73 protein-coding genes, 2 pseudogenes and 1 riboswitch are annotated in these 92102 nt (G+C 67.3%); of the genes and pseudogenes, 41 read left to right on the forward strand and 34 right to left on the reverse strand.

What is annotated here, in order from left to right; all coding sequences use genetic code 11:
• A partial coding sequence (locus BLA15945_RS38110) for a hypothetical protein (protein ID WP_455578879.1) occupies positions 1–941 on the reverse strand: 941 nt, incomplete at its 3' end.
• Between the two features lie 253 nt (positions 942–1194).
• Here BLA15945_RS38110 and BLA15945_RS31025 point away from each other — a divergent pair.
• The 7 genes and pseudogenes from BLA15945_RS31025 to BLA15945_RS31055 form a co-directional block, all read left to right on the forward strand.
• Positions 1195–3807, forward strand: a pseudogene (locus BLA15945_RS31025) (YadA family autotransporter adhesin); the annotation flags it as partial.
• A 121-nt stretch (positions 3808–3928) separates the two neighbouring features.
• The gene (locus BLA15945_RS31030) at positions 3929–4591 is read left to right on the forward strand and encodes an OmpA family protein (protein WP_059239026.1); all 663 of its coding nucleotides are present in this window, start codon (positions 3929–3931) and stop codon (positions 4589–4591) included.
• Positions 4592–4983: 392 nt separating this feature from the next.
• Positions 4984–6129, forward strand: coding sequence for a DUF2827 domain-containing protein (locus tag BLA15945_RS31035; protein WP_174994173.1), 1146 nt, complete (start codon positions 4984–4986; stop codon positions 6127–6129).
• 14 nt (positions 6130–6143) lie between these two features.
• Positions 6144–7298 carry a DUF2827 domain-containing protein gene (locus BLA15945_RS31040; protein WP_059239022.1) on the forward strand — a complete coding sequence of 385 codons (1155 nt, stop codon included), beginning with the start codon at positions 6144–6146 and terminating at the stop codon, positions 7296–7298.
• An 88-nt stretch (positions 7299–7386) separates the two neighbouring features.
• Positions 7387–7521: pseudogene (locus BLA15945_RS31045) on the forward strand (DUF4019 domain-containing protein); the annotation flags it as partial.
• A 31-nt stretch (positions 7522–7552) separates the two neighbouring features.
• On the forward strand, positions 7553–8689 hold the full coding sequence (locus tag BLA15945_RS31050) for a DUF2827 family protein (RefSeq protein WP_174994175.1): 1137 nt from the start codon (positions 7553–7555) through the stop codon (positions 8687–8689).
• 24 nt (positions 8690–8713) lie between these two features.
• Positions 8714–10696: an FkbM family methyltransferase gene (locus BLA15945_RS31055; protein WP_174994176.1), complete on the forward strand. Its 1983-nt coding sequence runs from the start codon at positions 8714–8716 to the stop codon at positions 10694–10696.
• Positions 10697–10715: 19 nt separating this feature from the next.
• On the opposite strand, the gene BLA15945_RS31060 is transcribed toward BLA15945_RS31055, so the two are convergent.
• From BLA15945_RS31060 to BLA15945_RS31070, 3 genes are all read right to left on the reverse strand, one after another.
• Positions 10716–11132 carry a hypothetical protein gene (locus BLA15945_RS31060; RefSeq protein ID WP_059240905.1) on the reverse strand — a complete coding sequence of 139 codons (417 nt, stop codon included), beginning with the start codon at positions 11130–11132 and terminating at the stop codon, positions 10716–10718.
• Between the two features lie 71 nt (positions 11133–11203).
• Complete coding sequence (locus tag BLA15945_RS31065; protein ID WP_059239013.1) at positions 11204–12007, reverse strand: EAL domain-containing protein; 804 nt, start codon at positions 12005–12007, stop codon at positions 11204–11206.
• Between the two features lie 788 nt (positions 12008–12795).
• On the reverse strand, positions 12796–13938 hold the full coding sequence (locus BLA15945_RS31070; protein WP_059239011.1) for a DUF2827 domain-containing protein: 1143 nt from the start codon (positions 13936–13938) through the stop codon (positions 12796–12798).
• A 278-nt stretch (positions 13939–14216) separates the two neighbouring features.
• On the opposite strand from BLA15945_RS31070, the gene BLA15945_RS31075 reads away from it, so the two are divergent.
• Both BLA15945_RS31075 and BLA15945_RS31080 read left to right on the forward strand, forming a co-directional pair.
• Entirely contained in the window at positions 14217–14912 is a 696-nt protein-coding gene (locus tag BLA15945_RS31075) for a class I SAM-dependent methyltransferase (RefSeq protein ID WP_174994177.1), read from the forward strand.
• On the forward strand, positions 14909–16231 hold the full coding sequence (locus BLA15945_RS31080) for a glycosyltransferase family protein (RefSeq protein WP_174994178.1): 1323 nt from the start codon (positions 14909–14911) through the stop codon (positions 16229–16231). Before BLA15945_RS31075 ends, BLA15945_RS31080 begins: the two co-directional genes overlap by 4 nt.
• Before the next feature lie 82 nt (positions 16232–16313).
• On the opposite strand, the gene BLA15945_RS31085 is transcribed toward BLA15945_RS31080, so the two are convergent.
• From BLA15945_RS31085 to BLA15945_RS31110, 6 genes are all read right to left on the reverse strand, one after another.
• Positions 16314–18428, reverse strand: coding sequence for a phosphocholine-specific phospholipase C (locus tag BLA15945_RS31085; protein ID WP_174994179.1), 2115 nt, complete (start codon positions 18426–18428; stop codon positions 16314–16316).
• A gap of 42 nt (positions 18429–18470) precedes the next feature.
• A complete protein-coding gene (locus BLA15945_RS31090) occupies positions 18471–18674 on the reverse strand; it encodes a hypothetical protein (RefSeq protein ID WP_034190574.1) in 204 nt (67 codons plus the stop codon).
• A 317-nt stretch (positions 18675–18991) separates the two neighbouring features.
• Positions 18992–20986, reverse strand: coding sequence for an acetyl-CoA carboxylase biotin carboxylase subunit (locus BLA15945_RS31095; protein WP_174994180.1), 1995 nt, complete (start codon positions 20984–20986; stop codon positions 18992–18994).
• A gap of 36 nt (positions 20987–21022) precedes the next feature.
• Positions 21023–21808, reverse strand: a complete 786-nt coding sequence (locus tag BLA15945_RS31100; protein ID WP_059239001.1) for an enoyl-CoA hydratase/isomerase family protein — start codon at positions 21806–21808, stop codon at positions 21023–21025.
• Positions 21809–21827: 19 nt separating this feature from the next.
• Complete coding sequence (locus BLA15945_RS31105; protein WP_174994181.1) at positions 21828–23435, reverse strand: carboxyl transferase domain-containing protein; 1608 nt, start codon at positions 23433–23435, stop codon at positions 21828–21830.
• Between the two features lie 31 nt (positions 23436–23466).
• Entirely contained in the window at positions 23467–24648 is a 1182-nt protein-coding gene (locus BLA15945_RS31110; RefSeq protein WP_174994182.1) for an isovaleryl-CoA dehydrogenase, read from the reverse strand.
• Between the two features lie 170 nt (positions 24649–24818).
• On the opposite strand from BLA15945_RS31110, the gene BLA15945_RS31115 reads away from it, so the two are divergent.
• A complete protein-coding gene (locus tag BLA15945_RS31115; RefSeq protein WP_174994183.1) occupies positions 24819–25565 on the forward strand; it encodes a TetR/AcrR family transcriptional regulator in 747 nt (248 codons plus the stop codon).
• Between the two features lie 66 nt (positions 25566–25631).
• Here BLA15945_RS31115 and BLA15945_RS31120 read toward each other — a convergent pair whose 3' ends face one another.
• Positions 25632–26120 carry a MarR family winged helix-turn-helix transcriptional regulator gene (locus BLA15945_RS31120; protein WP_059240903.1) on the reverse strand — a complete coding sequence of 163 codons (489 nt, stop codon included), beginning with the start codon at positions 26118–26120 and terminating at the stop codon, positions 25632–25634.
• 198 nt (positions 26121–26318) lie between these two features.
• Between BLA15945_RS31120 and BLA15945_RS31125 the strand changes: the two genes are divergently transcribed.
• The 5 genes from BLA15945_RS31125 to BLA15945_RS31145 all read left to right on the forward strand — a co-directional run bounded on the left by BLA15945_RS31125 (position 26319) and on the right by BLA15945_RS31145 (position 32158).
• Complete coding sequence (locus BLA15945_RS31125; RefSeq protein ID WP_174994212.1) at positions 26319–27398, forward strand: aromatic ring-hydroxylating oxygenase subunit alpha; 1080 nt, start codon at positions 26319–26321, stop codon at positions 27396–27398.
• Positions 27395–28360: a PDR/VanB family oxidoreductase gene (locus BLA15945_RS31130; RefSeq protein WP_059238995.1), complete on the forward strand. Its 966-nt coding sequence runs from the start codon at positions 27395–27397 to the stop codon at positions 28358–28360. Before BLA15945_RS31125 ends, BLA15945_RS31130 begins: the two co-directional genes overlap by 4 nt.
• A 48-nt stretch (positions 28361–28408) precedes the next feature.
• Entirely contained in the window at positions 28409–29467 is a 1059-nt protein-coding gene (locus BLA15945_RS31135) for an aromatic ring-hydroxylating dioxygenase subunit alpha (RefSeq protein ID WP_174994184.1), read from the forward strand.
• Between the two features lie 156 nt (positions 29468–29623).
• Positions 29624–30961, forward strand: coding sequence for an MFS transporter (locus BLA15945_RS31140; protein WP_174994185.1), 1338 nt, complete (start codon positions 29624–29626; stop codon positions 30959–30961).
• Between the two features lie 102 nt (positions 30962–31063).
• Positions 31064–32158 (forward strand): porin, encoded by a 1095-nt coding sequence (locus BLA15945_RS31145; protein WP_174994186.1) that lies wholly within the window; start codon positions 31064–31066, stop codon positions 32156–32158.
• A gap of 21 nt (positions 32159–32179) precedes the next feature.
• Here the strand turns inward: BLA15945_RS31145 and BLA15945_RS31150 are convergent, their stop codons facing one another.
• Entirely contained in the window at positions 32180–32626 is a 447-nt protein-coding gene (locus tag BLA15945_RS31150) for a hypothetical protein (protein WP_059238986.1), read from the reverse strand.
• Between the two features lie 398 nt (positions 32627–33024).
• Between BLA15945_RS31150 and BLA15945_RS31155 the strand changes: the two genes are divergently transcribed.
• The 5 genes from BLA15945_RS31155 (at position 33025) to BLA15945_RS31175 (ending at position 38983) form a co-directional block, all read left to right on the forward strand.
• Entirely contained in the window at positions 33025–35193 is a 2169-nt protein-coding gene (locus BLA15945_RS31155) for a TonB-dependent siderophore receptor (RefSeq protein WP_174994187.1), read from the forward strand.
• A gap of 252 nt (positions 35194–35445) precedes the next feature.
• A complete protein-coding gene (gene tetH / locus BLA15945_RS31160) occupies positions 35446–36237 on the forward strand; it encodes a thiosulfate dehydrogenase (protein ID WP_174994188.1) in 792 nt (263 codons plus the stop codon).
• Positions 36234–37307 carry a substrate-binding domain-containing protein gene (locus tag BLA15945_RS31165; protein ID WP_233464342.1) on the forward strand — a complete coding sequence of 358 codons (1074 nt, stop codon included), beginning with the start codon at positions 36234–36236 and terminating at the stop codon, positions 37305–37307. The genes tetH and BLA15945_RS31165 overlap by 4 nt, the downstream gene beginning before the upstream one ends.
• 51 nt (positions 37308–37358) lie before the next feature.
• Entirely contained in the window at positions 37359–38045 is a 687-nt protein-coding gene (locus tag BLA15945_RS31170) for a c-type cytochrome (protein WP_059238980.1), read from the forward strand.
• The gene (locus tag BLA15945_RS31175) at positions 38042–38983 is read left to right on the forward strand and encodes a c-type cytochrome (protein WP_174994189.1); all 942 of its coding nucleotides are present in this window, start codon (positions 38042–38044) and stop codon (positions 38981–38983) included. Before BLA15945_RS31170 ends, BLA15945_RS31175 begins: the two co-directional genes overlap by 4 nt.
• A gap of 43 nt (positions 38984–39026) precedes the next feature.
• On the opposite strand, the gene BLA15945_RS31180 is transcribed toward BLA15945_RS31175, so the two are convergent.
• The 3 genes from BLA15945_RS31180 to BLA15945_RS31190 form a co-directional block, all read right to left on the reverse strand.
• Positions 39027–40952, reverse strand: a complete 1926-nt coding sequence (locus tag BLA15945_RS31180; protein WP_059238976.1) for an NHL repeat-containing protein — start codon at positions 40950–40952, stop codon at positions 39027–39029.
• A 270-nt stretch (positions 40953–41222) separates the two neighbouring features.
• Positions 41223–41468 carry a hypothetical protein gene (locus BLA15945_RS31185; RefSeq protein WP_174994190.1) on the reverse strand — a complete coding sequence of 82 codons (246 nt, stop codon included), beginning with the start codon at positions 41466–41468 and terminating at the stop codon, positions 41223–41225.
• 88 nt (positions 41469–41556) lie between these two features.
• On the reverse strand, positions 41557–42750 hold the full coding sequence (locus BLA15945_RS31190; RefSeq protein WP_174994191.1) for a porin: 1194 nt from the start codon (positions 42748–42750) through the stop codon (positions 41557–41559).
• A gap of 305 nt (positions 42751–43055) precedes the next feature.
• Between BLA15945_RS31190 and BLA15945_RS31195 the strand changes: the two genes are divergently transcribed.
• From BLA15945_RS31195 to BLA15945_RS31210, 4 genes are all read left to right on the forward strand, one after another.
• Positions 43056–43688 (forward strand): LysE family translocator, encoded by a 633-nt coding sequence (locus tag BLA15945_RS31195; protein WP_059238971.1) that lies wholly within the window; start codon positions 43056–43058, stop codon positions 43686–43688.
• Between the two features lie 12 nt (positions 43689–43700).
• Complete coding sequence (locus tag BLA15945_RS31200; protein WP_059238970.1) at positions 43701–44237, forward strand: GNAT family N-acetyltransferase; 537 nt, start codon at positions 43701–43703, stop codon at positions 44235–44237.
• Positions 44238–44334: 97 nt separating this feature from the next.
• On the forward strand, positions 44335–45069 hold the full coding sequence (locus BLA15945_RS31205; protein ID WP_059238968.1) for a metallophosphoesterase family protein: 735 nt from the start codon (positions 44335–44337) through the stop codon (positions 45067–45069).
• A gap of 57 nt (positions 45070–45126) precedes the next feature.
• Entirely contained in the window at positions 45127–45738 is a 612-nt protein-coding gene (locus BLA15945_RS31210; protein ID WP_059238965.1) for an alpha/beta fold hydrolase, read from the forward strand.
• A gap of 80 nt (positions 45739–45818) precedes the next feature.
• Here BLA15945_RS31210 and BLA15945_RS31215 read toward each other — a convergent pair whose 3' ends face one another.
• Complete coding sequence (locus tag BLA15945_RS31215) at positions 45819–47141, reverse strand: ATP-binding protein (RefSeq protein WP_059238963.1); 1323 nt, start codon at positions 47139–47141, stop codon at positions 45819–45821.
• On the reverse strand, positions 47138–47878 hold the full coding sequence (locus BLA15945_RS31220; protein ID WP_034190595.1) for a response regulator: 741 nt from the start codon (positions 47876–47878) through the stop codon (positions 47138–47140). The genes BLA15945_RS31215 and BLA15945_RS31220 overlap by 4 nt, the downstream gene beginning before the upstream one ends.
• Before the next feature lie 224 nt (positions 47879–48102).
• Here BLA15945_RS31220 and BLA15945_RS31225 point away from each other — a divergent pair, with 224 nt between their 5' ends.
• Entirely contained in the window at positions 48103–48684 is a 582-nt protein-coding gene (locus BLA15945_RS31225) for a thioredoxin family protein (RefSeq protein ID WP_174994192.1), read from the forward strand.
• A 48-nt stretch (positions 48685–48732) separates the two neighbouring features.
• On the opposite strand, the gene BLA15945_RS31230 is transcribed toward BLA15945_RS31225, so the two are convergent.
• On the reverse strand, positions 48733–49371 hold the full coding sequence (locus BLA15945_RS31230; protein ID WP_174994193.1) for an FMN-binding negative transcriptional regulator: 639 nt from the start codon (positions 49369–49371) through the stop codon (positions 48733–48735).
• A gap of 128 nt (positions 49372–49499) precedes the next feature.
• On the opposite strand from BLA15945_RS31230, the gene pdxR reads away from it, so the two are divergent.
• Positions 49500–51008 (forward strand): MocR-like pyridoxine biosynthesis transcription factor PdxR, encoded by a 1509-nt coding sequence (gene pdxR / locus BLA15945_RS31235; RefSeq protein ID WP_174994194.1) that lies wholly within the window; start codon positions 49500–49502, stop codon positions 51006–51008.
• Positions 51009–51132: 124 nt separating this feature from the next.
• Positions 51133–53361 (forward strand): penicillin-binding protein 1A, encoded by a 2229-nt coding sequence (locus BLA15945_RS31240; protein ID WP_174994195.1) that lies wholly within the window; start codon positions 51133–51135, stop codon positions 53359–53361.
• A 53-nt stretch (positions 53362–53414) separates the two neighbouring features.
• Here BLA15945_RS31240 and add read toward each other — a convergent pair whose 3' ends face one another.
• Both add and BLA15945_RS31250 read right to left on the reverse strand, forming a co-directional pair.
• On the reverse strand, positions 53415–54515 hold the full coding sequence (gene add, locus BLA15945_RS31245; protein ID WP_059238952.1) for an adenosine deaminase: 1101 nt from the start codon (positions 54513–54515) through the stop codon (positions 53415–53417).
• Positions 54516–54560: 45 nt separating this feature from the next.
• A complete protein-coding gene (locus BLA15945_RS31250) occupies positions 54561–55910 on the reverse strand; it encodes an NCS2 family permease (RefSeq protein ID WP_174994196.1) in 1350 nt (449 codons plus the stop codon).
• 94 nt (positions 55911–56004) lie between these two features.
• On the opposite strand from BLA15945_RS31250, the gene BLA15945_RS31255 reads away from it, so the two are divergent.
• A complete protein-coding gene (locus BLA15945_RS31255) occupies positions 56005–56916 on the forward strand; it encodes a LysR family transcriptional regulator (RefSeq protein ID WP_059238949.1) in 912 nt (303 codons plus the stop codon).
• A gap of 27 nt (positions 56917–56943) precedes the next feature.
• Here the strand turns inward: BLA15945_RS31255 and BLA15945_RS31260 are convergent, their stop codons facing one another.
• The 4 genes from BLA15945_RS31260 to BLA15945_RS31275 all read right to left on the reverse strand — a co-directional run bounded on the left by BLA15945_RS31260 (position 56944) and on the right by BLA15945_RS31275 (position 62468).
• Complete coding sequence (locus tag BLA15945_RS31260; protein WP_174994197.1) at positions 56944–57996, reverse strand: nucleoside hydrolase; 1053 nt, start codon at positions 57994–57996, stop codon at positions 56944–56946.
• 88 nt (positions 57997–58084) lie between these two features.
• Positions 58085–59197, reverse strand: a complete 1113-nt coding sequence (locus tag BLA15945_RS31265) for a porin (RefSeq protein WP_059238945.1) — start codon at positions 59195–59197, stop codon at positions 58085–58087.
• 161 nt (positions 59198–59358) lie between these two features.
• Positions 59359–60660 carry a hypothetical protein gene (locus BLA15945_RS31270; protein ID WP_174994198.1) on the reverse strand — a complete coding sequence of 434 codons (1302 nt, stop codon included), beginning with the start codon at positions 60658–60660 and terminating at the stop codon, positions 59359–59361.
• 389 nt (positions 60661–61049) lie between these two features.
• Positions 61050–62468, reverse strand: coding sequence for an MFS transporter (locus BLA15945_RS31275; protein ID WP_059238941.1), 1419 nt, complete (start codon positions 62466–62468; stop codon positions 61050–61052).
• Between the two features lie 439 nt (positions 62469–62907).
• Between BLA15945_RS31275 and BLA15945_RS31280 the strand changes: the two genes are divergently transcribed.
• Positions 62908–65352: a DUF3772 domain-containing protein gene (locus BLA15945_RS31280; RefSeq protein WP_174994199.1), complete on the forward strand. Its 2445-nt coding sequence runs from the start codon at positions 62908–62910 to the stop codon at positions 65350–65352.
• Positions 65353–65478: 126 nt separating this feature from the next.
• Here the strand turns inward: BLA15945_RS31280 and amaB are convergent, their stop codons facing one another.
• On the reverse strand, positions 65479–66990 hold the full coding sequence (gene amaB / locus BLA15945_RS31285; protein ID WP_174994200.1) for an L-piperidine-6-carboxylate dehydrogenase: 1512 nt from the start codon (positions 66988–66990) through the stop codon (positions 65479–65481).
• 634 nt (positions 66991–67624) lie between these two features.
• Between amaB and BLA15945_RS31290 the strand changes: the two genes are divergently transcribed.
• From BLA15945_RS31290 to BLA15945_RS31300, 3 genes are all read left to right on the forward strand, one after another.
• Positions 67625–69205 carry an amino acid permease gene (locus BLA15945_RS31290; RefSeq protein ID WP_059238933.1) on the forward strand — a complete coding sequence of 527 codons (1581 nt, stop codon included), beginning with the start codon at positions 67625–67627 and terminating at the stop codon, positions 69203–69205.
• 142 nt (positions 69206–69347) lie between these two features.
• Complete coding sequence (locus BLA15945_RS31295; RefSeq protein WP_174994201.1) at positions 69348–70616, forward strand: NAD(P)/FAD-dependent oxidoreductase; 1269 nt, start codon at positions 69348–69350, stop codon at positions 70614–70616.
• 128 nt (positions 70617–70744) lie between these two features.
• Positions 70745–71419 (forward strand): TetR family transcriptional regulator, encoded by a 675-nt coding sequence (locus BLA15945_RS31300; protein WP_059238928.1) that lies wholly within the window; start codon positions 70745–70747, stop codon positions 71417–71419.
• Positions 71420–71476: 57 nt separating this feature from the next.
• Here BLA15945_RS31300 and BLA15945_RS31305 read toward each other — a convergent pair whose 3' ends face one another.
• Positions 71477–73270 (reverse strand): phospholipase D-like domain-containing protein, encoded by a 1794-nt coding sequence (locus BLA15945_RS31305; RefSeq protein WP_174994202.1) that lies wholly within the window; start codon positions 73268–73270, stop codon positions 71477–71479.
• Between the two features lie 105 nt (positions 73271–73375).
• Positions 73376–74134, reverse strand: coding sequence for a DeoR/GlpR family DNA-binding transcription regulator (locus BLA15945_RS31310; protein WP_059238924.1), 759 nt, complete (start codon positions 74132–74134; stop codon positions 73376–73378).
• A 204-nt stretch (positions 74135–74338) separates the two neighbouring features.
• Here BLA15945_RS31310 and BLA15945_RS31315 point away from each other — a divergent pair, with 204 nt between their 5' ends.
• The 3 genes from BLA15945_RS31315 to nadE all read left to right on the forward strand — a co-directional run bounded on the left by BLA15945_RS31315 (position 74339) and on the right by nadE (position 76666).
• Positions 74339–74524 carry a hypothetical protein gene (locus tag BLA15945_RS31315; RefSeq protein WP_006480515.1) on the forward strand — a complete coding sequence of 62 codons (186 nt, stop codon included), beginning with the start codon at positions 74339–74341 and terminating at the stop codon, positions 74522–74524.
• Positions 74525–74736: 212 nt separating this feature from the next.
• Entirely contained in the window at positions 74737–75606 is an 870-nt protein-coding gene (locus BLA15945_RS31320) for a DMT family transporter (protein WP_174994203.1), read from the forward strand.
• A gap of 211 nt (positions 75607–75817) precedes the next feature.
• On the forward strand, positions 75818–76666 hold the full coding sequence (nadE, locus tag BLA15945_RS31325) for an ammonia-dependent NAD(+) synthetase (RefSeq protein WP_174994204.1): 849 nt from the start codon (positions 75818–75820) through the stop codon (positions 76664–76666).
• 73 nt (positions 76667–76739) lie between these two features.
• On the opposite strand, the gene BLA15945_RS31330 is transcribed toward nadE, so the two are convergent.
• The 3 genes from BLA15945_RS31330 to BLA15945_RS31340 form a co-directional block, all read right to left on the reverse strand.
• Entirely contained in the window at positions 76740–78416 is a 1677-nt protein-coding gene (locus BLA15945_RS31330) for a S10 family peptidase (protein ID WP_174994205.1), read from the reverse strand.
• Positions 78417–78489: 73 nt separating this feature from the next.
• Positions 78490–80082: a S53 family peptidase gene (locus tag BLA15945_RS31335; protein WP_059238916.1), complete on the reverse strand. Its 1593-nt coding sequence runs from the start codon at positions 80080–80082 to the stop codon at positions 78490–78492.
• Positions 80083–80340: 258 nt separating this feature from the next.
• On the reverse strand, positions 80341–80967 hold the full coding sequence (locus BLA15945_RS31340; protein WP_059238914.1) for a LysE family translocator: 627 nt from the start codon (positions 80965–80967) through the stop codon (positions 80341–80343).
• Positions 80968–81101: 134 nt separating this feature from the next.
• Between BLA15945_RS31340 and BLA15945_RS31345 the strand changes: the two genes are divergently transcribed.
• Positions 81102–81566: an Lrp/AsnC family transcriptional regulator gene (locus tag BLA15945_RS31345; RefSeq protein WP_059238912.1), complete on the forward strand. Its 465-nt coding sequence runs from the start codon at positions 81102–81104 to the stop codon at positions 81564–81566.
• Positions 81567–81641: 75 nt separating this feature from the next.
• Here BLA15945_RS31345 and BLA15945_RS31350 read toward each other — a convergent pair whose 3' ends face one another.
• Complete coding sequence (locus BLA15945_RS31350; protein ID WP_059240900.1) at positions 81642–82553, reverse strand: LysR family transcriptional regulator; 912 nt, start codon at positions 82551–82553, stop codon at positions 81642–81644.
• A gap of 139 nt (positions 82554–82692) precedes the next feature.
• On the opposite strand from BLA15945_RS31350, the gene speB reads away from it, so the two are divergent.
• Both speB and BLA15945_RS31360 read left to right on the forward strand, forming a co-directional pair.
• Complete coding sequence (gene speB / locus BLA15945_RS31355) at positions 82693–83649, forward strand: agmatinase (protein WP_059238910.1); 957 nt, start codon at positions 82693–82695, stop codon at positions 83647–83649.
• A gap of 54 nt (positions 83650–83703) precedes the next feature.
• Positions 83704–85029, forward strand: coding sequence for an MFS transporter (locus BLA15945_RS31360; RefSeq protein WP_174994206.1), 1326 nt, complete (start codon positions 83704–83706; stop codon positions 85027–85029).
• A 97-nt stretch (positions 85030–85126) separates the two neighbouring features.
• Here the strand turns inward: BLA15945_RS31360 and metE are convergent, their stop codons facing one another.
• Entirely contained in the window at positions 85127–87421 is a 2295-nt protein-coding gene (gene metE, locus BLA15945_RS31365; protein ID WP_174994207.1) for a 5-methyltetrahydropteroyltriglutamate--homocysteine S-methyltransferase, read from the reverse strand.
• A gap of 128 nt (positions 87422–87549) precedes the next feature.
• On the opposite strand from metE, the gene BLA15945_RS31370 reads away from it, so the two are divergent.
• The gene (locus BLA15945_RS31370; RefSeq protein WP_174994208.1) at positions 87550–88458 is read left to right on the forward strand and encodes a LysR family transcriptional regulator; all 909 of its coding nucleotides are present in this window, start codon (positions 87550–87552) and stop codon (positions 88456–88458) included.
• A gap of 22 nt (positions 88459–88480) precedes the next feature.
• On the opposite strand, the gene BLA15945_RS31375 is transcribed toward BLA15945_RS31370, so the two are convergent.
• Positions 88481–89203, reverse strand: a complete 723-nt coding sequence (locus BLA15945_RS31375) for a CbtA family protein (protein ID WP_059238901.1) — start codon at positions 89201–89203, stop codon at positions 88481–88483.
• Positions 89204–89216: 13 nt separating this feature from the next.
• The gene (locus BLA15945_RS31380; RefSeq protein ID WP_059238899.1) at positions 89217–89426 is read right to left on the reverse strand and encodes a CbtB domain-containing protein; all 210 of its coding nucleotides are present in this window, start codon (positions 89424–89426) and stop codon (positions 89217–89219) included.
• A 33-nt stretch (positions 89427–89459) separates the two neighbouring features.
• Positions 89460–89597: riboswitch (cobalamin riboswitch) on the reverse strand.
• Between the two features lie 49 nt (positions 89598–89646).
• On the opposite strand from BLA15945_RS31380, the gene BLA15945_RS31385 reads away from it, so the two are divergent.
• The gene (locus BLA15945_RS31385) at positions 89647–90219 is read left to right on the forward strand and encodes a histidine phosphatase family protein (RefSeq protein ID WP_174994209.1); all 573 of its coding nucleotides are present in this window, start codon (positions 89647–89649) and stop codon (positions 90217–90219) included.
• Between the two features lie 175 nt (positions 90220–90394).
• Positions 90395–91987: an inorganic phosphate transporter gene (locus BLA15945_RS31390; RefSeq protein WP_174994210.1), complete on the forward strand. Its 1593-nt coding sequence runs from the start codon at positions 90395–90397 to the stop codon at positions 91985–91987.
• Positions 91988–92102: the final 115 nt, after the last annotated feature.

The following is a 92102-nucleotide window of genomic DNA, read 5'->3' on the forward strand; positions in this document are numbered from 1 at the left end:
TCGTCGGCAAATAGCTCGATCACCTCGCTGTCGACTTCGACCTCGACGGGTCTGTCCTCGGCTAACAGCTCGATCACCTCGCTGTCGACTTCGACTTCGACCGGCCTCTCGTCGGCAAACAGCTCGATCACCTCGCTGTCGACTTCGACTTCGACCGGCCTGTCGTCGGCTAACAGCTCGATCACGTCGTTGTCGACTTCGACGTCGACCGGCCTGTCGTCGGCCAACAGCTCGATCACGTCCCTGTCGACCTCGACCTCGACCGGTCTGTCGTCGGCTAACAGCTCGATCACCTCGCTGTCGACTTCGACTTCGACCGGCCTGTCGTCGGCTAACAGCTCGATCACGTCGTTGTCGACTTCGACGTCGACCGGCCTGTCGTCGGCAAACAGCTCGATCACGTCCCTGTCGACCTCGACTTCGACCGGCCTCTCGTCGGCAAATAGCTCGATCACGTCGCTGTCGACTTCGACCTCGACGGGTCTGTCCTCGGCTAACAGCTCGATCACCTCGCTGTCGACTTCGACTTCGACCGGCCTCTCGTCGGCAAACAGCTCGATCACCTCGCTGTCGACTTCGACTTCGACCGGCCTGTCGTCGGCTAACAGCTCGATCACGTCGTTGTCGACTTCGACCTCGACAGGTCTGTCGTCGGCAAACAGCTCGATCACGTCGCTGTCGACTTCGACCTCGACCGGCCTGTCGTCGGCTAACAGCTCGATCACCTCGCTGTCGACCTCGACCTCGACCGGTCTGTCGTCGGCTAACAGCTCGATCACCTCGCTGTCGACTTCGACTTCGACCGGCCTGTCGTCGGCTAACAGCTCGATCACGTCGTTGTCGACTTCGACGTCGACCGGCCTGTCGTCGGCCAACAGCTCGATCACGTCCCTGTCGACGTCGACCTCGACCGGCTTGTCGTCGGCCAATAGCTCGATCACGTCCCTGTCGACCTCGACTTCGACCGGCCTCTCGTCGGCTAACAGCTCGATCACGTCCCTGTCGACCTCGACTTCGACGGGTCTGTCGTCGGCAAATAGCTCGATCACCTCGCTGTCGACCTCGACTTCGACCGGCCTCTCGTCGGCAAATAGCTCGATCACGTCGCTGTCGACTTCGACCTCGACGGGTCTGTCCTCGGCTAACAGCTCGATCACGTCGCTGTCGACCTCGACTTCGACCGGCCTCTCGTCGGCGAATAGCTCGATCACCTCGCTGTCGACGTCGACCTCGACCGGCTTGTCGTCGGCAAATAGCTCGATCACGTCGTTGTCGACTTCGACCTCGACTGGCCTCTCGTCGGCGAATAGCTCGATCACCTCGCTGTCGACCTCGACTTCGACGGGTCTGTCGTCGGCCAACAGCTCGATCACGTCGCTGTCGACGTCGACCTCGACCGGCCTCTCGTCGGCGAATAGCTCGATCACCTCGCTGTCGACCTCGACTTCGACCGGCCTCTCGTCGGCAAATAGCTCGATCACGTCGTTGTCCACCTCGACGTCGACCGGCCTCTCGTCGGCCAACAGCTCGATCACGTCCCTGTCGACTTCGACCTCGACGGGCCTCTCGTCGGCGAATAGCTCGATCACGTCGCTGTCGACTTCGACCTCGACGGGTCTCTCGTCGGCAAATAGCTCGATCACGTCCCTGTCGACCTCGACCTCGACTGGCCTCTCGTCGGCGAATAGCTCGATCACGTCGCTGTCGACCTCGACTTCGACGGGCCTCTCGTCGGCAAATAGCTCGATCACGTCCCTGTCGACCTCGACCTCGACTGGCCTGTCGTCGGCCAATAGCTCGATCACCTCGCTGTCGACTTCGACCTCGACCGGCCTCTCGTCGGCCAACAGCTCGATCACGTCGCTGTCGACCTCGACCTCGACTGGCATCACCTCGCTGTCGACCGGTTTGAGCTCGACCAACAGCGCGGTCACGTCGCTGTCGACCTCGACCTCGACGGGCCTCTCGTCGGCCACCAGCTCGATCACGTCCCTGTCCACCTCGACATCGACGGGCATCAGCTCGCTGTCCACTGGCCTGAGCAGCACGGACAGCACAATCGTGTCGCTGTCGACCTCGACGTCGACCGGCATCGGCTCGCTGTCCACCGGCCTGAGCAGCACGAACAGCTCGGTGTCGTCGCTGTCCACCTCGACCTCGACCGCGATCAACGCCGCGAAGACGCACTACTACAGCGTCAACGACAACGGCGTGCAGCAAAGCAACTACAACAACGACGGCGCAACGGGCACCAACGCCCTCGCTGCCGGCGTGAACGCCAGCGCAGCGGGCGCCAGCAGCGTGGCAGTCGGCGACGGCTCGAACGCGCAGACGGCAGGCGCGGTCGCAATCGGCCAGAACGCATCGGCAACGGGCGGCAAGGCCGTATCGATCGGCTCCGGCAACACCGCGTCCGGCGACGGTGCAGTCGCGATCGGCGACCCGAGCATCGCGACGGGTACCGGCGCAGTGGCAATGGGCGCAAACGACACGGCGACCGGCAACGGCGCAGTGGCGCTCGGCAACGCGAACACGGCAAACGGCGCCAGCGCGCTCGCCCTCGGCAGCTCGAACCAGGCCACCGCGGACAACACGATCGCACTCGGCAACGGGTCGGTAGCCAGCGCGGCCAACGCACAGGCCTTCGGCGCGGGTGCAACGGCAAGCGGCGCAGGCGCACTGGCCTTCGGGTCGGGCGCAACGGCCAACGTGGCGAACTCCGTCGCGATCGGCATGAACTCGGTCACGGCTCCCGCCGTCGGTACGTCCAGCGCCGTGATCGGCGGCGTGACGTACTTCTTCGCGGGCAGCTCGCCGGTCGGTCCGCTGAGCGTCGGCGCACCGGGCCAGGAACGCCAGATCACGAACGTCGCCGCCGGCCGGATCTCGGCCAGCAGCACGGACGCGATCAACGGCAGCCAGCTGAACGCGACGAACACCGCGATCAACACGCTGTCCACGTCCACCGCGTCGAACGTCGCGTCGCTGTCGACCGGCATCAACTCGCTGTCGACCGGCCTGAGCGCGACGAACAGCTCGGTGTCGTCGCTGTCCACGTCGACGTCGACCGCGATCAACTCGCTGTCGACGGGCCTGAGCACGACGAACAGCAACGTCAACTCGCTGTCGACGTCGACCTCGACGGGCATCGGTTCGCTGTCCACCGGCCTGAGCACGACGAACAGCAACGTGGCCTCGCTGTCGACCGGCGTGACGAACATCAACAACCAGTTGAACCAGTTGTCGACGTCGATCAACAACAACCAGACGCGTGCGGCGAACAACAACGGCATCGCAGCCGACATGAACGGCAAGGGCACCGACGTCCCGACCGTCACCGCCGGCTCGAACTCGGTGGCGATCGGTGCGAATTCGACCAACAGCAACCGCTCGAATGTCGTCTCGGTCGGCAACGACACGGAGCAGCGCCAGATCATCAACGTCGCGCCGGGTACGCAAGGCACCGACGCGGTGAACGTGAACCAGCTGACGCAGGTGCAGACGACGCTGTCGACGGCACTGTCGGGCCAGCAGGCGCAGATCAACTCGCTGGGTTCGCAACTGCAGCAGACCGACCAGATGGCGAAGCAGGGTATCGCGGCCGTCGGCGCGATGGCATCGATCCCGCAGCTCGATCGCGACGCCAACTTCGGGATGGGCGTGGGCACGTCGACCTTCCTCGGCCAGAAGGCCATGGCGGTCAACATGCAGGCGCGCATCACGGAGAACCTGAAGGCGTCGATCAACGGCGGTTTCAGCGGCGGTCAGAAGGTGATCGGCGCCGGCATGCTGTACCAGTGGAAGTAACGCGTCGCGCCGCCCGGCCGTCCGGCTCGCCAGCCGGACGGCCCGCGGCTCCGACAGCAGGACGAGCCCGCCGCGCACCGCGTGGCGGGCCTCGGTCAACCCAAGCTTTAAGGACGTCACCGTGAACAAACTCGCTCTTGCGCTCGCGCTTTCCGCAACGGCCCTCGCCGCGTGCTCGACCGCATCCGGCCCGACCTTCAGCGCCTCCGAACTGCAGCCGCGCGATGGCGTGCGCACCTTCCAGGTGGACTGCCACGGCCTGCTGTCGGGCCCGCAGACCTGCATGAAGGCCGCCCGCAAGATCTGCGGCGACCAGCCCGTGCGCGCCGTCGACTCGGCCCGCGCGCTGCGCGACAAATCCGATCCCGCGACGCTGGTCTTCCAGTGCGGCGCGGCGCCCGCCGAAGCGGCCTCGGCCGCCGCGCCAGCCGCCGCGGTCGTCGAACAGGTGAACCTGTCGGGCGACGCGCTGTTCGCCACCGACCACGCGACGCTCACGCCGACCGCGCGCGAATCGCTCGACCGTCTGCTGAGCGAGCGCGCCGACCATACGTACTCTCAAGTGACGGTCACCGGCTTTACGGATTCGGTGGGCAGCGACGACTACAACCTCGCGCTGTCGAAACGCCGCGCCGAGTCCGTCGCCGCGTACCTGAAGGCGCACGGTCTGAAGACTGACTCGATCACGGTTTCAGGCCGCGGCAAGGCCGATCCGGTCGCGTCGAACGACACGCCGGAAGGCCGCGCCAGCAACCGCCGCGTCGAAATCCGGCTGCAGCACTGAGCCACCGGCGGCCACGCCTGTGGCCGCCCCCTCCGGCAGGCCGCCCGTGCCGCGCCGGAATTCCGCCGGACAACCGGGCGCCGCTTCGCCGGCGCCCGTTCCCGTTGGCCGGCGGCTATGTCAAAGTTCGTCACGTCCTGCCAAAACCGGCGGTTTCCATGCCACAATCGCCGCAGACAGTCGCCGGTGCAGCCTGCCCGGCTCGCGCGCCGTGCCAGGCGTGCCCGGCGACACGCCGGAATCCGGCTGCCGCCCTCGCGAATCACGTCGCCCGATTCGCCCGCCGCGGCGCTCCGGCGCGAATCCAACCATGACAATCCACGGCGCGCCGCTTCCGGGCCAGACGCTCGACGCGATGCCCGGACGCACGACGCCGCAGAGGAAACCAACCGGTGACGGACATCAATGAAGCCGCCGCGGGCGGCACCCGCAAGCAACGGCCGGCGGTCGGCATCTCGCTGTTTGCGCGCGACGGCCAGGCGATCTGGGAAAACGGCATTCACCAGAACATCGCGTTCCTCGCGATGATGCTCAAGCGCTCGGATCGCGTCGGCCCCGTCTATTTCCTGAACGGCGGCGACGCCAACGCGCTGCCGGCCGGCCTCGAACTCGACGGCCTCGACATCCCGCTCGTGAAACCCTCCGATGTCACGCACGAACTCGACGTCGTGATCGAAATGGGCGCGCAATTGCCGGTCGAATGGCTCAGACACATGAAGGCGCTCGGCAAGAAGACCGCCGCGTTCTTCTGCGGGCACGTCTATGCGGGTCTGTGCGAAACGCCGATCTTCGGGAAACCGTCGGGACACGTGTTCAACGGCGCCCCGTTCGACGAAGTGTGGCTGCTGCCGCAATACGACAAGACCGCCGCACCGATGCTGCAAACGATCCTGCGCGCCCCCGTCCACCTGATGCCGCACATCTGGTCGCCGTACTTCCTCGAGCGCCGCGTGGCCGCGCTCGCCGGCGAAGGCGCGACGTTCGGCTATCGGCCGGGCCGCCGTCCGTGGCACCTCGCGATGCTCGAGCCGAATATCTCGGTCGCCAAGTCCTGCCACTACCCGATGCTCGCGTGCGACGAGTTCTACCGCGCGCGGCCGGATGCGGTGCAGCACATGTTCGTGGTCAACTCGATGCACATGAAGGAACATCCGACTTTCGTGCACTTCGCGAACAGCCTCGATCTGGTGCGCCAGCACAAGGCGACGTTCGAGCCGCGCATCGACCTGCCCGGCTTCATGGCGCGTCACGCGGATGCGGTCGTGTCGCACCACTGGGAAAACGGGCAGAACTATCTGTATTACGACGTGCTGTACGGCGGCTATCCGCTGATCCACAACTCGACGCTGCTCGGCGACGCCGGCTATTACTACCCGGACTTCGACTCGGCCGCCGGCGGCCGCGCACTGCTCGAAGCGTGGCTGCATCACGACGAACGCCTCGACGACTACCGCGCGAAAGCGGGCCGGCTGCTGCAGTCGGTCTCGATCGACAACCCCGCGAACCTCGACGCGTTCGTCTCGCGTCTGGTCGCCTGAACCGGAGAATACGCATGTCGGACTCCAATGCCCGTCAAGCGCCCGGCGAGGGCAAGCGTCTCGTCGTCGGCGTGTCGCTGTTCGTCCGCGGCGCCGGCCAGTCGCTGTGGGAAAACGGCATTTTCCAGAACTGCCTGCTGCTGATCCTGCTGCTGCGCCAGTCGCCGCTCGTCGCGGAAGCCGTGATGGTGAACGGCGGCGAGCAGGTCGCCGATCCGCAGATGATGCTCGGCGAGTGGAACGTGCCGCTGCTGTCGATGGACGAAGCGCTGGAACGCTGCGACGTGCTGATCGAAATGAGCGCGCAGTTCGGCGCCGATTACCTGCGCGCCTTCCGCGAACGCGGCGGCAAGGTCGTCACGATGCGGGTCGGCAACGACTACGTGATCGACATCGAACGCGCGATGTTCAACAAACCGTCGGGCTTCCTGTTCTCGGGGGCGCCGTACGATGCGGTGTGGACGATTCCCGAGTTCGAGCGCTCGTGCCTGCACTATTACCAGACCGGCCTGCGCGCGCCCGTCACGATCGTCCCGCACATCTGGCATCCGATGCTGTTCGACAAGGCGCGCGCGACGCTCGGCGCCGGCCTGACGTTCGGTTATCAGCCCGGCAAGCCGCGCTGGCGCGTGACGATGTTCGAGCCGAACATCTGCATGGTGAAGACCAGCATCATCCCGATGCTGGTCACGGAGGAGGCCTACCGCGCGAATCCGGGATTCCTCGAGTTCGTGCGCGTGTGCAACACGATCCACCTGAAGGATCACACGACGTTCATCCACTTCGCGAAGAGCCTCGACATCGTCGAACACGGCATCACGACGTTCGAAAGCCGCTATGCGGTGTACGAGTTCATGGCCGCATACGGCGATGCGGTGGTGTCGCACACGTGGGAGAACGCGCAGAACTACCTGTACTACGAGCTGCTGTACGGCGACTATCCGCTGATCCACAACTCGCCGTTCCTCGGCAAGGCCGGGTATTTCTATCCGGACTTCGACTGCCAGGCAGGCGGCCGTGCGCTGCTGCAGGCGTTCACCGAACACGATGCGAATCTCGACGCGTACCGCGAGCAGTCGAAACACGTGCTCGACTCGGTCAGTATCTACAACCCCGAGAACGTCGCGGCCTACACCGACGCAATCGCCTCCCTCTATCGCGACGCGTGACGCGCAGCCCTCTCCGGATTCGGACATGAACGCCCGCCCGCCCCTCGCCCGCGCCAAATGGCCGATCGGCTGCGCCGTCGCTTCGATCGCGAACGTCGACTACGCGACGACGCTGACGAACGGCGCCACGGTGTTCGAGAAGCCGAGCTTCCGCCTCGAAGGCGACGGTCGCTGGCGCCTGACGGGCTATGTGTCGCGCCAGTCGCAGAATTTCGCGCAATAACGCGCGCCGCCCACCCCACGGAGCCGATCCGATGAAACTCAATGTCGCGATAACGATGAACGTGCAGCGCGACGCGACGCAGTCGATCTGGTACAACGGCGCGAACCAGCACTGCGTGTACCTGTACATGCTGCTGAAGCAGTCGCCGCTGATCGGGGAAGTCTGGCTCGCGCACGACAACGGCATCACCGAGTATCCGCCGGCGATGATGCTGGACGCGTTCGGCGACGCGCTGCGGCCGCTGTCGGACGTCGTCCACCAGACCGACCTGCTGATCGAGATGAACGCGTTCATCGATCCGTCGCACACGGACGTCGTGCGCCAGCGCGGCGGCAAATGCGTGTCGTACCGCTTCGGTAACGATTACGTGATCGCGGTCGAGACGATCAACTTCGAGAAGAACAACTGGCGGCCGAACCCGCACCGCGTGCAGTTCGACGAAATCTGGACCAACCCGCAGCACATGCACACGTGCGGGGCCTATTTCCAGGCCGTGTATCGTGCACCGGTGATCGAGCTGCCGCACATCTGGTCGCCGTATTTCATCGAGCGCAGCCTCGACGCCGATCCCGAGCTGAAGGCGCGCTTCGGTTACCGCAATCACGGGCCGGCCAAACGCATCGCGTTCTTCGAACCGAACCTGAACGTCGTGAAGAGCGCGATCGTGCCGATGCTCGCCGCGAACGCGTGCTACGTCGAGCACCCTGAGCTCGTCGAGCACGTGTACATGACCAACACGTTCGACAAGAAGGAGAACGTCGCCTTCAAGCATCTCGCGCTCGGGCTCGAGATGGTGCGCGACGGCAAGGCAACCGCCGACGTGCGCGCCCCGTTCATCGCGTGGGCCGCGCATCACACCGACATCGTCGTGTCGCACCACTGGGAAAACGGCCTCAACTACCTGCTGTACGACGCGCTGTACGGCAACTACCCGCTCGTGCACAACTCGCCGTTCCTGCGCGACGTCGGCTATTACTATCCGGACTTCGAGATCTTCGATGCGGCGCGCGCGATCGCGACCGCCGCGCAGACGCACGACGCGCGGCTCGACGACTACGCGGCAGCTGCCCGCCGCTGCCTGCACCAGGTCGACACGCTCGCCGAACACAACGTCCACGCGTATTCCGCGCAGATCCAGCACCTGTTCGCCGACCGCTCGCTTGGCTGACCACCTTCGCACACGCCCCCGCCCATGAATCAGACCGTCCGCAATTTCGTCGTGATCGATTCGATCCACGGCCCGTTCGTCATCAACCGGCATTGCGCACTGCAGGCGGAGGCGCTGATCAAGACAGGCCGGCCGCATATCCAGGGCGAACTCGACACGATCCTGCACGTGATCGATCAATTGCCCGACGGTGCAATCGCAGTGGACGGCGGTGCGAACGCAGGGCTCGTGTGCGTGCCGGTCGCGCACCGGCTGCGCGAGCGCGGCGGCCGCGTCTATGCGTTCGAGCCGCAACGCACGCTGTTCCACGCGCTCGGCGGCACCGTCGCGCTCAACCAGCTCGACAATCTCCATCTGCTGAACATGGGGCTTGCGGCCGCCAACGGCACGATGAAGGTGCCCGACGTCGATTACGGTCAGGATGCCGACTTCGGGCAGGTTTCGCTCGTCGACACGCAAGCGTCGGGCGGCACGCCGACGCCGGTCGTCAGGCTCGATTCGCTCGGCCTGCCGCGGCTGGATTTCCTGAAGCTCGACATCGAAGGGATGGAAATCGACGCGCTGCATGGCGCGCGCCAACTGATCGAAACGCATCTGCCGTGGTGCTGGATCGAATACTGGAAAGTCGGCGAAGCGCCGATCATCGACACGTTCGCCGGTCTGGACTACACGTTCTACCGGATCGACGGGCTGAACATGCTGTGCGTGCCGAACCCGCGCTGGGACCGGCAGCGCCTGCTGATCTCGGGCGAGCCGCTCACCGTCGGATCGACGGCCGAAAACGGCGCAGATGCCGCGGCGGCCGCGCCCGCGGATGCCGACGCGCCGGAAACGAACTGGAACCGCGCGCTCGACCACGAATCGCGCGGCGAGTGGGGACACGCGATCGATCGCTGGCAACGCGCGCGCGGCCGCGGGCTCGACGACGAAGCGATCGCGCTGCAGCTGGCGTCATGCTACGGCTTCGCCGGTGCGCCCGAGGCCGGGCTCGCGGCGCTCGACCATTTCGGCGATCCGGCCGCGCTGCCCGATGCCGCGCGCGGGCGCATCGAACTGGCGCGCTCGGCGCTGCTGCTGCGCGCCGGCCGGCGCGACGAAGCCGCGCGCGCCACCATCGCCAGTGAAAACGTGCTGACAGCCGCACAGTTCGGGCTGCCGACAGCGCAGCTCTACCTGGGCCAGCCGTTGCATGGCAAGCGGCTGCTCGTGCTCAGCTACGGCGGCGTCGGCGACCAGCTTCAGTACGCGCGCTACCTGCATGCGCTCGACGCGCTCGGCTGCGCCAGCGTGACCGTCGTCGTGCCCGACGCGCTGACGGGCCTGCTGCGCCAGACGTTCCCGCGCATCGAATTCATCGGCGCGCACGGCGCGTGGGTCGACACGTCGCAGATCGCGCACGACTACTGGTGCTCGTTCCTGATGCTCGCCGCGCAGTTCGGCTACGCGCCGACGCCGGAAGGCGTGCCGGCCGCCTACCTGACGTGCCCGCCCGCGCATGCGGACGCATGGCGCGAGCGCGTGTCGCGCGACGGCCATACGCCCGGCACGCGCCGCATCGGGCTCAACTGGCGCGGGCGCGACGAAAGCGACGCGCGCTTCCATCGCGCGGCCAGCCTGCGCGACTTCGCGCCGCTTGCCCGGATGCACGGCTACGCCGCGTACTGCCTCAACCGCGACCTGTCCGCGCAGTCCGAGCAATCGGACCTGCCGGTCACCTTCCCGCATCAAGCGATCGGCGATTTCAGCGATCTGGCGGGGCTGATGCTTGCAATGGACGCCGTGGTGACCACCTGCACCGCGCACATCCACCTCGCCGGCGCGCTCGGCGTGCCGGCCGTGCTGCTGCTCAGCCCGAAAGCGGACGCACGCTGGGAAACCGGTTCGCGCACCGCGCTCTACCCCGGCATCCGGATCGTGCGCGCCGCGCACGTCGGCCAGTGGGACGATGCGATCGACCGCGCGATGGCGCTCGTGCTCGGCGGTTTCGGCACGGATCGATCGACTTGACGGGCTGCGCGAACAGGCCCTAGACCAGCACCCGGTCGCCGCTTTGCGCGGCGAACACACGGCCGTGCCGCCGCCCCACACGGGCGAGCACGGCGAAACAGCGGGCCGCCAGCCGGCCTGCGCCGCCGGATTGCCTGACGAGACTGTCGGATACGCCGCGCGCGATCGCCGAATCGTCGCCGCACGCGCCGGCGATGACGCCCGCGTAATAGTGCCGGGCCGCCAGTTCGCGGCCGCCCGCGTCGAGCGGATGCATTCGCTGAATGCGGCGCGCGACGGTTTTCAGGCCGTCGAGATAGGCCGCGACGTCGATCGGCGTATCGGTCGATTCGGCGCCCAGCTGCCACAGCATGTCGGCCAGCTCGGCGATCGCGACGAGGTCGCGCGCCTCGGTCGCCTGCGTGCCCGTACCGCCTCCGGCCTTCGTCCCCGCCATGCCCACGCCCCTTTGCGATGCGTCCCGCCACCGGCGCGCATCCCGCGCGCCGCCCCGCCGTTCCCGCGCCATCAGGCTGCGGCCGGCGACCGCCATGTAAAGCGGATGCCCTGCGCCCACGCGACGCCGGCATCCACGATGATCTGCCGGTCGATCTCGCTCTCCACGCCTTCGACGACGACGTGCCGCGCACCTTCATGCGCAAACGCGATCAGCCTGCGAAACTGGTAGCGCCCGATCGCGTTGCGCTTGACCATCGACAGGATCGACCGGTCGAGCTTCACGATGTCGGGATTGCCGACCACCAGATTGTTCAATGCACTGAAACCGACACCGAAATCGTCGATCGCGATCCGGCATCCGGCCTGCCGGAAGCGGTTCACGAACGACCGGCCCGCGACGGGATTCAGCGGCCCCGTCTCCGTGATCTCGACCACCAGCCGCGCCGCGACGGACGGCTCGCGCTCGAGCCGCCTGAAAATCGCCAGCCACGCGTCGTCGACGACCGCGCTCACCGCCGCGACGTTGCAACCGAACACGGCCGCCGGATCGGCCCGCAGCGCGTCGATCGTCCGGCTGACCACCAGCCGGTCGAACCACCGCATCAACCCGAGTGCCTCGAGGCGCGGCAGGAACGTCAGCGGCGGCAGCGCCCCGCTCTCGCCCCACCGCAACCGCGCCAGGCATTCCTGGTACAGCACGCCGCCCGACAAGTCGGACCGGCACACGGGCTCGCGCGCGAATCCGAGCCGGCTTTCCACGAAACTGCGTACCGACGCAAGGTCGGGGTGATCGTCGGGCGAGCCGAACACGAGATCGATTTCGTCGCGATTCGCTTCCCGATTCGCCTCCTGGCGAGCTTCGACCGCATTCATCCGGCGCTCCGGCAAATGGCGAGCCGCCAACGACGGCTCGACCTCAATACACATGCGGAGCGAGCCGACCATGACGCGCTCCGCCGCCTACCCGGCCCATCCTGTTATGTCGATTTTTTCCGGGGAGCGTACTTTTCGCTTCGGCGCGCCGTCAAATTCGATATTTTCAACGATATTCGGTTACTGGAAATACACCATGCGCACGCCGTGCCGACAGTGCGACAGGTTACACAACGCAAATTACAGAACCCCAAAATCGAAAATGTTTATCTTTCTCTTCTAAACAGTTTTATCCGAAACGAATTTTCCGCGATACGCCGATCCCACAAATCGGGAAATTTCCGATTGATCAGATAAATACTGCCCCGCCGAACGTCAGCCATGCCCGTTGTCTCGCCTTGAAACACCGGCCTCTGCACGAACCGCCACCCGCTGAAAACCTGCCGCCGCACCTCATTCGATCATTGCAGCATTCAATTTTCACGTTTCAAACGATATTATTAAATTCCGAAACGGAATCAAGTATCGTTGAATCAATAATAGCAATTCCAATTATATGAAGATTATCGATTGAAACATTTTTAACAATCTTCAAGACTTGTTAACCTATAAAATTAATTCCGACGGACTTCCCTCGGAGCCGTCAATTTCGTGCCTTCGAAAACCGTCGAACCGATCGGGTTCGGCGGTTTCTTTTTTTAACGGCATTATTTCGTCAGACATTAGGGCGGGACAACCCCGATGGCTGCCGGCGGTGCAATCGATGTGCGCCGCGGATAAATCGGGCCTTATGCGGACGTCGCGCCGACCAGATTCGCGAGCAGCGCGTCGTATTCGGCGACGAGCGCCGGATTCGCCGACGTGTAACGACCGAGAATCTCGCGCTGGCGCCGCGTATACGCTTCCCAGTCGTCGTCGTGCGTATGCAGCGCGCGCAGCAGCGCGTCGGCGCCCTGCTGCACGTCGTTGTCCGGATAGTAATAGCCGAGATCGGGGGCCAGGCTCGCGTTGTGCACGAGCGGATAGCCCTGCCAGCACACGTCGAAATAGAAATAGTTCAGCGGGTTCGACCATTGGTGCGACACGACGATGTCGGTCAGGTCGGCCAGGAACAGCGGCGTGTCGAAGCGACCGACGAAGCTCGCCTTGCCCGCGCGCACGATGTCGAGGTAATTCATCAGCATCACGAACTCGGCGCTGTCGTGCGCGAGGCGATCGGCGTTCGTCACGTGCGTGAAGCAGATCGCGTCGGGGTCGCGCCGATACGCTTCGTCGATGATCAGCATCGGATACACGCAGAACTTCACGACGTTGTGGTTCGGCTCCATCACGGTCAGCCGCTTGCCGGGCTCGCTGCGCGGCCGGTATTCGCCGCGCTCGGGCAGCGACTGTGCGCGAGCGCTCAGGAACATCGGATCCCACACGAACGGCACGACGCGCCCCGGGCAGCGGCGCAGCGACTGCAGGAACGGCAGCGACGACGGCGCGATCTGCGGAATCGCCCACACCTCGTCGTAGCCGCGGTTGATGAACAGCGAATCCCACAGCCGGCGGCCGAACAGCATCGACTCCATCGCATTGATGTACTCGACGCCGCAGCAATAGCTGACGAGCTTCGCGCCGCGCGCTTTCAGGTAGGCCGTCTGCTCGCCGTCGATCTGCCCGCCGAGCTCGATCACCACGTCGAGCGCATCCTTCATGTCGGCGAACGCACGCGTGTCGTACACGTTGCGATCCCATGGCAATGCGTCGGTCAGCGGCACGTCGGTCGTGTTGACCAGCGTCACGCGGTAACCGTGTGGCGACGCCATCAGCAGCTTCGCGAGGAACAGCGCGTTCTGCTTGATGCCGTTGATCCACAGGCTTTCGTCGGGGGCACGCAATCCGATCGTGATACCGATGCGCAGGCCGTTCAGGACAGGAGACGTCATCGTCGGCGGGATGGAAGGTTGGATGGGAATGGCATGGCGCAGTGTAGCGCGCGAAGCGCCGCCCGCGTCAAGCGGCGACGGCCAGCCCGGCATTCTAGCGGAGCGCCGGCCGCACACTGTCAGGGATGGTCAGCGCGCGGCCTGGACAGGCCGATCCGCCAGACCGTTATGCGATACTCGTGCCACCCGCTGCATCGCCCGGCGGCCGGTGTTTTCGGGGCATTCGAGCGGGCAACGAACGACCACGCCGCACCACGATTCAAAGAAAGGCTGAAAGAATGAAACACGATGCCGCGCAAGTCTTCCAGACAATCCACGACGAACAGGGGTGGCACTCGGAAGAAAGCGTGTCCGGGTGGGGTTCGGAGCTGAAAAACACCGCGCAGATCATTCGTGAGCTGCCCGGATTGCTGCGCCGCTTCGGCGTGCGTTCGATGCTCGATGCGCCGTGCGGCGATTTCAACTGGATGCGCCATGTCGACCTCGACGGCATCGACTACATCGGCGCCGATATCGTGCAGAACCTCGTGGCGGGCAACCAGGCGACGTGGGCCGCGCCGAACCGCCGGTTCGTGCATCTCGACCTGTTGCAGGATCCGTTGCCGGACGCCGATCTGATCCTCTGCCGCGACTGCCTGTTCCACTTTTCCCATGCGGACGTATTCCGCGCATTCGAGCGTTTCGCCGCGACGAACGCGCGCTACCTGCTGACCACGACCTTCATCTATCGCAGCTATCCGCGCAACGCGGAAATCGCGACCGGCCAGTGGACGCCGATCAACCTCGAAATGCCGCCGTTCGATCTCGCCCCGCCACTGACGCTGATCGTCGAAGGCAGCAACGAATGCATCGTCTACGGAGGCGACCTCGGCACCGTGCCGATGTCCGATCGCTGCCTCGGCCTCTGGAGCATGGAGAGCATTCGCGAACGCGTGCGGCGCAGGCCGCTTCCCGGCGTCCGGAGCGCGCGATGATCGTCCTCAGCCATTTCGGCCAGCACGCGCCCGCCAGCCTCGAGAATCATCGCTGGTACGCACAGCTTCACGGCTATCGTCACGAGATCGTCGATGCGTCCGCGATGCCGCAGGTGCTGCCGTTGCGGCCGCTGCATCGCTATGAATCGCTGCTGCACGTGCTGCGCGGCGCACAGCCCGGCGAACTCGTGCTGCTGCTCGGCGAAGACGCGGCGATCATCGAACCCGTCGCCCTCGATCGCCTGATGGCCGGGCGCGACCTGCTGCTGGTCGACGCGCTCGCGCCGCCGCTGCCGCAGGTCGACGTGCAGATCTGGCGCAACACGCCGGACGTGCGTGCGATCGTGATGCGGCTCGTGCAACGCTGCAAGCTCGGCAGCGAGCCAAGACTGACGTCGGAGGCCGCGCTGTTCGCGGATCTCGACACGCATCGCTACATGGCATTGATCGACGGGCTGTACGCGGTCATGCCGGCCGGCCCCGACCTCGATCCGATGTGGAGCCGCGCCCCGACGTTCGCGATCAGCATCGACGACACGCCGCGCGATCCCGACCGGAAAGGCGCGACGCCGCGTTTCCGCGACACGCTCGTCGCGTACGTCAACGGATGCCGCGCCGCCGGCCGGCCGATGTTCTCGTTCGATCACGATGCGGCGGCCACGCCGGACGAAGCCGACGAGCGCAGCACGTACAACCCCGGCCGCCCGATCGCGGTGATGATGCTCTACACGCCGAACATCGGCAGCTATGCACGCGTCGCCGAACGGAATTTCCGGCGCTACTGCGATGCGCACGGCTACACGCTCTACGTGCATCGCGACATTCCCGCCGAGATCGGGCTGAACGCGACGGGCAACTGGTTCAAGCCGTGGCTGCTGCATGCGTACCTGCAGCATCACGAATGGGTCGTGTGGCTCGATGCGGACGTGCTGATCGCGAACCAGCAGCAACCGCTTGAGCCGCTGCTCGAAGGCCGCGACTGGCTGCTCGCGCAGGACATCGGCCAGTGGGCGTTCAATTCGGGCGTGATGGCGTTCCGCCGCACCGAACGCAACGACACGATGCTGCGCGACCTGATGGCGACGATCGCCGCGCTGCACGACCGGTCGAGCGTCTATGCCAGCGATGGCGACCAGTTGCATTTCATCCGCGCGATGGAGCGCGACGGCCAACTGAACGGCGAAGGCGTGGCCGATCTCGTCAGCTTCAACACGCCCTGGCTGTTCCGCCGCGAGAGCAGCTACATCGTGCATTACTACGGGATGTGGTCCGCGATGCGCGCGCTGATGATGGCGCACGACGACGGGCTGCTGCGCTGACGCCTCGGCGTCAGCATCGAAGCCAGCCGTACGATGCGCCGGCCGGATTCAACCGGCCGGCACATCGTCGGGCCGGCTGACGTCAGACCGGCGTGATCGTCGGCGCCACGGCCGCCGGATCGGTGATGCTGGCCTTGCCGGTTTCGACGTGCCCTGCGATGCGGCGCATCCAGCCGGCATTCCCCGCCACTGCGAACTGCAGGTCGTACCACTGGCTGCTGCACGACAGGTCCCAGTGCGCTTCGACGCGCTGCCCCGCCGGGATCGTCAGCGTGCGCGCCGCGCCGCCGTATGCGACATCGGTCGCCGTGACCGTCAGCGTGCCGGTGCCCGCATTGGCGATCGTCACGTAGACGTCGCCGTTCGCCACGTCGTAGCACGGCGTGATTTCAGGCTTCGCCGTTGCATCCGCTGCGGCCGAACCCGCGAAGCGCCGGAAATAGCCGTTCGGCCCCCACACGCTCACCAGGTAGTTGCCGTTCGCATCGAGCGCCCACGTATCGGTCAGCTGCTTGCCCGCTTCGACCGTATAGCGGCGCGGCATCGCAGTCGGATCGCCCGTATAGACCCAGAAATGCGCGCCCTGCGCGCCCGTGTTCGCGAACGTCACCGCGTAACCTTGCGCCTGCAACTGGCCGGTGACATGCAGTTCGTACGGCAGCGCGCGAGCCGGCCGCGTGCCGGATTCCTGCGCGGTCACGACCTGCTGCGCGGTGCTGGCCGGCGCAGTCTGCGACGACGCGCGCGAGCATTGCAGGTCGGCCTGCGCGACATACGCCTGCGTGTTCGGCAGCGCCGGCAGCGTGGTGTCCGATTTCGAGAAGTCGAGCGCCGACGTCAGGTCGCCGCAGATCGCACGGCGCCACGGCGAGATGTTGGTCTCCATCACGCCGAAGCGCTTCTCGATGAATTGCAGCACCGACGTGTGATCGAAGACTTGCGAGCAGACGAAGCCGCCCTTCGACCACGGCGACACGACGAACATCGGCACGCGCGGGCCGAGGCCGTACGGCAGGTTGTCGGCCGTATACGTGCCGGTCTGCGTGGACGTCACGACGTTGTGCCGCTCGAGCGACACGTCCACCGTGCTCATGCCCGAACCCGGCAGCGTCGGCGCCGACGGCGGCACGACGTGATCGAAGAAGCCGTCGTTCTCGTCGTACATGATCAGCAGGACGGTCTTGCTCCACACCTCCGGGTTGGAGGTGAGCGCATCGAGGATCGTCGACAGGTAGTACGCGCCGTACAGCGGCGTGAACTTCGGATGCTCCGAATACGCGGCGGGCGGCAGCAGCCACGACACCTGCGGCAGCGTGTTGGCCTGCACGTCGGCCTTCAGCTGCGTGATCGGGCGCGTGCTCATCCCGCGCGTCTGCAGCGACGAACCGGCCGGCGCATTCACGAAGTTGTTGAAGCACGCGAGCATGTTCGTGCCGTAGTTGCCGGTGAAATTGTCGAACCCGGTGCCCTGCTGGTAGATCTGCCACGAGATGCCGGCCTTCTCGAGCCGCTCCGGGTAGGTCGTCCAGCTGAAGGGCGGCAACTGGATCTTGTCGAACTGGTTGTCGATGTAGTCGGTGTTGTCGAGCAACGGGCCGCCGCCCGTGCCGAGCGGATCGACCATGCCCGTCATCAGGTACATGCGGTTCGGGTGCGTGTTGCCCGGAATCGAGCAGAAGTAGTTGTCGCACACCGTGAACGCATCCGCGAGCGCGTAATGGAACGGGATGTCGTCGCGGACGTGATAGCCCATCGTCATGTTCGACTTCTGCACGGCCCACTGGTCCGCGCGGCCGTTGTCGATCGCGCCGTGCGTCGTCGCCCACGTATGCGGCAGGCCGCCGATACATTGCGCGTTGACGCCCGGGTTGGTCGTGTCGTAGCGGAACGGCGCGATCACACTCGTCTTGTCCTCCTGCCGCGGCTGGAACCACACCGGCTTGCCGTTCGGCAGCGTGACCGGGAAGCGGTCGTTGTAGCCGCGCACGCCGCTCAGGTGACCGAGATAGTGGTCGAACGAGCGGTTCTCCTGCATGAACACGACGATGTGCTGCACATCCTGGATCGTGCCCGTCACGGAATTCGGCTCGATCGCCAGCGCCTTGCGGATCGACTCGGGAAGCAGTGCGGAGGCGGCGGTCGCGCCGGCGAGGCCGGCGGAGAACTTCAGAAAATCGCGTCGCGAATGGGTGGCCATGCTGGTTGCTCTTGATTGGATTTCTGGTGGAAACGGCCGGTATCAGGAAGCGGGCGAGGATGCCGGTGCAGTGAAACCCGGCGGGCAGTGCATCTGCGCGGTGGCGACGACGGCGCCGCCGCACGCGGCCTTCTGCTGCGCGACGGGCGCGGCGGGTGCAGTCAGGTCGTCGTTGCAGGCGCCGAGGAGTGCGGTCAGCGCGATCAGACCAACGACCGCGAAAGGCCGCAGGGCCGACTTTCGCATAACGGTTCTCCGTGGGGGTGATGACACGACACAGGCGCGGGTGCGCACCGGTCATATCGACGGCGAGATGCTAAGTTCGACTTGTTACACGATGGTGTCGCGTGAAAGCGTAGCGCGAGGTGCGCACGAGCGGTAGCACGCGGCGGTGTGGCGGGAACGGCTGGAAATGTAATGCGATCGAAAGATTCGCACTGCTTCGGCATGTCGATGCGATCGAAGCCGGTCTGATTCGGCAGGGGTCGCGCGGAGAATCGCGACGCGTTTTTTCGCGGGCCGGCAGCCACTGCTGCCGCCCGCTCACGGCGAGAAGGCCCTGCTCAGCCTTCCGCCATCATCAGCAGCTGCGCGCCGTCCGCGACCTGGTCGCCGACGCCGTACAGCACTTCCGCCACGACGCCCGCGCCCGGCGCGCCGATCGTGTGCTCCATCTTCATCGCTTCCATCACGATCAGCGGCGTGCCGGCTTCGACCTTCTGGCCCGGTTCGACCAGCACTGCGATCACCTTGCCCGGCATCGGTGCGGTCAGACGACCGCCGCCCTGCTCCGCATCGCCCGCATGCGCGAGCAGGTTGCGCCATTCGAACGTCTCCGATGCGCCCTGCGTGAACACGTGGAACGTGTCCCCGTCCGCATGCACGCGGCCGCTGCTGCGCACGCCGCCGAGCGTCACGTCGAAATCGAGCGGCGTGGCGCCGCGCGTCCACGCGAACGGTTGTGCGGTTTCGTCACCGGTCGCGATGCGTGCGCCGGCACCGTTGTCCTCATAGGTGACCGTCAGGTCCGCTTCGCGATCGGCCGCATGCCATTCGAGCGTGCGGCGATAGCCGCCGTTCAGCCGCCAGTCCGGCAATGCGCCCCACGGCGACGTACGTTGCGCCGCGCCACGTTCGCGCGCGAGCAGCGCCGCACAGGCGAGCGCAAGCGTCGCGCGCGGCGGCTGTTGCGGCGCGAACAGCGCATCATGGTTGCGCTCGATCAGGCCCGTGTCCAGATCGGCCGTCGCAAACGGCTCGCACGCGACGATCCGCTGCAGGAACGCGGCGTTCGTATGCAGGCCGACCACTTCGCACGCACGCAGTGCACGCAGCATCAGGCCCAGCGCTTCCGCGCGGTCCGCGCCGTGAACGATCAGCTTCGCGATCATCGGATCGTAGAACGGCGTGATCGCATCGCCTTCGCGCACGCCGCTGTCGACGCGCACCGCCGCGCCGATCGAGAACTCGACGCCGGCCGGCAGCCGCAGGTGTTTCAGCGTGCCCGTCGACGGCAGGAAGCCACGCGCCGGATTTTCCGCATAGAGGCGTGCCTCGAGCGCATGGCCCTGCACGCGCAGCTCGTCCTGCTTCAGCGGCAGCGGTTCGCCGGACGCGACGCGCAGTTGCCATTCGACGAGATCGAGCCCCGTGACCATCTCGGTGACCGGATGCTCGACCTGCAGGCGCGTGTTCATCTCCATGAAGTAGAACGCGTCGCCCGTCATGATGAATTCGACGGTGCCCGCGCCGACATAGCCGACCGCGCGCGCGGCCGCGACGGCCGCCTCGCCCATCGCGCGGCGCACGTCGTCGGGCAGGCCCGGCGCCGGCGCTTCCTCGAGCACCTTCTGGTGCCGGCGCTGCACCGAACAGTCGCGGTCGAACAGATACACGGTGTTGCCGTGCGTGTCGCCGAACACCTGCACTTCGACGTGGCGCGGGCGCATCAGGTATTTCTCGATCAGCACGCGGTCGTTGCCGAAGCTGCTCGCGGCTTCGCGCTGGCACGATGCGAGCGCCGCCGGGAAATCGCCGGAGCGCTCGACCACGCGCATCCCCTTGCCGCCACCGCCCGCGCTGGCCTTCAGCAGCACCGGATAACCGATCTCGTCGGCTTCGCGATGCAGGTCGCCCGCATCCTGGCCGTCGCCGTGATAGCCGGGCACGAGCGGCACGGCGGCTGCATGCATCAGCGCCTTCGCGGCGGCCTTCGACCCCATCGCCGCGATCGCATCGACCGGCGGCCCGATGAACACGATGCCGGCCGCTTCGCACGCATGCGCAAAATCTTCGTTCTCCGACAGAAAACCGTAGCCGGGGTGGATCGCCTGTGCGCCGGTCGCGCGTGCGGCTTCGATGATGCGCTCGATGCGCAGGTAGCTGTCTGCCGCGGCCGAGCCGCCGATATGCACGGCTTCGTCGCACGCGGCCACGTGTTTCGCGTTCGCGTCCGCGTCGGAATAGACGGCGACGCTCGCAATCCCGAGACGTTTGCACGTCGCAGCGACGCGGCAGGCGATTTCGCCGCGGTTGGCGATCAGAATCTTGTCGAACATGGCTTCGATGTCGTCCGGAGAGTGGAGGTCACGCGATCATTCACGCCACGACGGCGTGCGCTTTTCGAGGAAGGACGCGATCCCTTCGCGCGCTTCCGCGCCGGCACGGGTTCGCGCGATCCAGTCGGCGGTCTGCTCGATCAGCGTCGCGTCGAGCGGGCGGCCGGCCACGTCGGTGACGAGCTGCTTGCACGCTTTCACCGCGTCGGGACCGTTCGCGACGAGCGTCGCCGCCAGCTTCGCGACCGTTTCGTCGAGCGCATCGGCCGGTACCGCTTCGTGGATGAAGCCGAGCGACGCCGCGCGCGCGCTGTCGAACACCTCGGCCGTCGTGAAGTAGCGGCGCGCGGCGCGCTCGCCCATCGCGCGCACGACGTACGGCGCGATCGTCGCGGGAATCAGCCCCAGCCGCGCTTCCGACAGGCAGAACTTCACGCCGTCGGCGGCAATCGCGATGTCGGCCGCCGCGACGAGGCCCACGCCGCCCGCATACGCGTCGCCATGCACGCGCGCGATCACCGGCTTGCCGCAGCGATGGATCGCCTCGAGCATCCGCGCCAGCTTGCGCGCATCGGCACGGTTCTCGTCGTCCGAGTAACCGGCCATCTTCTTCATCCAGTTCAGGTCCGCACCCGCGCAGAACGCCGCGCCTTCCGCGGCGAGCACGATCGCGCGCACGCCTTCGTGCGCGTCGAGCCATTCGAACGCGGTGGTCAGCTCGGCGATCGTCGTCTCGTTGAACGCGTTGCGCACATCGGGGCGCGCGAGCGTGACGGTCGCCACGCGGCCGGCTTCACTTACCTTGATCGTTTCGTATCGCATCGTTCAGCCCTCCCGGCCGTTACATGCGGAACACGCCGAAGCGCGTCTCTTCGATCGGCGCGTTCATCGACGCGGCGAGGCCGAGGCCCAGCACGTCGCGCGTCTGCGCGGGGTCGATCACGCCGTCGTCCCACAGCCGCGCGCTCGCGTAATACGGATGGCCCTGGCGCTCGTACTGGTCGCGAATCGGCTGCTTGAACGCTTCCTCTTCGTCGGTCGACCACGAACCGCCCTTCGCCTCGATGCCGTCGCGGCGCACGGTGGCGAGCACCGACGCCGCCTGCTCGCCGCCCATCACCGAGATGCGCGCGTTCGGCCACATCCACAGGAAACGCGGGGCGAATGCGCGGCCGCACATCCCGTAGTTGCCGGCGCCGAACGAGCCGCCGATGATCACCGTGAACTTCGGCACCTTCGCGTTCGACACGGCCGTCACCATCTTCGCGCCGTGCCGCGCGATGCCTTCGTTCTCGTACTTGCGCCCGACCATGAAGCCCGTGATGTTCTGCAGGAACACGAGCGGGATCTTGCGCTGGCAGCACAGCTCGATGAAATGCGCGCCCTTCACGGCCGATTCGGAGAACAGGATGCCGTTGTTCGCGACGATCCCGACCGGATGGCCCCAGATGTGCGCGAAGCCCGTGACGAGCGTCGTGCCGTAGCGCGCCTTGAACTCGTCGAACTCGGAATCGTCGACGATGCGCGCGATCACCTCGCGCACGTCGAACGGCTTGCGCGTATCGACCGGAATCACGCCGTACAGGCTCTTCGCGTCGTAGCGCGGCAGCTTCGGCTCGCGCAGCGCGACCGGCGACGCGATCTTCGGCGCGAGATGATCGACGATGTTGCGCGCGATCGACAGCGCATGCGCATCGTTCTGCGCGAGATGGTCGGCCACGCCCGACAGGCGCGTGTGCACGTCGCCGCCGCCGAGATCCTCGGCGCTCACTTCCTCGCCGGTCGCGGCCTTCACGAGCGGCGGCCCGCCGAGGAAAATCGTGCCCTGTTCCTTCACGATGATCGACTCGTCGCTCATCGCCGGCACGTAGGCGCCGCCGGCCGTGCACGAGCCCATCACGACGGCGATCTGCGCGATCCCCGCCGCCGACATCGTCGCCTGGTTGAAGAAGATGCGGCCGAAGTGGTCGCGATCGGGAAACACGTCGTCCTGGTTCGGCAGGTTCGCGCCGCCCGAATCGACGAGGTACACGCACGGCAGCCAGTTTTCCGCGGCGATTTCCTGCGCACGCACGTGCTTCTTCACGGTGACCGGGTAGTAGGTGCCGCCCTTGACCGTCGCGTCGTTGCACACGATCACGCATTCGCGGCCGGCAATGCGGCCGATCCCGGTGATGACGCCCGCGCCCGGCGCGTCGTCGTTGTACATGCCGTTCGCCGCGAGCTGCGAGAACTCGAGGAACGGTGCGCCCGGATCGAGCAGTTGCGCGATACGGTCGCGCGGCAGCAGCTTGCCGCGCGACAGATGCTTGTCGCGCGCGGCCTGGCCGCCGCCCTGCGCAAGCTGTTCGATCTTCGCGCGCAGGTCGGCGACGACCGCCTCGAGCGCGGCGGCATTCGTGCGGAAGTCTTCCGAACGCGGGTTCAGTTTCGATTCGATGATCGGCATCAACGGGGCTCCGTACGCGTGACGTGGGGCGTTACATCGTTTCCGCGAACAGCTCGCGGCCGATCAGCATCCGGCGGATCTCGCTCGTGCCGGCGCCGATCTCGTACAGCTTCGCATCGCGCCACAGGCGCCCGACCGGGTATTCGTTGATGTAGCCGTTGCCGCCGAGGATCTGGATCGCCTCGCCGGCCATCCACGTCGCCTTCTCGGCCGTGTAGAGGATCACGCCCGCGCAATCCTTGCGCACCTGGCGAATGTGGTCGCTGCCCGCCGAGTCGAGATGGCGGCCGACCGCGTACAGGTACGCGCGGCACGCCTGGAACGTGGTGTACATGTCGGCGACCTTGCCCTGGATCAGCTGGAATTCACCGATCGACTGGCCGAACTGCTTGCGGTCGTGGATATACGGCACGACCGCATCGAGGCACGCGGCCATGATGCCCGTCGGGCCGCCCGACAGCACCGCGCGCTCGTAGTCGAGGCCGCTCATCAGCACCTTCACGCCGCCGTTCAACTGGCCGAGGATGTTCTCTTCCGGCACTTCGACGTCCTGGAACACCAGCTCGCCCGTGTGCGAGCCGCGCATGCCCAGCTTGTCGAGCTTCTGCGCGACCGAGAAGCCCTTCATCCCCTTCTCGACGATGAACGCGGTGATGCCGCGCGAATTGGCTTCGACATCCGTCTTCGCGTAGACGACAAGCGTGTCGCAATCGGGGCCGTTGGTGATCCACATCTTCGTGCCGTTCAGCACGTAGCGGTCGCCGCGCTTGTCGGCACGCAGCTTCATGCTGACGACGTCGGAACCGGCGTTCGGCTCGCTCATCGCGAGTGCGCCGATGTGTTCGCCCGACACGAGCTTCGGCAGGTATTGCTGTTTCTGCGCTTCGGTGCCGTTGCGGTGGATCTGGTTCACGCACAGGTTCGAGTGCGCACCGTACGACAGGCCGATCGACGCCGACGCGCGCGAGATCTCTTCCATCGCGACCATGTGCGCGGTGTAGCCCATGTTCGCGCCGCCGTATTCCTCGGCGACCGTCATGCCGAGCACGCCGAGATCGCCGAACTTCTTCCACAGATCCATCGGAAACTGGTCGGTGCGGTCGACCTCCGCCGCGCGCGGCGTGATTTCCTTCGCCGCAAACGTCGCGACGGCGTCGCGCAGCATCTCGATGTCTTCACCGAGCATGAATTGCACGCCGGGCAGGTTGATCATGTCTCCTCCGTCTCCAGAAAGTGTGTCGCACTCACCGATTTCTGAGTTTCGCTCAAATCGAATGAATGCACCGATTCATTGACCAATACAGCGGAAATTTTGCACAGTTTCGCGCCTCGTCGGGTTCGTCGTCAATAGTTTTTTGAGTGACACTCAGATATCATGCGGGCATGACAGCCGCTACCGCCGACACCATGACCGACACCGTCAAAGCCGACCGCGCCGACGCGCCGCGCGCGCCCGCCGGGCGCAAGTCCCAGCAGCGCGTGCAGGACATTCTGCGCGCCGGCCGCGAAGTGTTCGCTGAAAAGGGTTACGAGCATGCGACGGCTGCCGAGATCGCGCAGCGCGTGGGCGTGTCGGAGGCGACGGTGTTCAGCTACTTCCGTGGCAAGCGCGAGCTGTGCGCACGCGTGATCGCGGATTGGTACGACGAAATCATCGCCGCGTTCGAGCACGGGATGCCGCAGGAGGCGTCGGTGCAGCAGCAGTTCGCGTTCATCGTGCGCACCCACCTGCGGTTGATGCTGGTGAACGGCACGGGGCTGTGCGCGCTGGTGCTGTCGGAAGGCCGCGCGAAGCAGCATGCGCTGAGCGACGAGCTGACCGCGCTGCAGCGCCGCTACACGGCGCCGCTGATGGACGTGCTCGCGCGCGGCCAGGCGGCCGGGCAGGTTCGGGCGGACCTGCCGCTGAGCCTGCTGCGCTCGATGGTGTTCGGGCCGATCGAGCACGTGCTGTGGGATGCGATTCTCGGGCACCGCAAGCTCGACACGGAAACGACGGCCGCGCAGCTGATCGACATGCTGTGGGCCGCCGTGCAGCCGCCGGCGCCGGAGCAGGCGGCGCTCGTGCGCTTCAGGAATGAAGTGGCCGAAGCGATGCGACGGCTGGAAGGCGAAAGCACGCGCGCTTGACGCACGGCGGGCAGCACGCCCGCCGCCCCGCCGCCGCTTTCCGCTGTCGCGCGGGGCTCGGGGCCGCTACGACTCCTCGCTCACGCGCAGCGGCGCGCGGCTCTGCTCGTTGTTCAAATGGACGAACTTGCGCAACAGGCGCACCAGTTCCTGCGAATCGTCCTCTCCCATCCCGTCGAACAGGCCGGCGCGCAGCTCCTTCACTGACGGAATCAGGTGCGTGAGCAGTTCGACGCCCGCCGGCGTCAGCAACAAGCGGCGCTGACGTCGTGGCAGCACTTCGCGCACGATCAATCCTTTCGCTTCGAGCCGGACCGCGAGATCCGCGGTCGTCGACGTATCGAGCGCCACCCGCTGCGCGAGCGTCACCTGATCGAGCCCCGGGCACTCGTAGAGCATCCGCAGGACCGCGTACTGCACCGGCGTCACATCCCGGCCCAGCTTCTCGTAGAACATCGCAACCGCGATCTGGTGCGCGCGCCGGATCAGGTGCCCGGGCTCGTCGTACAGATCGAGCGGGAAAGCCGGCAAGTCGGCGGGATTCTTTTTTTCCATGTAGGTGTCGATGACATAGGCGGCGCACGCCGTTGCGCGCGCCGACGGCATGGCGCTGCCTCGCGCCATTTCCCGGGAAAACCAGTATACCGCTCGCCTTGCCCCAGCCAATCTCAATGAGTACACTGAATCTCATTCAGTACACGGAATGAAGAGATGCCGCGTACCGGCGGCATCGACCTGAAGGAGACGACGAACGTGTTTCTCAAGAATGCTTGGTACGTGGCGGGCACGCCCGATGAAATCGATGGCAAGCCGCTGGGCCGCAAGATCTGCAACGAGTCGATGGTGTTTTACCGCGCGGCGGACGGCCAGGTCGCCGCGCTCGAGGACTTCTGCCCGCACCGCGGCGCGCCGCTGTCGCTGGGATTCGTGCGCGACGGCGTGCTCGTGTGCGGCTATCACGGGCTGGAAATGGGCTGCAACGGCAAGGCGGCCGGCATGCCGGGCCAGCGCGTCGGCGGCTTCCCGCCGATTCGCAGCTTTCCGGCGGTCGAGCGGTACGGATTCATCTGGGTCTGGCCGGGCGAGGCGTCAGAAGCCGATCCGGCCACCCTGCCCGCGCTGGCGTGGGCCGAGGATCCGGCCTGGGCCCACGGCGGCGGCCTGTATCACATCCGTTGCGACTACCGGCTGATGATCGACAACCTGATGGACCTCACGCACGAAACCTACGTGCATGCGACCAGCATCGGCCAGAAGGAAATCGACGAAGCACCGCCGAAGACGACCAGCCACGGCAACGAAGTCGTCACGAGCCGCTTCATGGAGAACGTGATGCCGCCGCCGTTCTGGCAGATGGGGTTGCGCGGCAACGGGCTGGCCGACGACGTGCCGGTCGATCGCTGGCAGATCTGCCGCTTCACGCCGCCGAGCCACGTGATGATCGAAGTCGGCGTCGCGCATGCGGGCCACGGCGGCTACGACGCGCCGGCCGACCTGAAGGCATCGTCGATCGTGGTCGATTTCATCACGCCGGAGACGGACACCTCGATCTGGTACTTCTGGGGGATGGCGCGCAATTTCCGGCCCGCCGATCACGCGCTGACCGCCGAGATCCGCGAAGGCCAGGGCAAGATCTTCGCCGAGGATCTCGAGATGCTCGAGCGCCAGCAGCTCAACCTGGAGAAGTGGCCCGACCGCAAGCTGCTCAAGCTCAACATCGACGCCGGCGGCGTGCTGTCGCGCAAGGTGATCGAGCGGCTGCTCGCCGACGAGAACACGGCGCGCCCGCAGCGGCCCGTGATCCCGGTTGTGCCAGTCCAGGAGGCGTCATGAGCGCCGCAACCTTGACGGTCCGGGTGGCCCGCAAGTGGCAGGAAGCGCGCGATATCTGCGGCTTCGAGTTCGTCAGCGACGACGGTTCGCCGCTGCCGCGCTTCGACGCCGGCGCCCATATCGACGTGCATCTGCCGGGTGGCTTCGTGCGCCAGTATTCGCTGTGCAACCACCCGGAGCACGACGATCGCTATCAGATCGCCGTGCTGCGCGATGCCGACGGTCGCGGCGGGTCGCGCGCCATTCACGACGCCGTCCGGCAAGGCGATACCGTGCGGATCGGCGTGCCGCGCAATCAATTCCCGCTCGCCCCCGACGCACCGCACCACCTGCTGCTCGCCGGCGGGATCGGCGTCACGCCGATCCTCAGCATGGCCGAACGGCTGTTCTCGTCGGGCATGCCGTTCGACATGCACTACTGCGCGCGTTCGACCGATCGCATGGCGTTCGTCGAGCGCATCAACGCAGCCGGGTTTCACGATCGCACCCGCTTCCACGTCGACGACGGCGACCCCGCGCAACGCTTCGACCTGGCCGCCGTGCTGGCCGCCATGCCGGAAGGCACGCACCTGTACGTATGCGGCCCGCGCGGCTTCATGGATGCGGTGCTGAACGCCGCGCGCGCGCGCCACTGGGCTGAAGCGCGGCTGCACTACGAGTTCTTCGGCGGCGCCGTCGCGTCGTCCGGCGCGGACCGTGCGTTCCAGGTCCGGATCGCGAGCAGCGGCAAGGTCATCGACGTGCCGGCCGAATGCACGGTCATCGCGGCGCTGGCGGCGAACGGCGTCGACGTGCTGACGTCGTGCGAGCAAGGCGTATGCGGCACCTGCGCGACGCGTGTGCTGCAAGGCGAGCCCGATCATCGCGACGCATATCTGACCGAAGAGGAACAGGCAGCCGGCGACCAGTTCATGCCGTGCTGTTCGCGAGCGCGCAGCGACCTGCTGGTACTCGATCTGTAGACGGACCGCCCGCCCCGCGGCGGCCAACCACAATACTGGAGACGATCAATGGAGCAACATGCCCGGCCACCGATCAGTACAACTCAATTCCCGGTCGACCGATGGTGGGTCGCCGCGCTGTCGTCCGAACTGACGGACAAGCCCGTCGCCCGCACGCTGCTCGGCCGCCCGGTCGTCCTGTTCCGGTTGCCGTCCGGGGAAATCGGTGCGCTGGAGGATCGCTGCTGCCACAAGTCGCTGCCGCTGTCGTGCGGCTCGCTCGAAGCACGTGGCCTGCGCTGCGGCTATCACGGCCTGCTGTTCGACCGCGGCGGCGCATGCGTGGAGATTCCCGGCCAGGACCGGATTCCGGCGAAAGCATGCGTGTCGTCGTATCCGGTGCACGAGCAGGACGCGATCGTGTGGATCTGGATCGGCGCCGACGCGCATGCGCAACCGACCTGCGCGCCGCCGCGCTACGCGTTCCACGCGGATCCGCACTATCGGTTCGGCGGCGGCAACTACCATTACGACGCGCCGTATCAACTGATTCACGACAACCTGATGGACCTCAGCCACCTCGGCTATGTCCATCTGAAAACGATCGGCGGCAACGCACCGTTGCACATGGGCGCGGACACCCGCGTCAGCAGCGACGGCGATACGGTGACGCTGGTGCGCCGGATGCCGGATTCCGACCCGCCGCCGACCTACACCGCCGCATGGCCGTTCGCGGGCCGCGTCGATCGCTGGCAGGAAATCGAGTTCCACGTGTCGCACATCCGGATCTGGACCGGCGCGATGGACGCCGGCACCGGCGACCTGCACGATCCGGCGCGCGGCGGCTTTCACATGCGCGGCTTCCACGGCATCACGCCCGAGACGGAAACGACGACGCACTACTTCTGGACCGTCGCGACCAATCCGCAACACGACGTGGAGCGCGTCGCGCAAACGGTCATCGCGCAATCCGCAGCGACGTTCGACGAAGACAAGATCGTGATCGAGGCGCAATACCGGAATCAGCTGCGCTTTCCGGACCGCCGCCAGATCGACATTCATGTCGACGCGGGCCCCAATCGCGCGCGGCGCGTGATCGAGCGGCTGCTGCAACCCGAACCCGCGTAAGCATCGCGCCGGTGCGCGAACGACGCCTGCCGGCCGCGACGGGTGTTCCCCCGGGGATGCCCGCCAGCCCGCGCATTCGGTTTGGTCCCATGCTCTACCGCCGGATTCGATTCCATCCAATTTGATTAGTCATACTATTTTTCAAGGATCTTTGACGTGAGCGCAAGTATCCGCAATACGATCGACGAATCCCCGATGAGCGCGTTCCAGACGATGGCGGTCACGGCCTGCGTCGTGCTGAACATGCTCGATGGCTTCGACGTGCTGTCCATCGCGTTTGCCGCGCCGCATCTGGCGGCCGAATGGAAACTGAGCGGCAAGGAGATCGGCCTGCTTCTGAGCGCCGGGCTGGCCGGCATGGGGATCGGCTCGGTGCTGATCGCGCCGCTGGCCGACCGTGTCGGCCGCCGCCGCATCATCCTGCTCTGCCTCGCCGTGATCTCGACCGGGATGTTCGCCTGCGCGGCCACGCACAGCACGCTGCAACTCGCCGTCGCGCGGGCGTACACGGGGCTCGGCATCGGCGGCATGCTGGCGAGCCTGACCGTCATCAGCGGCGAGTACGCGTCGAACAAATGGCGCAGCGCCGCGATCGGCATGCAGTCGACCGGCTACGCGATCGGCGCCACCGCAGGCGGCGTCATCGCCGGCTACCTGCTGTCGACGTGGGGATGGCGCAGCGTGTTCGCGTTCGGCGGCCTGCTGACCTTGCTGTCGATCCCGATGGTGCTCGCGCTGCTGCCGGAATCGCTCGACTTCCTGCTGGCAAGGCGCCCGGACAACGCGCTGCAGAAAATCAACCGCATCCTCGCGAGAATGAAGCGCACGCCGATCGACACGCTGCCGGCTTCGTCCATCGACATGGCGAGCCCCGCGTCGCGCTGGACAGCCGTGCTGCGCGCACCGCTCGCACACCGCACGATCGCGTTGTGGATCGCGTTCTTCCTCGTGATGGGCAGCTTCTACTTCGTCGTGAGCTGGACGCCGAAGCTGCTGGTCCAGGCCGGGCTGTCGGCATCGCAGGGCGTCACGGGCGGCGTACTGCTCAACCTCGGCGGCATTGCGGGCGCCTCGCTCTTCAGCCTGCTGTCGACACGGTTCGGCCTGCGCAACCTGCTCGGCGCAACACTGCTGCTCGGCGGCGCGCTGATGGTCGTGTTCGGCGCGAACACCGGCTCGCTCGGCATCGGGATGACCGTGGCGGTGTTCCTCGGCGCGGTGATCAATGCTTGCGTGGCCGGCATGTATGCGTTGTCGCCGACGCCGTACCCCGCCGAAATCCGCACGACCGGCATCGGCCTCGCGGTCGGCATCGGGCGCCTCGGCGCGATCCTGTCGCCGATGACGGTCGGTGCGCTGCTGGACGACGGCTGGTCCGTATCCCATCTCTATCTCGCGTTCCTCGTGCCGATGGCCGGCGCGGCGATCGCCGTCGCCGTGGCGGGCACGCGTGCCGCGGCACCGCGCCGGCAACGCGACCCGGCGATGTCGTAACGCGCGACGCCCGCAGTCTTGCCGATACCCGTCGGCATCCCGGATACGTCCGAAGCATCAAAAAAAACGATAAGCATATCTACATACTGTTTGGAGACAGCCATGAAAACGAAACTGGGCGTCGCACTCGCGACGGCGATGGCGCTGGCCGGACCGGCCTGCGCGCAAAGCAGCGTCACGCTGTACGGGATCATCGATACCGGCGTGTCCTACTACAACAACGCCGCGCACGGCGGAGCGTTCACGGGCATGCCGACGCTGACCGGCGAGCTGCCGTCACGGTGGGGGCTGAGAGGCACCGAGGATCTCGGCGGCGGCTACCAGGCCTTCTTCGTGCTCGAGAACGGTTTCCAGCCCGGCACCGGTGCGCTGAACTACGGCGGGCGCCTGTTCGGGCGACAGGCGAACGTCGGCGTGAACGGTCCGTTCGGCGCGCTGACCCTCGGCCGCCAGATGAACATGTCGATGATCGTGCTGACCAACGCCGACGTGATCGGCCCGTCGATTCACTCCATGGCGGATTTCGACTCCTATCTGCCGAACGCGCGCAGCGACAATGCGATCGGCTACAAGGGCACGTTCCACGGCGTGACGCTCGGCGCCACCTACAGCTTCGGCCGTGACGCGGCCGGGCCCGCGGGGCCGTCGGCGACGGGCTGCGCCGGACAGGTGCCCGGCGATATCGTCGCTTGCCGCCAATACACGGCGATGCTCGCGTACGACGCGAGCCATTTCGGGCTCGCCGCGTCGCACGACGTGATGCGCGGCGGCGGCGGTGCACTCGCGCCGTTGAACAATCCGGCGTACACCGACACGCGCGACATCGTCGCCGGCTACGTGAAGATCGGCCCCGCGAAACTGGGCGCCGGGTGGATCCGCCGCAACCTCGCGGCGGCCGAGCACCTGCAGGCCGATATCGTGTTCGCCGGCGGCACGTACTACGCGACGCCCTACCTCGCGCTCGATCTTCAGGGCGTCCGCTACCTGCAACGCCGCGAAAACAGCGAAAGCGGCACGAACGCCACGCTGCTGGTCGGCCGCGCGAACTATTTCCTGTCGAAGCGGACGACCGTCTATACGTCGGTGGGCTACATGTTCAACAGCACGCTGGCTGCGAACGCGGTCGCCGCCGGCGGGACAGTCGGTACCGGCATGAATCAGCTCGGCGTGATGGCCGGCATCCAGCAGAAGTTCTGAACGCCGGTCACCGCGCGCGGCTCAGTTGGCCAGTCGGCAATGCGACAGCTTCAACCCCGGCAGCACCGGCGCATCGATGTAGCCTTCGTTCACGCAGCTGAACCGGAACGCCGCCGACGTGACGAACGGCTTGATCTCGCCGCCGGGGAACTTCGGCTTCAGCGCATCCTGGTCGGCCACGTCGAAATGCGTGTCGAACTGCTCGCCGTCGGCCGTCAGCGCGCCGAAGTACGTGCCGCCCGGGTCGCCGCCCATCCGGATCACGGCGCCGACGAACGCGAGGCGCTTGCCGTCGTACTTCGTCTTCGCGGCGGCCATGTCTTGCGTGTAGGCCTCGATCACGGCGCTGTAATGCGCGTCGATCGCGGGTTCGGCGGCCGAAGCCGCACAAGCGGCCGGGTGAACGCCCGAAAGCAGCGTGCAGGCCGCGAGCGCGGCCGCCGCGAACGGCGCGGAAATCTTCGTCATGGGTGGTCTCCCGTCTAGCGTGGTGGTTGAAGTGATTGAAGCCCGGCGCTTGCGCCGGCTGAATTCGCTTCCGTTGCTCTAATCGTTCGAATGGCGGTACACGGCTGCGATCACTTCATCACCCGCAGGGTCGTGCGCGGTGCGTAGCGCCGCGCGAAACGCGACGTGACAGGAAGATGACATGGTGCGGCCCCCGGCTCTCTCGTAGATTTTCACTGCGTCTGATTTTGGCCGCTACGGTAGCAGACGGCCGACGGCCCGGCAACCAAGCGCCGCGCGCGGCCAGCTATCGCATTACAATTGCAAATGATTCTCATTACATATATCATGCGCAACCTGGCCGCAACACATCGCTACGGCCCGCGACACGATCCTTAGTACTCCTCCTGCCTCGATTCATGCCATCCCGTCGAACGCCCCGCCGTGCCCGGACCCTGCGCCCGTGGCGCACGAGCCTGCCTGCCCTGATCACCCTGTGCGTCGCGAGCGGCACGCATGCCGCCAACGCCGAGCCCGCTGCACCTGCGTCGACACCCGCGACGCCCGCCGAACACGAACTCCCGGCGATCAGCGTCAACGCATCGTCGGCCGTCGACCCGACGGTCGGCTATCAGCCGCGCACCACCGGCATCGCGGGCGGCGACGACCGCTCGCTGAAGGAGATTCCGCAATCGGTCGCGGTGGTCAGCAGCAGCGTGATGCAGGACCAGCAGGCGCGCTCGCTCGACGACGTGCTCGGCAACATCAGCGGCGTCACGCAGACGAACACGCTCGGCGGCACGCGCGACGCGTTCACCAAGCGCGGGTTCGGGTCGAACAACGACGGCTCGGTGCTCGTGGACGGCGTGCGCACGCCGGTGCTGCACAGCTATCTCGCGACGATCGATCGCGTCGAAGTGCTGAAAGGGCCGGCATCGCTGCTGTACGGCATGCAGGACCCGGGCGGCGTGATCAACCTCGTCACGCGCAAGCCGGAACACACGTTCGGCGGCTCGATCTCCGCGTCGCGCACGAGCCACGGCGGCGGCAGCGCGCAGTTCGACCTCACGGGCCCGCTCGGCAAGCCGGGCCAGGTCGCGGGCGGCACGCTCGCGTTCCGGCTGACCGGCGAATACGACACGAGCCGCTACTGGCGCAGCTTCGGCCGCGAACGCAACGCGCTGATCGCGCCTGCGCTGTCGTGGCACGACGCGGACACGTCGATCGACGTCAGCTACCAGTACGTCGACTACACGATGCCGTTCGATCGCGGCACCGTGCTCGTGAACGGCCGGCCCGACGATGCGCTGCGCTATCGCCGCTACGAGGAAGCGTGGTCGCAAAGCAGCGGCATCCAGGAAACGCTGCGCGCACGCATCGAGCACCGCTTCTCCGACGCGTGGCGCGTGCGCGCGACCTACGGCTGGGGCCGCGATCGCTATGACCAGTTCATCACCCGCGCCACCGCGTTCAACAGCAGGACCGGCGCGCTGACGCGCTCGTCCGATGCGAACCTCGGGCGCAACGACTCCGACCAGATCGCGACGCTCGGCCTGCTCGGCAACGTGACGCTCGCGGGGATGAACCACGCGATCTACATCGGCGGCGAATACGAGCGGCAGCGCAGCTTCCGCGGCGACACGATCCGCGGCAAGGCGACGACGGGCTTCAATCTCTACGATCCCGTGTACGGCCTGCTCGCGCCGGGCGGCACGCCGAACCCGAAGCAAAGCGATTCGCGCTCGGTCGTGCATGCGTATTCGACGATCGTGCAGGACTCGGTGAAGCTCACCGACCGCCTCACCGCGGTCGGCGGGCTGCGCTGGGAAAACTGGCAGCAGGAATCGGGGATGGGACGGCCGTTCGTGTTCGCCGACCGCTCTCGCGGCAGCGTCTGGCTGCCGCAGTTCGGGCTCGCGTATGCGCTCACGCCGGCGCTGACCGCCTACGCGAACGTGAGTCGCTCGTTCAAGCCGAACGTCGCGTCGAACGTCGCCGCGCCGCTCGCGCCGGAATACGGCCGCGTGCTCGAGGCCGGGCTGAAGTTCAGCCTGAAGCCCGCGATCACCGGCACGCTCGCGGTGTACCAGATCGACAAGCGCAACGTCGCGGTCACGGTCGGCGACATCACGTCGACGATCGGCACCGCGCGCTCGCGCGGGATCGAGCTCGACGTCGCCGGCCAGATCACGCGCCACCTGAGCGTGATCGGCAGCTACGCCTATACGAACGCGAACGATCGCGACAGCAACACGCCGCTCGTCAACGTCGCCCGCCACACGGGCAGCCTGTTCGCCGTGTACGACACGGCCATCGCGAACCTGCCGGGCCGCTGGCGCTTCGGCGGCGGTGCGCGCCTGGTCGGCGCACGCTCCGGCGACACCGCGAACAGCTTCACGCTGCCCGGCTACGTGACCGTCGACGCATTCGCCGCCTACGAAACGACGATCGGCAAATTCCCGACGCGCTTCCAGCTCAACGTGAAGAACCTGCTCGACAAGACCTACTACCCGTCGAGCAACAACAACCTGATCGTCGCGGTCGGCGAGCCGCGGCTCGTCACGCTGACGACGACGGTGTCGTTCTGACGCACCCGCGCGGCCGACACCGGCCAGCCGCATCCGTCGGCCGCGCCTCCCCCTCCGCCGTCACGCCGCCGCGCCACGCGGCGGCGCCCGCCTCCGGGTCAATCATCGGACCCTCGAATATCTCCCATCCGATATCGCGATTTCCGGTATCGATCGCACGCCTCTAGACTGGCTACGCCGTCGCGCCGCGGCGCTGCGCCGCCGCACGGCAATGCGACACGCCCCACAAAAAACGATTCCGGGAGATAAGCCATGTCCGACCGGCAGGCGCGCCGAGGCGCGCTCAAGACACTCGGCCTCGCGGCCGGTACTGCATTGCTCGCCGCCACGCGTCCCGCGCACGCCGCCGCACCCGACACCGGTGCGCTGCTGCCCGGCGGCGCCACGCACCTCGCCGACCTCACGCGCCGCCTCGCGGCCGCACCGAGGCGGCGCGACTTCAAGACGGTGCCGATGATCCTCGAACGCGCCGACCAGTGGGACCACGCAGCGCTCGCCGAACTGACCGGCTATCGCGGCGGCCCGAAGCAGGTATGGGACAACACCGACCTCGGCGGCCCGTGGCTGAACCTGATGCGCAATTCACTGAACGCGCAGATCTGGTCGTACCGGCATCCGGATTTCCTCGTCGTGTCGGCCACGCACGGCAGCGCGCATCTCGCGCTGTTCGACCAGGCCGCGTGGGACAAATACGGCCTCGCGAAATTCGCCGGCGCGGCCTTCCCGACCAACACGCTGCTCGACGCGAAACCCGCGCAATCGAAAGGCGCGCTGGATCATGAAGCGCCCGACGGCGCATTCTCGTCGCACGACAACAGCCTCGCCGCGCTGCAGCAGCGCGGTGTCGTGTTCCTGTCGTGCCACAACGCGATCTGGGAGCTCGCGGAGCGGCTCGACGGCGCGAACGCGAATCCCGACAAGCTGCCGCTCGACGCACTGGCGGCCGACCTGACCAACCACGTGATCCCGTCGGCGATCGTCACGCCGGGCGCGGTCGGCACGCTGCCCGAGCTGCAGCGAGCCGGTTTCACGTACGCGAAATGAGCACCGCGATGATCCCGATCCATACGAAACCGCAATCGCCATCGTCCTCGCGCCGCCGGCGCACGCTGCGCGCCGCGCTGGCCGCCTGGCTGTGCGGTGTATCGGCGCTCGCGCTCGCCGCACCCGCCGCCACCGACGCGACCGTCTTTCCGCCCTGGCAGGAAGGCCGCAACAATGATGCAATCCATCGCGGCCTCGAGTTCACGGTGCCGCAGGTCGACGTGCTCGCCGATTTCCACGGCGATCTCACCGCGCCGAAGCTCGTGCTGTACGTCGGCGGCAACTACTTCTTCGCGATGGCGCCGCTCGTCGCGAAGTTCGAGGAAGATCATCCCGAGTATCGCGGGCGCATCTACTGGGAAACGATCCCGCCCGGCCTGCTCGTGAAGCAGATTCACGCGGGCGGCACGATCACCGTCGGCAACATGACGTGGACGGTCAAGCCCGACGCGTATTTCGCGGGGCTCGGCAAGATCAACGGCCTGATCGCGGACGGCACGCTGGCCGGCCCGGCCGTGCCGTACGTGACGAACCAGCTGACGATCATGGTGCGCGCCGGCAATCCGAAACGCATTGCGTCGCTGAACGATCTCGCGCGGGCCGACGTGACGCTCGCGATGCCGAATCCGGCCTTCGAGGGCGTCGCGCGGCAGATCCGCGCGTCGCTCGTGAAAGCCGGCGGCGACGCGCTCGCGCGCACCGTCTACGACGACAAGGTGCGTGCCGGCACGACCGAGCTCACGCACATCCATCATCGGGAAACCGCGCTGTTCCTGATGCAGGCGCGCGCGGACGCGGGCGTGCTGTGGCAATCCGAAGCGGCGTTCCAGGAACAGGTCGGGCATCCGCTGATGCACATCAACATTCCGGCCGAGCAGAATACGACGGCGATCTACGCAGGTGCAATGGTGAAGGACGCGCCGCATCCGGAAGCCGCGCGCGCGTGGCTCGCGTTCATCCGGTCGCCGGAAGCGTTCACCATTTTCCAGCGCTACGGCTTCGGCCGATATGATGCGAACCAGCCGACGCCGCATCTCGCTCCGGAGCAGGACCCGCCCGCTGCAGGCTGACGGTCCGGCCGCCGTGCGGCGCGCACGCCACATACAACAAGGAGGGGATACGTGAACGATACGGTCGATACACCGCGACGCCGGTTCGCACCGCTGCTGCTCGCCGCGGCCGCGCTGCTGGCCGGCCACGCGCACGCGGACGATGCAACGCCCGGCAAGACGATCGCGACACAGGGCACGGCGACGGGCGCCGCCGCCTGCATCGGCTGCCACGGCAGCCAGGGCGAAGGCAACGCGGCGGCCGGCTTCCCGCGCCTCGCGGGCACGAACGCCGCGTATCTGTCCGCGCAGCTCGCCGCATTCGCGGACGGCAGCCGCCAGAACCCGGTCATGCAGCCGCTCTCGAAACTGCTGTCGGCGCACGAACGCGATGCGGTATCCGCGTACTTCGCGAGCCTGCCCGCGCCGGCCGGCGTCTTCACCCCCGACGATGCGTCGATCGATCCGGCGAACGCGGGCGCGTGGCTCGCCACGCGCGGGCGCTGGTCGCAGGGCCTGCCCGCGTGCGCGCAATGTCACGGCCCCGGCGGCCTCGGCGTGGGCACCGCGTTCCCGCCGCTCGCGGGCCAGCCGGCCGCCTACATCGCCGGCCAGTTGAACGGCTGGAAACACGGCACGCGGCCGCCCGGGCCAATGGGATTGATGCCGATGATCGCCGGCAAGCTGTCCGATGCCGACATCGACGCGGTGGCCGCCTACTATGCGCGCGGCGGCGCAGCACAAGGAGACAAGCGATGATCGACCGCACGATGCTGATCCGCCACGCCCGCGCGACGCTGCTCGGCGCGGCCTGGCTGCCCGCGCTCGCCTTCGCGGCGGCCCCGCAGGACGCACCGGCCGCCGCTTCCGCTCCGGCAATCGCCCCCGCCGCATCCGCGCCGGCGGCCAAATCGTTCACACCGCCGCCCGAATCGGCGATTCCGGCCGACGACTTCGGCAAGACCGTCAGGCTCGGCGAGCAGATCTTCCTGCATACGCCCGAGTTCGCGGGCAAGTACGTCGGCAACAAGCTGACCTGCGCGAGCTGCCACCTCGACGCCGGCCGCCGGCCCGACTCGAGCCCGATGTGGGCCGCGTACCTGCTGTATCCGGCGTACCGCGCCAAGAACGGCCACGTGAACACGTTCGCCGAGCGCCTGCAGGGGTGCTTCCGCTACAGCATGAACGGCAAGGCGCCGCCGGCCGGCGATCCGGTCCTCGTCGCGCTCGAAACGTATTCGTACTGGCTCGCGAAGGGCGCGCCGGTCGGCACGAAGCTGCCGGGCCAGGGTTTCCCGAAACTGCCGCCGCCCGCGCAGAAGGCCGACTACGCACGCGGCGCCGCCGTCTACACGCAGCACTGCGCGCTGTGCCACGGCGCCGACGGCCAGGGCCAGTCGAGCGGCGGCAAGCCGGCGTTCCCCGCGCTGTGGGGCGCACGCTCGTTCAACTGGGGCGCGGGAATGGGCGACATCCACAACGCAGCCGGCTTCATCAAGGCCAACATGCCGCTCGGGCTCGGCGGCACGCTGACCGACCAGGAAGCGTGGGACGTCGCGACCTTCATGGACAGCCACGAACGCCCGCAGGACCCGCGCTTCACGGGCTCCGTGCAGGACACGCGCGCGAAGTTCCACGATTCGCCCGACTCGATGTACGGGCGCAGCGTGAACGGCCGCGTGCTCGGCGCGCCATGACGTCCGGCCGCGCCGGTCGATGCGACCGACCCGGCCGGCGCGGTCACGGATGCCAGCGATACACGACGATGCTCGACCCGTTGTAGTTGTCCTTGGTGATCACGTACTCGCCGGTCGAGCGCAGGTACGCACGCACGCCGTACATCGAATCGACGTCGTTGCCGACGTCCATCGCCGACGTATTCGAATTCGTCAGCGTCGTGACGAGCGCGCCGGTGTTCAGGTCGAATATGTCGATGTTCGGCACCGTGTGCACGTAACCGACGAACAGGTAGTGGCCGGCCGCCGCGATCGATTTCGGGTTCGCGCTCGTCAGGTTGATCACCGGATTCGGCGCGCTCGTGTTGCCGTTCTTCCAGCCGTGATAGACCTCGATGTGCCCGTTCATCGCGGTCCAGTCCCAGTTGCCCGCGAGGCCCTGCGCGAGGATCATCGTGTCGCTGTCGGCCTGGTAGAGGATGCGCGCGACGGGCGCCACGCTGCCCGGCACGGGCGTCGTCGCCGGTTTGCCCCACGACGGCTTGCCGGTCGCGTCGAAGCCCGTCATCGGATAACGCGTGATCACGTTCGATCCGTTCAGCCCGGCCCACACGTCGCCGTTGCCGTCGATGTCGAAGCCGGCCGTCACCTGCAGCGTCGTGTTGAACGGCTTGCCGGGAAGCGAGCCGGCCGGAATCGCGATGTAGCCGCTCGCGTTGTTGAAGTAATAGAAGTTGAAGTTGCCCGGGTTCTGGCCCGACGCGACGAGGATCCGGTTGCCGCCGACGTTCACGAGCTGGCCGAAATGCTGGCCGCGCTGGTAGTCGTTCATGTCGAGGCGCGGGTCCTTCGGATAGGTGAACGGGTCGACCGTGTTCGCGACGAACGTGCCGCCCGCGGTGCCCGTATAGACGTTGTTGCCGCTGTAGAACAACGTGCCGTCGGTGACCGGGTCGGGCGCGGCGATCCCCTCGAAATTCAGCGCCTGCAGCTTCCATTGCAGCGCGCCCGTCGGGCTGTACGAATGAAGATCCGTGCTGCCGTTGCGGCCGAGATCCCAGCCGCCGCCCCACGCGTTGTTCAGCACGTACAGGTTGCCGCCCGAATCCTTGCCGAGCGCGGCGACGCGCGTGAAGCGCTTGTCGCCGACCTGCCCCTTGATGCCCGTCGTCGTGTCGAGATAGCCGCCCTGCACGCCGAACGTGCCGACCTGCGCCGGCAGCCCGGGAAGCCCGCCGTAGACCTTGATGTTCATGTCGGGCCCCTGGTCGCCCACCATCAGCTGGCCCGTCGACGCATCGAAGTACAGCGACCCCGGCCGCGCGCCGGCCGCCATCTGGAGCGTGTTCATCGCCGTGCCGGTCGCGCTGAACTGCGCGACGACGCCCGCGCTCTTGCGTGCGACCCACAGGTTGCCGGCCGCGTCGAGCGCCAGCGCGCCGGGCCCCGATACGCCGATGTCGCGCTGCCATACGCCGTCGGTCGTATAGACGCGCACGCGGTTGCCGTAGAAGTCGCTCACGTACAGCAGGTTGCCGGCCGTCGCGAGGCCCGTGATCACGTCCGCATACTGGATGCCCGTCCACGTGCTGACCGGGATGCGCAGGTCGCGCTGGTTCGTGCTCCGGTTGTAGCGGCCTACCGAGCCGCTGCCGAACGTGCGGTTGTAGCCGAGCGCGACGAACAGCGATGTCGAGTTGCCGGTGATCGCACCGCCCTGGAATTCGTCGTGGATGCCGATCGTGCCGAGCGGCTGGCCGTTCTGGTAGAGCGCGACGCCGCCCGCGTTCTCGTCCCAGCGCGACGCCGTGTAGATCACGCCCTCCGGCGCGACCCACATCGAGCGCGCGCCGTTGCCCACGTGCGAGACCAGCGTGCCGTACGTGTTCGCGAGCCAGTCCGTCGAGTACTGCACCTGCGCGTGGCTCGCCGGCGCCAGCATCGCCATGCACATTCCCAGCAACGCCGCGCGGATTTGTTTCATTGACATGAATAATGCTCCCAGACGATCAATGGTCGACACTGTAAATCGCGGCGCATGAAATATTGGTGATTCCGGCAAAAGCGCATTCGCCGTTATCCCGAATTATTCACTCCGCGCCTTTTGCCGTCCGGCGCTTTTTCGTCAACGAAGGTCAACCCCGCGAAACCACGCCGCAACAGCGGCCGGGCGTACGATTTCGGTGCTTTTACCCGGCATTTTCTTCCGGGCCAGTCAATGCGAATACGTCATTTTTTCTGACATGACCGCATGACCATTTCATTCCCCGGAAATCGTTTCAATGATTACAAATCGAAATTGAAATGAAAGAGAAAAAATAATGCGCCGCGCAATCGCGTTGTCGCGACTTGCATACTGAAACGGGAGAGAAAGGAGGAGTGCGGCGGGGAACACCGCGCGCCGGTCATGCCGGCGCGCGGGTGCGATCGTTCGGTTCGCGTGGCCGGGCGCCGGGCCGTCCCGGGCGTCGGCGCATGTCGGCAGCGCATCGACGACGTCGATCACGCGGTGCCGGCAGGGCAGTCACGGGAGCATGCCTGCTACGGGACCCGCCTTGGCGGCGGGCCTCGTTGCGGTCGCAACGACCGTTACATCAGAACTTCTGGCGCAGCCCGAGGCTGACGATCGCCTGCGACCGCGAGTCCGACGAGTGGCCGTTCGCCTTGTCGGACACCGACGCAGTCGCGGCCACCGGCCGGCCGAGCGCGTCGAGCGTCATGCCCGATGCATGCTGGTACGCGCCGAGCAGGTACACGCTGGTGCGCTTCGACAGGTCGTAGACGGCGCCGAGCGTGACGTTGTGATATTGCGCACGATCGTCGACGCCGTCGACACTGCTGCCGCGCGTGTAGCTGTAGCCCGCGAACAGTTGCGTCTGCGGCTGCACGTTCCAGCGCGTGAACACGCCCGCGACGTTGAACGTCGCGTGACCGGCAAACAACGACTGGCCACCGCTGCGGTACTGCACGTTGCTGTAGTTCACGCCGACGATGGCCGGGCCGAAGTCGTACGTCGCGCCCGTCGCGATCACCTGCTGCGATTGCGCGCTCGCATAGCCTTCGTTGATCGACGAGTTGAAGAGGCCGTCATCGGTGCTCTGCCACTTGCCGGCCGTCGGGTCGGTCGCGCCCGTCTTGCTGTTGTCCGAGCGCTCGTAGCCGACGCCGACGCGCAGCGGGCCCGCCGCGTACGCCGCGCCCACACTCCACGTGTTGCGCTGCTTCATGCTGCCCGGCTGGCCGCCGAAGCCGTACAGCGCGCCGAACGTGAAGCCCGAGTAGTTCGCGCTCGTGTACTTGATCGAGCTGTCGACGCGCGCCGTCTGGTCGAGATCGTCGATGTCGCCCGGGTGTGCGCCGAAGCCGCCGATGAACGACGACGGGCCGACCGGGCTCACGAAATCGTCGAGCGACGTGTACTGACGGCCGAGCGTGATCGTGCCGTAGCGGTCGCTGCCGACGCCGACGAACGCCTGACGGCCGAACTGGCGGCCACCCTGGCCCGACGTGCCGTTCGTGATGTCGAAGCCGTTCTCGAGGACGAACAGCGCGCGCATCCCGCCGCCGAGATCCTCGGAACCCTTGATGCCCCAGCGGCTGCCGGACAGGTTGCCGGTCGTGAGCCCGACGCTCGAATGGCCGGTGTACGCGCCCGCCGAGCCGACCCGTTCGTTGCTGCGATAGGTCACGCCCGCGTCGACGATGCCGTACAGCGTAACGGAGCTTTGCGCGGCGGCGATACCCGCGAGCGAGAGCAGCAGCGGCGCTGCGATCAGTTGCTTGTTCATGGTTTTATGTCTCCGGGCGGTGAACCCGTTGTTCTGGCTGGCAGTTGCGAGTAGCGCGCACGGGCGCCGACATCCGCCGGCGGTGCGAGGCCGGCGGCGTCCGCGCGCGACGACGCGGCGGGCGTGCCCGCTGCGGCCGCCATGGTAGTTAGAACCGGTTCCTTTCCAAAGCGGAATAATGGCAACAGTTTTTTGTCAAAATCGAGATAGTCGATGCACGGCCGTCGCGGATGGCTGCCGCGTCTGTACAGCACGGGCCGGCGCCCCCGATAATCGAACGCGCACCTTCCATCGGGAGTTCCTTCATGCATGCAACGACTCTGCTGATCTTCGCCGCCGTCGCGTTCGTCGGCATCGCGACGCCCGGCCCGACCGTGCTGCTCGCGCTGACCAACGGCTCGCGCCATGGCGTGCGACGCGCGGCTTACGGTTTCGCGGGCGCGATGCTGTCCGACTTCGTGCTGATCGTCGCGGTCGCGCTCGGCCTCGGCGCGCTGCTGATGGCGTCGGCGTTCTGGTTCTCGGTGGTGAAGTGGCTCGGCGCCGCGTACCTCGCGTACGTCGGCATCCGGCTGCTGATGTCGAAGGGGTCGCTCGATGTCGCCGCCGCGCAAAACGGCACGGCAACCGAACGCAATGCGTCGATCTTCGCGAAGAGCCTCCTGACCGCGGTCACGAACCCGAAGGGCTACCTGTTCTTCTCCGCGTTCCTGCCGCAGTTCCTCGATCCGTCCGCGCCGCTCGCGCCGCAGTACGTCGCGCTCGCGGTCACGTTCGCGCTGCTCGACGGCGCGGTGATGTTCGGCTACGCGCTGCTCGGCGCACGCGCGGTGCGGTTGCTGAAGCGCTCGGGCGCACTGTGGCTCGACCGCACGTGCGGCGCGATGCTGCTCGCGCTCGCCGGTTCGCTGGCGCTGTACCGGCGTCATGCGGCATAGGAGCAGGTTCCGATGAAAATCGCCGCACCGCCCGGCGCCGGCTTCCCCGGCCTGTCGCTCCGGCAACTCGACCGCGCGGATCTCGACGCGTGGTACGCGTACCTGTCGAACCCCGACGTCTTCCACCACACGAGCTGGAACCTGCGCACACCCGACGATCTGCTGCCGCTGTTCGACAACATCGAATCGGCCGACCCGGATTCGATCCGGCGTCTCGCGATCGTCGATACCGCATCGGGCACGCTCGCCGGGACGATCGGGCTGCATACGGTGTCCACCGTGAACCGCTCGGCGGAGATTGCGTACGACCTCGCGCCATCGCACTGGGGGCGCGGCATCGCGAGCGCGGTGTGCGAAGCCGTCACCGCGTGGGCCTTCGCGAACGAAGGCTTCATGCGCATGCAGGCCGTCGTGCTGACCGGCAACGCGGGCTCCGCACGCGTGCTGCAGAAGTGCGGCTACCGCTACGAAGGGCTGTTGCGCGCCTACAAGATGGTGCGCGGCACGCCGGGCGATTTCGCGATGTACGCGCGGCTCGCGACCGACTGACGCGCCGTCCCTGGCATCGCGCGCCGATGCCGTGAAGCGATTGGACGGCCCGCGCCGAATTGGCGACAATCGCCGTTCCCCTCATCGACGCTCCGCCATGAAAATCGCCGCGCTGTCCGATATCCACGGCAACCTCGCCGCGCTCGACGCGGTGCTCGACGACGTCCGCCGCCGCGGCGCCGACGTGATCGTCAATCTCGGCGACATCGTGTCGGGCGCACTTCATCCGGCCGAAACGGCCGACCGCCTGATCGCGCTCGATCTGCCGACCGTCAAGGGCAATCACGAACGGCAGTTGCTTACCTACGATCGCGAAGCGATGCGGCTGTCCGATCGCTGGGCGCACGACACGCTGCGCGACGACCACCGCACGTGGATCGCCGCACTGCCCGAGCGCCTGGCGCTCGACGGCGACGTGCTGATGGTGCACGGCACGCCGGCCAGCGATCTCGTCTACTTCCTCGAAACGGTCACGCCCGACGGCTGCCGCGCGGCCACGCCCGATGAAGTCGCGCAGCGCGCGGGCAACGAAACGGCATCGCTGATCCTGTGCGGCCACACGCACGTACCGCGCACCGCGAAGCTCGACGACGGCCGGCTGATCGTCAATCCGGGCAGCGTCGGGCTGCAGGCATACGAGGACGACCTGCCGCATCCGCACCGCATCGAGACGGGCTCGCCGCATGCGCGCTACGCGATGGTGTCGCGCACGGCGGCCGGCTGGAACGTCGAATTCCATGCGGTCGAATACGACTGGCACACGGCCGCCGTCACCGCGGCCTCGCGCGGGCGCGACGACTGGACCGTCGCGCTGCGCACCGGCCGCTGCTGACACGCAAGCATCGCCCCGTCATCCCGCTTCACGTCGATTAAAGGACAACCGGACGCCATGCCCGTTCCGTCGCAACTGCTCTTCCTGCCCGGCGCATCGGGCAGCACTGCCTTCTGGCAACCGCTGGCCAACCTGCTGACGCATCCGGCCGAGCGACGGATCGTCGCCTATCCGGGTTTCGGCGACACGCCGCATGATCCGGCCGTCGACGATTTCGACAGCCTCGTACGTGATGTCCTCGAGCAGATCGACCGGCCCACCGCCGTGCTGGCCCAATCGATGGGCGGCGTGATCGCGATGCGCGCGGCGCTCGACAAGCCCGGGCTCGTCACGCACCTCGTGCTGACGGTCACGTCCGGCGGGCTCGACATGGCAGGACTCGGTGCGCAGGACTGGCGGGCCGGTTTCGCCGAAGCGAACCCGCAGTTGCCCGACTGGTTCCTGACGTTCCGCGCGGACTTTTCGCAAGAAATCGGCCGCATCGCGCAGCCGACGCTGCTGCTGTGGGGCGACGACGATCCGATCAGCCCCGTCGCGGCCGGCCGGCGCCTGCTCGAGCGGCTGCCCGATGCACGGCTGCAGGTCGTGCCGGGCGGCCGGCACGACCTCGCGGCCGTGCATGCGCAAGCACTCGCGCCGCTCGTCGACGCGCATCTGCAACGTATGTGACGCCGCGTGCTTCAGGTTCGGCTTGCACGCCGGCATGAACCTGAAACCGTGAAACCGCGACGCTCACGCGCCGCGCCGTATCACCCCGCGTTCCTCAGCGTGAGCCGCGCCTCCAGCCCGCCGCCGTCGGGCCGGTTGTTCAACGTGAGCGTGCCGCCCATCGCGAGCGCGAGTTGCTTCGCGATCGCCAGACCCAGCCCCGTGCCGCCCGTATCGCGGTTGCGCGACGTCTCCACGCGCCGGAACGGCTCGAACACCGCGTCGAGCTGATCGGCCGGAATGCCGGGCCCGCGGTCGAGCACGGCAATCACCGCGCCGCCGTCCGGCGCGGCCTGCACGTCGATCTCGGCCGCGCCCGCGAACTTCAGCGCATTGTCGACGAGGTTGCCGACGATGCGGCGCAGCGCCTTTGGCCGCGTCACGAGCGCGAGCGGCGCGCGGCTGTGCAGCGCGACGTCCTGCCCCGCGTCCGTGTAGTCGCACACGATGCTGTCGAGCAGCGCGTCGAGATCGATGCGGCGTGCGGCTTCCTCGGTGCCGTGCAGCGTCCGCGCGTACGCGACGCCCTCCTTCACCAGATGCTCCATCTCGATCAGGTCCTGGCGCAGCTTCGCGCCCTGCGTGTCGTCTTCCATCACGTCGACGCGCAACCGCATCCGCGTGATCGGCGTCTGCAGGTCGTGCGAGATCGACGCGAGGATCTGCATGCGCTCGGCCATGTACTGCGCGATGCGATCCTGCATTGCGTTGAACGCCCGTGCGGCACGCGCGACTTCCGACGGCCCGCCTTCGTTCAGCCGCTCGCCCTTCAGGTCCGGACCGAGCGCGTCGGCAGCCTGCGCGAGCTGCTTGAGCGGCCGCGTCGCGAGCCGCACCGCGAGCCAGCAGCACGCGGCCAGCACCGCGAGCTGCAGCACGAGCACGACCGGCAGCCAGCCGGACAGCGGCACCGTCGACATCGGATGGATGTCGATCGTCAGCGGCGACCCGTCGGTCAGCCGCAGATGCACCTGCAGATGTTCGCGGTCGCCGGGAATCGCATTCGCGGTCAGCGGATAGTCGCCGCCGATGCCGTCCGAGATCGAGCGCTCGACGCGCGCCGACAGCCGCGCTTCGGGCGGCGTGCCGGTCTCGCCCGGCCCGAGGATGAACGCATAGCTGCGCCGCGCGAGACGCGGCAGCCACGCGGCGCGCTCGGCCGGCGGCAAGTGGTCGAGCAGCGCGACCGAACTCGCGACCTCGCGCTCGATGTAGCCCATCATCAGGTTGGTGGTCGCCTGGTCGCGCTCGGTCACGGTGAGCCAGAACGACAGCGTCTGCGCAAGCGCGAGTCCCACGCACAGGATCAGCGCGAGCCGCGCGAACAGCGAGCGCGGCCAGTGCCACAGCGTGCGCGCGCTCATGGCGTACCGTCGACGGCGGTCACGGCCGACGAGAACACGTAGCCCTCGTTGCGCAGCGTCTTGATATAGCGCGGTTCGCGCGCGCCGTCGCGCAGGCGCTGGCGCAGCCGGCTCACGAGCAGGTCGATCGAGCGGTCGAACGGGTCGGACTGCCGCCCCTGCGTGAGGTTGAGCAGCTGGTCGCGCGTCAGCACGCGCTGCGGGTTGTCGAGAAACACGCGCAGCAGCCGGTATTCGGCGCCGCTCAGCGCGACCAGCGTGCCTTCGGCGTCGAGCAGGTGACGCCCGGTCGTGTCGAGCCGCCATTCGCCGAACGCGAGCATCTCGGCCGTTTCCGTCACCTGCATGCCGGGCGGCAGCATGCGCGCGCGGCGCAGCACCGAGCGGATCCGCGCGAGCAGCTCGCGCACCGCGAACGGCTTGGCCAGGTAGTCGTCGGCGCCCATCTCGAGACCGATGATGCGGTCGGTTTCCTCGCCGCGTGCGGTCAGCATCAGCACCGGTACCGTGCGGAACTTGCCGGCGCGCAGGTCGCGGCACAGCGTGAGGCCGTCCTCGCCCGGCATCATCAGGTCGAGCACGATCAGGTCGGGGGCGCCGTCGTCCAGCACGTTGCGCATCTCGCGGCCGTTCGCGGCCAGCGACACGCGCATGCCGTTCTTCTCCAGGTAGTCCGCGATCAGTTCGCGGATCGCGCGATCGTCGTCGACGATCAGCACGTGGTCGATCTTGTCCATGAGTCGTTGTCGGTGTCGTAGTTCGGGCATTCGATGTCCGCTTTTATACCGCACGGCGGGCACGCGTTTGTATCCCAATGTATCGCGCGGCCATGACGACACACAACATTGCACACGCGCGGCCGGCCGGACACATCGCAGATACGTCGGCGCCGCCTAATGGGGCCTGTCGAAACCCGTCCGGCCGCGCCTCCGAGCAGCGGCCCACCGATCAGGAGAACGCCATGCTGCCCCGACTCAAGACTGCCGCCATCGTCATCGCCCTCGCCGCCACGGCCGGGCTCGCCGCCTTCGCCGGCACCCGCGACGACGCGAGCATGCAGGCGTCGCTGGCCGGCACGCCCGCGCCGGATTTCACCGGCATCGACCGCTGGCACAACAGCGCGCCGCTGACGCTCGGCCAGTTGCGCGGCAAGGTCGTGCTCGTCGATTTCTGGACGTACTCGTGCATCAACTGCATTCATACGATTCCGTACGTGAACGACTGGTACCGGAAGTATCGCGACCAGGGGCTGGTCGTGGTCGGCGTGCATACGCCGGAATATCCGTTCGAGCGCGACGCGGGCAACGTCGCCGAGGCGATCAAGCGCTTCGATATCCGGTACCCGGTCGCGCAGGACAACCGCTACGACACGTGGCGCGCGTACGGGAACCAGTATTGGCCCGCGCTGTACCTGATCGATGCGAACGGCAAGGTCGTCTATACGCGCTACGGCGAAGGCGGGTACGACAAGACCGAGGCCGCGATTCGCGGTGCGCTCGCGCAGGCGGGCACACCGGCGAAGGACGCGACGCGCACGCAGTGACCGGGGCGGCATGCGGGCGCGGCGCGCGCCCGCGCTCGCGTCATGCCCTCACTCGCGCTTTGCATCGGCCGCCGCGAGCATCGCTTCGCCGATCGCGAGCTGGCCGTCCGCGACCAACGCTTCGCCGGCGCCCCGGATATCGGCCTCGGCCTTGTTCTGCCCGAGCTTGCGCTTGCCGACGAACCGCGTGATCTCGATCTGCAGCCCGACGATCGCCTGCAGCATCGTGTCGATGTAGTCCTTCGGCGCGTCGCCCATCTTCCACGGCACCGGCTGCGACGCCTCGTGCGTGCGCGTGAGCCGCGCGACCACGCCGCGCACGAACTTCTCGTCGTCGCGCACCGTGATGCGGCCGTGCGCATGCACGGCCACGTAGTTCCACGTCGGCACCTGCCGGTGCGCGACGTGCTTGCTCGGGTACCAGTTCGGCGAGATGTACGCGTCGCCGGCGCGGAAGATCACGAGCACCTCGTCGCCGTCCGCGACGTCCTGCCAGACCGGATTCGCGCGGGCGACGTGCGCATGCAGTTCGCCGAGCCCGCCGTCGTCGGGCAGCAGTTCGAACGGAATGTGGTTCGCGTCGAGCCCGCTCTTGCCGTGCGTAATCAGGCTGCCGAACGGATGCTGCACGATCAGCTCGCGCAGCACGTCGGGGTTGGGCTCGTTGAAATCGGCAGGGACGTACATGCTGGCTCCACGGTCGTGCGGGATTGAAATGGCGCGGGCGCGGGCGCGGGCCCGTCATGCGGCGATTGTGATCCCAAACTGGTTTATGCTGTAGAGCCGGTTTGAAACAATTTCAGCAGACCAGAATCATGGCAAGAACGGCCCGGATCGTCGAAATCCCGTCGCTCGGCGCGCTCGACCGCGCGGCCGGCGACCTGAGCCGCCAGCTCGCCCAGGCGCTGCGCGACGCCGTGCGCCGCGGCGACGTCCGGCCGGGCGACACGCTGCCGTCCACCCGGCTGCTGGCGACGTCGCTGCAGGTCGCGCGCGGCACCGTCGTCGATGCGTATGCGCAGCTCATCGCAGAAGGCTGTCTCGAATCGCGCGGCGGCGCGGGCACGCGGGTCGCGAACGCGCTCGCCGAAACGCCGCCCGGCAACGCGCCCGCCCCCCCTGCGCGACGTCAGCGCCCGGCGCATGCCGGCCTGCCCGAGCCCGCGGCCACCTTCGCGCGGATCGCCCGCGAATTCAACCCGTTGCCGGCCATGCCGTTCGCGATCTCGGTGCCGGTCGGCCTCACCGCGCCCGACGACATCTGGCGCCGGCTCGGCAACCGCCTGCGCGCCCGCGGCGCCGGCGCGCCGTCCGGCTATGCCGATCCGCAAGGCGCGCTGCCGCTGCGCGAAGCGATCGCCGATTATGTGCGCCGGTCGCGCTCGGTGCGCTGCGATGCCGGCCAGGTCGTCATCACGAGCGGCACCCAGCAGGGACTGCATCTGGCAAGCCAGGTGCTGCTCGGCCAAAGCGACCGCGCCTGGGTCGAGAATCCGGCCTATCGCGGCATCACCGCGCTGCTCGAAAGCACCGGGCGGCGCGACGCAATGGTGCGCGTGCCGGTGGACGCGGACGGCCTCGACGTCGATGCCGGCATCCGTCTCGCGCCGGATGCGCGCGTCGCGTTCGTCACGCCGTCGCACCAGTACCCGCTCGGCATGCCGCTGAGCATGGCGCGGCGCAACGCGCTGCTCGCGTGGGCGCGCGCGCAGCACGCCTGGGTGGTCGAAGACGATTACGACAGCGAGCTGCGCTACGAAGGCTATCCGTTCCCGTCGCTGCAGGGGCTCGACCCCGATCGCGTGATCTACCTCGGCACGTTCAGCAAGATCCTGTTTCCGTCGCTGCGGCTCGGCTACGTGATCGTGCCCGACGAACTCGTGCCCGCGTTGTGCGGCGCGCGCGTGCTGATGGATCGCCATGCGCCGACCGCCGACCAGCACGTGCTGGCCGCGTTCATCGCCGAAGGTCATCTCGATCGCCACATCCGCCGTGTGCGGGGCGTGTACGCGGAACAGCGCGCGCTGCTGATCGACACGCTGGGCGCGCGGCTGCCGCGCGAACGCGCGTGGGTGCAGCCGGGCGACCAGGGGATGCACGTCGTGCTGTGGCTCGCGGAAGGCATCGACGATCTCGACGTGGTCGCACGCGCCGCGCAGGCCGGCGTCGCGGTGCGCGCCGTGTCGCCGATGTTCGCGCCCGGCACGGCCCGCCCGGGGCTCGTGCTCGGCTTCGGCGGGTTCGGCCGCGCGCAGATGGAAGCCGCCGCACAGCGGCTCGCGGACGTGGTTTCGTCAGCGGAATCGCGCCCCCGCGCGCGGTAAAAGGTTGTCGGCGGGCAACAAACGTAATCGTCTGTAAATCCTGCAAGCAAACGGCCGTTTCGGCCGCCGGAGCGCGTGCGCCGTTTGCTAGGATCGCGCGTCTTCCATCCACGCTCCAGCCGCCTTGAATCGCTTCGTGCCGTTTCTCCGAGATGCTTGGCTCCGTTGCCGCGCCCGTTTTGCGCCGCGCGCCGCCGCCTGCCGCGCGCGCCTCCGCGCGCTGTGCGCGGGGGCGCTGCATCGCCTGCGCCATCCGACGCGGCGCGGCGTGGCGCTGACGCTCGCCGCGATACCCGTGCTGGGCCTGCTGGGCCTGCTCGCGTTCGTCCCGCTCACGCCGAGCATCGGCGACATCCGCAAGGCGCGCATCGACCGCCCCGCGCGCGTGCTGTCGGCCGACGGCCAGCTGATCGCCGAGTTCCGGCCCGTGAACCGCGAATGGGTGCCGCTCAAGCAGATCTCGCCGCACATGGTCGACGCGCTGATCGCAACCGAGGACCACCGCTTCTATTCACACCACGGCATCGACTTGCGCCGCACGCTCGCGGCCGGGCTGCATACCTTCTCCGGCGACCGCCAGGGCGGCTCGACGATCACCCAACAGCTCGCACGCAACCTGTATCCGGACGAAATCGGCCGCGCGCCGACGCTCACGCGCAAGGTGAAGGAGCTGATCACCGCGTTCAAGATCGAATCGGTGTACAGCAAGGACGAGATTCTCGAGACCTACCTGAATACGGTGCCGTTCCTGTACAACGCGTACGGCGTCGAAATGGCCGCGCGCACCTACTTCGGCAAGTCGGCCGACCAGCTCGACATCGCGGAAAGCGCAACGCTCGTCGGGATGCTGAAGGGCAATAGCTACTACAACCCGGTGCTGAATCCGGAACGCGCGGTCCAGCGGCGCAACATCGTGCTCGGCCGGATGGCGCAGATGGGCATGCTCACACCGCGGCAGCTTGCGAAACTGCAACGCCAGCCGCTGCGCGTCGACTTCGAACCGCAGACGGCGCAGCCGAGCCTCGCACCGCATTTCGCGGTCCAGCTGCGCAAGTGGCTGATCGCGTGGGCCGACCGCAACAACTACGATCTCTACGCCGACGGCCTCATCGTGCGCACGACGCTCGATGCGCAACTGCAGGACATGGCGACGCAGGCGCTGACGCAGCAGACCGAACGGCTGCAGTCGATCGCCGACAGCGCATGGCGCGGCCCGTCCGGCTGCGGGCTGCGCAACGACCTGTTCCGCGGCTTCATCCGCCAGACGCCCGAGTATCGCCAGGCCCGCGACACGGGGCTCGCCGATGTGCCGGCGCTGAAGCAGCTCGGCGCAAACCGAGATTTCTTGCGCGCGCTGTGCGCGCGCAAGACGCAGATACAGGCCGGCTTCGTCGCGATCGATCCGCGCAACGGCGCGATCCGTGCATGGGTCGGCAGCCCCGATTTCGGCAGCGAGCCGTTCGACCACGTCGCGCAGGCGCGGCGCCAGCCGGGTTCGACGTTCAAGCCGTTCGTCTATGGCGCCGCGTTCGCGGACGGCATGCGGCCGGACGATACGTTCGTCGACCGCCCCGTCGCCATTCCGGTCGACGGCCGCGCCGTGTGGCGTCCGACCGATGCTGAGCCGCCGACGGGCGAGCCGATGACGTTGCGCGATGCGCTCGCGCTGTCGCGCAACCGCGTCACCGCGCAGGTGATGCAGCACGAAGGCGCCGCGAAGGTCGCGCAGCTTGCGCGCGCGATGGGCGTGCGCGACAGTCCGCTCGACGCGGTGCCGTCGCTCGCGCTCGGCACGAGCCCCGTCACGCTGAAGGAAATGGTGTCCGCGTACGGCACGATCGCGAACCGCGGCGTGTACGTCGCGCCGCAGATGATCACGCGCATCGAGGACCGCAACGGCAAGGTGCTCGCCGCGTTCGGCAGCGCACCGCCCGAACGCGCGCTGCCGGTGCCGGCCGCACAGACGCTCGTCGACGTGATGCGCGATGTCGTCGATCGCGGCACCGGGGCCGACATCCGGTCGCGCTACGGGATCCGTATCGATGTGGCCGGCAAGACGGGCACGACGCAGGACAACGCGGACGGCTGGTTCATCCTGATGCATCCGCAACTCGTGGCCGGCGCGTGGGTCGGCTTCGACGACGGCAGCGTGACGCTGCGCAGCGACTACTGGGGCGCGGGCGCGCACAGCGCGCTGCCGATCGTCGGCTCGTTCTACGACGCGGCGCTGCGTGCGCGGGCGATCGATTCGCACGTACAGTTTTCGCCCGACTTCCGGCCGCGCAGCGCGCCGGCGCCGAAGCGGCGCCCGCAGCATTCGGGCCTGTTCGACTGGCTGAAGTTCTTCCGTTGATCGCGGGGCCGCCGGCCGGCTGAAGCACCGGCCGGCGCAACACGCCGCCGCGCTCAGCCTGCCGCGAGCGTCTCTGCCAGCGTGTCGAACGCCGGCGCCCACGCGGCACGCCACGCCGCCTTCGTTGCATCGTCGACCCACGCGCCGTCGATCCCGTTCAGCATGAACTGCCTCAGGTCGGCCACGGTGAATCCGAAGTGGCTGAACATCAGCTCCCACGCTTCGCTCGGATTGACCTTGTGCAGCGTCGGATCGTCGGTGTTCGGATGGATCTTCAGCCCGAGGCCCGGCATCTTGCGCATCGGATGCAGCTCCGCCCATTGCTCGGGCGGCAACGTCCGCAGGTAGTACGAATTCGTCGGCACGACGGTGAAGACGATCCCGCGTTCCGCGTAGCGCGCGCACAGCTCGGGGTTGTCGACGATCGTATAGCCGTGATCGACGCGATCGACCTGCAGCAGGTCGACGGCCGTTTCGACGTTGCGCCACGGCATCCCGAACTCGCCCGCATGCGCGGTCGTGCGCAAGCCGGCCTCTCGCGCATTGCGGTACGCCTTCCAGAACAGTTCCGGCGGCCGGTCGTTCTCGCGATAATCGATGCCGAGCCCCGCCACTTCGTCCGCGCGGTTCGCCTTCATCCACTCGACGATCGCAACGGCTTCGTCTGGATCCTGCTCGCGGTCGATGCTCGGGATCAGGCGTGCGCCGATCCCGAAATCGCGCGCGGCATCGCGGATCCCCGTCACGATTGCGGCTTGCGCGTCCGCGTATGCAATACCCGATACGTGCACCGTTCCGGTCGGATTCCAGAAGAATTCTGCATGCCGAACGTTGTGCGCGGCCGCGTCCTCCAGATACTCGTACGCGATCCGCCGCAGGTCGTCGGGCTGCGTGAGCAGATACTTGTCGAGCGCGCGCAGCACATGCAGCACGCCGACCGGCTTCTCGCCGCGTGCATAGAACGCGTCGATTTCCGCGCGCTCGATCGGCGCGCCGCTGCGCTCCGCGAGTGCGACAAACGTGTCGTGCCGCACCGCGCCGAGCAGGTGGCAATGCAGCTCGACCTTCGGCAGCGCGTGGAAGAAGGCCCGATGGGCCGGCGTGATCTCGATACCCGTGCGCGCGGCCGGGACGTTGCCTGGTGTTCCCTTCATATCAGTCTCTTTTCGGTAGTGCCATTGCGTCGCGAAAGCCGTCTCTCAGTGCGGCTTCACGACGGTCCAGAAGTAGTAGCCGAGCGGAATCGCGAGCACGACGAGCCCCCACGACACGTCGCGCCAGCGGCCAGCCAGCAGCTTGACGAGCACGTAGCACAACAGCCCGCCTGCAATGCCGGTGCCGAAGCTGTTCGACATCAGCGTGAGCAGCACCATCGACATCACGGGCAGCGCATCGGTGAAGTCGTCGAAATGCGTATGACGAATCGTCGCGAACATCGACAGCCCGATCAGGATCAGCGCCGGTGCGGTCGCCTCCTTCGGAATCGCGAGCGCGACCGGCACGAACAGCAGCATCGCGGCGAACAGCACGGCCGCGGCCAGCGACGACAATCCGCTGCGGCCGCCGGCCTCGACACCCGCGGCCGATTCGATCAGCGCGGTCAGCGCCGGAATGCCGAACACCGGCCCGAGCGTCGCGGCGAGCGAATCGACGAGGAACGGCCGGTTGATGTTCGGCAGGTTGCCGTGTTCGTCGAGCAGGTTCGCCTTCGCGCCGACCGCGAGCGCGGTGCCGAGCGTCGAGAAGAATTCCGCTGCGAAGAACGCGAACAGGTACGGCGCGGCCGCAAGGCTCAACGCGCTGCGGATGTCGAGCTTGAACGCGATCGGCGCGATGCTGTGCGGCAGCGACACGAACGATGCGGGCAGGTGCGTGACGCCGAGCGGCACGCCGGCCGCGGCCGCGACGAGGATCGCGATCAGGATCGCGCCGGGCACCTTGCGCGCCTGCAGCACGATCGCCACCGCAAGGCCGATCAGCGCGACGAGCGCGCCCGGCCGCGAGAAGTCGCCGAGCGCGAACGCATTGGTCTTCGCATTCGCGACGACCATCCCCGCGTTGCGCAGCCCGAGCATCGTCACGAACAGCCCGATCGACGCGCCGAGCCCGAGCTTGATCTGCACCGGTATCAGCCGCATCACGACGCCGCGTGCGCCGAGTATCGTCAGCAGGAAGAACAGCACGCCCGACACGCATGCGATACCGAGGCCCGTCTGCCAGCCGATGTGTTCCGTCGTCGCGAGCGTCACGCCGATGATCACCGAGCCGCCGATGCCCGGGCCGACGAGGAACGGCAGGTTCGCGTAGAGCCCCATCAGCGTCGTGAACAGCACGAACACGATGATCGTCGCGGTCGTCGCCGCGCCGCGCGCCATGCCGCCCGTCGCGAGCAGCGACGGGATCACGACGAGCAGGTACGCGGCCGCGAGGAACGACGTAACGCCCGCGATCGTCTCGGTGCGCACGCTCGTGCCGCGCGCAGCAAGCGCGAAGCGGCGCTCGAGCCAGTTGGCCGGCGCGCGCGCCGGGATCGTGTCAGTCGCTGACATGGTGGTTCTCCTGTGATTCCGAATATTGTCCTGTGTCGGTTCCTGCGGCGCGGTCTTATACTGCCGCGTACCGCATCCCGACCGTTATTGCCCGATGTCGTCCGACCGCTCGTCGCTGCTGCCCGCGCTCACGCTGCGGCAGGTCCAGCACTTCGTCGTCCTCGCCCACGCACGCAGCTTCACGCAGGCCGCGCAGGCGCTGTCGCTCACGCAGCCCGCGCTCACCGCGTCGATCCGCCAGATCGAGTTCCTGCTCGGCGGGCGCCTGTTCGCGCGTACCGCGCATCGCCTCACGCTCACCACCGCCGGCGAAGCCGTGCTGCCGCTCGCCGAACGCCTGCTCAACCAGGCGCGCGGCACCTTCGACGACATGACGCGGCTCATCGGCGAACGCATCCAGACCGTGCGCATCGCGTTCATCCCGTCGGTCGCGGGCCGCCTGCTGCCCGCGCTCAACGCACTGCGCAGCACGCACCCGACGCTGCGCTTCACGCTGACCGACCTGCCGAACAGCGCGCTCGTCGAAGCCGTGCGCGACAGCGTCGCGGATCTCGGCATCGGCGTGCGCGAACCCGACAGCGACGACGGCACGCTGCGCTACCGGCAGCTGTTCGAGGACGAGATCGTGATCGTCGTGCGGCACGACGATCCGCTTGCCCGCGCGAAGAGCGTCACGTGGGCGAAGCTCGTCGATCGCGAACTCGCGGTGTTCGTGCGCGGCAGCGTCAGCGAATCGCTGCATCGCACCGGCGGCGCCGAGAAGCTGCGCCTGAACGTCACGTACCGGATGGAATACACCGAGCCGCTCTACGCACTCGCGCGCAACGGTCTCGCGACCGCCGTGCTGCCGAGCCTCTACACGATGCATCTGCACGATCCCGAACTCGTCGCGCTGCGTGTCGACAAACCGCGCGTCACGCGTGCGATCTCGCTGATCTCGCTCGCCGCCGACGATCGCGGCCCGCATGTGCGTGCGTGCCGCGAGTGGATTGCAAAGCACATCTGATCCCGATTGCGTTGCAACGGCCCGCGCTCAGGGCAGCTTCGCGATGCGCTCGACGAGCGTCGCGTAGAAGCGGTCCGCGTCGACCTCGTTGATCCACGTCGCGTTCGCCGCGCGGCCGCTGCGCCCGTTCCAGTCGACGATCGTCTCGCCGAGCGTCCACTGCCCGGTCGTCTCGACCACCACGTTCACCTTGCGCCCGCCGAACAACGTCGGATCGACGAGATAACCGACGGCCGTCGGGTCGTACATCGGCGCGTCTTCGACGCCGCGCCGCTTCTTGTTGTACGCGAGTTCGGCATCCATGATGTCGGCGACCATCTTGCCGCAGCGATTGCCGAGCGCGCGGAACGGCGCGACGCGCGCCGGCGTGATCGGCGCCTTCACCGCGACGTCGCGCGGCAGCACGACGATCGGCACGCCGCTGCCGAACACGACTTCCGCCGCCTGCGGATCGACGTAGATGTTGAACTCGGCGGCCGGCGTGATGTTGCCGCGCTCGAAGAACGCGCCGCCCATCAGCACGATCTCGCGCAGCGCACCGCGAATCTGCGGCGCTTCGACCAGTGCGGTCGCGATGTTCGTCAGCGGGCCGAGCGCGCACAGCGTCACGCTGTTCGGCGCTGCGCGACTCAGCGTATCGACGAGGTACGACACCGCGTGACCGGCAGCCAGCGGCGCGCGCGGCTCGTGCAGTTCGACACCTTCCAGCCCCGTCTTGCCGTGCACGTTCGCGGCCGTCACGAGATCGCGCACGAGCGGACGCGGGCAGCCCGCATAGACCGCCAGCGTCTTCGTGCGGCCGGCCCAGTCGCGGATGATCCGCGCATTGCGTTCGGTCAGGTCGAGCGGCACGTTGCCCGCGACGGCCGTCAGCGCGCGCACGTCGAGCCGGTCCTGCGCGCCCAGCGCGAGCAGGATCGCGATGGCGTCGTCCTGCCCCGGGTCGGTATCGATGATCACCGTGCGGCGCGCGGCGTCGCCGCCGGCCGCGAACGCGCCCGACTCGGGCAGCAGCGCGGTGCCGGCCAGCGCGGCGGACAGTTTCAGGAAGGTGCGGCGGGATGCGATCGGATGGGTCATGGTCGGGCTCTCGAGAAAACGCCGGGCCGCCCCACGTTTTCCTGACCCCCTCGGGGGGTCTGGCGCGAAGCGGCAGGTTGGGGGGCGCTCAAAATACGTGCCGGACGCCGAGCGTCGCCATCATCTGGCGCGTGCCGGTCGAGCGCGCGTACGCGAAGATCTGCGCATGGTCCGCGTCGCCGGCCGCCTGTTGCGCGATCACCGTCAGCGCGACGTCGGTGCGTTTCGACAGGAAGTAATCGGCCTGCAGGTTCACCTGGTGCCATTTCGGACGCTTGTCGATCACGTCGTACTTGCCGTTCGTGAACGCATACGCGGCGCCGAGAAAGAGCTGCGGCGTCATCGTGTAGACGACGTTCACGCCGAGGTTCTGCAGATGCAGGTGCGAATTGTCGAGGTAATCGTAGCGCACGTCGGTGAACATCGCGGCGAACTGCGCGCGGCCGATCGTGTAGAAACCGCCCGTGCCCGCGATCCGCTGCCGGCTTGCGTACGCCGCCGGCGACATCGCGCTCTTGCTGAAGATCAGCAGCGGCGACGCATAGTCGTTCGCGATCGCGCCGTCCTGGTTCGTCGCGCTATACGGATGGTTGTACTGCGCATAGACCGCGCTCCAGCGCAGCGCGCCCTGCTCGTAGCCGAGCCCGAAGCTGTACGCGCTGTTGTTCGCGAAGCCGGTCGCGTTGCTGAAGCCGTACAGCGCGGTGAATTTCAGGCCGTAGTAGACGGGGCTCACGTACTTCACCGAGTTCTGCACGCGGATGTCGTTGTAGCCGTTGTCGTTGTCGCCGATGTTCACGCCGTTGCTCGCGATGATCACGGGCCCGATGTAGTCGTGGATCGCGTCGTACTGGCGGCCGAACGTCAGCGAGCCGTAGGTGCGGTCGGCCAGGCCCACGTAGGCCATGCGCCCGAATTCGCGGCCGTTCTGCGCGGCCGTGCCCGTCATCACGTTGAAGCCGTTCTCGAGCTGGAAGATCGCGGACAGCCCCTGCCCGAGATCCTCCTTGCCCTTCAGTCCCCAGCGCGGGTTCTGGTTCGTGCCGGACAGCGCCTGCCAGGCGTTCTTGCCGCCCTGGTTGGTCGCGAACCCGACGCCGGCCGAGATGAGACCGTACAGCGTGATGCTGCTTTGCGCACAGGCATGGGTCGCGAAGGCGCCGAGCATCGCGAGCGGAGCGAGCTTGTAGAGAGTTTTCATGCGGGTCGTGTGATCGGTGGTGGTCCAGGCGCGGCAGGGTTCCGCGAAACTGGACTCGACTATACGAACCCGGATCGGATAATAAAAGTTTGCTTTTCTTATGTATCAATAAAACGGATTTATTCTCATCCACGTATCTCCACCGGCCGGCGGACCGGCCGTCAGTCCGCCGTGTCGCCGCCCTTCGGCACCTTCGACCACGCCTTGCGCCCCGGCATCGGCGCCCAGCCCGGGCGGGCCTTGCGCGCGCTGTCGATCACGACGAGGTAGCGGCCCGCGATCGGCGTGATGTCGCGGTCGCGCCGCAGCACCCACAGCGACTTGCCGGCCTCGACGCGCGCCTGGTAGTCGTCGTCGAGCAGGCCGTGGCGGTCGAAAAACGTGTTCAGCGAAGCGGGAATCCGCACGCAGCCCTTCGAGTGCCGGATGCCGAGCAGCGCTTCGAGGCGGTCGGGATCGGTCGCATGCATCTGGAAGCGCATCGGCGACACGCCGCCCTTGCCCCAGCCGCGCTCGCCGTCCACCCAGCCGAAGTCATAGATGCGCATGTCGCGGCGGCCGTAGCCGCGAATGCCGTTCTCGTTCGTCGTGCCTTCCGCGCGGAAATCCATGGTGTCGGGCGAGTGATGGAACACGCCGAGCGGCGTCAGGAAATGGTCGTACTTGCCCGGCAGCCCGGTGCCGACCGGCGATGCGCCGATCATCAGCCATGCGTTGGCCGGCGTGGCGCGGAAGTAGATGAAGAGCGCCTGCACGTTCGGTGCGCGGTCGACCATCGCGACGTACTCGCCGGCGAGGTCGCCGAGGTCCGCCTCGGCGAGTGCCTTCTGGAGCCGCTCGCCGTAGGCGCGCTGTTCGCTCGCGGGCACGTTCAGGCGGCGTGTGACTTCCTGCGTGAAGCGCTTGCGCATGTCGACGGCGCGCGCCGTCGCGTTCTTCGCTTCGTCGGCCGATAGCGGCGGATGCCGGCGTGGTGGGGTCGGTGCGGGCGCTTCGGCCTCGCTGGCGGCGGCTGGCGATGCGGCCGACGCAGGTTCCGCGGCGGACGCCGCAGAGCCAGCCGACGCCCCCGATGCCCCACTGGCAGGCTCTGCATGATGCACACGCGACGCGGCAGGCGCGGATTGCGCAGCCGATGCGCCTGACGACGCGTGCGCGGACGAAGCCGGATGCGCATGAGACGCCGTCGACGCGGGCGACGCAACTGATGAGGATGACGTAGCAGCGGACGACGGCACGTCGGACGCGGCAACAGCCGGCCGCCCGGCCAGAACGGAACCAGGCAACGCGGCAGCGAGCCACGCGTACACGGCCAATGTGCGGGTGAGACGGTGCGGCTTCGCCAACGGCCGCTTCAGGCTGGAAAGCATCATACGTTCGAAGCCATCGGCCGATCCGGCCGCCGCATCATGCTGGTGCGAGCGGCGCATCTTCCGCGCGAGCCATCGACACGTCCGGCGCATCGTATGCGCCCGGCGCCGACGCCTCTTCGCGGCGGAGCCGTTCGCTGATGCAACGCGTGCGGTCCGATGGCGGCTAATGAGTCGTCAGGCCCTTCATTTTACGCGCCGACGCAGGAATCGGCAGCGGCAAAAGTGGGGGTTTTGCGGCAGATTTGCGCTTCGTCACGCTTTGTTTCAACTCGTTGCGGTTTGTGTTCCGGTTGCGTGTCACGCTTGCAGATTGAGCGTCTCGAAACACGCGCCCGGGAACTCGCGGGTTCCGCTCGCCACGATGCTCTCGCCTTATAAATTCGCATACCAAATCAATTTGGCCATGCGGCTTCCCCCGAGGAAGGTGCTTTTCGCATGCGTGCCGCGCGAACGATGCGGCACGCATGCGCAACTGCCTGCTACTTCGAGATGGTTTCCAGCGCGATGCCCTTCGTGCGCGGCCCCATGAGTCCGATCGCGGCCATCACGATCACCATCGCGCCCGCAATGAACGCGAACACGCCGAACGTGCCGAAGCCCCGCAGCACGGCCGCGATCACGAACGACGAGAAAATCGCCGAGAAGCGGCTCCACGAATAGACGAAGCCGACGGCCCGCGCGCGGATCGACGTCGGGAACAGTTCCGCCTGATACGCGTGGAAGCTATACGACATGATGTTGCTTGCGAGCGTGAGGCCGATGCCGAGCACGATCAGGAATGCGCCCACTGTCGTCTGGCTGAACAGCAGCCCGCAGACGACGATCGCCGCCGCCATCGCGACGATCACCGACTTGCGCTCGAAGCGGTCGGCGATCACGAGGCCGATCAGCGGTCCGATCGGCGCCGCGAGCGCGATCACGCTCGAATACATCAGGCTCGACGTGATCGTGATGCCCTGCTTGATCAGCAGCGTCGGCACCCAGTTCGCGAAGCCGTAGAAGCCGACGGTCTGGAACACGTTGAAGATCGTCATCATGATCGTGCGGTTGCGATACGGCGGCACCCACATGTCGCGAAAGCGGCCGCGCGGCGGCACGGGCTCGGCCGGCGCGGGCGGCGGCAGCGGTCGGCCATACTCGGCTTCGACCTTCGCCTCGAGCGCGCGCATGATGCGATCGGCTTCGTCGACGCGCCCCTGCTGCGCGAGCCAGCGCGGGCTTTCCGGCAGTTCGCGGCGGATCCACCACACGAACAGCGCGCCGTGCGCGCCGATCAGCACGACCCAGCGCCAGCCGTCGAGGCCGAGCGGTGCATGCGGCACGAGCAGGTACGCAAGGAACGCGACCACCGGCACCGCGACGAACCCGACCGCCTGCTCGCAGGCGAACGCACGGCCGCGGATCTGCTTCGGCACGAGTTCGGAGATGTACGTGCCGATCGTCACCATCTCGACGCCGAGGCCGAGACCGACGACGAAGCGCCAGAAGTTCAGCCCGGCCGCGGTGTCCTGGAACGCCATCACGACGTTGGCGGCCGTGTACCACAACAGCGACCACGTGAAGATCGCGCGGCGACCGAAGCGGTCGGCGAGGAAGCCGCACGCGATCGTACCGATGAAGAGCCCGGAGAACAGCGCGGCAATGAAGCTCGCGACGCCCGTAGTGCCGAACAGGCCGTGCGTCGTCGCCGACAGGATGCCGCTTTTCACGAGGCCGGGCGCGACGTAGCCGCTATAGAGCAGATCGTAGAGTTCGAAGAAGAAGCCGAGGCTCAACAGAACGACGAGTTTCCAGACGCTGCGGGTCGGCGGCAGGCGGTCGAGACGGGCCGAGATGGAGCCGGGGTCGATGGAGGGGGATTGGGCTGTTGCCTGCGGAAGGCTGTCCGTTGAGGCCATCTTGGGCGCGTCTCCTGGTCGTGTCGTGTTGTGTGTTGTTGTCCGGCGACCGGCGAGCCGCCGTCGGGCGAATCGCTGCATTGTACCGGCACGCCCGTTCGGCGTACGCGCAAGCCGGCCGCGCAGCAGGCGTCGCAGCGGTTCGGACACCCTATTTTCGTGCCGGATAGTGTGTAACTTGCGTAACCGTGTGTCGGGGACGGATAACGCGTCGGGGCGGCCCGCCGGCGCTGCCCGCCCCGGCCGCTGGCGGCGCCGGCCCGGCGGTACGGGCCTGCCGTCAGATTTCGCGCCTACGTGCCTCGCCCGCCTCGCAACAAACGGGGTACGCAATCGGTACAACCACGCGTTCCACACCCCGGTAACATGCTACCGGGCCAACCACCGGCTTCCGGCTGCCTTTCGGCACCCGGCACTGTCGGCCAATCGTAAGCATTCCATGTCCATACAACGACTCTCCACGTACGCCCGCCGGATCGTGCTGATCGCGCTGCTGCAGTTCGCCGCAGTCGCGGCCGCGTCGGCATCGACGGACGCCGCCTCCGCTCCGGTCGCGAGCGGCGTCGGCGCAACCGTGCCCGCCATTTCGCTGACCGACGCCGTCGCGCAGCTCAAGCAGATGCAGGTCGAACTGGACCGCATCAAGCAGCAGACCTCGACCGCATCCAACAGCAAGGAGCTCGATGCGCTCGACGACTCGGCGCAGGAACTCAGCACCGATGTCGCCAAACTGCAGAGCGATCTCACACCGCAACGCGCGCAGGTCCAGGCGCAACTCGACGTGCTCGGCCCGCCGCCGGCCGAGGGCGCCGCGCCGGAAACGCCGGCCGTCGCGAAGCAACGGACCACGCTGAATGCACGCAAGACACAGATCGATGCGGCGCTGAAGCAGGCCACCGACCAGAAAGCCAGCCTCACGAACCTGACCGAGCAGTTCGCAAAGCTGCATCGCAGCCTGCTGAAGAACCAGCTCGCGTTCCGTTCGGGCGGCATCTTCAGCGCGCAGTTCTGGCTGCCGCTGTTCCACCTGTCGCCTGACGACCGCCAGCGGCTCGAGGATTTCGACGACGAACTGTTCGACATGCTGCATTCGTCATGGGTGCCCGGGCAACGCGCGGTCACGACGGTGCTGCTGATCGCCGCGTTCGCGGTGTGGCTCGGCGGCCGCCGGCTCATCGAGCGCGGGCTCGCATGGATTGCGCTGAGCCGCCTGCCGCCCACCCGCCTGCGCCGCAGCGCGCTGGCGCTGTCGACCGTGCTGTCGACCTTCCTGGCGACGGCCATTGCCATTCAGATCCTCTACCTCGCCGTCGCGCGCCACTACGAGCTCACGCCGTCGCTGACCGACCTGTGGGACCAGTTTGCGAAGCTCGCCGCCACCTGCGCACTGATCGCCGGGCTCGGCCGCGCCCTGCTCTGCACCAAGCATCCGTCGTGGCGCCTGCCCGCGCTCGCCGATCCCGTCGCGCTCGCGATGAAGCCGTTCCCCGGCATCCTGGCCGCCCTGCTGCTCGTGTCCGGCACGCTCGAATCGATCAACCGGATCGTCGACACCAGCCTGGCGGTCACGCTGTTCGGTCGCGGCATCGTGTCGCTCGTCGTCGCGCTGACGGTCGGCGCGTCGCTGTTGCGCGCGAACCGCGCGCGCAGCGCGCTCGCGGCGGCGGGCGAGGCCCCCGAGCAGCGTTCGACGCTCGCGGGGCTGATCCATGCCGGCGTCACGCTGGCGATCGTCGCGTCGCTGATCGCGCTCCTGATCGGCTACATCACGGTCGCGCGCTTCATCACGTATGAGCTCGTGTGGTTCGAGATCGTGCTGTGCGCAACCTACATCCTGATCCAGTTGACGCGCGACGCAAGCGAAAGCCTGTTCTCGTCGAGCCTGTCGACGGGCCAGCAGATCAAGCATCTGTTCGCGCTCGAAGATCGCCACCTCGATCAGGCACGCACGGTCCTGTCCGGTTTCGGCACGAGCCTGCTGATGCTGATCGCGGCAATCGCGCTGCTGACGGGCGGCTTCGGCACGACGCCGGGCGACCTGCTCGACAGCGCGGTCGCGATGATCGGCAGCCAGCGGCTGCAGAGCCTGAACATCATGCCCGACCGGATCCTGAACGCCGTGATCGGGTTCGCGATCGGCTTCTACCTGCTGCGCTCGCTGCGTCGCTGGCTCGACAGCGAGTTCATGCCCGCGCTCGGCATGGATACGGGCATGCGCGTGTCGCTGATCACGTTGTTCACCAACGTCGGCTACGTGCTGCTGGTGCTGATGACGCTCGGGCTGCTCGGCGTCCGGTGGAACAACCTCGCGTGGATCGTCAGTGCGTTGTCGGTGGGTATCGGCTTCGGCCTGCAGGAAATCGTGAAGAACTTCGTGTCCGGGCTGATCCTGCTGACCGAGCGCCCGGTGAAGGTGGGCGACATGATCAGCATCGCGGGCGTCGAAGGCGACATCCGCCGCATCAACGTGCGCGCGACCGAGATCCAGCTCAGCGACCGCTCGACCGTGATCGTGCCGAACTCGCAGCTGATCTCGCAGAACCTGCGCAACGTGACGATGGGCAACAGCACGCAGGGCGTCGCGACACTGGTGCTGACGTTCCCACTGAACACCGATCCCGAGCAGGTGCGCGACCTGCTGCTCGACGCTTATTGCGAACACCAGGCGATTCTCGAGAAGCCGGCGCCGTCGGTGACGTTCAGCCAGCTCACGCCGGACGGGATCACGCTGAGCGTGACGGGTTACGTGTCGAGCCCGCGGATCGCGAGTTCGACCAAGAGCGACCTGCTGTTCGAGATCCTGAAGCGGCTGCGCGCGGCGGGGATCACGCTGTCGAGCCCGCAGATGCTGGTCGTGCAGAACATGCCGGCGGCGGAGCAGTGAGCACCGCCTGAGCGGGCGAGTCGTCGACAACGCACCCGCCTCGCCCGAAATACAAAGGGCCGGTTGCCGCATCCGCGGCAACCGGCCCTATTCATTCACACGCGGCGCCCAGCGGGGCACCCCGTATTACACGTCGAACTTCACACCCTGCGCCAGCGGCAGCTGCCGGCTGTAGTTGATCGTATTCGTCGCGCGGCGCATATACGCCTTCCACGCATCCGAACCCGACTCGCGGCCACCACCCGTTTCCTTCTCGCCGCCGAACGCGCCGCCGATTTCCGCGCCGCTCGTGCCGATGTTCACGTTGACGATCCCGCAATCGCTGCCGGCCGCCGACATGAACTGCTCGGCTTCACGCATGTCGTTCGTGAAGATCGCCGACGACAGGCCTTGCGGCACCGCGTTGTGCAGTTCGATCGCGTCTTCGAAGTTGTCGTAGACCATCACGTACAGGATCGGCGCGAACGTCTCGCGCTCGACCACCGCCGATTGCTTCGGCATCCACACGATTGCCGGACGCACGTAGTACGCATCCGCGTGACCGATGTCGACGCGTTCGCCGCCCTTCACTTCGCCGCCCTGCTCGCGCGCATCGCCCAGCGCCTTCTGCATCGCGTCGAACGATGCGCGATCGACCAGCGGGCCGACCAGCGTGCCGTCTTCAAGCGGGTTGCCGACCTTCACCGACGTGTAGGCCTTCTCGATGCGCGGCAGCAGTTGCTCGACCAGGCTGCGATGCACGATCAGGCGGCGCAGCGTCGTGCAGCGCTGGCCGGCCGTTCCAACCGCCGCGAACGTAACGGCACGCACGACGAGATCGAGATCCGCGCTCGGCGCGACGATCATCCCGTTGTTGCCGCCGAGTTCGAGGATGCCGCGCGCGAGACGCTGGCTCAGCACCTTCGCGACTTCCTGGCCCATCCGCACGCTGCCCGTCGCGCTGACGACCGGCACCTTCTTCGACGCCGTCAGCACTTCGCCGACGTCGCGCATGCCGAGCACCAGCTGGCTCAGCTCGGCCGGCGCGACGCCCGGATGCGTCTTCTCGAATTCGCGGATCGCCTTCTGGAGCAGCACGTGACATGCAATCGCGGTGAGCGGCGTCTTCTCGGACGGCTTCCACACGACCGAATCGCCGCACACGAACGCGAGCGCCGCATTCCACGCCCACACTGCAACCGGGAAGTTGAACGCCGAAATCACGCCGCACACGCCGATCGGGTGCCACGTTTCCATCATCCGGTGGCCCGGGCGCTCCGACGCGATCGTCAGGCCGTAAAGCTGGCGCGACAGACCGACCGCGAAATCGCAGATGTCGATCATTTCCTGCACTTCGCCGAGGCCTTCCGACGTGATCTTGCCGGCTTCGAGCGTGACGAGGCGGCCAAGCTCGGCCTTGTGCTCGCGCAGCACGTTGCCGAACACGCGCACGAGTTCGCCGCGCACCGGCGCCGGCACCGTGCGCCACTTGAGGAATGCGTCGTGCGCAGCGTCGATCTTGCGTTCTGCGTCAGCCGGCGTGTCGACAGCCAGCGTCGCGAGCGTCGCGCCGTCGAGCGGCGAACGCGCGGTCAGCGCATTGCCTTTCCACTGGGCGAGATCGATGTCGAGCGCGGCAAGAATGTCGTTGAATTGCATCACTTCCTCTTCAGGGACAGATTGATCGGTGCGGCGGCAGCGCCGCCCGCGTGATTCGATTGGAGCGCGTTCGCGCGCCCTGTGCAAGCGGATGCGCCGCGTGGCCGGCCCGGTGCGCCCTGCGGCGCATCGCGCTGCGCCGCCGCCGGAAGCCCGGCCGGACGGCGCGCCCCAGCCTCGCGAGGCACGATCCATGAAATACATTGTCGGTGGCCACAAGTCGGGCCGCTATTGATATTAACTCACGACTTCATTCCGAAAACGCAACAACCCGACGAACGAACCCCATGCTTTCCTGTGCCGATATGGGACGCTTCCGAAGCCCGCAACCGGGCGATCGGACACGTCCTGAAGCGATACAAGTTGATGACAAACCTGCATCACCCTGTTCGGAAATATCGTTTGCCGGTCGTGCATCGGGCACACACAATCGGGGCGACGTCGAGGTGCAACGCACCCGGCGCGCCGCCGGCCGCCACTATGGCAGCCGGACGCCAGACGAACGCGACACGCATCGCGGCCCCGCTCATCGGGCCCGTTTCGCACCGTATCACCGCTGCCCGGCCCGCGCCCGGCAACGCGTCGCGCTTCGTCACCGAAAAAACAATCCCGGAGACAGCGCCCAGCGCCCGCCATGCATTCAGATGCCCGCCCCGATTCGTCCCGCCCTTCCGGCTCGCCGCCCGCGAAGCCGTCCCTCCACCGTGCGCTGCAGGCCCGCCATCTGCGAATGATCGCGATCGGCGGCTCGATCGGCACGGGCCTGTTCGTCGCGTCCGGCGCGTCGATCTCGCAGGCCGGCCCGGGCGGCGCAATGCTCGCGTACATGGTGATCGGCCTGATGGTCTATTTCCTGATGACGAGCTTAGGCGAGATGGCCGCGTTCATGCCGGTGTCGGGTTCGTTCGCGACCTACGGCGCAAAGTTCGTCGACGAAGGCTTCGGTTTCGCGCTCGGCTGGAACTACTGGTACAGCTGGGCCGTGACGCTGGCGGTGGAGCTCGTCGCCGGGCAACTGGTGATGAACTACTGGTTCCCGCACGTGCCGGGCGTCTGGTGGAGCGCGCTGTTCCTCACCTTGATCTTCGCGCTCAACGCACTGTCGGTGCGCGGCTTCGGCGAAGCCGAATACTGGTTCGCGCTGATCAAGGTACTGACGGTGCTCGCGTTCGTCGGCGTCGGCCTGCTGATGATCTTCGGGATCATGCAGGGCGGCCCGAGCGCCGGCTGGGGCAACTTCACGATCGGCGACGCGCCGTTCGCCGGCGGCTGGGCAACGATGCTCGGCGTTGCGATGATCGCGGGCTTCTCGTTCCAGGGCACCGAAATGATCGGCGTCGCGGCCGGCGAATCGGAGAACCCGCGCACGACGATCCCGCGCGCGGTGAGCCAGATCTTCTGGCGCATCCTGCTGTTCTACGTGCTCGCGATCTTCGTGATCGGCGTGCTGATTCCCTACACCGACCCGAGCCTGCTGAAGAGCGACGTGACCGACATCGGCGTGAGCCCGTTCACGCTCGTGTTCCGCCACGCGGGCCTCGCGTTCGCGGCCGGGGTGATGAATGCGGTGATCCTGACGGCCGTGCTGTCGGCCGGCAACTCGGGCATGTACGCGTCGACGCGGATGCTCTACAACCTCGCCGTCGAAGGCCGTGCGCCGAAGCTGTTCGCGAAGCTGTCGGCGGGCGGCGTGCCGCGCAACGCGCTGTATGCGACCACCGCCGTCGGCGCGCTGTGCTTCCTCACGTCGCTGTACGGCAACAAGACCGTCTACCTGTGGCTGCTGAACACGTCGGGCATGGCCGGCTTCATCACGTGGCTCGGCATCGCGGTCAGCCACTACCGCTTCCGCAAGGGTTTCCTGAAGCAGGGCTACCGGCTCGACCAGTTGCCGTACCGCTCGAAGTGGTTCCCGTTCGGCCCACTGTTCGCGTTCGCGCTGTGCGCGGTCGTCGCGCTCGGCCAGGACTATCAGGCGTTCCTCTCCGACAAGATCGACTGGGTCGGCGTCGCCGCGACCTACATCGGCCTGCCGTTCTTCCTCGCGATCTGGCTCGGCTACGCGCTCGTGCGCAAATGCCGCCTCGTGCGCTACGAAGACATGGAGATTGCGCCGTGGATCGAACGCAACGCGACGCCCGAAGCCGCGCCGCAGGCCGCCACCGGCTACGCGGGCTACGTCGCCCGCCCGGCCAACCCGACGCCGGGTGCGTGACGCCTGACGTCACGCTTCGCGCCGGCCGCCGCCCGAACGCGGCAGCCGGCCCCCTGACAACCCCATTCGACGCGGCGCGCGCGTTCAGGCAAGATCGACGCGCGCCGTCTGCTTTTTTGCCGTCACGAGTCCACGAAATCGCATGCAGAACTTCTACGAAGCCACCGTTACCCGCCAGCCCTACCCGCAACTGACCGGCACGATCGACACGCAGGTCTGCATCGTCGGCGGCGGCCTTGCCGGCCTGTGCACCGCGCTCGGCCTCGTCGAGCGCGGCGTGCACGACGTCGTCGTGCTCGACGGCGAACGGGTCGGCTTCGGCGCGTCGGGCCGCAACGGCGGCTTCGTGTTCGGCGGCTACAGCCTCGACAATGCCGACCTGCTGCGCACGCTCGGCCGCGACGAAGGACGCCGGCTGTACCGGCTCACCGTCGATGCGGTCGACCTGATCCGCACGCGCATTGCGCGCTACGGGATCGACTGCGACATCGTCGATCAGGGCGTGATGCTCGCGAACTGGTTCGACGATCCGTCGCGGCTCGACAGCGTGCGCACGCTGATGAAGAACGAACTCGGCGTCGACTGGGAAGCCGTCCCGGCCGGCGCGCTGCGCGAGCGGCTGAAGACGCAGCGCTATTACGGCGGCCTGTTCGAGCCGAACGCGTTCCACTTCCATCCGCTCAAGTACGTGCTCGGCGTCGCGGCAGCCGCATCGCGCGGCGGCGCACGCGTGTACGAACGCTCGGCCGCACTCGGCATCGCGCGCGAAGGCGCCGGGTACGTCGTGCGCACGGCGCAGGGCACGGTGCGCGCGAAGGACGTCGTGTTCGCGTGCGGCGGTTACGCGCGCGGCGTGTCGCCGCGCATCGAGCGCGCGGTGCTGCCGATCGCGACCTACGTGATCGCGACCGAGCCGCTCGGCACGCAGCTGCCCGATGCGATCGACGCGCCGTATGCGATCTACGACACGCGTTTCGCATTCGACTACTACCGCCCGCTGAAAGACACGCGCATCCTGTGGGGCGGCCGGATCTCGGTCCTCGACCGCGGCCCCGACGCGATCGCGCGCCTGCTGCGGCGCGACCTGCTGCGCGTGTATCCGCAACTGGAGGGCGTGAAGATCGACTACGCGTGGGGCGGGCTGATGAGCTACGCGCGGCACAAGATGCCGCAGATCGGCCGCGATGCGGACGGCGTGTGGCACGCGATCGCGTTCGGCGGCCACGGGATGGCGCCGACCACGGTAGCGGGCGAAGCGCTCGCCGCCGCGCTGGCCGAAGGCCGGCCGGTGCCCGACGGCTTCGCCGCGTTCGGGCTCACGCGCACGTTCGGGCTGGCCGGCCTCGCCGCCGCGCAGCTCACGTACACCGCGTACCAGGCCCGCGACGCGCTCGCATCCTGCCGCCGCTGAACGGCCGCGGCGGCTGAAACGGCCCCGCCGGATGGCCCCGCCGATTAGAGCGGAAGGTCGGCCGGGCGGGGATTTCCCGCATGCTAGAATGCCTTTTCCAAGCCGCCGCGAACCCACAATAAAGTCACATGAAAGCAGGAAGCAAGGCCGCCACGTCCGACACCCGCGCGCTTGCGTCCGAAGCGCGGCGTAAATACGATCCCGAGCAAACCAAGCGCAACATCCTCGATGTCGCCACGCAGGAATTCTCTGCGATGGGCCTCGCCGGTGCGCGCGTCGACGCGATCGCCGAGCGCACGAACACGACGAAGCGCATGCTCTACTACTACTTCGAAAGCAAGGAAGGCCTGTACGAGGCCGTGCTGGAGAAGGTGTACGGCGATATCCGCGCGCTCGAGCAGGAACTGCACGTCGGCGACATGGAGCCGCGCGAAGGCATGCGCCGCCTCGTCGAATTCACGTTCGACTATCACGACAAGCATCGCGACTTCGTCCGCCTCGTGTCGATCGAGAACATCCACGGCGCGAAGTATCTCGAACAGCTCAAGTCGTTCAAGAACCGCAACGTCAGCATCATCAAGACGCTCGAGGAACTGGTCGAGCGCGGCGCGGCCAGCGGCGCGTTCCGCAAGGACATCGACGCATTCGACCTGCACCTGCTGATCAGCTCGTTCTGCTTCCACCGCGTATCGAACCGCTACACGTTCGGCGCCGCATTCGGCCGCGATCCGTCGGCGCCGCGCCTGCGCGCGCGGCATCGCGACACGATCGCCGACGCCGTGCTGCGCTACGTCGCCGCGTAAGCAGCGGCAAACGCAACCCGGGGCACGCACCATCCGTGCCCCTCGCACTTCGGCAAGTCAGTCCGCCGGTGCGGTCGACGCCAGTGCGATCCGCGCCTTCTCTTCCGGGCTTCCCGCCACGTAATACTTCTTCGCCCAGCTCGAATCGGGTGCGAGCGCGAGCCGTGCATGCGCGCCCGTGCCCGCGTCCGTGCCGTGCTGCTGCGCATTGATCGCCAGCGCCCGCGCGCGATAGTGCTCGTAGAGCCGCAGGAATTCCGCGAGATAGATCGCCGCGATCCGCTTGTCGCGAATCTCGAGCAGGTTCTCGTCGTTGTACTGCTCCGAATTGCGGCTCATGTTCGCCGAGCCCGTATAGACGACCGGATTCGCGCCTTCCGCATCGATCACGATGAACTTGTGGTGGATCACGACGGGCGGAAAGGCCGGCGCCGGCTCGCCCGGAAAGAGCCGCAGTTCCGGCGTGAAACCCTGCGGCACGGTGGCCGGCGAGAAATACGCGGCATCGATCACGTCGTGATTGTCGCGGCTGCGGTGGTACAGCTCGAGGTTCGCGAGCGTCGCCGCATCGAGCGTCTGGCCGGCCAGCTGCGCCGTATCGGCCTTCGTCGCGCTGCCGACGTTGATCTTGTTCACCAGCCCGAACATCATCAGCCCGCGGTCGCCGGCCGCGAAACAGGCATCGCGCAGCGCCGCGTCGGTCGGCATGAACAGGCAGAACGACACCGAATGCTTCGCGGCCGCAATCGCGGCGACGATCGTGTCGATCTCCGTACGCTGCCCCGCCGGCTCCGGCGAAAACGCGACACGCACCTGCGCGCTGCCGATCGTCATCGGCTCGGACCAGCCCGACGTCAGCTTCGCCGTCTCCGCGATCGACGGATTCCCGGCCAGCGCATGCGCGCGGTCGTTGTACAGCGCGGCGAGCGCGGACGAGTCGAACGCGTGCAGCACGTTGGCCTGCTCGGTCAGCCCTTCGGTCGTGAAGTTCGCGGAACCGGTCAGCACGCGCGCGGGCGCCGGATTCGACGGCGCATCGGTCACGATGAACTTGTCGTGCATGATGTGCGTCTTGTCGCGCGGCGCGCGCGTCGCGAGGCCCTGCAGCGCGTCGACGGCCGGCTGGTTCGGCGACGGCAGCGGCGGCTTGCCCTTGCGCGACGTCGTGTGCGCGTCGTAGACGATCGCGAGCGACGCTTCGCCATGCTGGCGCCCGAACGCCTCGAACGCAGGCAGCGCCCACAGCGTGTCGGTGAGGTGATAGACGGCCGACGCCGCGCGCGAAGCCGGATCGAGCATCTCCGCGAACACCTGCTCCATGTCGTTCGCGAGCCACGTGCGCAGCTTCAGCGCCTGCGCGTCGCTCGGCGCCGCGTTCGGCGCGAGGCCCAGCGCCGCGACCTGCTTCGCGAACGCCTGCGAGCTCACCACCGCGCGGTTGAACCACGTGCCGATGCCGTCCTCGATATGCGCGGGCAGCACGACATCGCATACGCCGCCTTCCGCGTCGAGCACCTGCAGGTTCGCCGGCGTGCCGACGACCGGATAGACGTCGTAGCGAAATGACGCATCGCGGTCCTGGGGATCGATGCGCGCATCCCACCACATGAATTTCTGGATCGGCGCCTGGTCGGTCGGCGCATCGCCCTGCGTGTCGGCTGCCGGACCGTCGAACGTCAGGCGGTTCGGCAGCCAGCTGTCCGGCGCACGCGTCTTGCCGTCGGCCGACCAGAAGCCCGGTGTGCGCCGGATCGCGAAGCCGAGGAAATCGGACCGCGACGCCGCATCGGGCCAGTCGAAGGCCAGCAGGACCAGGGTGGGGGAAAGATAGCTGCGCACGCTGACGGTCATTCGTTGCTCCCTGGCCTGGCGGCCGGTCGAGGTGAATGGGTCAGTGTTGACGGCGGTTCTTCCCGCGGGATGACGGTTCGGTGAACCTTGTATGTCGGACGCGCGTCAGTCGCACACCAGCAGTTCGATCCCGCGCGCGGTCAGCGCGCGGCGCACGGCCTTGTCGGGCGCGCGCTCGGTCACCAGATAGCGGGCGGCGGCCGTGCCGTTGATCCGCACCGGCGTCACGCGGCCGAATTTCGAATGGTCGGCGACGATGATCGCCGTGCCGGCCGCCGCGATCATCCGGCTGCGCACCTCGGCCGCGAGCCGCGAGTAGTCGGTGCATTCACCGTCGGGCGTGATGCCGCCCGCGCCGACGAACGCGAAATCGACGTGGTATTGCGCGAGCTGGTGAATCGTGTCGAGCCCGAAGGTCGCGTCCTCGTCGTCGGACAGCTCGCCGCCGAGCAGCGTCACGCGGTTGCCGTTGCGCCGCGCGAGCACGAACGCGGTACGCCAGTCGTTCGTGTAGATCGACAGCCGGTGCCGGTCGGCGAGCGCCAGCGCGACCGCATGCGGCGTGCTGCCCGAATCGATCAGCACCGATGCATCGTCGGGCACGAATTCGGCCGCGCGCCGCCCGATCGTGCGCTTCGCTTCGGCATTCGCGGCTTCGCGCTCGGACAGGCTCGGCTCGCGGCGATCCGCGGCCAGTGCGCCGCCGTGCGTCATCACGAGCAGGCCGCGCGCGGCCAGCGCGTTCAGGTCGCGCCGCACCGTTTCGCGCGACACGTCGAGCGAACGGACGAGTTCCGCGACCGACAGCGCGCCCGACCGTCCGAGCTCCGACAGGATGTATTGATGACGTTGTTCCGCCAGCATCGCGTGTGCGCCCGAGGCGACTGGTAATGGGTAAGCCGGCCATTGTATTACGGACGTTTGACCGGCATTTGACGGCGGCGGGAAACGGAACCGGCCGCGTTTCCCGAAAGCGAAATTCTGTATTGCCTCACGCGCGCGAATCGGCGCGGCGCCGGTTGCTACACTTTGCGCTTCGCCGAACGACCAAGCAAAGGGGCTCGCGCCATGTATCGCAAAGGCAGTGTGATCGAAATCCAGTTTCCGCCGGAACGCCTCAACGACGCAGCCGGCGATCCGTACTGGATCGACCTGACGCTCGACGAAGCACGCCGGCTCTACGAACAGCTCGCCGCACGCTTCGCGACCGACGCGCGCGCCAACCAGCCGCTCGACACGTTCTCGATCGACTGATTCGGCTGATCGCCGCGGCTTCGCACCCGCCCGTGCCGCATCGAGCGGCGCGGCACCCGTTCCCTCCGCCCCGCGCGTCCAGCGCGCAATGATCGCCGGCACCGCCACGCATCGCGCGGCACGAGTGCAGGATTCGACAAGACGCCGGCACCGCTTCCCCCGATACTGGCCGACTTCCTGATTCTGCCCGGCCGCCTCGCGGCCCGTCACGCATGCTTACCTCGATCGTCGCTGCCGCGTTCGTCGCGCTGTGGTCCACCGGCTTCATCGTTGCGCGGGCAATCAAGCCCTACGCCGATCCCAACCTGTTCCTGCTCGCCCGTTTCGCGGGTACGGCCGCGCTGTTCGGCGTCGTGGCGCTCGTCGCGCGCGCACCGTGGCCGGCCCGCCGCGAATGGCCGCGTCACCTGATCGCGGGCGCGCTGCTGCAGGGCGTCTATCTCGGCGCGAGCTACTGGGCCGTCGCGCAAGGGTTGAACGCGGGGGTCATGGCGCTGCTCGGCGCGCTGCAGCCGCTCGCCACCGCCGTGCTGGCCGTCCCGCTGTTCAACGAGCGCCTGCCCAGGCGCGGCTGGTTCGGGATGGCGCTCGGGCTCGCCGGCGTCGCGCTCGTGCTGGCGCCGAAGGTCACGGGCGGCGTCGCGCCCCCGCCGGGTGCGGCACCTGCTTGGCTCGTCGTCGCCGTGTCGGTGCTGGCGGTCGGGTCGATCACGGCCGGTTCGCTGTACCAGAAAGGCAAGCTCGCGCAGAGCGACCTGCGCACCGCGGTCGCCGTACAGAATTTCGGCGCGGCGATCGTCGCGGCCGTCTTCGTCGTGCTGCTTCATGAAACGCGCTGGATCGGCGCGCCGGCGCTGTGGGTGTCGCTCGTGTGGGGCGTCGTGTTCCTGTCGGGCGGCGCGGTCACGATGCTGATGTGGATGCTGCGGCGCGGCAACGCGGCGCGCGCGACGTCGCTGCTGTTCCTCGCGCCGCCGCTCGCCGCGCTGCAGGGTTACTGGCTGTTCGGCGAAACGCTCGCGGCGATCCAGCTCGCCGGCTTCGCGCTCGCGCTGGTGGGCGTCGTGCTCGCACGACGCTGACGCCGGCCATCCGGCCCTCGCTTGCATCGATGCCCTGCGCACGGATGCCCTTCATGCGGCATCCTGCACCCGCCCGGCGCACCGTGCACCACGGCGATGCAGCGCGTCTCGCCGAAGCAACGCGAAACCGCCGGAACGCATGCCCGGCGCGGCGGCGCGCCACGATTGCGCTTATGATGGGCGCCTTGCATTTCGTTCCGGAACTTCCTTCATGACATCCGCCGATTACGCCAGCCGCCAACGCGCGATCATTGCCGAACTGAACGTCGCCCCGCACTTCGACGCCGAGGCCGAGATCGCCCGCCGCGTCGAGTTCCTCGCGCAATACCTGCGTTCGACCGGCCTGCGGACCTATGTGCTCGGCATCAGCGGCGGCGTCGATTCGTCGACGGCCGGCCGGCTCGCGCAACTGTCGGTCGAGCGCCTGCGCGCCGACGGCTACGATGCGCGCTTCATCGCGATGCGCTTGCCGAACGGCGTGCAGAACGACGAAGCCGACGCGCAGCGCGCGCTCGCGTTCGTCCGTGCGGACGAGGTGCTGACGGTCGACGTGAAGCCGGCCGCCGATGCGATGCTCGGCTCGCTGGCCGCGGCCGGCCACGTATTCGACACCCCCGCGCAGCAGGATTTCGTGCACGGCAACATCAAGGCGCGCGAGCGCATGATCGCGCAGTACGCGGTGGCCGGCGCGCAGCGCGGCATCGTGATCGGCACCGATCACGCCGCTGAATCGCTGATGGGTTTCTTCACGAAGTTCGGCGACGGCGGCGCGGACATCCTGCCGCTCGCGGGCCTGAACAAGCGTCGCGTGCGCGCGGTCGCGCGTGCGCTCGGCGGCGAGGAACTGATCGTGATGAAGGTGCCGACGGCCGACCTCGAGGAACTGCGCCCGCTGCGCCCCGACGAGCACGCGTACGGCGTGAGCTACGACGAGATCGACGATTTCCTCGAAGGCAAGCCGGTCAGCGACCACGTGTACGAAACGGTGCTGCGCTTCCATGACGGCTCGCGCCACAAGCGCGCGCTGCCGTACACGATGTTCGACTGGCCGGCCGCGTAAGCCGGCCACTGCGGCTGAATTACCGCCGCGCGAGCCGTCTCGGCTGCGCGCGGCACACCGACGGCGGGCAGCGCTATGCGTGCCCGCCCGTCTTCTTCGCCTGCAATGCGCGAATCCGCATCCGCGCGCCCGTATCGCTGACCGTCGCGTCGTACATCGTCGCGAGATCGCGCTTGAGCGCGGTACGCGAACCGCCGTCGAGATACACCATGTGCCCCGACGGATAGAAACGCGCGGACAGGTTCTGCCGCACCTTCTGATCCTCGAGCGGCATCTGCTGCAGGTCGATCACGGTCTGGTAGAACGGCGTGACGAAATCGTAGAAGCCGTTCGCCGACAGCACCTTCAGGTCGACGTTCAGCGCCATCACCGCGGCGAGATCGCCGGCCGTGTAGAGAATCACGTTCCCCTGCGCATCGATGCCCTGCTGCGCGCCGGTCGGGTCGATATGGCTGAAATCCCAGTTCTGGAACGCCTGGTCGTTCAGGTCGGTGAACGCGGAATTCGACGTGAACTTCAGCTGCTCGTTCAGGTAGCTGTTCCACATCGCCGTATAGACGCCCGTCACGGCCGTCATCGTCGGATCGTTGCCGCCCGAGTTCGGGTCGATCTTGCCGGCGATACCCGACGAGATCCCGGTCACGCGGCCGTCGTACGAGCCGAGCGCGAGGCCCTGTGCATGCAGCAGCGTCGTCAGGAACAGCGAATTGCCGCGCGCGTCGTAGCCCGCGATGTTGAGGCTCCACGACTGCAGCGTCGCCGGGTCGATGCCCGTGTACTGCGACAGTTTCTGCACGGCGGCCGGGTCCGCATGCGGCACCGTGCGCAACGCGTTCAGGTAGTCGGTGCGCGAGAACTGCGCGACTTCCTCGACGAACGCGCCGAGATCGGCCGGCGCCGGCGTGACGCCGAGCTTCTTGTGGTACCACGCGTCGGCCGCGGCGGTCGGCAACGCGCCGACCGGGTTGCCGGCCTGCCGGTAGTCGAGGATCGACGACTGCAGCGTGACGCCGTTCAGGTCGACCCCGTCCTCGTGCAGCTTGTACGCGAGCACGCAGCTGCGCGCGGTGCCGTACGATTCGCCGAACAGGTATTTCGGCGAATTCCAGCGGTTGTTCTTGGTCAGGTAGCGCTTGATGAACTGCTTCAGCGAATCCGCATCCTGGTCGACGCCCCAGAAGTTGCGGTTCTTGTTCGGCGCGACGGCCGCCGAATAGCCGGTGCCGACCGGGTTGATGAACACGAGATCGCTGTGGTCGATCATGCTGTCCGGGTTGTCTTCCATCTGGTATGGCGCGGGCGGCGTGAAACCCGGCATCGACGTCTTGATGCGCTTCGGCGCGAACGAGCCGAGCAGCACGAACACCGACGACGAACCGGGGCCGCCGTTGTAGAAGAACGTCACCGGGCGCGTTTCTTCCTTCGCGCCGTCGGCCGTGAACGCGACGTAGAAGATCTTCGCGGCCGGTTGCGAACTGCTCGGGTCGACCGTCACGAGGTGGCCGGCCGTCGCCGTGTACGCGAGGCGCTTGCCGTCGATCAGGATCGTGTGATGCGTGATCGCGGCCGACTCGGTCGTGTCGGTCACCGAATCGTCGGGACCGTTGCCGTATGCCACCGGATCGAAGAACGGCTGGTCGCGGCCGTGGCTCAGCGCGACCGGGTTGATGGTCGGCGGCACGCCATGTGAATTGTGGTCGCCGTGATGCAGCGGATACACGCCGCCGGAAGATGCGGAATCGATGCCCATCGTGCTGCTCCTGGAGGTGAAAAAAGACGCGGGCAGGACACCCGCGTCGAACGGAAAGGCGTATGTCCGCGCGTCAGCTCGACGGCTTGCGCGCGAGGATCGTGGCGAGCTGCGCGCCGTTCGGGCTGCCGAGACCCGTGCACGCGTCCCAGCCCGACGCAGCCGCATAGGTGCCGTTCGATCCTTTCGTGATGTCGCGCAACGCGCCCGGATTCTTGTACAGCACCGGATTGACCCAACCGGCCGATGCGCCGGCCGCCGCATTGATCCGCGCGATCAGCGCGGCCCACAGCGGCGCAACCGCGCTCGTGCCGCCCATCACGGTAGCCGTGCCGGCGACCGATACCTCGTAGCCCGTCTGCGGCGACGCATCGCCGGCCACATCGGGTACGCCGCGTTTCGCAAGCGGCGTGCGGCTGCCGTCGGCGAGCGTGACCGCGAGCCCCTGCTGCCACGCCGGCACGTCGAACAGCGTGCTGACACCGCCGCCGCCCGCGCCGCCGCCGGCCGCCTCGTCGTTCCACGTGACCTCGCTGCGGATGCCCTGCCCCGGCAGCGCGTCGAGCTGCGTGCCGCCGCAGCCGAGCACGTACGGGCTCGACGCGGGGAAGTCGACGTGATCGGCGCCGTCCTGCAGCCCGTCGCCCGACCCGCTGTCGCCCGACGCCGCGCATACGGTGATGCCCTGCGCGGCGGCCGCCTGCAGCACGCGGTTGAACGCCTGCGCCGACTGCGCCTGCCACGTCGCTTCCGGGCCGCCCCAGCTGATCGAGATCACCGACGGCTTGTTGGTCGTGTCGCTGACGGCCGCATTGACGGCCTGGATGAAGCCCGCGTCGCTGTTCGACGCGAAGTAGACGGCGATCTTCGCGGCCGGCGCGATCGCACCGGCGATCTCGATGTCGAGCGCGACTTCGCCGTCCGGGCCGTTCGGGTCGCCGGTCGGCGTGTTGCGACCGGTGCCGACGTTCACGTCGACGAGCGTCGGCGGCGTCGTGATCCCGAGCCCGTGGAAATACTGCTGGATATCGGCCGCGCGATAGCCGCCGCCGAGTTCGACGATCGCGATGCATTGGCCGGCGCCGTCGCCGGCCGGAAAGCCGTACAGCGACGCCAGCTGGACCGGTGTGAACGTGACGCCCGCCGCGCCGCCGCGCGCGGGCCGGAACGGCGGACGCAGCCGGAAATGCGGCCGCGCCTGCGGGCGGCTGTCGAGGCCGAGCACGGCCGTGACGGCGTCGCCGAGATCGTCGGGCAGCGCGATCGGGCCCGAGCGGCCGCGATACTGGCCGATCGACCGATGCTCGAAACGCTCGAGCGTGACGCCGAATGCGGCCTCGAACTGCTTGATCGTGCCCGACAGCACGACGACGCTCTCGACCGGATCGACGCGATCGACCGCGAGCTGGTGATGACGCGCGAAGTCCTCGGTCTTGCGGATGTCGTCGGGATTGGCGGAGAAACGCTGCGCGAACGCTTCGCGCGACAGCGGTTTCGCCTGTGTGTCGCCGGTGGCGAGCTGGTGGACCAACGTATCGAGTTGCCCTTCTTCCTGCCGCCGCAACATGATCGTGACGTGGATGCGTTCTGCCGGATCGCACGGGCCGAGGCACTTGGACTCGGCGACGATTCGGGGTTCACGGTCGGCGTGAAGATGCCTTGCCATGTTCAGACCCTCCTTGGTACCGCGTTGCACGGAACAGCCAGGAAATCGGACATAGCCGGCGGAAGTCGGTTCCGTTCGGTCAGTCGGTTCGCGATTGCGCGAAGTTAAGGGAAGTTTAGAACAGTCAGACGATTTGCGCGCACGCCCTTCTGCAGCAAGGGATGCGCGTGAAGGCCGGCATTGCACGCGGCCTGCGGCGACCGGCGCCTCGTTGCCGCGCGGCTGCAGACCGGCGCGGCAACGGTACGGCGACCGCGTTCAGTCCATTGAAAGGCGCAGCGCGAACCCGATCAGCGCCGCCGAAAACGTCCAGCGCTGCACGGTCTGTGCGAGCGGATGCGCGCGCATCCACGCCGCGATGCGCGACGCGCCGAACACGCACGCGAGGTCGAAGCACACGCCGGCCGCGACCAGCAGCGCGCCGAGCTCGAACATCTGCCAGACGACCGGCCCTGCCTCGGGCCGCACGAACTGCGGCAGCAGCACCGAGCAGAACAGCAGCGCCTTCGGGTTCAGCAGGTTCGTCAGCAACCCCTTCACGAACGACTGGCGCAACTCGCCGGCCGTTGCCGCCGCGTCGCTGTCGCCGAGCGCGAACACCGGCGAGCGGAACACCTGGATCGCGACATACGCGAGATAGAGCGCGCCGCCGTAGCGGATCACCTCGTACAGCCACGGCGCGCTGCGGATCAGCGCCGCGACACCGCAGGCCGACAACGTCACGTGCGCGGTGCGCGCGAGCGACAGCCCGGCCGCCGCCGCCATGCCCGGCCGCACGCCACGGCCGATGCTGGTCTGCAGCACGAGCGCCATGTCAGGCCCCGGCACCGCATAGATGGCCGCCAGCGCGGCGAGATAAATCAACAGCAAATGCGTGGAAATCATGGTCTGCCCCCGTCCTTCAATGACGATATGTTGCCGCTGAAGGAGGAGGGATTATTGGCCATCTTTGGCTCTGGATTGGCGATCCGTAGTGGAATCCGCCACAATCACGGAATCGAAACAAGGATTCCGCCAACATGACCGAGCTCGACAAAACCGACCGCGCGATCCTCGCTGCGGTGCAGCGCGACGGCCGCCTGCCGATCGCGCGGCTCGCCGAATCCGTCGGCCTGTCCGAGACGCCTTGCGCGCGGCGCCTCAAGCGGCTCGAAAGCGACGGCTACATCGAACGCTACCGCGCGCAACTGTCGCGGCAGGCGCTCGGCTTCGGCGTCGTCGCGTTCGTGCTCGTGCGGTTCGCGACGCACGACCGCAAGGTCGCCGACCGGTTCGAACGGGAAGTGCTCGGCATCGAGCGGATCCTCGCGTGCCACAACGTCGCCGGCACGGCCGACTACCTGCTGCAGGTGGTCGCGCGCGACCTCGACGACTACGGCACGTTCCTGCGCGACTCGCTGCGGATGCTGCCGGGCGTGACGTCGATCGAATCGGCGCTGTCGCTGCGCGAGGTGAAGCACGACGCGGGCTTGCCGGTGCCGTGAGGTGCGGCGGGCCGGCAAGCCGCGCCAGCGCGTAACGCTTGTTCACTTTGCCGGCCGTGCCGGCGTCAGGCGGCGTCAGGCAACGTCGGGGGACTGGTGCGCGCGCTCGAGATCCTCGAGAAACGCTTCCACCAGCGGATTCCCGCGCCCGTTGCGCGCGACGACCATGTGGAACGTCACGTCGTAGCGCAGTTCGTCCGGGTTGAGCGGCGCGAGCAATCCCTGCGCGACGTACGGCGCCGCGAAGTGCTGCGGCAGGTAGCCGAGGTGGTGGCCGGACAGGATCAGCAGCGCGACGGCTTCCATGTTGTCGGCCGTCGCGGTCACGCGGTCGGGCGTCGTCGACAGCTGCGCCTCCGGCAGCGGATACGAGCGCCACGCCCATTCGAAGCCCGCGACGTCGGCCGGCGTCAGCATGCCGGCGCCGTCGAACAGCGGATGGCCGCGCCCGCAGTACGCGACCTGGCGCTCGATGAACAGCGGCGTGTAATGCAGCGACGGCACGCGGTGCCAGAAGTAGCCGACCGCGATCTGGATTTCGTCGCTCAGCAGCTTCTCCTCGAGATCGCCCGGCGCGCGCACCGAAATCGAGAAGCGCACGGCTTCGTCGCGCGTGCGGAACGCGGCGATCGCCTCGGCGATCCGCGCATTCTGGCTTACCGGCGTATGGCCGATCAGGCCGATATTCAACGTGCCGACCAGTTGGCGGTCCATATGCCGCGCGGCCATCCCGAATTCGTCGAGCGCCGCGAGCAGTTTGCGGCTCATCGCATGGAACCGTTCGCCCTTCGGCGTAAGCCGGAAGCCGCTGCGGCCGCGCTCGCACAGCCGGTAGCCAAGCCGCGTCTCCAGCGACGACAGTTGCGCGCTGATCGTCGACTGCCCGACGTTCAGCACGGCCTGCGCGGCCGATACACCGCCCGCGTCCGTGACCGCGAGAAACACGCGGATCAACCGCAGATCGAGGGTCGACAGATTCCCCAGCACGTTCATCCCCTTCCATACATCGATGAAAATCGATGTTTACGTCGATATCTTCGCATTCTTCTTTCCCGACGGAGCGCGTAAAACTGTGCGCCAAGCCGCGTCGCATGATACGGCAACCCCACATCGGAAGAGACAGCCCATGAACGACCACCCCCATTTCCAGCCGCTCGGCGGCAATGAAATGCCGCGCTGCGGCGGCATCGCGACGATGATGCGCCTGCCGCACGTGGCGAGCGCCGAAGGCCTCGACGCCTGCTTCGTCGGCGTGCCGTTCGATCTCGGCACGTCCAACCGCACCGGCGCACGCTTCGGCCCGCGCCAGATCCGCACGGAATCCGTGCTGCTGCGCCCGTACAACATGGCCACGCGCGCCGCGCCGTTCGATTCGCTGCAGATCGCCGACATCGGCGACGTCGCGATCAACCCGTACAACCTGCACGATTCGATCTCGCGCATCGAAGCCGCGTACGACGCGATCCTCGAGCATGACTGCAAGCCGATCACGCTCGGCGGCGACCATACGATCGCGCTGCCGATCCTGCGCGCGATCCACCGCAAGCACGGCAAGGTTGCATTGATCCACGTCGATGCACACGCCGACGTGAACGACACGATGATGGGCGAAAAGATCGCGCACGGCACGCCGTTCCGCCGCGCGGTCGAGGAAGGCCTGCTGCACGGCGACAAGGTCACGCAGATCGGCCTGCGCGGCACCGGCTACGCCGCCGAGGATTTCGACTGGTGCCGCGAGCAGGGTTTCCGCGTCGTCCAGGCCGAGGAATGCTGGAACAAGTCGCTGGCGCCGCTGATGGAAGAAGTGCGCGCACGCGTCGGCGACACGCCCGTCTACATCAGCTTCGACATCGACGGCATCGATCCGGCCTACGCACCGGGCACCGGCACGCCGGAAATCGCGGGCCTCACGGTGCCGCAGGCGCTCGAGATCATCCGCGGCGCGAAGGGGTTGAACATCGTCGGCTGCGATCTCGTCGAAGTCGCGCCGCCGTACGATCCGTTCGGCACCACGGCGCTGCTCGGCGCGAACCTCGCGTACGAGTTGCTGTGCGTGCTGCCGGGCGTCGCGTACCGCGACTGATCCCGGCACCCACACTATTCCAAATCAAAGGATTCCAGAGGAGCACACATCAAGATGGGGACTTCCGTCAAGCAACCGAAGCGGGCGGCGCTCGCTTCGTTCGTCGGCACCACGATCGAGTGGTACGACTTCTATAGCTACGCGACCGCCGCCGCCATCGTGTTCGGGCCGCTGTTCTTTCCCGGCGAAAACCGCTTCATCAGCCTGCTCGCGTCGTTCGGTTCGTTCGCGGTCGGTTTCTTCGCGCGGCCGCTCGGCGGCGTGATGTTCGGCTATCTCGGCGACCGCTTCGGCCGCAAGCGTTCGCTGCTTGCGACGCTGATGCTGATGGCCGTGTCGACCGTCGCGATCGGCCTGCTGCCGACCCATGCGCAAGCCGGCGTGATCGCACCGATCCTGCTCGTGCTGATGCGCGTGCTGCAAGGTATCGCGGTCGGCGGCGAATGGGGCGGCGCGGTGCTGCTCGCCGGCGAGCATGCACCGGAAGGCAAGCGGACGTTCTTCGCGTCGTTCGCGCAGCTCGGCAGCGCGAGCGGCCTGATCCTGTCGATGCTCGCGTTCGGCGCGATCAGCACGCTGTCGAAGGACGACATGATGAGCTGGGGCTGGCGCGTGCCGTTCCTCGCAAGTTCCGTACTGCTGATCGTTGGCTTCGTGATCCGTGCGAGCGTATCCGAGTCGCCCGAGTTCGAGGAAGTCCGGAAGAGCGGCAACATCGCGCAAAAGCCGCTGCGCGAAGCGCTCAAGTACTGGCCGCTGCTGCTGCTCGCGATCGGCGCGAACGTGTACGGCATCGCCGGCGTGTATTTCAGCAACATCTTCATGATCAGCTATGCGACGCAGTTCCTGTCGCTCGACCGGTCGATGGTGCTGCATTGCATGACGATCGTCGCCGTGTTGCAGTTCGTCGTGCAACTCGCGGCCGCGTTCCTCGCGCAGCGCTTCGGCACCACGCGCGTGCTGCTGATCACCGGCGCATGGGCCGCGATCGTCCCGTTCCTGATGCTGCCGCTCGTGCACATGGGCACGCCCGTGTCGATCACGGTCGGCGTCGGCCTCGCGACGCTCGCGGAATCGGGTTACTACTCGGTCGTCGCGGGTTTCGTGAGCGGCATCTTCGTCGCACGCATCCGCTATACGGCGATCTCGATCGCATACCAGGTGTGCGGCGCGCTCGCCGGCGGCCTCACGCCGCTGGTGGCGACCATCATCGCGCAGAACACCGCGCCGCAATGGTGGCCGCTCGCGATCCAGTACATGAGTGCGGCCGTGCTGTCATCGCTGTGCGTGTGGCTGATCTCGCGCCGCGTCAGCATCGACGATGTCGGCGCGCCCCGCAAGCAGGACGACGCGCTGCCGCGCGCCGCACGCACCGCGTAACGCACGTGCACGCGTGACGCAAAACGGCCCGCTTCTGCGGGCCGTTTTTTTGCCGTCCGATTTTCGATCGCGACGGCGGCGCACAACGTGCGTCAGGTTATTGCACCTGGCTGCGCAATGTCTTCGCCGCAGCGACCATGTTCGTCAGCGCCGGAATCACTTCCGCCCACTGGCGCGTCTTCAGGCCGCAATCCGGATTCACCCACAGGCGTTCCGCCGGAATCCGTTCGGCCGCCTTCTTCATCAGGCCGACGATGTGCGCCTGCGTCGGGATGTTCGGAGAATGGATGTCGTACACGCCCGGCCCGATTTCGTTCGGATACTTGAAGTTGTCGAACGCGTCGAGCAACTCCATGTCCGAACGCGACGTCTCGATCGTGATCACGTCCGCATCCATGTCCGCGATCGACGCGATGATGTCGTTGAACTCCGAATAGCACATGTGCGTGTGGATCTGCGTCTCGTCCTGCACGCCGTTCGCGGTGATGCGGAACGACTCGACCGCCCACTTCAGGTACTCGCCCCATTGCACGCGGCGCAGCGGCAACCCTTCGCGCAGCGCAGCCTCGTCGATCTGGATCACGCGCACGCCGACCTTCTCGAGATCGAGCACTTCCTCGCGGATCGCGAGCGCGAGCTGGTAGCACGACACCGAGCGCGGCTGGTCGTCGCGCACGAACGACCAGTTCAGGATCGTCACGGGGCCGGTCAGCATGCCCTTCATCGGCTTGGTCGTCAGCGACTGCGCGTACGCGATCCATTCGACCGTCATGGCCTTCGGGCGGCTGATGTCGCCGAACAGGATCGGCGGCTTCACGCAGCGCGAACCGTACGACTGCACCCAGCCGAACTGGCTGAATGCGTAGCCGTCGAGCTGCTCGCCGAAGTATTCGACCATGTCGTTGCGCTCGGCTTCGCCGTGCACGAGCACGTCGAGTTCGAGCGCTTCCTGCTCGCGGACGCTGCGTTCGATCTCGGCCTGCATCGCCGTGCGGTAGCCGGCCTCGTCCAGCGCGCCGGCCTTGAACTGGCTGCGCGCCTGGCGGATTTCGGCGGTCTGCGGGAACGAACCGATCGTCGTCGTCGGGAAGGCCGGCAGGTTCAGTCGTGCCGACTGCCTCGACGCACGTTGCGTGTACGGGCTCACGCGGTTGCCGAGCTGCGCGTCGATGCGCGCAATCGCGGCCTTCACCGCCGGGTTGTTCACGCGCGGCGAGCGGCGGCGCGAATCGATCGCGGCGGCATTCGCGGCGAGCGAATCGGCCACCTTGTCGCGGCCTTCGTTCAGCGCGGTCGCGAGCACCTTCAGTTCGTCGAGTTTCTGCAGCGCGAACGCAAGCCACGCGCGGATTTCCGCATCGAGCTTCTCCTCGCTCGCGAGATCGACCGGCACGTGCAGCAGCGAGCACGACGGCGCGAGCCACAGGCGATCGCCGAGCTGCTGAGCGAGCGGTTCGAGCCAGTCGAGCGTCGCGTTCAGGTCCGTCTTCCAGATGTTGCGGCCGTTGATCGCGCCCACCGACAGCACGCGCTCGGGCGGCAGTTCACGTACCAGTGCGTCGATTTCGTCGCGTGCGTTGATCGCGTCGACATGCAGGCCGTCGACCGGCAACGAGGCAGCGAGCGTCAAGTTGTCCTGAAGCTGGCCGAAGTAGGTGGCGAGCAACACCTTGATGCGGCGCGTTTCCAGCGCGGCATACGCGGTACGGAACGCCTGGCGCCATTCGGCATCGAGCTCGGCCACGAGAATCGGTTCGTCGATCTGCACCCATTCGACGCCCTGCGCGGTCAGCGTGTCGAGCAGCGCGCCGTACACGGGCAGCAGCTTCGGCAGCAGCGCGAGCCGATCGGATTCGTCCTTCGCCTTGCCGAGCCACAGGTATGTGACGGGGCCGAGGATCACCGGCTTCGCGTTCACGCCCTGCGCGTTTGCCTCGGCCAGTTGCTGCAGCAGGCGCGACGGGTCGAGCGAGAAGTTCGTGTCCGCGTGGAACTCCGGCACGATGTAGTGATAGTTCGTGTCGAACCACTTCGTCATTTCACCGGCCGCGACACCGCCGCAGCATGCGGCGTGTTCTTCCGCCGACTGCGCCGAGCGGCCGCGCGCGACGCGGAAATAGTTGTCGAGCGCATCGCCGTGGAAGTCCTGCACGCGCTTCGGCAGGTTACCGAGCGTGAAGCTCATGTCGAGCACCTGGTCGTAGAACGCGAAGTCGCCGATCGGCGCGAGATCGAGATCGCGCTGGTCGTGCCAGTGGCGCTGACGCAGCTCGGTGCCGAGCGCCTTCAGCGCGTCGCGCGACGACTCGCCCTTCCAGTAGCGCTCGAGACCGAACTTGAGTTCGCGCTTCGCGCCGATGCGCGGAAAACCGAGGTTGTGTGTCGTAACCATGAAGCTGCCGTCCAGAGAAAAATTGAAGATCCGGCAGTCATCATAGGGATTTCAAACCATGAAATAAAATGGCATTATTTCATTTACTCATTAAAATTGTTCATGCATCCGTTGCGCAGGCAAAATCCATGCTGGAACGATTCCATCTCGTCGTCATTCGTGAAGTCGAGCGCCAGGGCTCACTGACCGCGGCCGCCAATGCGCTTCACCTCACGCAATCGGCGCTCAGCCATACCGTCCGGAAAATCGAGCAGCAGCTCGGCACGCCGATCTGGGACCGCGAAGGCCGTGGCCTGCGGCTCACACAGGGCGGCCAATATCTGCTGAAACTGGCGAACCGGCTGCTACCGCAGTTCGAGCTTGCCGAGGAGCGGATGAAGCAGTACGCGAAGGGCGAGCGCGGCACGCTGCGCATCGGGATGGAGTGCCACCCGTGCTACCAGTGGCTGCTGAAGGTCGTGTCGCCGTACCTGTCACGCTGGCCCGACGTCGATGTGGACGTGAAGCAACGCTTCCAGTTCGGCGGTATCGGCGCGCTGTTCGGCTATGACATCGACGTGCTCGTGACGCCCGATCCGCTGAACAAGCCGGGCCTGCGCTTCGATCCCGTGTTCGACTACGAGCAGGTGCTGGTGGTCGCCGACTCGCACCGGTTCGCGAACGCCGACTACGTGACGCCCGAGCAACTGACCGACGAGATCCTGATCACGTACCCGGTCGAAACCGACCGGCTCGACATCTACAACCAGTTCCTGACGCCGGCCGGCATCGTGCCTCGGCGGCACAAGTCGATCGAGACGACCGACATCATGTTGCAAATGGTGGCGAGCGAACGCGGCGTGGCCGCGCTGCCGAGATGGCTGGCCGACGAGTACGCGGACCGGATGCCGGTCGTGCCGGTCAAGCTCGGCAAGAAGGGAATCGCGAAGCAGATCTTCCTCGGCATCCGCGCAGCGGACGCCTCGATCGACTATCTGGCCGCGTTCGTCGCGCTGGCGCGCGAATCGACGTGGAGCGCGCCGCGCATGCTGCGCTAGGCGCGCCCGGTTGCGCTGCGCGTCAGGCGGCGCGCAGGCCGATGCGTTCGCTGCGCTCGACCCACGCGCCGAACAGCAGCCCGATCGTCGTCCACATGATCACCTGCATGCCGATAGCCGCAACGCGGAACTTCCACAGCACGGCCGCCGGGAAATCGGCCGGTAACTCGCTGACCGACGGCAGCCCGATCTGCACGGCCGCGATGATCGCGACAAACACGAGCCCGGCGACGATCGACGCGTTCCACTGGCCGAGCTTTGCCAGCAAATGGCGGCGCACGCTGACCGAGAACACCATCGTCGCGACCGAGATCGCGATCATCAGGAAAAACAGGCCCGTGCGATAGCCGATCGTGTCGGGATCGCCGACCGACGGTGGATTGGCCGGGTATTTGAGGTTCGGCACGATCACGAGCGCGATGAACGCCGCCAGCGCGAGCCACGCGGCCAGCGGTCGCGCGGGGAGGCGGCTGCCTCGCCCATAGGCAAACGCGAAGACCAGCGAGAACAGCCCGCCGAACGCCGCGCCATAGGTCACGACACCCGTCAGCAGGCCGAGGCCGGCCTGCGTGTGACGGCTGACCAGTTCGGGCTCCGGTGCCTCGCCTTTGGCAGCGTCGGCTTTTTCTTCGAAGGAGATTGCCTGATCGACTTGCGGTTCGCCGACGATTTTCGCGAAACCGAACGTGAGGAGACCCGCGGCGATGCCTGCGAGCATCCCGCGCATGAGCAGCTTTCCGACCATCTTGACCTCCGCGTCAGTGGCAGGGAAAGCCGAGCAGATGGCGGCCGTCGTGGACGAATTCGTGAACGTACATGCCCGGCACGAGCGACGTTGCGCCCTGTTCCGCGCCGACGAAATAAAGCGCGAGCAACAGGATCAGGCCGACGAATATGGCCCAGGGCAACAGTTCACGGACGGGGATGGGTGCCGGCACGACTGCCGGCTTCAGCACTGCTTCGCTCATGGATGCACCTCAGGGGAATCGCGCCCCGGCAAATGTTGGATGGGTACGAAGGCAGGTCTGGCTTCCGGGATCATCGATCACCGGTTACAGTGGCGCGACCGCGCCGGGATTGCACCGGCTTCCGCGTTTCGTATCGGGCGAATTGTACGCGCGAACGTTCGCGGAATGAAGGGACCGCTCGCGAACGATTGCCCCCGGCCCGGATCCTACGAAGCCCGACATGACCCTGCCTGCCACGCTGTACCTGATCGCGCATGCATCGACCCGGGCGATGCGCACCGGCACGTTTCCCGACGACGATCCGCTCGATGCACACGGGCTCGCCGAAGCCGCTGCATTGCGCGACCGGTGGGCAAGCATCGCCGGCTCGCTCGTGCTGTGCAGCCCTGCACGCTGTGCGCGGCAGACCGCCGACGCACTCGGTCTGCGCTCCGAAACTGACGACGCGCTGCGCGACATCGATTACCGAAACTGGCGCGGCAAGCGCTTGCACGACCTTGCACGCGATTTGCCGGACGAACTGGGTACGTGGATCGGCGACCCGTCCGCGGCGCCGCACGGCGGCGAATCGTTCGAAGCAGCCATGCGCCGCGTCGGCACATGGTTGAATGCGCTGCGGCACGACCGCGACATCGTCGCGATCACGCATGCGCCGATCGTTCGCGCGGCCGCCGCCCATGCGCTGCGGATGGATTCCAGGGCGGCAACCCGTATCGACGTCGCGCCGCTGTCCTGCACGACGCTCGTTGCATCGCCGGATGGATGGACATTGATTGCGGACGGCAACGCGTAGGCCCGCATTGCGCTCACGATGTGGGCAACGATGCGTGCCGGTACGTCGCGTCACGAATGCATGCCTTCAATCACCTTACGCATCTGTAAGACACACCGTTCGTCCTCCCGACTGTCATCAAACTGACGGCTAGCCGCAGCTAGGATCGGACGCGGTTCCCTTACGAGATGCCGTCATGAATCAACCTGCTTCGTCCGCACCGAACACGCCGGGCTCCGTCGAACGCACCAGGCAGGTCGGCTATGCCGTCTTCCTGCTGGTGCTCGTGCTCGGCGCCGTCTATATCGCCACGCACCTGATCGACGATCTGTCACCGGTCCGCGAAGGAAAGCTGTTCCCTTACCTGCTGCTCGGCGCCGCGCTGCTGATCGCACTCGGCTTCGAATTCGTCAACGGCTTCCACGACACCGCGAACGCGGTCGCCACCGTGATCTATACGCACTCGCTGACGCCGAACGTCGCGGTGATCTGGTCGGGCATGTGGAACTTCCTCGGCGTGATGGTCTCGAGCGGCGCAGTCGCATTCGGCATCCTGCAGTTGCTGCCGGTCGAGCTGATCCTGCAGGTCGGCAGCGGCTCGGGCTTCGCGATGGTGTTCGCGCTGCTGATCGCCGCGATCGTGTGGAACCTCGCGACCTGGTATTTCGGATTGCCGTCATCGAGCTCGCATACGCTGATCGGGTCGATCATCGGCGTCGGGCTGATGAACCAGCTGATGCACGGGCCGTCCGGCACGAGCGGCGTCGACTGGGGCCAGGCGCTCGGCGTGGGCAAGTCGCTGCTGTTCTCGCCGATCGTCGGCTTCCTGTGCGCGTCGTTGCTGCTCCTCGTGCTGAAGGCGCTCGTGCGGATTCCGGCGCTGTACAAGGAGCCGCCGAAGGATCAACCGCCGCCGTTCTGGATTCGCTGCCTGCTGATCCTGACCTGCACGGGCGTGTCGTTCGCGCACGGTTCGAACGACGGGCAGAAAGGGATGGGGCTCATCATGCTGATCCTGATCGGCACGGTGCCGACCGCGTATGCCTTGAACAAGGCCGTCACCCCGGCCGAATCGCAGACGTTCGTTGCCGTCGCGAACCAGGCGGCCGCGACGTTCGGCAAGTACACGAACGGCGTCGCGCCGTCCTCGAACCCGCGCGCCGACGTCGAACACTACGTGCAGCGTCGCGAACTGACGCCCGCCGTGCTGCCGGCCGTGGCGCAACTGTCCACGTCGCTCGCGACGGCAGTCGGCGCATCGGGCTCGATGGCGGCCGTGCCGCAGCGCGACGTCGATAACGTGCGCAACACGATGTATCTGGTATCCGAAGCAATTCGCCTGATCGAGAAGTCGGGTCAGCCGGCGTTCGCGGCCGACGACAAGCTCGCGATCGACAACTATCGCACGCAGCTCGACCACGCGACCAAGTTCATTCCGACGTGGGTGAAGGTCGCCGTCGCGATCGCGCTGGGCCTCGGCACGATGGTCGGCTGGAAGCGGATCGTCGTGACCGTCGGCGAGAAAATCGGCAAGCAGCATCTGACGTACGGACAGGGCGCATCGGCCGAACTCGTCGCGATGCTGACGATCGGCGCGGCCGACATGTACGGGCTGCCCGTCTCGACGACCCACGTGCTGTCGTCGGGCGTCGCGGGCACGATGGCGGCGAACGGGTCCGGATTGCAATGGAGCACGGTGCGCAGCCTCGTCCTCGCGTGGGTGCTGACGCTGCCGGCGTCGATCGCGCTGGCGGCGGGACTCTACTGGCTGTTCCGGTCGCTAGCCTGATTTTGGTTGCGGCGGGTGGCCGGTGGAGCCGGTCGCCTGCTGTGGCTGTGGCTGTGGCTGTGGCTGTGGCTGTGGCTGTGGCTGTGGCTGTGGCTGTGGCTGTGGCTGTGGCTGT

The sequence above is a fragment of the Burkholderia arboris genome (assembly GCF_902499125.1).
GTDB classification, from domain to species: Bacteria; Pseudomonadota; Gammaproteobacteria; order Burkholderiales; family Burkholderiaceae; genus Burkholderia; species Burkholderia arboris.

Coding starts and splice junctions, on each gene's coding strand:
- BLA15945_RS31040 (WP_059239022.1), top strand. CDS start 6,144: ATGTCGGACTCCAATGCCCGTCAAGCGCCCGGCGAGGGCAAGCGTCTC.
- BLA15945_RS31050 (WP_174994175.1), top strand. CDS start 7,553: ATGAAACTCAATGTCGCGATAACGATGAACGTGCAGCGCGACGCGACG.
- BLA15945_RS31055 (WP_174994176.1), top strand. CDS start 8,714: ATGAATCAGACCGTCCGCAATTTCGTCGTGATCGATTCGATCCACGGC.
- BLA15945_RS31060 (WP_059240905.1), bottom strand. CDS start 11,132: ATGGCGGGGACGAAGGCCGGAGGCGGTACGGGCACGCAGGCGACCGAG.
- BLA15945_RS31065 (WP_059239013.1), bottom strand. CDS start 12,007: ATGAATGCGGTCGAAGCTCGCCAGGAGGCGAATCGGGAAGCGAATCGC.
- BLA15945_RS31070 (WP_059239011.1), bottom strand. CDS start 13,938: ATGACGTCTCCTGTCCTGAACGGCCTGCGCATCGGTATCACGATCGGA.
- BLA15945_RS31075 (WP_174994177.1), top strand. CDS start 14,217: ATGAAACACGATGCCGCGCAAGTCTTCCAGACAATCCACGACGAACAG.
- BLA15945_RS31080 (WP_174994178.1), top strand. CDS start 14,909: ATGATCGTCCTCAGCCATTTCGGCCAGCACGCGCCCGCCAGCCTCGAG.
- BLA15945_RS31085 (WP_174994179.1), bottom strand. CDS start 18,428: ATGGCCACCCATTCGCGACGCGATTTTCTGAAGTTCTCCGCCGGCCTC.
- BLA15945_RS31090 (WP_034190574.1), bottom strand. CDS start 18,674: ATGCGAAAGTCGGCCCTGCGGCCTTTCGCGGTCGTTGGTCTGATCGCG.
- BLA15945_RS31095 (WP_174994180.1), bottom strand. CDS start 20,986: ATGTTCGACAAGATTCTGATCGCCAACCGCGGCGAAATCGCCTGCCGC.
- BLA15945_RS31100 (WP_059239001.1), bottom strand. CDS start 21,808: ATGCGATACGAAACGATCAAGGTAAGTGAAGCCGGCCGCGTGGCGACC.
- BLA15945_RS31105 (WP_174994181.1), bottom strand. CDS start 23,435: ATGCCGATCATCGAATCGAAACTGAACCCGCGTTCGGAAGACTTCCGC.
- BLA15945_RS31110 (WP_174994182.1), bottom strand. CDS start 24,648: ATGATCAACCTGCCCGGCGTGCAATTCATGCTCGGTGAAGACATCGAG.
- BLA15945_RS31115 (WP_174994183.1), top strand. CDS start 24,819: ATGACAGCCGCTACCGCCGACACCATGACCGACACCGTCAAAGCCGAC.
- BLA15945_RS31120 (WP_059240903.1), bottom strand. CDS start 26,120: ATGGAAAAAAAGAATCCCGCCGACTTGCCGGCTTTCCCGCTCGATCTG.
- BLA15945_RS31130 (WP_059238995.1), top strand. CDS start 27,395: ATGAGCGCCGCAACCTTGACGGTCCGGGTGGCCCGCAAGTGGCAGGAA.
- BLA15945_RS31135 (WP_174994184.1), top strand. CDS start 28,409: ATGGAGCAACATGCCCGGCCACCGATCAGTACAACTCAATTCCCGGTC.
- BLA15945_RS31145 (WP_174994186.1), top strand. CDS start 31,064: ATGAAAACGAAACTGGGCGTCGCACTCGCGACGGCGATGGCGCTGGCC.
- BLA15945_RS31150 (WP_059238986.1), bottom strand. CDS start 32,626: ATGACGAAGATTTCCGCGCCGTTCGCGGCGGCCGCGCTCGCGGCCTGC.
- BLA15945_RS31155 (WP_174994187.1), top strand. CDS start 33,025: ATGCCATCCCGTCGAACGCCCCGCCGTGCCCGGACCCTGCGCCCGTGG.
- tetH (WP_174994188.1), top strand. CDS start 35,446: ATGTCCGACCGGCAGGCGCGCCGAGGCGCGCTCAAGACACTCGGCCTC.
- BLA15945_RS31165 (WP_233464342.1), top strand. CDS start 36,234: ATGAGCACCGCGATGATCCCGATCCATACGAAACCGCAATCGCCATCG.
- BLA15945_RS31175 (WP_174994189.1), top strand. CDS start 38,042: ATGATCGACCGCACGATGCTGATCCGCCACGCCCGCGCGACGCTGCTC.
- BLA15945_RS31180 (WP_059238976.1), bottom strand. CDS start 40,952: ATGTCAATGAAACAAATCCGCGCGGCGTTGCTGGGAATGTGCATGGCG.
- BLA15945_RS31190 (WP_174994191.1), bottom strand. CDS start 42,750: ATGAACAAGCAACTGATCGCAGCGCCGCTGCTGCTCTCGCTCGCGGGT.
- BLA15945_RS31195 (WP_059238971.1), top strand. CDS start 43,056: ATGCATGCAACGACTCTGCTGATCTTCGCCGCCGTCGCGTTCGTCGGC.
- BLA15945_RS31200 (WP_059238970.1), top strand. CDS start 43,701: ATGAAAATCGCCGCACCGCCCGGCGCCGGCTTCCCCGGCCTGTCGCTC.
- BLA15945_RS31205 (WP_059238968.1), top strand. CDS start 44,335: ATGAAAATCGCCGCGCTGTCCGATATCCACGGCAACCTCGCCGCGCTC.
- BLA15945_RS31210 (WP_059238965.1), top strand. CDS start 45,127: ATGCCCGTTCCGTCGCAACTGCTCTTCCTGCCCGGCGCATCGGGCAGC.
- BLA15945_RS31215 (WP_059238963.1), bottom strand. CDS start 47,141: ATGAGCGCGCGCACGCTGTGGCACTGGCCGCGCTCGCTGTTCGCGCGG.
- BLA15945_RS31220 (WP_034190595.1), bottom strand. CDS start 47,878: ATGGACAAGATCGACCACGTGCTGATCGTCGACGACGATCGCGCGATC.
- BLA15945_RS31225 (WP_174994192.1), top strand. CDS start 48,103: ATGCTGCCCCGACTCAAGACTGCCGCCATCGTCATCGCCCTCGCCGCC.
- BLA15945_RS31230 (WP_174994193.1), bottom strand. CDS start 49,371: ATGTACGTCCCTGCCGATTTCAACGAGCCCAACCCCGACGTGCTGCGC.
- pdxR (WP_174994194.1), top strand. CDS start 49,500: ATGGCAAGAACGGCCCGGATCGTCGAAATCCCGTCGCTCGGCGCGCTC.
- add (WP_059238952.1), bottom strand. CDS start 54,515: ATGAAGGGAACACCAGGCAACGTCCCGGCCGCGCGCACGGGTATCGAG.
- BLA15945_RS31250 (WP_174994196.1), bottom strand. CDS start 55,910: ATGTCAGCGACTGACACGATCCCGGCGCGCGCGCCGGCCAACTGGCTC.
- BLA15945_RS31255 (WP_059238949.1), top strand. CDS start 56,005: ATGTCGTCCGACCGCTCGTCGCTGCTGCCCGCGCTCACGCTGCGGCAG.
- BLA15945_RS31260 (WP_174994197.1), bottom strand. CDS start 57,996: ATGACCCATCCGATCGCATCCCGCCGCACCTTCCTGAAACTGTCCGCC.
- BLA15945_RS31265 (WP_059238945.1), bottom strand. CDS start 59,197: ATGAAAACTCTCTACAAGCTCGCTCCGCTCGCGATGCTCGGCGCCTTC.
- BLA15945_RS31270 (WP_174994198.1), bottom strand. CDS start 60,660: ATGCGCCGGACGTGTCGATGGCTCGCGCGGAAGATGCGCCGCTCGCAC.
- BLA15945_RS31275 (WP_059238941.1), bottom strand. CDS start 62,468: ATGGCCTCAACGGACAGCCTTCCGCAGGCAACAGCCCAATCCCCCTCC.
- BLA15945_RS31280 (WP_174994199.1), top strand. CDS start 62,908: ATGTCCATACAACGACTCTCCACGTACGCCCGCCGGATCGTGCTGATC.
- amaB (WP_174994200.1), bottom strand. CDS start 66,990: ATGCAATTCAACGACATTCTTGCCGCGCTCGACATCGATCTCGCCCAG.
- BLA15945_RS31290 (WP_059238933.1), top strand. CDS start 67,625: ATGCATTCAGATGCCCGCCCCGATTCGTCCCGCCCTTCCGGCTCGCCG.
- BLA15945_RS31295 (WP_174994201.1), top strand. CDS start 69,348: ATGCAGAACTTCTACGAAGCCACCGTTACCCGCCAGCCCTACCCGCAA.
- BLA15945_RS31300 (WP_059238928.1), top strand. CDS start 70,745: ATGAAAGCAGGAAGCAAGGCCGCCACGTCCGACACCCGCGCGCTTGCG.
- BLA15945_RS31305 (WP_174994202.1), bottom strand. CDS start 73,270: ATGACCGTCAGCGTGCGCAGCTATCTTTCCCCCACCCTGGTCCTGCTG.
- BLA15945_RS31310 (WP_059238924.1), bottom strand. CDS start 74,134: ATGCTGGCGGAACAACGTCATCAATACATCCTGTCGGAGCTCGGACGG.
- BLA15945_RS31315 (WP_006480515.1), top strand. CDS start 74,339: ATGTATCGCAAAGGCAGTGTGATCGAAATCCAGTTTCCGCCGGAACGC.
- BLA15945_RS31320 (WP_174994203.1), top strand. CDS start 74,737: ATGCTTACCTCGATCGTCGCTGCCGCGTTCGTCGCGCTGTGGTCCACC.
- nadE (WP_174994204.1), top strand. CDS start 75,818: ATGACATCCGCCGATTACGCCAGCCGCCAACGCGCGATCATTGCCGAA.
- BLA15945_RS31330 (WP_174994205.1), bottom strand. CDS start 78,416: ATGGGCATCGATTCCGCATCTTCCGGCGGCGTGTATCCGCTGCATCAC.
- BLA15945_RS31335 (WP_059238916.1), bottom strand. CDS start 80,082: ATGGCAAGGCATCTTCACGCCGACCGTGAACCCCGAATCGTCGCCGAG.
- BLA15945_RS31340 (WP_059238914.1), bottom strand. CDS start 80,967: ATGATTTCCACGCATTTGCTGTTGATTTATCTCGCCGCGCTGGCGGCC.
- BLA15945_RS31345 (WP_059238912.1), top strand. CDS start 81,102: ATGACCGAGCTCGACAAAACCGACCGCGCGATCCTCGCTGCGGTGCAG.
- speB (WP_059238910.1), top strand. CDS start 82,693: ATGAACGACCACCCCCATTTCCAGCCGCTCGGCGGCAATGAAATGCCG.
- BLA15945_RS31360 (WP_174994206.1), top strand. CDS start 83,704: ATGGGGACTTCCGTCAAGCAACCGAAGCGGGCGGCGCTCGCTTCGTTC.
- metE (WP_174994207.1), bottom strand. CDS start 87,421: ATGGTTACGACACACAACCTCGGTTTTCCGCGCATCGGCGCGAAGCGC.
- BLA15945_RS31370 (WP_174994208.1), top strand. CDS start 87,550: ATGCTGGAACGATTCCATCTCGTCGTCATTCGTGAAGTCGAGCGCCAG.
- BLA15945_RS31375 (WP_059238901.1), bottom strand. CDS start 89,203: ATGGTCGGAAAGCTGCTCATGCGCGGGATGCTCGCAGGCATCGCCGCG.
- BLA15945_RS31380 (WP_059238899.1), bottom strand. CDS start 89,426: ATGAGCGAAGCAGTGCTGAAGCCGGCAGTCGTGCCGGCACCCATCCCC.
- BLA15945_RS31385 (WP_174994209.1), top strand. CDS start 89,647: ATGACCCTGCCTGCCACGCTGTACCTGATCGCGCATGCATCGACCCGG.
- BLA15945_RS31390 (WP_174994210.1), top strand. CDS start 90,395: ATGAATCAACCTGCTTCGTCCGCACCGAACACGCCGGGCTCCGTCGAA.